The 114,036-nt window shown below is 53.1% G+C and carries 110 protein-coding genes, 2 tRNA genes, 1 other RNA gene and 1 riboswitch (2 of these 114 cut by a window edge); of the genes, 74 read left to right on the top strand and 39 right to left on the bottom strand.

Annotated elements, in window-relative coordinates; all coding sequences use genetic code 11:
* The 9 genes from V6575_RS03435 to V6575_RS03395 form a co-directional block, all read left to right on the top strand.
* Nucleotides 1-159, top strand: the final stretch of a protein-coding gene (locus V6575_RS03435; protein ID WP_340272643.1) for an ABC transporter ATP-binding protein. The gene continues 657 nt to the left of window position 1, outside the view; 159 of the gene's 816 nt are visible here — the last part of the coding sequence; its start codon lies off the left edge, out of view; it ends in the stop codon at nt 157-159.
* A gap of 16 nt (nt 160-175) precedes the next feature.
* Nucleotides 176-1,129, top strand: coding sequence for a branched-chain amino acid ABC transporter permease (locus tag V6575_RS03430; RefSeq protein ID WP_340272642.1), 954 nt, complete (start codon nt 176-178; stop codon nt 1,127-1,129).
* Between the two features lie 3 nt (nt 1,130-1,132).
* A complete protein-coding gene (locus tag V6575_RS03425) occupies nt 1,133-2,209 on the top strand; it encodes a branched-chain amino acid ABC transporter permease (RefSeq protein ID WP_340272641.1) in 1,077 nt (358 codons plus the stop codon).
* A 109-nt stretch (nt 2,210-2,318) separates the two neighbouring features.
* Nucleotides 2,319-3,647, top strand: a complete 1,329-nt coding sequence (locus V6575_RS03420; RefSeq protein WP_340272640.1) for an ABC transporter substrate-binding protein — start codon at nt 2,319-2,321, stop codon at nt 3,645-3,647.
* 74 nt (nt 3,648-3,721) lie between these two features.
* Nucleotides 3,722-4,579: an ABC transporter ATP-binding protein gene (locus tag V6575_RS03415; protein WP_422785506.1), complete on the top strand. Its 858-nt coding sequence runs from the start codon at nt 3,722-3,724 to the stop codon at nt 4,577-4,579.
* 53 nt (nt 4,580-4,632) lie between these two features.
* The gene (locus V6575_RS03410; RefSeq protein WP_340272639.1) at nt 4,633-5,874 is read left to right on the top strand and encodes a phenylacetate--CoA ligase family protein; all 1,242 of its coding nucleotides are present in this window, start codon (nt 4,633-4,635) and stop codon (nt 5,872-5,874) included.
* Between the two features lie 243 nt (nt 5,875-6,117).
* Nucleotides 6,118-7,149: a ferrochelatase gene (gene hemH / locus V6575_RS03405; protein ID WP_340272724.1), complete on the top strand. Its 1,032-nt coding sequence runs from the start codon at nt 6,118-6,120 to the stop codon at nt 7,147-7,149.
* A 141-nt stretch (nt 7,150-7,290) separates the two neighbouring features.
* The gene (locus V6575_RS03400; RefSeq protein WP_340272638.1) at nt 7,291-8,283 is read left to right on the top strand and encodes an SPFH domain-containing protein; all 993 of its coding nucleotides are present in this window, start codon (nt 7,291-7,293) and stop codon (nt 8,281-8,283) included.
* A complete protein-coding gene (locus V6575_RS03395) occupies nt 8,280-8,759 on the top strand; it encodes an NfeD family protein (RefSeq protein ID WP_340272637.1) in 480 nt (159 codons plus the stop codon). The genes V6575_RS03400 and V6575_RS03395 overlap by 4 nt, the downstream gene beginning before the upstream one ends.
* A gap of 45 nt (nt 8,760-8,804) precedes the next feature.
* On the opposite strand, the gene V6575_RS03390 is transcribed toward V6575_RS03395, so the two are convergent.
* From V6575_RS03390 to V6575_RS03380, 3 genes are all read right to left on the bottom strand, one after another.
* A complete protein-coding gene (locus V6575_RS03390) occupies nt 8,805-9,659 on the bottom strand; it encodes a flagellar motor protein MotB (protein WP_340272636.1) in 855 nt (284 codons plus the stop codon).
* A gap of 27 nt (nt 9,660-9,686) precedes the next feature.
* Nucleotides 9,687-10,454 (bottom strand): motility protein A, encoded by a 768-nt coding sequence (locus V6575_RS03385; RefSeq protein ID WP_340272635.1) that lies wholly within the window; start codon nt 10,452-10,454, stop codon nt 9,687-9,689.
* 142 nt (nt 10,455-10,596) lie between these two features.
* Entirely contained in the window at nt 10,597-11,607 is a 1,011-nt protein-coding gene (locus tag V6575_RS03380) for a KpsF/GutQ family sugar-phosphate isomerase (protein ID WP_340272634.1), read from the bottom strand.
* Between the two features lie 201 nt (nt 11,608-11,808).
* On the opposite strand from V6575_RS03380, the gene V6575_RS03375 reads away from it, so the two are divergent.
* The 3 genes from V6575_RS03375 (at nt 11,809) to V6575_RS03365 (ending at nt 15,894) form a co-directional block, all read left to right on the top strand.
* Nucleotides 11,809-13,284, top strand: a complete 1,476-nt coding sequence (locus V6575_RS03375) for an outer membrane beta-barrel protein (RefSeq protein ID WP_340272633.1) — start codon at nt 11,809-11,811, stop codon at nt 13,282-13,284.
* 179 nt (nt 13,285-13,463) lie between these two features.
* Nucleotides 13,464-14,705: a lytic murein transglycosylase gene (locus V6575_RS03370; protein WP_340272632.1), complete on the top strand. Its 1,242-nt coding sequence runs from the start codon at nt 13,464-13,466 to the stop codon at nt 14,703-14,705.
* 37 nt (nt 14,706-14,742) lie between these two features.
* Nucleotides 14,743-15,894, top strand: coding sequence for an SGNH/GDSL hydrolase family protein (locus V6575_RS03365; RefSeq protein ID WP_340272631.1), 1,152 nt, complete (start codon nt 14,743-14,745; stop codon nt 15,892-15,894).
* A gap of 84 nt (nt 15,895-15,978) precedes the next feature.
* Here the strand turns inward: V6575_RS03365 and V6575_RS03360 are convergent, their stop codons facing one another.
* The 3 genes from V6575_RS03360 to V6575_RS03350 all read right to left on the bottom strand — a co-directional run bounded on the left by V6575_RS03360 (nt 15,979) and on the right by V6575_RS03350 (nt 22,761).
* On the bottom strand, nt 15,979-17,421 hold the full coding sequence (locus V6575_RS03360) for a glutamate synthase subunit beta (protein WP_340272630.1): 1,443 nt from the start codon (nt 17,419-17,421) through the stop codon (nt 15,979-15,981).
* 89 nt (nt 17,422-17,510) lie between these two features.
* Nucleotides 17,511-22,247 carry a glutamate synthase large subunit gene (gene gltB / locus V6575_RS03355; protein ID WP_340272629.1) on the bottom strand — a complete coding sequence of 1,579 codons (4,737 nt, stop codon included), beginning with the start codon at nt 22,245-22,247 and terminating at the stop codon, nt 17,511-17,513.
* Between the two features lie 154 nt (nt 22,248-22,401).
* Entirely contained in the window at nt 22,402-22,761 is a 360-nt protein-coding gene (locus V6575_RS03350; protein WP_340272628.1) for a hypothetical protein, read from the bottom strand.
* 108 nt (nt 22,762-22,869) lie between these two features.
* Here V6575_RS03350 and V6575_RS03345 point away from each other — a divergent pair, with 108 nt between their 5' ends.
* The 5 genes from V6575_RS03345 to V6575_RS03325 are packed head-to-tail and all read left to right on the top strand — an operon-like array spanning nt 22,870 to nt 26,668.
* The gene (locus V6575_RS03345) at nt 22,870-23,169 is read left to right on the top strand and encodes a BufA1 family periplasmic bufferin-type metallophore (protein WP_340272627.1); all 300 of its coding nucleotides are present in this window, start codon (nt 22,870-22,872) and stop codon (nt 23,167-23,169) included.
* 52 nt (nt 23,170-23,221) lie between these two features.
* Nucleotides 23,222-24,166, top strand: a complete 945-nt coding sequence (gene bufB / locus V6575_RS03340) for an MNIO family bufferin maturase (protein WP_340272625.1) — start codon at nt 23,222-23,224, stop codon at nt 24,164-24,166.
* Complete coding sequence (locus tag V6575_RS03335) at nt 24,156-24,935, top strand: HvfC/BufC N-terminal domain-containing protein (protein ID WP_340272624.1); 780 nt, start codon at nt 24,156-24,158, stop codon at nt 24,933-24,935. The genes bufB and V6575_RS03335 overlap by 11 nt, the downstream gene beginning before the upstream one ends.
* A 50-nt stretch (nt 24,936-24,985) precedes the next feature.
* Entirely contained in the window at nt 24,986-25,570 is a 585-nt protein-coding gene (locus V6575_RS03330) for a DoxX family protein (RefSeq protein WP_340272622.1), read from the top strand.
* Between the two features lie 45 nt (nt 25,571-25,615).
* Nucleotides 25,616-26,668 (top strand): threonine aldolase family protein, encoded by a 1,053-nt coding sequence (locus V6575_RS03325; protein WP_340272621.1) that lies wholly within the window; start codon nt 25,616-25,618, stop codon nt 26,666-26,668.
* Between the two features lie 82 nt (nt 26,669-26,750).
* On the opposite strand, the gene V6575_RS03320 is transcribed toward V6575_RS03325, so the two are convergent.
* Nucleotides 26,751-27,215 (bottom strand): Hsp20 family protein, encoded by a 465-nt coding sequence (locus tag V6575_RS03320; RefSeq protein WP_340272620.1) that lies wholly within the window; start codon nt 27,213-27,215, stop codon nt 26,751-26,753.
* A 192-nt stretch (nt 27,216-27,407) separates the two neighbouring features.
* Between V6575_RS03320 and V6575_RS03315 the strand changes: the two genes are divergently transcribed.
* From V6575_RS03315 to V6575_RS03305, 3 genes are all read left to right on the top strand, one after another.
* Nucleotides 27,408-27,623 (top strand): hypothetical protein, encoded by a 216-nt coding sequence (locus tag V6575_RS03315; RefSeq protein WP_340272618.1) that lies wholly within the window; start codon nt 27,408-27,410, stop codon nt 27,621-27,623.
* 378 nt (nt 27,624-28,001) lie between these two features.
* Nucleotides 28,002-28,451: a hypothetical protein gene (locus tag V6575_RS03310; protein WP_340272617.1), complete on the top strand. Its 450-nt coding sequence runs from the start codon at nt 28,002-28,004 to the stop codon at nt 28,449-28,451.
* A 117-nt stretch (nt 28,452-28,568) separates the two neighbouring features.
* Nucleotides 28,569-29,519 (top strand): alpha/beta fold hydrolase, encoded by a 951-nt coding sequence (locus V6575_RS03305; protein ID WP_340272616.1) that lies wholly within the window; start codon nt 28,569-28,571, stop codon nt 29,517-29,519.
* Between the two features lie 27 nt (nt 29,520-29,546).
* On the opposite strand, the gene hisN is transcribed toward V6575_RS03305, so the two are convergent.
* Entirely contained in the window at nt 29,547-30,353 is an 807-nt protein-coding gene (gene hisN, locus V6575_RS03300; RefSeq protein ID WP_340272614.1) for a histidinol-phosphatase, read from the bottom strand.
* A 297-nt stretch (nt 30,354-30,650) separates the two neighbouring features.
* Entirely contained in the window at nt 30,651-31,514 is an 864-nt protein-coding gene (locus V6575_RS03295) for an N-formylglutamate amidohydrolase (RefSeq protein ID WP_340272723.1), read from the bottom strand.
* 248 nt (nt 31,515-31,762) lie between these two features.
* On the opposite strand from V6575_RS03295, the gene cpdR reads away from it, so the two are divergent.
* From cpdR to V6575_RS03270, 5 genes are all read left to right on the top strand, one after another.
* Nucleotides 31,763-32,122: a cell cycle two-component system response regulator CpdR gene (gene cpdR / locus V6575_RS03290; protein ID WP_340272613.1), complete on the top strand. Its 360-nt coding sequence runs from the start codon at nt 31,763-31,765 to the stop codon at nt 32,120-32,122.
* Nucleotides 32,123-32,267: 145 nt separating this feature from the next.
* A tRNA-Val gene (locus tag V6575_RS03285) sits at nt 32,268-32,342 on the top strand.
* Nucleotides 32,343-32,520: 178 nt separating this feature from the next.
* Nucleotides 32,521-32,646, top strand: a complete 126-nt coding sequence (ykgO, locus tag V6575_RS03280; protein ID WP_340272612.1) for a type B 50S ribosomal protein L36 — start codon at nt 32,521-32,523, stop codon at nt 32,644-32,646.
* A 91-nt stretch (nt 32,647-32,737) separates the two neighbouring features.
* Nucleotides 32,738-33,394 (top strand): tetratricopeptide repeat protein, encoded by a 657-nt coding sequence (locus tag V6575_RS03275; protein WP_340272611.1) that lies wholly within the window; start codon nt 32,738-32,740, stop codon nt 33,392-33,394.
* Between the two features lie 71 nt (nt 33,395-33,465).
* Complete coding sequence (locus tag V6575_RS03270; RefSeq protein WP_340272609.1) at nt 33,466-34,320, top strand: alpha/beta fold hydrolase; 855 nt, start codon at nt 33,466-33,468, stop codon at nt 34,318-34,320.
* 77 nt (nt 34,321-34,397) lie between these two features.
* On the opposite strand, the gene V6575_RS03265 is transcribed toward V6575_RS03270, so the two are convergent.
* Both V6575_RS03265 and V6575_RS03260 read right to left on the bottom strand, forming a co-directional pair.
* Nucleotides 34,398-34,664, bottom strand: coding sequence for a DUF2312 domain-containing protein (locus V6575_RS03265; protein ID WP_340272608.1), 267 nt, complete (start codon nt 34,662-34,664; stop codon nt 34,398-34,400).
* A 179-nt stretch (nt 34,665-34,843) separates the two neighbouring features.
* Nucleotides 34,844-35,140 carry a DUF1244 domain-containing protein gene (locus tag V6575_RS03260; protein ID WP_340272606.1) on the bottom strand — a complete coding sequence of 99 codons (297 nt, stop codon included), beginning with the start codon at nt 35,138-35,140 and terminating at the stop codon, nt 34,844-34,846.
* Between the two features lie 344 nt (nt 35,141-35,484).
* On the opposite strand from V6575_RS03260, the gene V6575_RS03255 reads away from it, so the two are divergent.
* The 4 genes from V6575_RS03255 to pyk all read left to right on the top strand — a co-directional run bounded on the left by V6575_RS03255 (nt 35,485) and on the right by pyk (nt 39,732).
* Nucleotides 35,485-36,453 carry a DMT family transporter gene (locus tag V6575_RS03255; protein WP_340272604.1) on the top strand — a complete coding sequence of 323 codons (969 nt, stop codon included), beginning with the start codon at nt 35,485-35,487 and terminating at the stop codon, nt 36,451-36,453.
* A gap of 7 nt (nt 36,454-36,460) precedes the next feature.
* On the top strand, nt 36,461-37,768 hold the full coding sequence (locus V6575_RS03250; protein WP_340272603.1) for a glycerate kinase type-2 family protein: 1,308 nt from the start codon (nt 36,461-36,463) through the stop codon (nt 37,766-37,768).
* Nucleotides 37,769-37,879: 111 nt separating this feature from the next.
* The gene (locus tag V6575_RS03245) at nt 37,880-38,299 is read left to right on the top strand and encodes a DUF1036 domain-containing protein (RefSeq protein ID WP_340272602.1); all 420 of its coding nucleotides are present in this window, start codon (nt 37,880-37,882) and stop codon (nt 38,297-38,299) included.
* Complete coding sequence (pyk, locus tag V6575_RS03240; RefSeq protein ID WP_340272600.1) at nt 38,296-39,732, top strand: pyruvate kinase; 1,437 nt, start codon at nt 38,296-38,298, stop codon at nt 39,730-39,732. The genes V6575_RS03245 and pyk overlap by 4 nt, the downstream gene beginning before the upstream one ends.
* Before the next feature lie 125 nt (nt 39,733-39,857).
* Here the strand turns inward: pyk and mepK are convergent, their stop codons facing one another.
* Entirely contained in the window at nt 39,858-41,636 is a 1,779-nt protein-coding gene (gene mepK, locus V6575_RS03235) for a peptidoglycan L,D-endopeptidase MepK (protein ID WP_422785505.1), read from the bottom strand.
* A gap of 261 nt (nt 41,637-41,897) precedes the next feature.
* Nucleotides 41,898-43,469, bottom strand: coding sequence for a sigma-54-dependent transcriptional regulator (locus V6575_RS03230; RefSeq protein WP_340272598.1), 1,572 nt, complete (start codon nt 43,467-43,469; stop codon nt 41,898-41,900).
* A 201-nt stretch (nt 43,470-43,670) separates the two neighbouring features.
* Between V6575_RS03230 and V6575_RS03225 the strand changes: the two genes are divergently transcribed.
* The 8 genes from V6575_RS03225 to V6575_RS03190 all read left to right on the top strand — a co-directional run bounded on the left by V6575_RS03225 (nt 43,671) and on the right by V6575_RS03190 (nt 52,192).
* Nucleotides 43,671-45,497 carry a M3 family oligoendopeptidase gene (locus V6575_RS03225; protein ID WP_340272597.1) on the top strand — a complete coding sequence of 609 codons (1,827 nt, stop codon included), beginning with the start codon at nt 43,671-43,673 and terminating at the stop codon, nt 45,495-45,497.
* Nucleotides 45,498-45,541: 44 nt separating this feature from the next.
* Entirely contained in the window at nt 45,542-46,453 is a 912-nt protein-coding gene (locus V6575_RS03220; protein ID WP_340272596.1) for a heme-dependent oxidative N-demethylase family protein, read from the top strand.
* A 95-nt stretch (nt 46,454-46,548) separates the two neighbouring features.
* Nucleotides 46,549-47,928: an ABC1 kinase family protein gene (locus V6575_RS03215; protein ID WP_340272595.1), complete on the top strand. Its 1,380-nt coding sequence runs from the start codon at nt 46,549-46,551 to the stop codon at nt 47,926-47,928.
* A gap of 120 nt (nt 47,929-48,048) precedes the next feature.
* Entirely contained in the window at nt 48,049-48,330 is a 282-nt protein-coding gene (locus tag V6575_RS03210; protein WP_340272594.1) for an aa3-type cytochrome c oxidase subunit IV, read from the top strand.
* Nucleotides 48,331-48,391: 61 nt separating this feature from the next.
* On the top strand, nt 48,392-49,546 hold the full coding sequence (locus V6575_RS03205; RefSeq protein ID WP_340272593.1) for a Re/Si-specific NAD(P)(+) transhydrogenase subunit alpha: 1,155 nt from the start codon (nt 48,392-48,394) through the stop codon (nt 49,544-49,546).
* On the top strand, nt 49,543-50,028 hold the full coding sequence (locus V6575_RS03200) for a proton-translocating transhydrogenase family protein (RefSeq protein ID WP_340272592.1): 486 nt from the start codon (nt 49,543-49,545) through the stop codon (nt 50,026-50,028). Before V6575_RS03205 ends, V6575_RS03200 begins: the two co-directional genes overlap by 4 nt.
* A 12-nt stretch (nt 50,029-50,040) precedes the next feature.
* Nucleotides 50,041-51,435, top strand: coding sequence for an NAD(P)(+) transhydrogenase (Re/Si-specific) subunit beta (locus V6575_RS03195; RefSeq protein ID WP_340272591.1), 1,395 nt, complete (start codon nt 50,041-50,043; stop codon nt 51,433-51,435).
* An 88-nt stretch (nt 51,436-51,523) separates the two neighbouring features.
* Nucleotides 51,524-52,192, top strand: coding sequence for an RluA family pseudouridine synthase (locus V6575_RS03190; protein WP_340272590.1), 669 nt, complete (start codon nt 51,524-51,526; stop codon nt 52,190-52,192).
* A gap of 77 nt (nt 52,193-52,269) precedes the next feature.
* Here V6575_RS03190 and V6575_RS03185 read toward each other — a convergent pair whose 3' ends face one another.
* The gene (locus V6575_RS03185; protein WP_340272589.1) at nt 52,270-53,136 is read right to left on the bottom strand and encodes a tetratricopeptide repeat protein; all 867 of its coding nucleotides are present in this window, start codon (nt 53,134-53,136) and stop codon (nt 52,270-52,272) included.
* 358 nt (nt 53,137-53,494) lie between these two features.
* Here V6575_RS03185 and V6575_RS03180 point away from each other — a divergent pair, with 358 nt between their 5' ends.
* Nucleotides 53,495-54,889, top strand: a complete 1,395-nt coding sequence (locus tag V6575_RS03180; RefSeq protein ID WP_340272588.1) for an MATE family efflux transporter — start codon at nt 53,495-53,497, stop codon at nt 54,887-54,889.
* A 138-nt stretch (nt 54,890-55,027) separates the two neighbouring features.
* Here V6575_RS03180 and V6575_RS03175 read toward each other — a convergent pair whose 3' ends face one another.
* The 3 genes from V6575_RS03175 to V6575_RS03165 form a co-directional block, all read right to left on the bottom strand.
* Complete coding sequence (locus V6575_RS03175; RefSeq protein ID WP_340272587.1) at nt 55,028-56,122, bottom strand: 5-(carboxyamino)imidazole ribonucleotide synthase; 1,095 nt, start codon at nt 56,120-56,122, stop codon at nt 55,028-55,030.
* 41 nt (nt 56,123-56,163) lie between these two features.
* Nucleotides 56,164-56,652, bottom strand: a complete 489-nt coding sequence (gene purE, locus V6575_RS03170; protein WP_340272586.1) for a 5-(carboxyamino)imidazole ribonucleotide mutase — start codon at nt 56,650-56,652, stop codon at nt 56,164-56,166.
* 111 nt (nt 56,653-56,763) lie between these two features.
* Nucleotides 56,764-56,970, bottom strand: a complete 207-nt coding sequence (locus V6575_RS03165) for a YdcH family protein (protein WP_340272585.1) — start codon at nt 56,968-56,970, stop codon at nt 56,764-56,766.
* Nucleotides 56,971-57,305: 335 nt separating this feature from the next.
* On the opposite strand from V6575_RS03165, the gene V6575_RS03160 reads away from it, so the two are divergent.
* Nucleotides 57,306-57,485 (top strand): YdcH family protein, encoded by a 180-nt coding sequence (locus V6575_RS03160; RefSeq protein ID WP_340272584.1) that lies wholly within the window; start codon nt 57,306-57,308, stop codon nt 57,483-57,485.
* A gap of 150 nt (nt 57,486-57,635) precedes the next feature.
* Here the strand turns inward: V6575_RS03160 and V6575_RS03155 are convergent, their stop codons facing one another.
* Complete coding sequence (locus V6575_RS03155; RefSeq protein ID WP_340272583.1) at nt 57,636-58,397, bottom strand: sulfite exporter TauE/SafE family protein; 762 nt, start codon at nt 58,395-58,397, stop codon at nt 57,636-57,638.
* A gap of 297 nt (nt 58,398-58,694) precedes the next feature.
* On the opposite strand from V6575_RS03155, the gene V6575_RS03150 reads away from it, so the two are divergent.
* A complete protein-coding gene (locus V6575_RS03150; protein ID WP_340272582.1) occupies nt 58,695-59,486 on the top strand; it encodes an SDR family NAD(P)-dependent oxidoreductase in 792 nt (263 codons plus the stop codon).
* Between the two features lie 18 nt (nt 59,487-59,504).
* On the opposite strand, the gene V6575_RS03145 is transcribed toward V6575_RS03150, so the two are convergent.
* The gene (locus V6575_RS03145; RefSeq protein ID WP_340272581.1) at nt 59,505-61,319 is read right to left on the bottom strand and encodes an ABC transporter transmembrane domain-containing protein; all 1,815 of its coding nucleotides are present in this window, start codon (nt 61,317-61,319) and stop codon (nt 59,505-59,507) included.
* A gap of 261 nt (nt 61,320-61,580) precedes the next feature.
* Between V6575_RS03145 and rpmE the strand changes: the two genes are divergently transcribed.
* Entirely contained in the window at nt 61,581-61,805 is a 225-nt protein-coding gene (gene rpmE / locus V6575_RS03140; RefSeq protein WP_340272580.1) for a 50S ribosomal protein L31, read from the top strand.
* A gap of 152 nt (nt 61,806-61,957) precedes the next feature.
* Here the strand turns inward: rpmE and rcdA are convergent, their stop codons facing one another.
* Nucleotides 61,958-62,491 carry a protease adaptor protein RcdA gene (gene rcdA / locus V6575_RS03135; protein ID WP_340272579.1) on the bottom strand — a complete coding sequence of 178 codons (534 nt, stop codon included), beginning with the start codon at nt 62,489-62,491 and terminating at the stop codon, nt 61,958-61,960.
* A 425-nt stretch (nt 62,492-62,916) separates the two neighbouring features.
* Complete coding sequence (locus tag V6575_RS03130) at nt 62,917-63,108, bottom strand: DUF1192 family protein (RefSeq protein WP_340272577.1); 192 nt, start codon at nt 63,106-63,108, stop codon at nt 62,917-62,919.
* A gap of 178 nt (nt 63,109-63,286) precedes the next feature.
* Between V6575_RS03130 and V6575_RS03125 the strand changes: the two genes are divergently transcribed.
* Both V6575_RS03125 and V6575_RS03120 read left to right on the top strand, forming a co-directional pair.
* A complete protein-coding gene (locus tag V6575_RS03125) occupies nt 63,287-64,288 on the top strand; it encodes an NAD(P)H-quinone oxidoreductase (protein ID WP_340272575.1) in 1,002 nt (333 codons plus the stop codon).
* Between the two features lie 161 nt (nt 64,289-64,449).
* The gene (locus V6575_RS03120; RefSeq protein WP_340272573.1) at nt 64,450-65,166 is read left to right on the top strand and encodes a DUF1013 domain-containing protein; all 717 of its coding nucleotides are present in this window, start codon (nt 64,450-64,452) and stop codon (nt 65,164-65,166) included.
* A 110-nt stretch (nt 65,167-65,276) separates the two neighbouring features.
* On the opposite strand, the gene V6575_RS03115 is transcribed toward V6575_RS03120, so the two are convergent.
* The 11 genes from V6575_RS03115 to tkt all read right to left on the bottom strand — a co-directional run bounded on the left by V6575_RS03115 (nt 65,277) and on the right by tkt (nt 77,341).
* Entirely contained in the window at nt 65,277-66,308 is a 1,032-nt protein-coding gene (locus V6575_RS03115; protein WP_340272572.1) for a peptidoglycan -binding protein, read from the bottom strand.
* 3 nt (nt 66,309-66,311) lie between these two features.
* A complete protein-coding gene (locus tag V6575_RS03110; RefSeq protein ID WP_340272571.1) occupies nt 66,312-67,301 on the bottom strand; it encodes a flagellar motor protein MotA in 990 nt (329 codons plus the stop codon).
* Between the two features lie 157 nt (nt 67,302-67,458).
* Nucleotides 67,459-68,253, bottom strand: coding sequence for an inositol monophosphatase family protein (locus V6575_RS03105; protein ID WP_340272570.1), 795 nt, complete (start codon nt 68,251-68,253; stop codon nt 67,459-67,461).
* Between the two features lie 71 nt (nt 68,254-68,324).
* On the bottom strand, nt 68,325-68,888 hold the full coding sequence (efp, locus tag V6575_RS03100; RefSeq protein WP_340272568.1) for an elongation factor P: 564 nt from the start codon (nt 68,886-68,888) through the stop codon (nt 68,325-68,327).
* Between the two features lie 156 nt (nt 68,889-69,044).
* Nucleotides 69,045-70,127, bottom strand: a complete 1,083-nt coding sequence (locus V6575_RS03095) for a tetratricopeptide repeat protein (RefSeq protein ID WP_340272567.1) — start codon at nt 70,125-70,127, stop codon at nt 69,045-69,047.
* 4 nt (nt 70,128-70,131) lie between these two features.
* Entirely contained in the window at nt 70,132-70,794 is a 663-nt protein-coding gene (locus tag V6575_RS03090) for a thiamine phosphate synthase (RefSeq protein ID WP_340272721.1), read from the bottom strand.
* Between the two features lie 126 nt (nt 70,795-70,920).
* Nucleotides 70,921-71,988 carry a class II fructose-bisphosphate aldolase gene (gene fba / locus V6575_RS03085; RefSeq protein ID WP_340272566.1) on the bottom strand — a complete coding sequence of 356 codons (1,068 nt, stop codon included), beginning with the start codon at nt 71,986-71,988 and terminating at the stop codon, nt 70,921-70,923.
* A 269-nt stretch (nt 71,989-72,257) separates the two neighbouring features.
* Nucleotides 72,258-73,451 carry a phosphoglycerate kinase gene (locus V6575_RS03080; protein WP_340272565.1) on the bottom strand — a complete coding sequence of 398 codons (1,194 nt, stop codon included), beginning with the start codon at nt 73,449-73,451 and terminating at the stop codon, nt 72,258-72,260.
* Nucleotides 73,452-73,468: 17 nt separating this feature from the next.
* The gene (locus tag V6575_RS03075) at nt 73,469-74,092 is read right to left on the bottom strand and encodes a LysE family transporter (RefSeq protein WP_340272564.1); all 624 of its coding nucleotides are present in this window, start codon (nt 74,090-74,092) and stop codon (nt 73,469-73,471) included.
* Between the two features lie 106 nt (nt 74,093-74,198).
* Entirely contained in the window at nt 74,199-75,209 is a 1,011-nt protein-coding gene (gene gap / locus V6575_RS03070; protein ID WP_340272563.1) for a type I glyceraldehyde-3-phosphate dehydrogenase, read from the bottom strand.
* A gap of 143 nt (nt 75,210-75,352) precedes the next feature.
* The gene (gene tkt, locus V6575_RS03065; protein ID WP_340272562.1) at nt 75,353-77,341 is read right to left on the bottom strand and encodes a transketolase; all 1,989 of its coding nucleotides are present in this window, start codon (nt 77,339-77,341) and stop codon (nt 75,353-75,355) included.
* 456 nt (nt 77,342-77,797) lie between these two features.
* Here tkt and V6575_RS03060 point away from each other — a divergent pair, with 456 nt between their 5' ends.
* From V6575_RS03060 to V6575_RS03030, 7 genes are all read left to right on the top strand, one after another.
* Nucleotides 77,798-78,094, top strand: a complete 297-nt coding sequence (locus V6575_RS03060) for a DUF4164 domain-containing protein (RefSeq protein ID WP_340272561.1) — start codon at nt 77,798-77,800, stop codon at nt 78,092-78,094.
* A gap of 6 nt (nt 78,095-78,100) precedes the next feature.
* A complete protein-coding gene (locus tag V6575_RS03055) occupies nt 78,101-78,472 on the top strand; it encodes a cell division protein ZapA (protein WP_340272560.1) in 372 nt (123 codons plus the stop codon).
* A gap of 129 nt (nt 78,473-78,601) precedes the next feature.
* A non-coding RNA gene (gene ssrS, locus V6575_RS03050) (6S RNA) lies at nt 78,602-78,757 on the top strand.
* Nucleotides 78,758-78,777: 20 nt separating this feature from the next.
* A complete protein-coding gene (locus V6575_RS03045) occupies nt 78,778-79,356 on the top strand; it encodes a 5-formyltetrahydrofolate cyclo-ligase (protein WP_340272559.1) in 579 nt (192 codons plus the stop codon).
* 14 nt (nt 79,357-79,370) lie between these two features.
* Nucleotides 79,371-80,195 carry a TIGR00282 family metallophosphoesterase gene (locus V6575_RS03040; protein ID WP_340272558.1) on the top strand — a complete coding sequence of 275 codons (825 nt, stop codon included), beginning with the start codon at nt 79,371-79,373 and terminating at the stop codon, nt 80,193-80,195.
* A 102-nt stretch (nt 80,196-80,297) separates the two neighbouring features.
* Nucleotides 80,298-81,041 carry a YebC/PmpR family DNA-binding transcriptional regulator gene (locus tag V6575_RS03035; protein WP_340272557.1) on the top strand — a complete coding sequence of 248 codons (744 nt, stop codon included), beginning with the start codon at nt 80,298-80,300 and terminating at the stop codon, nt 81,039-81,041.
* A gap of 143 nt (nt 81,042-81,184) precedes the next feature.
* Complete coding sequence (locus tag V6575_RS03030) at nt 81,185-81,424, top strand: MazG-like family protein (protein ID WP_340272556.1); 240 nt, start codon at nt 81,185-81,187, stop codon at nt 81,422-81,424.
* An 8-nt stretch (nt 81,425-81,432) separates the two neighbouring features.
* On the opposite strand, the gene V6575_RS03025 is transcribed toward V6575_RS03030, so the two are convergent.
* The gene (locus V6575_RS03025) at nt 81,433-82,194 is read right to left on the bottom strand and encodes a sulfite exporter TauE/SafE family protein (protein WP_340272555.1); all 762 of its coding nucleotides are present in this window, start codon (nt 82,192-82,194) and stop codon (nt 81,433-81,435) included.
* 100 nt (nt 82,195-82,294) lie between these two features.
* On the opposite strand from V6575_RS03025, the gene ruvC reads away from it, so the two are divergent.
* The 18 genes from ruvC to serA all read left to right on the top strand — a co-directional run bounded on the left by ruvC (nt 82,295) and on the right by serA (nt 102,056).
* Nucleotides 82,295-82,810: a crossover junction endodeoxyribonuclease RuvC gene (ruvC, locus tag V6575_RS03020; RefSeq protein WP_340272554.1), complete on the top strand. Its 516-nt coding sequence runs from the start codon at nt 82,295-82,297 to the stop codon at nt 82,808-82,810.
* Nucleotides 82,807-83,424: a Holliday junction branch migration protein RuvA gene (gene ruvA, locus V6575_RS03015; RefSeq protein ID WP_340272553.1), complete on the top strand. Its 618-nt coding sequence runs from the start codon at nt 82,807-82,809 to the stop codon at nt 83,422-83,424. Before ruvC ends, ruvA begins: the two co-directional genes overlap by 4 nt.
* Nucleotides 83,421-83,666, top strand: a complete 246-nt coding sequence (locus tag V6575_RS03010) for an endonuclease (RefSeq protein WP_340272552.1) — start codon at nt 83,421-83,423, stop codon at nt 83,664-83,666. Before ruvA ends, V6575_RS03010 begins: the two co-directional genes overlap by 4 nt.
* Nucleotides 83,656-84,702, top strand: a complete 1,047-nt coding sequence (gene ruvB, locus V6575_RS03005; protein WP_340272551.1) for a Holliday junction branch migration DNA helicase RuvB — start codon at nt 83,656-83,658, stop codon at nt 84,700-84,702. Before V6575_RS03010 ends, ruvB begins: the two co-directional genes overlap by 11 nt.
* A gap of 93 nt (nt 84,703-84,795) precedes the next feature.
* A complete protein-coding gene (locus V6575_RS03000; RefSeq protein WP_340272550.1) occupies nt 84,796-86,910 on the top strand; it encodes a methyl-accepting chemotaxis protein in 2,115 nt (704 codons plus the stop codon).
* Between the two features lie 109 nt (nt 86,911-87,019).
* Entirely contained in the window at nt 87,020-87,469 is a 450-nt protein-coding gene (gene ybgC, locus V6575_RS02995; protein WP_340272549.1) for a tol-pal system-associated acyl-CoA thioesterase, read from the top strand.
* Nucleotides 87,470-87,717: 248 nt separating this feature from the next.
* Nucleotides 87,718-88,425, top strand: a complete 708-nt coding sequence (tolQ, locus tag V6575_RS02990) for a protein TolQ (RefSeq protein ID WP_340272548.1) — start codon at nt 87,718-87,720, stop codon at nt 88,423-88,425.
* Nucleotides 88,426-88,428: 3 nt separating this feature from the next.
* Nucleotides 88,429-88,878 (top strand): ExbD/TolR family protein, encoded by a 450-nt coding sequence (locus tag V6575_RS02985; RefSeq protein ID WP_340272547.1) that lies wholly within the window; start codon nt 88,429-88,431, stop codon nt 88,876-88,878.
* Between the two features lie 6 nt (nt 88,879-88,884).
* Complete coding sequence (locus V6575_RS02980; protein WP_340272545.1) at nt 88,885-89,865, top strand: cell envelope biogenesis protein TolA; 981 nt, start codon at nt 88,885-88,887, stop codon at nt 89,863-89,865.
* A 34-nt stretch (nt 89,866-89,899) separates the two neighbouring features.
* On the top strand, nt 89,900-91,249 hold the full coding sequence (gene tolB, locus V6575_RS02975; RefSeq protein WP_340272544.1) for a Tol-Pal system beta propeller repeat protein TolB: 1,350 nt from the start codon (nt 89,900-89,902) through the stop codon (nt 91,247-91,249).
* A 116-nt stretch (nt 91,250-91,365) separates the two neighbouring features.
* The gene (gene pal, locus V6575_RS02970; RefSeq protein WP_340272719.1) at nt 91,366-91,860 is read left to right on the top strand and encodes a peptidoglycan-associated lipoprotein Pal; all 495 of its coding nucleotides are present in this window, start codon (nt 91,366-91,368) and stop codon (nt 91,858-91,860) included.
* A gap of 216 nt (nt 91,861-92,076) precedes the next feature.
* Nucleotides 92,077-93,018 carry a tol-pal system protein YbgF gene (gene ybgF / locus V6575_RS02965; protein WP_340272543.1) on the top strand — a complete coding sequence of 314 codons (942 nt, stop codon included), beginning with the start codon at nt 92,077-92,079 and terminating at the stop codon, nt 93,016-93,018.
* Nucleotides 92,990-94,327 carry a tRNA lysidine(34) synthetase TilS gene (gene tilS / locus V6575_RS02960; RefSeq protein ID WP_340272542.1) on the top strand — a complete coding sequence of 446 codons (1,338 nt, stop codon included), beginning with the start codon at nt 92,990-92,992 and terminating at the stop codon, nt 94,325-94,327. Before ybgF ends, tilS begins: the two co-directional genes overlap by 29 nt.
* 201 nt (nt 94,328-94,528) lie before the next feature.
* On the top strand, nt 94,529-96,436 hold the full coding sequence (ftsH, locus tag V6575_RS02955) for an ATP-dependent zinc metalloprotease FtsH (RefSeq protein ID WP_340272541.1): 1,908 nt from the start codon (nt 94,529-94,531) through the stop codon (nt 96,434-96,436).
* A gap of 182 nt (nt 96,437-96,618) precedes the next feature.
* Nucleotides 96,619-97,962, top strand: a complete 1,344-nt coding sequence (gene glmM, locus V6575_RS02950; RefSeq protein WP_340272540.1) for a phosphoglucosamine mutase — start codon at nt 96,619-96,621, stop codon at nt 97,960-97,962.
* A gap of 248 nt (nt 97,963-98,210) precedes the next feature.
* Nucleotides 98,211-99,023, top strand: a complete 813-nt coding sequence (locus tag V6575_RS02945; protein WP_340272539.1) for an outer membrane protein — start codon at nt 98,211-98,213, stop codon at nt 99,021-99,023.
* Between the two features lie 170 nt (nt 99,024-99,193).
* Nucleotides 99,194-100,360: a phosphoserine transaminase gene (locus V6575_RS02940; RefSeq protein WP_340272538.1), complete on the top strand. Its 1,167-nt coding sequence runs from the start codon at nt 99,194-99,196 to the stop codon at nt 100,358-100,360.
* Nucleotides 100,361-100,469: 109 nt separating this feature from the next.
* Nucleotides 100,470-102,056, top strand: a complete 1,587-nt coding sequence (gene serA, locus V6575_RS02935) for a phosphoglycerate dehydrogenase (protein WP_340272537.1) — start codon at nt 100,470-100,472, stop codon at nt 102,054-102,056.
* 56 nt (nt 102,057-102,112) lie between these two features.
* Here the strand turns inward: serA and V6575_RS02930 are convergent, their stop codons facing one another.
* Nucleotides 102,113-103,000 (bottom strand): DMT family transporter, encoded by an 888-nt coding sequence (locus V6575_RS02930; RefSeq protein ID WP_340272535.1) that lies wholly within the window; start codon nt 102,998-103,000, stop codon nt 102,113-102,115.
* A 335-nt stretch (nt 103,001-103,335) separates the two neighbouring features.
* Between V6575_RS02930 and V6575_RS02925 the strand changes: the two genes are divergently transcribed.
* The 4 genes from V6575_RS02925 (at nt 103,336) to V6575_RS02910 (ending at nt 108,652) form a co-directional block, all read left to right on the top strand.
* Nucleotides 103,336-104,628, top strand: a complete 1,293-nt coding sequence (locus V6575_RS02925) for an adenylosuccinate synthase (protein ID WP_340272534.1) — start codon at nt 103,336-103,338, stop codon at nt 104,626-104,628.
* Between the two features lie 258 nt (nt 104,629-104,886).
* On the top strand, nt 104,887-106,608 hold the full coding sequence (locus V6575_RS02920) for a hypothetical protein (RefSeq protein WP_340272532.1): 1,722 nt from the start codon (nt 104,887-104,889) through the stop codon (nt 106,606-106,608).
* Nucleotides 106,609-106,678: 70 nt separating this feature from the next.
* Nucleotides 106,679-106,784, top strand: a riboswitch (TPP riboswitch).
* Nucleotides 106,785-106,931: 147 nt separating this feature from the next.
* The gene (locus tag V6575_RS02915) at nt 106,932-107,687 is read left to right on the top strand and encodes an ABC transporter permease (RefSeq protein WP_340272530.1); all 756 of its coding nucleotides are present in this window, start codon (nt 106,932-106,934) and stop codon (nt 107,685-107,687) included.
* A 26-nt stretch (nt 107,688-107,713) separates the two neighbouring features.
* A complete protein-coding gene (locus tag V6575_RS02910) occupies nt 107,714-108,652 on the top strand; it encodes an ABC transporter substrate-binding protein (RefSeq protein WP_340272529.1) in 939 nt (312 codons plus the stop codon).
* Nucleotides 108,653-108,778: 126 nt separating this feature from the next.
* Here the strand turns inward: V6575_RS02910 and rpoH are convergent, their stop codons facing one another.
* Both rpoH and V6575_RS02900 read right to left on the bottom strand, forming a co-directional pair.
* Nucleotides 108,779-109,663: an RNA polymerase sigma factor RpoH gene (gene rpoH, locus V6575_RS02905; RefSeq protein WP_340272528.1), complete on the bottom strand. Its 885-nt coding sequence runs from the start codon at nt 109,661-109,663 to the stop codon at nt 108,779-108,781.
* Nucleotides 109,664-109,848: 185 nt separating this feature from the next.
* Nucleotides 109,849-110,874: an RluA family pseudouridine synthase gene (locus V6575_RS02900; RefSeq protein ID WP_340272527.1), complete on the bottom strand. Its 1,026-nt coding sequence runs from the start codon at nt 110,872-110,874 to the stop codon at nt 109,849-109,851.
* On the opposite strand from V6575_RS02900, the gene V6575_RS02895 reads away from it, so the two are divergent.
* Both V6575_RS02895 and V6575_RS02890 read left to right on the top strand, forming a co-directional pair.
* Complete coding sequence (locus V6575_RS02895) at nt 110,873-111,238, top strand: hypothetical protein (protein WP_340272526.1); 366 nt, start codon at nt 110,873-110,875, stop codon at nt 111,236-111,238. The two genes, V6575_RS02900 and V6575_RS02895, sit on opposite strands and share 2 nt — an antisense overlap.
* A gap of 114 nt (nt 111,239-111,352) precedes the next feature.
* A tRNA-Glu gene (locus V6575_RS02890) sits at nt 111,353-111,427 on the top strand.
* Between the two features lie 103 nt (nt 111,428-111,530).
* On the opposite strand, the gene V6575_RS02885 is transcribed toward V6575_RS02890, so the two are convergent.
* The 3 genes from V6575_RS02885 to V6575_RS02875 all read right to left on the bottom strand — a co-directional run.
* Complete coding sequence (locus tag V6575_RS02885; protein WP_340272525.1) at nt 111,531-112,304, bottom strand: DeoR/GlpR family DNA-binding transcription regulator; 774 nt, start codon at nt 112,302-112,304, stop codon at nt 111,531-111,533.
* Nucleotides 112,305-112,424: 120 nt separating this feature from the next.
* Nucleotides 112,425-113,744 carry a coiled-coil domain-containing protein gene (locus V6575_RS02880; protein WP_340272524.1) on the bottom strand — a complete coding sequence of 440 codons (1,320 nt, stop codon included), beginning with the start codon at nt 113,742-113,744 and terminating at the stop codon, nt 112,425-112,427.
* Nucleotides 113,745-113,853: 109 nt separating this feature from the next.
* Nucleotides 113,854-114,036: the final stretch of a DUF1134 domain-containing protein gene (locus tag V6575_RS02875; protein WP_340272522.1), read on the bottom strand. It continues 417 nt past the right edge of the window; the window shows 183 of its 600 coding nt (coding positions 418-600); its start codon lies off the right edge, out of view; the stop codon is at nt 113,854-113,856.

The raw sequence follows: 114,036 nt of genomic DNA, 5'->3' as shown, positions 1-114,036 counted from the left end.
ACGACAATCGCTTTGATCGAGCATGACATGGGTGTCGTGATGGATCTGTCGGATCGGGTTGTTGTTCTGGATTACGGCAAGAAGATTGCTGATGGACGTCCAGACGAGGTGCAGGCCAGCCAGGCCGTTATCGATGCATATCTCGGCGTGAGCCACTGACGGGGAACTATAAGCGATGCTTTACGACATATTTATCGATCCCTTCGTCCAGATGGTCGAAATGCCGGATTTCTTTCTGCAGGTTTTGTGGGAAGGGTTCGTTGCGGGGATTCTCTACGCGCTGATCGCACTGGGGTTTGTTCTGATCTTCAAGGCCTCCGGGGTGTTCAATTTTGCCCAGGGCATCATGGTGGTGTTTGCGGGTTTGACGCTGGTCGGTCTTCACGAACAAGGGGTGCCAGCGTTTCTGGCGCTGATCATGACCATTGGGGTGATGGGGATTCTGGCTTACGGCATTGAGCGCGTTGTGATGCGCCCATTGGTCAATCAGCCGGATATCATCTTGCTTATGGCAACCATCGGCCTGACCTACTTCCTGATCGGCTTTGGTGAGTTTGTTTTTGGCGGTGAGCCGAAAAAGATGATCGCTGAAGAGCTTGGCTTGCCAACAGGATCGACGGCGTTTGAATTCGGCGAACGCGGCCTGGTGATCCTGCAGCACATCGATATCGCGGCGGCTGTTATTGCCATCTTGATGGTGACTGCGCTTGGTATCTTCTTCAACAAGACCAGGATCGGGCGTGCGCTTCGGGCTGTGGCAGATGACCATCAGGCGGCGTTGTCAGTCGGGATTTCGCTCAATCAGATCTGGGCCATCGTCTGGTTCGCTGCGGGGCTCGTAGCCCTCGCGACCGGGATCATGTGGGGCGCGCGTTCAGATGTTTCCTTTGCTCTGGAAATTGTCGCCTTCAAGGCACTGCCCGTGCTGATTTTGGGCGGCTTCACATCTATTCCAGGTGCGATTATCGGCGGCCTGATCATTGGGTTCGGCGAGAAAATCGGCGAAATTTATTGGGGTGGTCTGGTTGGCGGGGGGATTGAGTCCTGGCTCGCCTATATCATCGCGCTGGTCTTCCTTCTGTTCCGTCCGCAGGGTCTCTTCGGCGACAAAATCATCGAGCGAGTGTAATCCATGTTTTATCGCGAAGCTGGTCAATTCAAGACGACCTATGAGGCTGATCAGGCGTTGTTCCCGATCCGTCAGGACCGGTATGGCCTGGCTGTCATCATCGTCATAGCGCTTGTTGTGGTTCCATTCTTGTCGAACGACTTCTTCCTGTCGTCCATCATGATCCCGTTCCTGGTGTTTTCTCTTGCGGCAATTGGCCTGAACGTTCTGACCGGTTTTGCCGGGCAGTTGTCGCTGGGAACAGGAGCTTTCATGGGCGTTGGGGCCTATGCCGCCTACAAGTTGACCTCGATCTTTCCGGACGTAAATGTCATCGTGGTGGTGCTGTTGTCTGGAGTATTTTCAGCTGCGGTCGGGGCGGTTTTTGGTCTTCCAAGCCTGCGTATCAAGGGTCTGTATCTGGCGGTCACAACGCTTGCCGCACAGTTCTTTCTGGAATGGTGCTTTATTCGCATTCCATGGCTCTACAATTACAATGCGTCTGGGGCCATCGAAATTCCAAAACGGGAAATGTTCGGAGTTGTGATCTCCGGTGCTGAGGCAACCCCGCTGGCACGTTACTTTGTGGTTCTGGCGATCACCGCCTTTATCGCGCTGTTGGTGGCGAACATCATGCGCGGCCGGATTGGTCGCTCCTGGATGATGATCCGAGATATGGATATTGCAGCCGAGCTGATGGGGGTTCGTCCCTTGCAGACCAAGCTGATGGCTTTTGCCGTGTCGTCTTACATCTGCGGTGTTGCCGGGGCGATGATGGTGTTCTTCTGGCTGAATGCTGCCGAGGCGTCTTCTTATTCAATCACGCTTTCATTCCAGATCCTGTTCATGGTGATCCTGGGTGGACTTGGTAGTGTGGCTGGATCGTTCATGGGGGCAGCGTTCATCTGGATCTTGCCGGTGTTCCTGAAATTCGTTCCTGGTGCAATTGGCATCTCCATTGGCGCCGAGACCGTTGAGCATTTGACGTTCATGATCGTCGGTGCCTTGATCATCTTCTTCCTGATTGTCGAGCCACACGGGTTTGCCCGTCTTTGGCAGCTTGGGAAGCAAAAATTGAGGGTGTGGCCGTTTCCTTATTAAGAGGGCCACTCTGATCAACGCCGTCCGGGCATCGGACCTGTCCGGAGAGGAATGGCGCAACCGGTTCGGCGGTCGCAAACTGATAACGCGATCGCAAGGGAGGAAATAGATGAAGAATTTCAAGCAATTCGCGCTCGGCTCTGCCGTCGCGCTTGCCATGGGAGCCTCGGGTTTCGCGACCCAAGCTGTCGCAGAAGATTCCAATTACGTCCCACTGCTGACGTATCGGACTGGACCTTACGCTGGATCCGGCATCCACATTGCCAACGGTATGCATGACTATCTGCAGATGCTGAACGAGCGCGATGGTGGCATCGGTGGCGTGAAGATCGAGATTGAAGAGTGTGAGACAGGCTACAACGCACAAAAAGGCGTTGAGTGTTATGAGGCGACAAAAGGCAAGAACGCGATTGTCTATAACCCTTATTCCACGGGCATCACGCTGCAGCTTATTCCAAAGGCGTCTGTAGACAAGATCCCTGTTTTGTCGATGGGGTATGGTCTTTCTGCTGCCGCCGACGGGAATGTATTCCCTTGGGTTTTTAACGTTCCTGATACTTATTGGGACGGCGCATCTGTTGCCATCAAGTATATCGGCGAGCAAGAAGGCGGGCTTGATAACCTCAAGGGCAAGAAGATTGGTTACATCTTCCTTGATGCGGGTTACGGGCGTGAACCAATCCCATTGCTTGAACAGATGGCTGAAAAGTTCGGCTTTGAGCTGGTTAAATATGCGGTTCCTGGAAAGGAAATGCAGAACCAGTCCTCGCAGTGGCTGAACGTTCGTCGTGATCGCCCTGACTACATGGTTATGTGGGGCTGGGGTGCAATGAACCCTACAGCGATCAAGGAAGCGGTCAAGATCCGTTACCCAATGGATAAGTTCATTGGCGTCTGGTGGTCCGCTGGAGATGACGATGCAGCTGCTGGCGGCGAAGCTGCCAAGGGCTACAAGGCGATGAATTTCTCCGGTGTAGGCACTGACTATCCTGCGATCCAGGATATCAAGAAACTTGTTGTGGATGCTGGCAAGTCGCAGACTGATCCAAAGTCAATCGGTAGCACGCTTTACAATCGTGGCGTCTTGAACTCGGTGATTATTGCTGAAGGCATTCGTGCTGCTCAGGAGCTGACCGGCAAGAAAGCGATTACTGGCGCTGACATGCGGATGGGTCTGGAAACATTGGACTTGACCAAGGAACGTCTCGCCGAATTGGGCCTGACAGGTTTTGCGCATCCCATGAAGGTAACCTGTGAAGATCACGCGGGCAGCTCCCCTGTGTTCATTCAGCAGTGGGACGGCGAAAAATGGGCTGTAGCCAGTGGTTGGATTGAGCCAATGACCGATATGGTCCGTCCTCTCCTTGAAGCGGCTGCCAAAGAATATGCCGAAAAGAACGCGCCTTGGCCTGCGCGTACAGAAGCCTGTCCGAACTAATTGGCTGGCATGGCCTGAACGGGTCAAATGTCCCGCCGCATTTTGCGGCGGGGCTCTTTCGGAGAGTATTGAAAATGTCGACCCCAGAGATGACTGTACATACTGAAGCCACCTCTGCTCTCGGGCAGAGCGAAACGATCCTGTCGGTGAACAACATCGAAGTGATCTACGACCACGTGATCCTTGTTTTGAAGGGTGTGTCTCTGACAATTCCCAAGGGGGGCATTGTGGCTTTGCTCGGAGCCAATGGCGCGGGCAAGACGACAACATTGAAAGCGATCTCGAACTTGCTTGGCGCTGAACGCGGCGACGTGACCAAGGGCAAGATTGTTTTTGAGGGCGAGGAAGTTCAATCCTTGTCACCAAACGAACTGGTCCGGCGCGGTTGCATCCAGGTGATGGAAGGCCGGCATTGTTTTGGCCACCTTTCGATTGAGGAAAACCTTCTGACCGGTGCTTACACGCGCAAAGACGGCGCAGCTGCCATCCGTGCTGATCTGGAAATGGTCTATAATTATTTTCCGCGGTTGCGCGAGCGCCGACAAAGCCAGGCAGGTTACACCTCCGGCGGCGAGCAGCAAATGTGTGCGATTGGCCGGGCTTTGATGAGTCGGCCAAAAATGATTCTTCTCGATGAGCCCTCCATGGGATTGGCGCCACAGCTGGTGGAAGAAATTTTCGAGATCGTGAAACAGTTGAATGATCAAGAGGGGGTGTCGTTCCTGCTCGCCGAGCAGAACACCAATGTTGCCCTGAGATATGCGACCTACGGCTACATCATGGAATCAGGCCGTATTGTTCTTGATGGTGACGCCGCAGCGCTCCGAGAAAATGAAGACGTGAAGGAGTTCTACCTTGGCGTTGGCGGAGAGGGACGGAAATCTTTCCGCGATGTAAAGCACTACAAAAGAAGAAAGCGCTGGTTGGCCTAGGAGCTGATTTAAAATCAGACCCTGAAGAAATGCAGCAAGGCGGAGACGGAATCATGACCGACGATACGTTTGATGCGCGCGAGCGGGTGACACCGGATCAGCGCGAAGAGCATCTTTTTGCCAATTTACCGGAGTTTCTTGCCCATGCAGTGGCAGGGGCTCCAGGTTGGGCTGCGCATTTGGGCGGGCTTGATCTGGGCTCAATCAACAGTCGTTCGGCTTTGGCGTCACTGCCTGTTTTACGCAAATCGGAGCTGATGAACCGGCAAAAGGCCGCGCCTCCCTTTGGCGGATTTCTTGCTGGAAGTCTTGAAGGCGTGGAGCGTGTCTTCATGTCTCCTGGACCCATATGGGAGCCTCAGGCCCGTGGCAGTGATCCCTGGAATGGGGCGAGGGCGCTGTTCGCTGCTGGGTTCCGGAAAGGCGATATTGTTTTCAATGCCTTTTCATACCATCTGACGCCAGGCGGGTTTATCCTTGATCATGGGGCACGTGAGCTTGGTTGCACGGTATTTCCAGCGGGTGTTGGAAACACAGACCTGCAGATCGAAGCAATTGAAACCCTCCGACCGACTGGCTTTATCGGGACACCGGATTACTTGAAGGTTTTGCTCGACCGTGGTGCGCAACAGGGGCGCGATGTATCATCCATAAAGCGCGCACTTGTGTCTGGTGGTGCCTTGTTCCCGTCTCTGCGGGATGAATACCAGTCCAAAGGTATTTCTGTGGCTCAGTGCTATGCCACGGCTGATCTGGGCGTGATCGCATATGAGAGTTCTTCTCCCGAGGGCATGATTGTCAACGAAGACTACATCGTTGAAATCGTGCGTCCTGGAACGGGAAAGGTGGTTGCTCAAGGAGAAGTTGGCGAGTTGGTAGTGACCTGCTTCAACAAGACCTATCCCCTGATCCGCTTTGGAACAGGCGACCTTTCTGCCGTTCTTACGGGACAATCAAACTGTGGTCGTACCAACATGCGGATTGCTGGTTGGATGGGACGGGCGGATCAGCGTACCAAGGTCAAGGGCATGTTCATTGATCCAGCGCAGATTGCTGACATTGTTGGCCGTCATGATGAAATCATCAAGGCGCGTCTGACTGTTGGCCGCTTGGGCGAGAGCGACGCGATGACATTGATGGTAGAAACCAATGTGAGCGATGATGGGGGCTTGGCCGAGCGGATTGCTCAAAACTTGCGTGAAGTCACGAAAATCAAAGGCATTGTTGAATTGGTCTCTCCGGGCAGCTTGCCGAATGACGGAAAAGTTATCAGTGATGAGCGGGACTATGGTTGAGCGCTTGAGATCGAGACTACGTGTCGGTCAAATGATCGGGCGGGTGGATGACAGGTGGTGCTTTAATTTAGAACCATTGTGATCTAAAAGCTGAAGCGTGGCGTAATAATTTTGCCCAACTGGTAAAGCAATTACCCGTCTCAATGTTCCTGTCTTAAGTCGCCCAGTGATTAAGCCGACTTCATCGGAAGTTCTATGACCTCTCAATCCAAAACACCCGTGTCCGTCCAGCAGGCTGCCGAAATGCGGCAGGTTCACCTTCCTGATGACCATCCTCCGGTGAAAACTGGTAAGATCGGCGTGCTCATGGTGAACCTAGGAACGCCTGACGCGACAAGTTATTGGCCAATGCGCCGGTATCTTCGTGAGTTCCTGTCTGACAAACGTGTGATCGAATGGCCAAGGGCTCTTTGGTATCCGATCCTATACGGCATTATTCTCATGACGCGGCCTGGCAAATCCGGCAAGGCGTATGAGGAGATCTGGAATCACGAGAAAGACGAGTCTCCGCTTCGCACGATCACTCGCAGTCAGTCTGACAAGTTGCTGGAAATCATTGGCGATCATGGAGGTCGTGTTCAGATCGATTGGGCGATGCGCTATGGCAATCCGTCAATTCGTTCACGTCTGGAGGCACTCAAGGCTGATGGGTGCGATCGGATTCTGATCTTCCCGCTGTATCCGCAATATTCTGCTGCAACGACTGCGACTGTGAATGATGAAGTCTGCAGGGCGTTACTTGATATGCGCTGGCAACCAGCGATCCGCACAGTTCCACCTTACCATGATGACCCGGTTTATGTGAAAGCTCTTGCCAAGTCTGTTAAGCAGCATCTGGACGAGCTGGACTTCAAACCTGAAATGGTTCTGACATCCTACCACGGTATTCCTCAGTCTTACTTTCGGCGTGGGGACCCTTATCATTGCCATTGCCACAAGACCACGCGGCTGATGCGCGAGGTTATGGGCTGGGATGACAAGCAGCTCAGGTTGACCTTCCAGTCGCGCTTTGGGCCCGAAGAATGGTTACAGCCTTATACGGATAAGACCGTTGAACAGTTGGCCAAAGACGGTGTGAAAAATATCGCAGTCATGAACCCCGGGTTTGTAGCGGACTGTCTTGAAACGCTGGAAGAAATCGCGGGTGAGGCTGGAGAGATCTTCGAGGAAAATGGCGGTGAAAATTTCACGCATATTCCTTGCCTGAACGACAGCGATCTCGGAATGGAAGTGCTGGAGCACATTGTTCGGCAGGAACTTAGCGGCTGGCTTTAATATTCATACCGTCCAGTTTTTGATATTATAAATGGGGAGCCTTTGGCTCCCCTTTTTGTTAAGGTTGACGCAGCGGGGTAGAACCTGGTCGCAAAGCGACGCATACTCTCCGTCCCATCATCCTGCTTTGTGGAGCACTTTATGCCTCAGGAATTTTTCGGTTTCGATATCGTGCTTCTGGTTGTTCTGGCCCTGGTCATTCTTGTCGTTGTTTCCGGTGTGAAGACCATCCCACAAGGGTATAATTATACAATTGAGCGTTTCGGCAAATACCGTAAGACACTGTCTCCTGGCCTTAACTTCATTGTTCCCTTTATCGACCGTATCGGTCACAAGCTGAACATGATGGAGCAGGTGCTGGATGTGCCGTCACAGGAAGTGATCACACGAGACAACGCGACGGTGACGGCCGATGGAATAACATTTTATCAGGTGATTGATGCGGCGCGAGCTGCTTACGAAGTCCTTGGCCTGCAAAACGCAGTCCTTAATTTGACAATGACCAACATCCGCTCAGTCATGGGGTCGATGGATCTGGATCAGCTGCTGTCAAACCGTGATGAAATCAATGGCCGGTTGCTCAATGTTGTCGACGCGGCGGCTGAGCCATGGGGCATCAAGATCACACGCATCGAAATCAAGGATATCAACCCGCCCAAGGACCTGGTGGAAGCGATGGGCCGTCAGATGAAGGCCGAGCGTGAAAAGCGCGCTTCCATTCTGGAGGCAGAAGGCAAGCGCCAGTCGGAGATCTTGAAGGCCGAGGGCGAAAAGCAGGCGCTTATCCTGCAAGCTGAAGGACGGCGGGAATCTGCTTATCGGGATTCTGAAGCACGCGAGCGGGAGGCCGAGGCTGAGGCAAAGGCGACCACATTGGTGAGCGATGCCATCTCCGCTGGTGATGTCCAGGCGATCAACTATTTTGTTGCCACCAAATACGTCGAAGCATTTCGGGAACTAGCCACATCACGGAACCAGAAAACTCTCATCTTGCCAATGGAGTCAACGGCTTTGCTTGGTTCTCTTAGCGGTATCGGAGAAATTGCCAAGGAGGCATTCGGTAGCGGCGATAAAAATACATCCAAGCCGAGCCGGGTGCCTGACACGGGTAACGGTCAGGGAGATGACACTTGAGTCTCATCGAACGCCTGTTTTTGGAACTTGGGCCCTGGAACTGGTGGATACTCGGGCTGTTGCTGCTTGGTCTTGAAATACTTGCACCCGGCGCGGTATTTCTTTGGTTCGGGGTGTCTGCCATTTTGGTGGGAACACTGGCATTGTTCGTGGAGCTTCATTGGCAGACGGCGCTCGTCATTTTCCTGGTTCTTTCCATTGTATGCCTTGTTGTTGGGCGCTTTCTTATGTCGCGATTGTCTTCGGAGAAGGGCGATATAGGTTTGAACCGGCGCGGTAGTCGTTACGTCGGGCGCGTCTTTGTTCTCATGGCTCCCCTGTCTGAAGGCACTGGAAAGTTGTCTATTGACGATACTGTCTGGCGGGTTGTCGGTCCTGACCTGCCCACGGGCACAAGGGTTCGGGTTACCGGGGTCCATGGTGCACGGTTGGCTGTCGAAGCCGCCGAGGCAGAGGATATAGAACTGCCGACTTAGCTGTTTTGCAGCTAAGTGAGGCTTGGGACAACAGCGGTTTTTGATTTACAGTTTGTGGCCAGGTGGAATTGGCGGTGCTTCTGCCATAAGAAGGATCCCAATTCGACGGTTGGCGGCCAGATAGGGGTCGTTCGGGAACATAGGTTCACTGTCGGCTTTCCCAATCACCGCAGAGAACTGGTCATCCGGTACGCCGTATTCATTCAGGATCTGCCTCGCGACATTCGCGCGTTCGGTTGACAGATCCCAACCCGTGTATGATGGGTCTGGAGACTGTCTGCCACTCGTTGTATGCCCAGTGATTTCAATACGGTTTGGCATTTGAGACAAAATAGGCGCCATTTTTGCCAGCAATCGCCGGGTGGTTTCGTATGGGTATTTGGAGCCTTCGCGGAACATTGATCGGCCGTCCTGATCAATCAGGAGGATGTTGAGACCTTCTTCCGTTTCCTCAAAAATGATGTTGCTTGAAATTTCTGTTATTTCAGGCATTTCCTGCCAAGCTTGGCGAAGCGAGGCTGCGGCCGTGGCAAATTGACGTGGCTTCTCGATTTCGGCTTCCACAGTATCGTGTGTGTTCGCTTCAGGCCCCTGCTGACTTTGCATGTCGTGGCTTTCCTGAGCAAAGTCAGAATCAAGTTCTTGTGGCCTTTGGCTGACGTCCTTCATGTAGTCCCGGATTGGAATGCCCTGGACCTCCATGATGCCGGTGCGCTTCGATGTGTCTTTTACGCCGAATGCTTCCTTCATGGAGCCTGCAACAACTTGCAGTTTTTCCTTGTCCTGAATCGAGAAGGAGATGATGAGAACGAAAAAGCAAACAAGCAGAGACATCAAGTCGGCAAACGTCACGAGCCAATCGGGTGCGCCGCCTCCGCCTTGTGGTTTTTTTCTCGCCATCGGTCCGCTTTTCCTTGTGTGCGCTGGTTATGCGGCTTCGAGTAGGGCTGCACGATGCTTGTCAGGCAGATAGGCGATCAGCATTTCCTGAATCAGGGCAGGGCTTTTGGATTCACGTATTTGAAGTACTCCATCGATGATCAGGGTTTGGTTCAACTCATCTACGTCGAACTTGGCATCCAGCTTCTCGCAAAGCGGAAGGCAGATGATGTTGGAAATCAACGCTCCATAGAGTGTGGTCAGAAGGGCGATCGCCATAGAAGGGCCAATGGCTGCAGGGTCATCCATATTCGCCAACATCTGAACCAAGCCAACCAGGGTCCCGATCATTCCGAACGCTGGAGCAGAATCGCCAAGAGCCTTGAAAACACGTTTTCCCTCAGCCAATCGGGTAAGCTGCAGATCACGTTCACGTTCCATAGATTCTCGGATGAAATCCAGTTCATAGCCATCGGCAATATACTGAACGCCTTTTGCCAACACTGTGTCCGAGACATCAACGTTTTCAAGACCAAGTGGGCCAGATTTGCGGACGACCTCACCCAGGTTGGTGATCTCGGAAATCAAATCTCTCGGGCTTATGCTCTTCCCTGCGAGAGCCACTTTGAAGCCCGTCCCAAAAGCAGAGCCAACGTCGGATAATTGAAAGCGTATCAGTGTTGCCAGAAGTCCGCCGCCGATCACGATCAGCATTGAGGGGACATCTATAAATTGGCTAATACTACCGCCAAGAAAGATAGCGGTGATAACAATGCCGAAGGCACCGATCATTCCGATTAGCGTTGCCAGATCCATTACGCACACCAAACACTGCGGGCAGTTCGCCCATTACAATTTGATAGTTACTGTAGTGGCAGTAAGGCTAATCAATTCCTAACTGAGCCCATACAAATGGGTTTGAGGTTGAAAAACTTTTCGTGACTAGGGGGTGGCGAGCTTAGGCTGCACCGATGCGCAGCAAATCATGCAGATGGATAATGCCTACAGGCCGACTATCCTCAACGACAAAAACGGTTGTTATTCCGGATGAGTTGATCATTTCAAGCACGCTTCCCGACAGCATTGAAGGGTCAATGGTCTTCGGAGCCTTTGTCATGATGTCTTCGACCGGTTTATCCAGGAAGTCTGTGCTTATGTGTCGGCGTAGATCGCCATCTGTAATGATACCGACAAGGCGGTGCAGTTCATCGGTTACCCCCAAAACTCCAAAGCCTTTCTGAGACATCAGAACAATGGCATTGCGCATTGGCAATCCGATTTTTGCGAGCGGGATTGTATCTCCGCCGTGCATTATATCTCGTGCTGTCTTGAGATTTGCCCCAAGGCGGCCGCCAGGATGGAAAACCCTGAAATCCTGAGCGGTAAATCCCCTGTTCTCCAGCAAGGCTATGGCAAGAGCATCCCCCGTCGCCATCTGGACAAGTGCAGATGTAGTGGGAGCAAGCCCGTGCGGGCAGGCTTCTGTTACGATCGGCATTTCAAGGACGATATCGGAGGCTTTTCCAAGAGTGCTGTTGGCCCTTGAGGTTATCGCTATGAGCGGAACCTTGAATCTGCGCGTAAAGGCAACGATGCTCGCCAGTTCCTGGGTCTCTCCGGACCAGGACAGGGCTATGACAGCATCATTAGCGGTCACCATGCCCAGATCGCCATGGCTTGCCTCAGCAGCATGGACAAAGAAAGAGGGCGTGCCGGTGGAGGCAAGAGTCGCGGCGAGTTTCACGCCGATATGGCCGCTTTTGCCAATTCCTGAAATGATCACACGGCCGGAGATCTTTGAGATCAGATCTGCTGCGTCACGAAATGGTGCAGACAATCCGTTTTGCAATGCGGTGCGTAATGCACTCAGGCCCGCGATTTCTGTTTCCAGCGTGCGTTCCGCAGACGTCAAAAATCGTGTGTCTTGAGCTTGTGAAACTTCTTCCGAAGCCTTGGAAGTTTCTAGCATTTCTAATCCTGACTCTAAACTTCGCCCCTATCTTCCATGTCTATGCCACCCTTTGTGAAGGTGCAAGTTGATATACGCACCTCAATTGGCATCTTGGCAGTACTCGGGATTTGGGTTCTCAATTCGTTAAAATCAACGAAGAATTAACCATGCTGGGTCACTTTGAGGCTGTGATAAAAAGCCTTGCCAAATTGGTCATTCATGCTGCGTCAACTTCCCTTTCTTGTCAGTTTTCTAGTGCTTTCCTGCACCATGGCTGTCGCACAAGATCTGTCATCAGATCTACGCGGGGGTGTGTCTTTTTCTGACGAGGATACTTTGAGCGCCGTGGCAAATTCTGCAGAGAGCCCGGACAATTCTGCTGGAAACGGCGCTGGCTCGGACACAGCGGCAGCGGATGCAGCGATCAATGCTGCCATTGCTGAAGACGATTCGACAGGTTTGGGAACCGCCGGGAGGGTCGTGCCCGCACGTCCGTTCGCTGACCGCATTGCTGCTGTTCGAGGTGTTCAGTCGGCAAGCGGTGCAGTCCAAGATGATGGTGTTTTTGGGGGCGATACAAACTTTGACCAAGCCAGCGGCCTTCGCCTTGGCAGGTTCACGATTTTACCGGAGATCACCATTACTGGGGGGTGGACTGATAATACGGCCCAAACGCAATCCGGCACTTCTGGTCAACTTTACCGGATTTCGCCAAACATTACGGCGACATCCAATTGGTCCCGGCATCAACTCGATTTCGCTCTTCGCGGGACTTATGTCGGTTATCCGGATCAGAGAAGCGATGATAATCCTAGCCTGACAGCTTCCACTGCATTGAGGCTCGACCTGAACAGCCTGACCACAGTCAATGGGTCCGCGGCCTATACGTATTCGCGCGAGGATAATTCCAGCGCTGAAAGCAGCGGCGGGAATGATGATGTACATCAGCTGTCGACAAGCCTTGGTGTGACGCGTGATGCTGGACTGGTCGGCGTTACGCTTCGCGGTGCGCTGGACCGGAACATCTATACGGCCGGTGATGCAGGAACGCCTTCGAGCGCGCGTGATAATACGCTTTATTCAGTAAACCTGCGTCTTGATACCAATACGGGGGCGACCTTTTCTCCCTTTACGGAAGGCTCACTTCTGGTTCGGCGTTATGATAACTCCTGCAGTGATGCATTGTGCGAAGATCGGAATGCGAATGGTTATCAGCTGCGCGGCGGCGTCGCGATTGCAACCGGCTCAAAACTGAGCGGCGAAGTCGGGGCTGGCTGGCGGATCGAAGATCTGGAGGATGAACGACTGGAGAATCTACAGGGACTTATCGTTGATGCGTCTCTGGTCTGGTCTCCGACACGTTTGACGACGATTACAGGCGGCTTGGGCACCAGCTTTGAGGCAACGGACATAGACGGGGCTTCTGGCTCAATCATCTATTCAGGCGATCTTCGGCTGGCTCATGAGTTCAGCGACAGGATCGTCGGTGAAACCGGGATAGGGTACAGCTACCGGACCTATCAGGGGGCCTCAATTGAGGAGGAAACCCTCACGGGTCTCGTTGGTCTTACCTACGCGCTTACTCAAAATATCGCGCTTCAGACACGGTATAATTATCGGAAATTCACAGGTTCAGATGAGGTTTCTGACTACAGCCAAAACTCTATCGAGGCTGGGCTCAGGTTCCGTCACTAGAGCGTTTCCGTTCAGTTTTGATAGAAATGTGATCAGTCTGAATGGGGAAAGTGCTTTTAATGCCTAAAACGACGAGCAAAATGAACATGGTCGCTTACATGGTTTTGACAATAGAAGATTTCAGGGTTTTTGGACGCTGTATTTCTTAAGTTGAAACAGGGTGACGCAGGGAGGTCTGTATGAATACAAAAGGATTTGAGGCCATGCCGCTTATGAAAAGCAATCATGCGTTCATTGCGGTTTTGCTTGTCATTGCTGGCCTATTCTCATCTACTGGCGCGGCATCTGCCGACGCCGGGTTTGATCGTTTCATTGCAGATTTTCGCTCGAAGGCCACAGCTGCAGGTATTTCCTCGCAAACATACAAACGAGTTTTTCGTGGGATGGATCCTGACCCGGACACATTGCGCTTGATGGCGAAGCAATCTGAGTTCGTCAAACCTGTGTGGGACTATCTTGACAGCGCTGTTTCGGAAGCGCGCGTTGCCCGTGGCCGTGAACTCTTGAAAGAATACGAGCCCGTATTGCGTCAGGTCGAATCGCGTTATGGGGTTGATCGTGAGGCCGTTCTTGCAATTTGGGGGATGGAGACCAATTACGGTGGCTTCATGGGTAAGCACAACGTGATCCGAGCATTGGCAACGCTTGCGTATGCTGCTCCTCGCCGGAAAAGCTTTTGGCGCAAGGAATTGCTCAAGGCCCTTTCCATTGTTCAGGCAGGCCATGTCCGGTTTGAAAACATGGAAGGTTCATGGGCGGGGGCTATGGGTCACACTCAATTCATGCCGACCAGCTGGGAAGCTTATGCCGTCGATTACGACGGGGATGGTCGTCGCGATATCTGGACATCCATTCCAGATGCATTGGCTTCAACGGCTTACTATTTGAAAAAACACGGCTGGCAGACTGGCAAAACCTGGGGCTATGAAGTCGTCCTTCCGCGCTCATTTGACTACCGCCTTGCCAATGACGACACAAAGCTCACCCTCAGTGGCTGGACCAAACAAGGGGTGCGCCGAGCCAACGGTCGAGGGTTCCCGCGTCCGAGTGACAATGCAATCCTGGTCATGCCGGCAGGGGCCAGCGGCCCAGCTTTCTTGATGTTGCGAAATTTCTACGTGATCAAGCGCTATAATAATGCAACCGCTTATGCATTGGCAGTGGGGCACCTGTCAGACCGAATTATCGGTGGTGGAGGTCTTGCGGGTGACTGGTCGCGGGAATATCTGCCGTTGTCCAGATCAGAAACGGCCGAATTGCAATCTGAGCTTAATCGACGCGGGTTTAATGTGGGTACTGCTGACGGCCGTGTTGGACCGGCGACCCGGCGCGGCATTCGTGCGTACCAGCGGGCACGTGGGCTGATACCTGACGGCTATGCATCTATTGTTTTGCTGGCACGGATCAAGATGGACGGCTAGACTTGGTGCTCAAGCATTGTTGCAGGAAAAAGTTCGAGTGCCGACTTCGACAAGTTATGTTCACGGCAGAAAAACGTGCCGATTTTTGATCGGAGCGCTTGTCCTATGCGTTTTGGGTATGTTCGGAGGTCATGCAACGGATGCTCTGGCGCAGAGCTCGGGTGGGGTTATTCGGCCAGCTCCCGGGACTTCGAAGAACTTCAATCCGCTGAGCCCTCTGTTGAAGCTTTTCGGAGTGAACAAGCCCCGCAAAAGCCATAATACTCGGCGTCAACAGAACACTGTCAAGGCAAACAGGCCGCGTGATAACGTTCCGCGTTTTATTGCAGAACCGAAGGATCCTGATGCGGGGGTCGTCCTGGTTGTAGGCGACCGGATGGCTCGCGGTGTCGCCGAAGGCTTGACATTTACTCTGGCGGATAAACCGATGGTTCGGATTGAGACCATTCTTGAGGAAGGTCAAGGCTTGGCCGGTTTTGTCGCTCCTGATTGGAGCGCGAAGGTTCTTGCTCGCATCCGGGGTGATAACGTCAAAGCGGTTGTTGTTATGATGGGGAAGGAAGACCTTGGAGCGCAGTTCCCAGGCAAGCCTCCTGTTGAATTCGCGACAAGTGCGTGGTGGGAAGAGTATAACATCAAGGTTGCTCAGCTTGTTACTGCGATCCGGCAGGAAAGAAAGCCTTTGGTTTGGGTCGGCCTGGCACCAACGGGTTCAGAGACCACAAACGTTGATTTCCTTCAGATGAATGAGGTTTTTCGCGCGAAAAGCGACGGAGAACGCGGGCATTTTGTCGACGTTTGGGAGATTTTCTTGTCTGATACGGGTGAATATACGTCCTACGGACCGGACGTCGAGGGCAAGAATCGACGCTTGCGGACGTCAGATAAGGTCGGCTTTACTTGGACTGGCTATCGGAAGCTTGCTTTCTTCGTCGAGCGTCAGCTGTCGCGCATCCTTGGTGGCTATGGTGGGCTTGCCTTCGAGGGTGTCGAGGATGACCCGAATTTTATCGTTCTGACGGGGCGGACGACCTCGCCGGAGGATGAGCTTTTGGGTGAGGATGGGGCAACTTCAACGCCTGAGGTTGAGACCTCTGCCTATCGGTTCTTTGTAAAAGGCGAGCCGCTTCCACCCATGCCGGGGCGTGTAGATTCAGTGCCGTTGGCCAATGGGGCTGGCGGTTTTTGAAGAACGTATAATCGGGAGTTGTTGTCTGCTTTTGATAAAAAAGGGCTGCCGGTCGGCAGCCCTTTTTGCATGAATTCTAACAGATCATAGTGGCAGGTTCGTGCTGCCGGTCAGGAATGTATCGACAGACCGGGCAGCCTGACGGCCTTCGCGAATTGCCCAGACAACCAAGGACTGACCTCGACGCACGTCGCCTGCGGCAAAGACCTTGTCGATGCTTGTCTTGTAGCTGTCTGTATCAGCTTTGACATTGGTCCGGCCATCAAGCTCCAGAGCTTCGCCAGCCTGTGAAATGTATGTGTCCAGGCGCGGGCCTGAAAAGCCAATTGCTGCCAGAACGAGATCTGCGCGAAGGATGAACTCTGTGCCTTCAATTGGGCGGCGCTTTTCATCAACGCGCGCACATTTTACGCCGGTGACGTGACCATCTTCTCCAACGAGCGCCAGCGTTGCGGCTGAAAACTCCCGCTCTGCGCCTTCAGCTTGTGACGAAGACGTACGGAATTTCGTTGGCCAGTATGGCCATACAGTCAGTTTGTCTTCCATCAGCGGCGGGATAGGACGGATATCAAGTTGGGTCACGGAGAGCGCGCCCTGGCGGAAGGCTGTGCCGACGCAATCGGATGCGGTATCGCCACCGCCGATCACGACCACATGTTTGCCTGCTGCCCAGATAGGAGCCTCGTCGCCCGTTGGGCTTACCTCAGGCTCACCGCCAACACGCCGGTTTTGCTGCACTAGGTAAGGCATCGCCCAATGGCAACCTTCGAGTTCCATTCCGCCGACACCAGGGTCGCGTGGACGCTCGGAACCAGCGCATAGAACCACAGCGTCATGACGTTCTGCCAGCTCTTCAATCGAAACTGATGTGCCAACATCAACGCCATAATGGAATGTCACGCCTTCGGCTTCCATCTGTTCAACGCGGCGGTCGATGTAGTGCTTTTCCATTTTGAAGTCTGGAATGCCATACCGCAGGAGACCACCGGCTTTTGGCTCGCGCTCATAGACATGAACGGTATGCCCAGCACGTGCGAGTTGCTGCGCTGCGGCCATGCCAGCTGGTCCAGAGCCGACAACAGCAACTGCACGGCCTGTCTTCGTGGTTGCTGGTTCGGGCACGATCCAGCCCTGGCTCCAACCCTTGTCGGCAATGGCCTGCTCGACGGACTTGATATTGACCGGCACGTCTTCCAGATTCAGGGTGCAGGCTTCCTCGCAAGGTGCAGGGCAGATGCGGCCTGTGAATTCTGGGAAGTTGTTGGTCGAATGCAAGTTACGGATGGCCAGTTCCCAATCGCCTGAATGAACCAGATCGTTCCAGTCAGGTATCTGGTTATGGACCGGGCAGCCTGTCGGTCCATGACAGAACGGAATGCCGCAATCCATGCAGCGGGCCGCCTGACGTTGAACTTCGTTTTCGGCCAGAGGAATAGTGAATTCCCGAAAGTGGCGAATGCGGTCTGATGCAGGTGCGTATTTCTGTTCCTGCCGATCAATTTCCAAAAACCCAGTTACCTTGCCCAAGGCGACCTCCTCAAAAACTCTTGTCACATTGTCGGCCTCAACCGGGTGCCGTGGCACCCGAGAGCCGGTTCAGTATCCAGATTTCGGCGTTATTCCGCCGCCACCATGCCGAGCCGTTTTTCCTCCATTTCGCGGAGGGCACGGCGGTATTCGAGTGGCATGACTTTCACGAACTTCGGACGGTATGTCTCCCATTCGTCAAGGATCGTCTGTGCCCGTGTCGATCCAGTGTAATGTATATGTTTGGCCAGCATCTGTCTTAGACGTTCATCATCATGTCGGGTCATGTCGCATGTGATGTCAACGCGTCCCTTATGCTCGATGTCTCCGCCATGGTGATGCAGTTTTTCGAGCAGATCGTCTTCTTCCGAAACGGGCTCGAGTTCTACCATCGCCAGATTACAGCGGCTGCGGAAGTTGCCTTCCTCATCGAGAACATAGGCGATCCCACCGGACATGCCTGCTGCAAAATTGCGTCCGGTTTGGCCAATCACGACGATTACACCGCCGGTCATATATTCACAGCCATGATCGCCGACACCTTCGACGACGGCTAGAGCACCGGAGTTGCGGACAGCGAAACGCTCACCAGCCACGCCCCGGAAGTAACATTCGCCGGTCGTTGCACCATAAAGAACGGTGTTGCCAACAATGATCGAATCTTCGGGAACGATCCGCGTATTTGCGGGAGGCCGAACGATGAGGCGTCCACCTGAAAGGCCTTTGCCGACATAATCGTTGGCGTCGCCTTCAAGATCCATCGTCACACCTTTGGCAACGAAAGCACCAAAGGCCTGGCCTGCTGTTCCCTTAAGCTGGATCTTGAGCGTGTCGTCCCGCAATCCCTTGCTACCGTAACGCTTGGCGATTTCGCCAGAAAGCATCGCACCAACAGATCTATCGACCGAGCAGATGGTTTCCGTAACGATGGTCGGCTCTTTGGAGTCGAGTGCAGGCTTTGCTGCTGCGATCAGGCGGCGATCAAGAATATCATTAATAGGATGCTCCTGGCGCTTGGTCCAGCGTGTTTCTTCCGGCTCAGCTTCTGGCTGGTAGAAGATCCGGCTGAAGTCGAGGCCTTGTGCTTTCCAGTGACTGATTGCTGTTTTCTTGTCGAGGAAATCGGAGCGTCCAACAAGATCATTAAGCTTGGCTACACCAAGCGCTGCCATCAGTTCCCGTAATTCTTCAGCTACGAAGAAGAAGTAATTGATGACGTGCTCCGGAGTTCCCTTGAAGCGCTTGCGTAAGACGGGATCCTGGGTCGCGATGCCGACCGGACAGGTATTGAGATGACACTTGCGCATCATTAGGCAGCCCGCTGCAATCAATGGGGCAGTTGAGAAAGCAAATTCGTCAGCTCCCAAAAGCGCGCCAACCAGAACGTCTCTGCCAGTGCGAAGCCCACCGTCTACCTGCAGTGCTATACGGGAACGAAGCCCGTTAAGCACCAGCGTCTGTTGGGTTTCGGCGAGGCCGATTTCCCAAGGGCTGCCAGCATGTTTCAGTGAAGTGAGCGGCGATGCGCCTGTTCCGCCATCATATCCGGATACGGTGATGTGATCGGCGCGAGCCTTTGCAACGCCTGCCGCAACCGTGCCAACGCCAACCTCGGACACGAGCTTCACGGAGATGTCTGCAGCGGGATTGACGTTTTTCAGATCATAGATCAGCTGAGCAAGATCTTCGATCGAATAGATGTCGTGGTGCGGCGGCGGTGAAATCAGTCCAACGCCTTGTGTCGAATGACGCACCTTAGCGATTACGGCATCGACTTTGTGGCCCGGAAGCTGTCCACCTTCACCTGGCTTTGCACCTTGCGCGACTTTGATCTGGATCATGTCGGCGTTGACCAGATATTCTGTGGTGACACCGAAACGGCCCGAAGCAACCTGCTTGATCGCGGAACGCTGCGGATTGCTGGATCCATCTGGAAGAGGCTTGAAGCGCTCTGGCTCTTCGCCGCCTTCACCTGTGTTGGATTTGCCACCAATGGCGTTCATCGCGATTGCCAGCGAGGAATGTGCTTCGCGAGATATCGAGCCGTAGGACATGGCCCCGGTCACAAAGCGCTTCACGATATTCTCTGCAGATTCGACTTCAGACAGGTCGATTGGCTTGTGGCCAATCTCATCGGCACTTTTGATGCGGAACATACCGCGGATGGCAAAACGACCGCTTTCCTCATTTACCTGATTTGCAAATTCCCTGTACATGTCCGGAAGCTTTGAGCGAACTGCATGTTGAAGGACTGCGATGGAATCCGGCGTCCACATGTGGCTTTCGCCGCGCATGCGATAGGCGTAATCGCCGCCAACTTCCAGTGTCCGACGCAAGATGGCGACGTCGCCAAAGGCTTCAGCGTGGCGTTGAACGGTTTCGGTGGCGATTTCGGCAAAGCCGACGCCTTCTATGGTTGTTGATGTTCCTGTAAAGTATTTTTTGATCAGCTCGCTGGAGAGACCGACTGCATCGAAGATCTGTGCACCACAATAGGACTGATAGGTCGAGATGCCCATCTTGGACATCACCTTCAAAATGCCCTTGTCGATAGACTTGATGTAGCGCGATACCACTTCACCGGCGTCCACTTCCTCAGGGAACTCCAATTCAGCATGCATAGACAGCAGTGTTTCGAAGGCGAGGTAAGGATTGATCGCCTCTGCTCCGAAACCAGCCAATACGCAGAAATGATGAATTTCGCGGGCTTCACCAGTTTCAACAACGAGACCGACAGATGTGCGCAATCCCTTGCGGATCAAGTGATGATGAACGGCTGCGGTTGCTAGCAGTGCTGGTACGGCAATGCGGGTCCGGCTGATCTGCCTATCCGACAGAATGATGATGTTGTCACCATCGCGGACTGCTTTTTCTGCGCGCTTGCAGAGTTCTTTGACGGCTGCTTCCATTCCTTCTGCGCCGCGTTCGGCAGAGTAGGTGATGTCGAGAGTTTTTGCCGAGAACTGATTGTCTGCGATTTCGCCGATGGCCCGGATTTTCTCTAGATCCTCATTGGTGAGGATCGGCTGGCGAACTTCCAGACGTTTGGAGGTTGACAGGCCTTTTAGGTCAAACAGGTTTGGACGCGGGCCGATGAAAGAGACCAGGCTCATCACCAGTTCTTCGCGAATCGGATCAATCGGCGGGTTGGTAACCTGCGCGAAGTTCTGCTTGAAATATGTGTAAAGCGTCTTTGACTTGTCGGAGAGCGCAGAAATGGGCGTATCGGTCCCCATGGATCCGATAGCTTCCTGGCCAATGGTCGCCATTGGCGTCATCAGGAGTTTGATATCTTCCTGGCTATAACCAAAAGCTTGCTGCCGATCGAGCAAGCTCTCCCCGGCCACCGGAGCGCGATCGCGGACTTCCGGCATGTCTTCCAGGAAGATCTGGGAGCGATGCAGCCAGTCCTTATACGGGTTGGCCGTCGACAGCTCGCGTTTGATCTCGTCGTCGGAGACAATACGGCCCTGCTCCAGATCGATCAGCAGCATCTTGCCTGGCTGTAGACGCCATTTGCGCACGATGCGCTCTTCAGCAACCGGCAGGACGCCGACCTCTGATGACATGATGACGAAGTCTTCATCGGTGACGATGTAGCGGGCAGGACGTAGGCCGTTTCTGTCTAGTGTTGCACCGATCTGGCGACCGTCTGTGAAAGCAACAGCTGCCGGGCCGTCCCAAGGTTCCATGATCGCTGCGTGATATTCGTAGAAGGAACGACGGTTTTCGTCCATCAGCGGATTGCCGGCCCAGGCTTCCGGGATCAGCATCATCGCCGCATGAGCTAGCGAATAGCCGCCCATGACGAGAAGCTCAAGCGCGTTGTCGAAACAGGCTGTATCTGATTGTCCCTCATAAGAAATAGGCCAAAGCTTATTGATGTCGTCGCCAAACAGAGGAGACGATACAGACGCCTGTCGTGCAGCCATCCAGTTGACGTTGCCGCGCAGCGTGTTGATCTCACCGTTGTGCGCAACCATGCGGTATGGGTGCGACAAGTCCCATGACGGGAAAGTGTTCGTAGAGAAACGCTGATGGACGAGCGCCAGAGCGGAAACGAAGCGCGCATCTTTCAGGTCATTATAATAAGCACCAAGCTGGTACGCGAGGAACATGCCTTTATAGACGATGGTACGGCTCGACATCGAGACGATGTAGAAGCCGTTGTCGACGGCATTGGTCTCCGTGCGCACGGTGTTTGAAATTACTTTGCGCAGCACGAAAAGACGGCGTTCGAAGGCCGCTTCGTCTTCGTTCTCAGCTCGTTTGATGAAAACCTGACGTGATACGGGCTCGGTAGCCGCAATGTCAGGGGCCTTTGACAGGGAGGAGTTGTCGACAGGTACGTCGCGCCAGCCGATCAGGCTTTGGCCTTCAGCATCGATGATGCGTTCGACGATTTTCTCGCATTTTGACCGAAGGTCTTCATCCTGTGGGAGGAAGATAAAGCCAACCCCGTAGTCACCCTGCTTTGGCAGTTTAATGCCTTGGGCTGCGAGTTCCTCAGTGAAGAAGTCATGAGGGATTTGAGTCAGCATGCCAGCGCCGTCGCCCATCAATGGGTCAGCACCGACAGCGCCACGGTGTGTCAGATTTTCCAGAACCTGAAGACCATCAGCGATGACACGATGAGATTTCACACCTTTAAGGTGGGATACAAATCCAACACCACAGGCATCATGCTCGCGCAATGGATTGTAGAGGCCATTGGCTGCGGCTGCGCTCAATCGTGTTGCCAGGGAGGACTTTGTTGCGACAGTTTTTTCCGCATCAAGTCCATCTGCCTGCATGGCTGTGCCTGTCGTCAGATCCGTGTTTATCATGTGCGCCCTCACCGTTATCCAGTATGCCGTTGCGAAAGCGTCGGGCCACAGTCGGGTCGCGCTCCTGTCCGGACGCGGCTCGTGCGACGACCCTGGCATCTCGCCTCGGCTCTGTCGAAATATCCAACGTTTCGCTGTCCTCAAGCGAACCGTTTTAATTGACGCAGCGGATGTATTTCGCTGCCGAATGCCCGGTCGTTTTACCGTCATTCGCATCTTGATTGTCTAATCGTGACAATCCGTTGGTCTGCCCGGTCTGTAACGCTGAATAACTTGACCAATTTTTGCCAAAGAAATTCAAGTCCGACGAAAGGGACAGTGTTCCTGTCCTATTGCGAGCGGCGCGAACATGCCAGATTTCACGTTCCGGAGCAAGTAAGTTTATATACTCTAAAATTAGTTTTGTTTCGCCCTTGATGTTTATTCGTTCATCTTGGTCGGTGTAAGTGGGGTGTTGAGAAAGAATGTTGCGCACCTTGGTCGTGCGGCTTGTTTCCGTTCTTTTTGCGGTCACGGTCGTTTGATTTCCCATTGATCGGATAAGAGGTCATTTTTTTCCTGCGGTGAGCATGAAATAGAAATGTCACGCACCAGTAATTTTGTTCCAAGACGGAGAATTTAGATGCAAAAAAAGGCCATGACTGCTGCAATTGTTGCAGGTGCTGTCGCAACAGCCCTCGCTGGCGTTGCTGCGCCAACGGCTGCTAATGCCCAAGCTAAAGAGAAATGCTATGGTGTTTCACTTAAGGGCAAGAACGATTGCAAGGCTGGTGCGGGCACCACATGCGCTGGAACGTCGACTATTGATTATCAGGGCAATGCCTGGACCTTGGTTCCAAAGGGAACATGCGTCTCCATGGATGTTCCCGGTGATCGCAAAGGGTCTTTGACAGCGCTTGAGCGCGATGTTCCGAAAGCTTGACCCCTAAGTGTCATAATGCAGGCTTTCTATAAAAGAGATTGGGAAACGTTTCATGGCACAGTCGATCTATTCCAAGGTTTCTGCTGCCAGAAACGTTTCTGTGATCCAACCGAGGGCCGGTGCTGGTCTTAAAGCAGAGCATGTCTCCATCATTTTGGAGGAGCAACCGGAGATCGCGTTTTTCGAGGTGCACGCAGAGAATTATATGGGTGCTGGCGGCGTTCCTCATCGCCAGCTTGAGGCGATACGGCAAGATTATCCGATTTCATTACACGGTGTTGGGTTGTCCATTGGGGCTGAAAGGCCGCTTGATAAGGAGCACCTTCAACGCTTCAAGATACTTAATGAGAGATATGAACCCGGCCTGTTTTCAGAGCATTTGGCTTGGTCGACCCACGACACAACCTACTTCAATGATCTTTTGCCGGTGCCCTATGATGAGCCAACCCTGGAGAGGGTTTGCAGCCACATTGACCAGGTTCAAGAGGTCATGGGCCGCAGAATGCTGCTGGAAAATCCATCGACATATGTTGCTTTCGAGCAGAGCACTTTGAGTGAACTTGAGTTCTTGTCAGCTGTGGTTGATCGCACCGGCTGTGGTCTGCTGCTGGACGTCAACAATGTGTATGTGTCTTGCGTCAATCATCAGCAATCCGCGGAAGATTATCTGGATGCTTTTCCGATGCATGCAGTGGGCGAATTACATCTTGGTGGTCATGCATGCGATGAAGATGATGAAGGCCGCCCGCTGTTGATTGATGCTCATGATCGGGAAGTTGATGAAGCCGTTTGGCGGCTTTATGAAAAGGTGATCGCGAGTCACGGTGAGCTGCCGACCCTGATTGAATGGGACAATGATGTGCCGGACTGGCCGATCCTCTTGGCCGAAGCAGAAGCTGCCAATCGCATTCTAGCGAGAGTACACAGCCTAAAAGAGGCTGTTGGGTCCGTACGTGCTGAAGGTGGACAGGGCGGGGAGGCACGACTTGCCGGTTGATCGTGCTCATGAAGCGGCATCGTTCCCGGGTTTTGGCGATGCTTTGCTGGATGCTTCCTTGCCCACGCCGACAGGTATTGTAGGGCCGGACGGAAATCCTGCGCCCAAGCGGTTTGGCGTTTATCGTAATAACGTCATTTCAAGCTTGATCGAGGCACTGGAACAGACCTTTCCGGCCGTGCAGCACATGCTTGGCGAAGAGTATTTCAAGGCGCTGGCCAGAGACTTTGTCGTTGCTCATCCTCCCACCTCCCCCGTACTGATCTGGTACGGAGATGAATTTCCAGCCTTTGTCGAGTGTTTCAAACCGCTGGCACCTTATCCCTACTTGTCCGATGTGGCGCGTGTGGAATGGGCCTGGCTTCAAGCCTATCATTCTCAGGACGCAGCGCCGCTCGATCCGTCTGAACTGGCTGCGGTCGCACCGAAAGATCTGGGCGCAATGGTTTTTGCTGTTCATCCTGCAGTTTTCATCGTTCAGTCGTCTTGGCCGGTATGGTCGTTGGTGGCGGCGAATCGATTCGCACTCGGTGAAGCGCAAGTGGAAATCGATTTTTCTGACGGGCAGAGCGTCCTTGTGACGCGACCGCATCTGGATGTTGAGCTGATGAGATTGCGCTCCGGGGGGGCTTTGTTCTTGGAGAAGCTAATGTCAGGGGCCACGCTTGGCGTTGCCGCTGAGGAAACAAGTGCTACGGACCATGAATTTGTCTTGTCGGACACCCTTACTGATTTTCTATCTCTTGGGGTGTTCCGGACTTTATTATAGTGAAATCGCGTTGGTATGATTTTGGATACCGAGAGCACAATGGGGGTAATATGAGCACGCTTATCAGTTTACTGGTCGGTCTTTATCATTCGGTCTTTGGAACGCTTGAGCGTTTGACCAATGGCTGGTTCCTAGGGCTCGCCGCACGCTTTGTTTTTGCGAGCGTATTGCTGGTCTATTTTATCAATTCTGGACTGACTAAAATCGGCAGCGGGTTTTTGGGCTTTTTGTCACCAAGTGACGGTGCTTACGCTCAAATTCTGCCAAGGCTGATGGAGCAGGTCAGCTATGATAGTAGTCAGATTGCGTTTTTCCCATATGGGTTGATTGTCTTGCTGGGGACCTGGAGTGAATTCATCTTGCCTGTTTTGGTGACCATTGGGTTGTTCACTCGTGCCGCCAGCCTTGGCATGATCTGCTTTGTGGTGGTGATGAGCTATGTGGATATCACCGGACATCACGTGGAAGCTGCGACCATTGGCGCGCTGTTTGATGGCAACCCGAGTGGATTGATTGCGGATCAGCGCTTGATGTGGGTTTTCGTCCTGTTGGTGCCAATGCTGAAAGGGCCTGGGCTTGTCTCGCTTGATGCGCTTTTGGGCTCTTATTATCGCAAGCGTGAACGCTATTATTGAAGAATGCATCTTGCCCCGGTTTGAGCGAGCTGGTTAAACCGGGGCATGAACTTTTCAAGTGACAATTGGGCGGGAGCAACGGCGCCGGTGATGGCTGCCCTGAACCGCCATTCGACGGGGCTTGCCCCAGCCTATGGAACTGACCCTCTCACGGAAGATATTTCAGCCAGATTTTCTGAGATCTTTGAAACTGAAGTTACCGTTTTTTTCGTCAGCACCGGGTCCGCTGCAAATTCTTTGGCCTTGTCCGCCTTTGCGAAGCCCGGAGGTGCCATTTTTTGCCACAGGGATGCGCACATCCAGGTCGATGAATGCGGTGCTCCTGAGTTTCTGACCAGCGGTGGCAAGCTGGTTTCTGTTTCAGGCGCAGCAGGCAAGATCACGGCAGAGGCACTTCGCGAGGCCATGTCAGCTTTTCCAGATGGCGTGGTTCATCACGGACAGGTTGCCAGCGTTTCCATCACCCAGCCGACCGAATGCGGTACACTCTACACTTTGGAAGAGATCCGGCAGATCAAAGCTGTAGCGGATGAGCGTGGCGTGCCGCTCCATATGGATGGTGCGCGCTTTGCCAATGCTTTGGTCTCATTGGGCTGTACGCCTGCTGATATGACCTGGAAGGCAGGGGTGGATGTTCTGTCGTTCGGCGCGACCAAAAATGGCTGTTGGTGTGCCGAAGTTGTTGTGTTTTTTGACCCGAAGAAAGCGCTGGGCTTCGAGTATTTTCGAAAGCGTGCCGGACACCTTTTCTCCAAGAGCCGATTTGTTGCTGCTCAGCTGGAGGGGTATTTTGAGGACGATGCATGGCTGGAGACGGCGGCGCAGTCCAATAACATGGCACTGCGGCTTGCTCAGGGAATTCGTGCTTCAGGCGGGCGTACTGCCTGGCCGGTCGAAGCAAATGAAGTGTTTCCGATTTTGCCAAAAGACACCGTTAAAAGACTTCAGGACGCAGGCGCTCTTTTTTATGATTGGCCTGCGAATGGCCTGCCAGATGATATGGCACCTTCGGAAAATGAAGTCTGTCTGCGTTTGGTCACAAGCTTTGCCACCCAGGCAGCTGACGTTGATTGTTTCCTGGAACTGCTAAAAGTTTGAGGGCTTGCTGTCTGAACTAAAAGGCGCCCGGTGTGTGACCGGGCGCTTCAACTATCTATTTTAGCTCAGTTTCAGTCTTGTTCTAGTGAGCCTGGGTTTCGATTTGTTTCGTCGAACTTTTGCCGGAGTCTGAGCCGGTGCCGATTTCGATTTTTCTCGGCTTCATGGCTTCTGGAAGTTCGCGGACCAGATCAATGTGCAGAAGGCCATTTTTTAGATGCGCACCGCCCACACGGACGTATTCAGCAATCTGAAAACGGCGCTCGAATGCGCGTGAAGCAATGCCGCGATAAAGAATGTCGCGACCTTCGCTTTCGTCGGGCTTCTCGCCTTTGATCGTCAGCAAATGTTCCTTGGCCTCAAGGGTCAAGTCGGATTCAGCAAAGCCTGCCACAGCCATTGAGATCCGATAGGCGTTTTCGTCTGTCCGCTCGATGTTGTAGGGCGGATAACTCGGCGCTTCTGAGTTTGCAGAGTCGATCATGGAAAATAGCCGGTCAAAGCCCACGGTCGAACGGTACAGTGGTGAAAAATCTACATGACGCATGTGTTTAGTCCTCTTTTTGAGCAACGCATATGGTCTGGCTTTCATGTCTCCCGTATTGGCGAGACTGAGAGCATGTAACGGGCCCGATTGGCACCCGCTTGACTTCAGATGGTGGCGTTGAATTCTTCTTTCAAGAGGCTGGCTGACTCGCCATTTGACCGCATATTTTGATGGCGCGATATATTCCATTGAATGGAATGGTCCCAATCTGACCGTGTCCTGAACCGAGTATCGGCTCAAATCGGCAAGGTGATCGCACTGGATCCTGCAACAGGTCTGGTGTCTCTACATGCGAGCACCTATCGCATTTCAGGTGTTTCGGTAATCACCTATTTTGATCAAACGCTCGACACGGATGGTCGTGTCTCTACCCGCTCAAGGCCAAATGCCAGCTATGCCATCAGGTGAGGTCAGTCGCGATCACGAACCCTTGGCACGGTTTCGACTGCGAACATGGCGCCCAGCCTGCTTGATGCCATTCTAACATTTCAAACATATACACAGATCATGCTATTATATCAGGCTGGTCGAGACGTCGAAGGGGTTTATCTGCAGGTATATGTAGATAATTCTGACCGCCATGTAATGGCCCGTCTTACTATAGAGAAGCTTGACTAAGGTTTTGACCTTTAAAAATCATGCGCTGGTCGATCTGTAACGGATCGAACTCTACATACCTAGCTGAACATCTGATGAACGAATGCTTCCGGTTTGGTTCAAGCGATGGAGGGCAAAGTCTCGTCAACACCAGCGAGGTGCTGGTGAAGAGGATCGAGGAGACCAGGCATGAACATCTCTATTAAAATCATGAGCGCGCCGATTGCAGCAGCTCTTATCGTTGTTGGCCTTGCCGCTTCGGCACAGGCAGCGCCACGTCAGTTGCAGCAGCAGGTGGAAACAGGCTCATCACTGATCGTAGATGTGGATTATCGCCATGAAGGGCGTCGCGCTCAGGAACATCGGCGTGACTGGCAACGTGGACATCGTGGCGGATACATGCGTCCCGGTCACGGTGCCCGTGAAACCTACCGTATGGGGCCGCGTCAGGTACGCAGGAGCCTACGTGACCAAGGGTTCCATAGGATCCGTATCCTGGATGAGCGCGGCCCTGTCTATGTGGTCCGTGCCAAGGGATGGCGCGGCAAGCCGATGCGTCTCATCGTTGATTCCCGGTCCGGACAAATCCTGCGTAAGCACAGGGTTCACTACAGAAATAACAATGGTTACCGCTGGTAGGATTATCGAATTTTGAGTGTCAGCACGGTAGCTGTCATGTGGGACAGCTGCCGTTTCTGGTTGTGGCGAGTTGATGCCCCGAGTATCAAGGTGTGATAGAGTTTTGGGACCTTGCGCATGACCTTGATAGACCATCCAGAAAATCCTGTCCCGGAAGGCAGCGTTTCGGGCTTTGTCAAAACGGTCGATGGTGTCGATATCCGGTATGCCCATTGGCCCTCGCTCGGGGGGCTTCGGCGGGGAACGGTTACGATCCTGCAGGGCAGGGCCGAATTCATCGAAAAGTATTTTGAAGTGATCCAAGACCTTCGCCAGCGAGGTTTTTCGGTCATTGCTTTCGATTGGCGCGGGCAGGGCGGGTCGGAGCGTTTGTTGGGCAACCGCAGAAAAGGCCATATCCGGAATTTCTCCCAATACCGGACAGATTTGTACACGGTGTTGAAGCGCATTTCACTTGCTGAATATGCAGGGCCGCATTTTGCTTTGGCGCATTCCACTGGCGGGGCTATTTTGCTCTCTGATGCTATCAGATTGAGAACCATGTTGGACCGTGTTGTTTTGGGATCGCCGCTGACCGGAGTTATTGACAATGGCTGGTTAGAAAAAATCCTGTTTCGGTTGGCTGTTATTCTGAAGTGGGTTGGTATGGGTCGGCTATTTTTACCGGGTGGAAAAGCCGACTTGTTTGCTGATTTTGAGGGGAACCGGCAAACCTCGGATGAAAGGCGCTTTGATCGGGCGAATGCTGTTTTGCGGCTGTCACCTGAACTCGGGATCGGTTCACCCACAATTGGCTGGTTCTATGCGGTGGCGGGAGCCTTGCAGTCGTTTCGAAAGCGCGGCTACGGCCCAAGTGTTTCGCTTCCCTGTCTTGTAATTGCTGCGGGAAACGACCGAATTGTCTCGACGCCAGCAACGGAGGAGCTTGTCTCTCGTCTGAAAGCTGCTGGGTATCTTGAAATCGCTGGCGCAGAGCATGAGTTGCTCATGGAGCGTGATGAAATCCGCGACCAGTTCTGGGCAGCCTTTGACGCCTTTATCCCCGGACAGGCAGGGGGCTTAGTCTGACTTGGTGCATAAGCCATTGAATTGGCTCTAGCTTGCCGAGGAAGCCAGGCTCTTCAGGGCAATTTCGTGCAGCCTTGGATCACCACTGGCGATGATTTGGCCGCCGTTCGCGGCTGATCCACCGGTCCAGTTTGTGACCACACCGCCAGCACCTTCAATGATAGGTATCAGCGCAACTATATCATAGGCTTGCAGTCCGGATTCGATCACCAGATCCGCATGTCCGGCGGCTAACATGCAATAGGCGTAGCAATCAGTTCCGTATCGGGCGAGTTTGGTTTTTGCCTCTATGACATCATAGGCGGCGCGTTCCTCGTCTTCGAAAAGAGCCGGTGTGGTGGTGAACAGGACGGCTTCGTCAAGACTTGCGCAAGGCCGTGTTTGTAAGGCCTTGGTTCCAATTGGACCTTGATACCAAGCCGACTTACAGTCTCCGGCATAGCGCTCGTTTACATAGGGCTGGCACATCATTCCAAGGCTTGGTTTGCCGTTGGTCGTAAGACCTATCAAGGTGCCCCAGGTCGGTAGCCCGGTGATGAATGACCGGGTTCCGTCGATGGGGTCAAGGACCCACACGTGCTCTGCGTCGAGGTTTTCCGGACCGTGTTCTTCGCCGAGGATACCGTGGTCAGGATACTCTGTGTTGATGATGGTTCGCATTGCTGTTTCGCCGGATCTGTCGGCGATGGTGACTGGATCGAACCCGCTATCTAGCTTGTTGGACACATCATGGCCTGTGCGAAAATGGGGCATGATTGAGTCGCTTGCAGCTGTTGCCAACCGGTTCAGAAAACTCGCATATGTGTGCTCTAGAGGCATCGAAATGGTGCTCATTGGTTTTCCTTTGTCGTTTGGTCACAAAATAACGGCAGCCGTGTATTCACTGTATTGCTATATGAATCAGGTGTTTAATTCTATTAATCGCGTGATCAATTACCTGATTTGATGTGTTTGCATATTTTTTCAGCGTGACTGCCTATAAGGCATGCTTGATTTTTTTGCGTTGCGGTGTAGTTTTGTTGCATCGCAAAAGGAATTTTCCGAGTAGCGTCGCCCTCCTTGGGCGTTTCCTCCCTAGACTCGGGCCGCCATTCGTGCGGCCCTTTTTTTATTCTGAGTTGAATTGTCAGATTATTCTGCCGCCATTTCGTCAATCGCAAAGGCTGCGTCTGGCATGCAGGTCAATTCTTTGGCAAAGGTCGCCAAATCCGATCTCAGCGTGTTGAAGCCGTGGTGTGGTGTGTGGCTTGCCTCATCCATGTAGAGCCCGCGATTGATTTCGATTTGTAGGGTGTGCAAGCCGCGGACGGGCCGACCGTAATGTTCAGTGATAAAGCCGCCCGCATAGGGTTTGTTTCGGCTGACTGAGTATCCCATCGATTGCAGCAGGGATGCGGCAGTGTCGGTCAGTTCCGTTGGGCAGCTGGTGCCGTATCGGTCGCCGAGGATGAAATCGGGACGATGATTTGAGGATTGGCATAGCACCGTCGATGGCATCGAGTGGCAGTCAATTAGGATGGCATAGCCAAAAGCCACGTGTGTTTGTGCCAAAAGGCGCCGCAGGGTCGAGTGATAGGGCTTGTAGATTTTCTCAATCCGCATGAGGGCTTCACTGACCGGCAGGCGGTGGCGATAGATTTCATGTGCGTCGCTAACGATTCTGGCAATCGTCCCCAGGCCGCCTGCAACCCTGATTGAGCGAATGTTCGCATAGGAAGGAAGGCGTTCCTCGAACATCTTAGGGTCGAGCTCATAAGGTTCCCTGTTCACATCGAGATAGGCACGTGGAAAGTGAGCGCGTAGCAGCGGGGACCCGAGTGGTACAACGTGTTTGAACAGGCTGTCGACAAAGGCATCCTCAGACCGGCGTATCGTGTGTTCATTTAGACGGGAGGAATTCAGGAAGCTTCGAGGGTACTGGCAGCCCGAATGGGGGGAGTTGAACACAAAGGGAAGCCGCTGGTCGGCGGACGCAAGCACTTCGAAAGGCGGCAGCCCATTGAAATCGACGTCGCATGATGCGTGTAGGTCCGGAATCTTGCTAGTCGCCAAGTGGAGCCTTTCCTTTCTTCGTTCTCTATGGTGCCAAGGAAACGATGCGCAGTCCACAGAAACTGACAGGCTTCCCCGTCGAAACGGTTTCACTCTATCTTTACGTTGGATTCTGACTATAAACGGGCTGGAGGTCGACGGGGATACTGCCCGTTCGAAGAGTTTTCCTCAAAGAGTAATGGTTGCAAACGATGTCGCGTATCCTTCTTGCAGAAGATGACAATGACATGCGTCGGTTCCTGGCAAAGGCGCTTGAAAACGCTGGCCACGACGTGGTGTCTTTCGATAACGGTAAAAGTGCTTATGAGCGCCTGAGGGAAGAGCCTTTCTCGCTCCTTCTGACCGATATTGTAATGCCAGAGATGGATGGTATCGAGTTGGCTCGCCGTGCGACCCAATTGGATCCCGACCTTAAGGTTATGTTTATCACAGGGTTTGCGGCAGTTGCTCTCAATCCGGAATCAGATGCTCCGAAGGATGCTAAAGTCCTGTCGAAGCCGTTCCATCTGAAAGATCTGGTTCAGGAAGTGGAAAAAATGCTGGTAGCCTAGCGATGGATCGCAGGTTTTGGTCATCTATTTGATGCCTTGCGGAATTGTTTGACGGTTCTGTGAAAAAAGGGTGTTGCGTCAGTCCAAGAACCTCGTTATATCGCTTTTCACCACGGCGTTTCGGCGCCGCGTTACCGAGAAATTCGGGCGTGTAGCTCAGCGGGAGAGCACTTCGTTGACATCGAAGGGGTCACAGGTTCAATCCCTGTCACGCCCACCATTATTGCGCTGCTGGCCAGTCATGGCCTGATCGGCGCGGGTCTTCCCGGACCGCGATATAAATCGGCGCAACGGTTTTCCGTGCTGCGATTTCCCAGGGAAGAGCCAGTCACAGCGAGCACTTTAAGTGCTCGTTTTATGTTTACGGGTAAGTAGGGCCCTTTCGGGGGGACAGTGTCATGAAGATCAGAAATTCGCTTAAAGCTCTTATGGGACGCCACCGTGACAACCGCATGGTTCGCCGTAAAGGCCGCGTCTATATCATAAACAAGAAGAACCCGCGTTTTAAAGCTCGCCAGGGCTAATGCCGGGTTGGCGCTACATAGCGCCAATTTGATTTCTTGATTGTCCGTTTAACGGATTGACCGCTGCAACCGACAAGGTATTCTTGTCGGTATGCGGCTTTCTTTGTTTGTCATATTGATTCTATCAAGCGCCTCTGCAGGCTTTGCGCAAACGGCTCCTGAATTGGGGCCGGGTGCTGAAATCCCGTCTGTCGACGATCTGGACACGTTGATTCCAGAGACTGATGAGGACCAGCCCGCTGTTGTTGCGAGCGATGAGGCGGTAGAGCCAACCAAGCTTGATGCCCTTTTTGCCAGCCTCAAGCAGGCTCAGAGTGATGCGGTTGCAGAACGCATAGCGCGCCAAATCCAAATTCAGTGGCTTGAATCGGGCAGCGACACTGTCGATTTGCTGATGAGCCGGGCGGGTGCCGCTCTGAAGGGAGAGGACCTAGCTCTGGCGCTTGATCTTCTGGACGTGGTTGTGACGTTGTCACCTGGTTTCGCAGAGGGCTGGAACCGGCGTGCAACAGCTTTTTATATGCAGCAGGATTTTGCACGCTCTCTTGTCGATATTGAGCGGACGCTGGCGCTAGAACCGCGGCATTGGGGCGCGATGTCTGGTCTCGGGATTATTCAACGGCGTCTAGGACATGATGACCGAGCACTCGAAACCTTTAAAAGTGCTGTCGAAATCAATCCGGGGCTGAGCAACGCTAGGGAGTCAATCGAAGCCTTGGAAAAGGCTGCGGAAGGCGAGCCAGCTTAGGTGCCTGTTTGCTTGCAGTTATGAGCTGATCTCATTTGCTGTTTTAAATGAATCATCTAGAATTCACATTCATGCAGAATGTTCTCCTTATCATTTTCGGCGTCATTTCGATTTTAGCTCTCTATACGGGTTTTCGAGTCTGGCAGACTGAGAAGCGTCATGGGCCGACAGGAGAGTTTCGAACTGTAGATGGGGTGTTGTTGCATTTCCATCGCCGGATGCCTTCTTCAGTGCCTCAAGGTCTGCCGCCACTGGTGTTTATCCACGGTGCCAGTGGTAATGCATTGGACCCAATGATTGCCTTTCTCGATCACTTTGACGATGCGTATGACCTGATTTTTGTGGATCGTCCGGGACATGGGCATTCGGAACGGAAGGCAGCCAAACATTCAGATCCGATGCAGCAGGCGCAATCCATCAGCGCCTTGCTCGGTGCTTTGGGGATCTCCAAATACATTGTCGTGGGGCATTCCCGGGTCGCAGCACTGCCTGTTGTCGGGTTTCTGTTCTCCTGGACCATCACGCTGCCGGTTGCCGAGCGTCTTGCCAACGCTTCGATTCAAGGTGTGTTCTCTCCGGATGCAGCTCCTGTGGATTACGGGGAAGAGGTGAAGCTGCCTCTGCTTTTCAGGCCATCATCTTTCCGGGCGAACGCGCAAGATGTTGCCAATTTGAATGTACGTCTGGCGGAACAGTCCCGGCGTTATTCGGAAATCGTCCAGCCAGCTGTCGTTATCACCGGCACCAAGGATAGCGTTGTTTGGCCGAGCATTCACAGTGACGGCCTCATGAGAGATCTTCAGGATGCGCGTATGGTGGTTCTGGAGGGGGCAGGGCACATGCCGCACCACTCGCATGGAGCTCAGATTTCCAAGGAAATCAAAACTTTGATGATGAGCTTACGAAGCGAAAGACCGCCAAACTGAAATGAGTTGGCAGAGTTCTTGTCTTAACGGGAAATGCTTTAGTCGCCCAGCGGCATGTTTGCCGCCGGGCTGAAAGCTTATTGGCTGTCTTCTGGAGCGGCAGCCATGCCAAGGGCGTGGAGATAGAGGTCGAGGATCGCCTCTTCTTCTTCGCGCTCGTGAGGCTGCTTCTTGCGCAGGGAAACGATCTTGCGCAGGATTTTTACATCGTAGCCGTTGCCTTTGGCCTCAGCGTAGACGTCCTTGATGTCATCGGAGATGACTTTCTTTTCTTCTTCGAGGCGCTCAATGCGCTCGATGAAAGCACGCAGCTGGTCGCCGGCAACTCCGCCCGGATCTGACATTGGTTGCTTCTCCTTGTTGGATTGTTATCGCTTCATTTGAGATTGGCATGTGGGGTGCCAGAGATGGTCCGTTAGGTCAAGCGACTAGAGGAAAATCCGTCATTGTTGAACCCGCTTGTTTCAAAAATGACGGATAAATTTACGGATCATAATCATCTTAGGGGCGCGTCCACAGGCCCTCACTCTTGAGGTTTCTTGACCTTGAAAGCTGCTTTTTGCGAATCTGTTGCCTCAGTCTGATGCTTTGCCTTCCACTCGGAATAAGGCATGCCGTAGATGATTTCGCGAGAAGCGTCCTTATCGAGGTCCAGCTGCTTTTCTTCTGCAGCTTCCCGGTACCAATTCGATAGGCAGTTCCTGCAAAAACCGGTTAGATTCATCATGTCTATGTTCTGGACATCCGTGCGACCTTGAAGGTGTGACACGAGGCGCCGGAAGGTGGCGGCTTCAAGTTCCAGCTTTGTCATATCGTCCATGGGATGGTCCTCTGTTTTTATAAGTGGCTTCGCGAACGATAGTGTTTGATGTGTCTGAATAATGGGCCGCTGTATTTGATTTTCAAGGACCGTTGGCATTCTGTCTATCGAATCATAAACCGGACTTTGGACAGTACTAAGATCTAATGACGTCCTCAAATTGATTGCGGGCAAACTCAGGTGTTTTTTCTCAACACATTGCAATTTCGATACTGACCTTAGGAGGACGGTATGCAGCCCAAAAGCTGATCTGATTCTCCGATATATGTGATGACGGACTTGATATCAGCTTGTAGCTTTGGCGCACCTCACGACCTATCCAGCCCTTCCGCGCAAGAGCATTCATGACAGAGAAAATTGCTTCTTCCAAGATAAGCTCTCCCTCACAAGCTGTTCTGGGCGAAGGGGCTAAGTCAACGGCAACGGTTGCTTTGTGCGCGCTGCTTGTTGGGGCCGTTTTCATGGGGATCTCACCGGTTTTTGTTCGTCTTGCTGATGTTGGGCCATTCACGAGCGCTTTTTGGCGCGTGTGTGCGGCACTTCCTGTGCTTTGGGTGTGGTCTAGAACTGAAAGCAAGGCCCTGCCAATTGGGCAAGGGTGGTCATGGCCGGTCGTCATTGCAGGGGCGCTTTTTGCCGGGGACTTGTTTTTCTGGCACTTGGCGATTGTGCATACATCAATTGCCAATGCCACGTTTCTTGCAACCCTTGCACCGGTCTGGGTGCTGCTTGGGTCCAGCTTTATTTTAAGAGAGCCGGTCACCGCGAATATGTGGGGCGGACTTATGATTTGCCTGATTGGAGCAGGCGCATTGCTTGGATCAAGTCTTGGACTGGCACCAGAGAGACTTCTCGGTGATGCATTCGGAGGTTTAACCTCTGTTTTCTTCGGTGGGTATTTCCTTGCGACGCGGTATGCGCGGCGCAGTCTTGGCCCCGATGGCTTGATGTTTCGATCATCTATTGTGACAGCTGCCATTTTATTTCTTGCGGCGTTGTTTCTGGAAGATGCCCTCTTTCCACAGACTTGGCTTGGGGTTGCTGCCCTTGCCGGACTTGTTTTGATGGCCCATGCTGCGGGGCAGGGGCTTTTGGCCTATGCACTTGGACGGCTGACCGCAGGATTTTCGGCTTTGGTTATTTTTCTTGAAGCTTTGATTGCCGCAGTTTTTGCCTGGGTGGCTCTTGGTGAAACCCTAACGATTTTACAAATTATCGGCGGAGCGATGATTCTATCGGGCATCTGGTTTGCGCGGCCTTCAGGTGCGGCCATTCTTCGAAAATACAAGCCTCTGGATAAATTCAATAAATGAGAAAACGATGACTGAAGAGCGCCCTCATAAGGACCTTCTCCGCGCTATGTTTGATGCAGCCGTCGCTGCCGCATTGCCTGAGAATTGTTTACCACCGCATTTGCCCGCTCCTGAAAAGGGGGGACGAATTATTCTTCTGGCTGCTGGCAAAGGGGCCGGCGCCATGATGGAAACGGCCGAGCGGATTTATCGTGAGGATTATGGTCTTGGTCCAGATCGTTTATCGGGCCTTTGCGTTACGCGGCATGGTTATGGACGTCCAACAGGCTTCATTGAACTTGTTGAGGCGGGGCATCCCGTACCTGATGTAGCCGGTGTGAACGCGACGGAGAGATGTCTTGATATGGTCAAGGCAGCAGGAGTGGGCGACCATATTGTGGTGCTGTTGTCAGGTGGCGGTTCAGCAAACTGGATTGCGCCAGCACATGGGGTTTCTCTGGATGACAAACAGGCGCTGACCAAGGCGTTGCTAAGGTCTGGCGCAACCATTGACGAGATCAACAAGGTGCGTAAGCACCTCTCCAGGATCAAGGGCGGACGACTGGCCGCGCTTGTTGGTGATGCCCGAATGACCACACTTGCCATTTCTGATGTGCCGCACGATGACCAGGCCGCGATTGCTTCAGGTCCAACTGTGCCAGACCCATCAACACTTTCGGATGCCAGAGATCTCTGTGCTCGGTATGGAATAGATTTGCCTGCATCGATTGCTGCTGCACTGAATGATGATGAAAATGAGTCTTTGAAGTCTGGCGATGTAGCTTTCACCAATACTGAGTTCAAGATCGTTGCACGGCCACAAGCCTCTTTGGATGCTGCCGGTGAGGTCGCCCGCCAAGCTGGCTTTGAGCCGGTCTTTCTGGGAGACAGCCTGGAGGGTGAAGCACGGGAGTTGGCCAAAGCGCATGCTTTGTTGGCAATTGAGAATTCAGAGGCTCGGAAGAAAGTTGTGCTGCTGTCAGGGGGCGAGCTGACAGTGACAATTGCGGGCGATGGTGCAGGCGGTCCGAATCAGGAATACGCCCTTGCATTGGTGATTGCCCTTGCTGATTTTCCATCGGTTTCTGCGCTTGCTGCCGATACTGATGGAACAGATGGTGGAAAAGGTGCTGCAACGGATCCTGCCGGCGCGTATGTTTTTCCCATGACCTGTGCACGCGCAGGTGCACTTGGCCTTGATCCGGCCTCATTTTTAGTCAGAAACGATAGCACTTCCTTTTTTAGTATGGTCTCGGACCTCCTTGTCCCCGGTCCGACTTATACAAACGTCAACGACTTTCGCGCTATCGTCGTTGACAATTTTGACGCGTCCTAGCAAAAAGCTAATGTCAAAAAGCCGTGAGACGAACGACTTATAATGAATGAAGTTGGGAAACGACTCCGAGCGGGTCCAATATCGGGCAGTAGAGTTGCTGTAAAAGCCGCAATGAGTAGTTGTCTGTGTTTGCTCTTCTTGTCGGCATTTTCTGATGGGGCGAAAGCTGATTTGCGTCTGTGCAACAAAACAGAAAGCAAAGTCGGTATCGCTATTGGATATAAAGACAAAGCTGAGTGGATAACCGAAGGCTGGTGGAATCTGGAGGCCTCATCTTGCGAGACTCTGGTTCCCGGCACACTGGTGTCACGTTACTATTACATTTACGCTGTTGATTACGATCAGTTTGGTGAATGGGGTGGGCGTGCATTCATGTGCACCCGCGAGAAAGAGTTCACTATTCGCGGCATCGAAGATTGTGTCGCTCGTGGCTTTGAACGGACAGGTTTTTTTGAAATAGACACGGGTGAGCAGAGCAGCTGGACTGTCCAGCTGACAGAGCCCGTGCAACAGGGGACAGGTGGGCGATGAGGCGTAACCGACGAGTTAAAATTCTGGCAACTCTCGGACCATCCTCCTCAGAACAAGACATCATTGAGAAGCTGTTTTGCTCGGGTGCGGATGTGTTCCGCATCAACATGAGCCATACGGACCATGATCGTCTGAAGATGCTCGTAGAGCGCATCCGTTCGGTGGAGGAAAAGGTTGGGAGACCAATCGGCATTCTTGCAGACTTGCAAGGCCCGAAGCTTCGGGTCGGAACGTTTAAAGACGGTCCTGTGATGCTTAAAAACGGTGCGACATTTACGCTGGATACGGATCCGGCAGAAGGTGATGTCAATCGTGTTCACCTTCCGCATCCTGAAATTCTAAAGGCTCTTCAGCCTTCTCACCGTCTTCTTCTCGACGATGGCAAGATTCAGCTGAATGTGGTTGAGACGTCCAGCACGAAAGCGGTCACAGAAGTGATTGTTGGCGGTAAGCTTTCGAATCGCAAAGGCGTCAGCGTCCCTGATTCAGAAATCGCCACCAGCGCCATGACCGAAAAGGATCACAGTGATCTGGTAGCCGCTTTGGCACAGAATGTTGACTGGATTGCATTGTCCTTCGTGCAGCGTCCTGATGACATTGCCGAGGCGCGCAAGATCATTCGTGGTCGCGCTGGGATTCTTGCCAAGATCGAAAAGCCGCAAGCTATAGGTCGACTGGCTGAGATTATTGAGCTTTCCGACGCGATTATGGTCGCCCGTGGTGACCTTGGCGTTGAAATGCCGCTGGAGCAAGTTCCCGGTTTGCAGAAGCAGATCACGCGTGCTGCGCGTCGTGCTGGTAAGCCGGTGGTTATTGCGACCCAGATGCTTGAGTCTATGATCACAGCTCCGGTGCCGACACGTGCGGAAGTATCCGATGTGGCAACTGCTGTGTTTGAAGGGGCTGATGCTGTCATGCTGTCGGCTGAATCTGCTGCCGGGGATTTCCCCGTTGAAGCAGTTGAGACGATGGACAAGATCGCACAGGAAGTTGAGCGTGACCCAACCTACATGGGAATCATTCACTCGCAGCGTACTGAACCTGAAGCGACTGGTGCCGATGCGATTTCAGCTGCTGCACGCCAGATTGCCGAAACACTGAATTTGGCTGCGGTGGTATGTTACACGACGTCAGGAGCGACAGGCAACAGGGCTGCGCGTGAGCGTCCGTCTTCGCCATTGATCGTCTTGTCGCCCGTGGTTGCAACTGCCCGGCGGCTGGCTCTGACCTGGGGCCTTCATTGTGTCGTCAGTGCAGATGCGCGTTCTGAAGATGACATGGTTGATCGGGCTTGCAGCATTGCCTTTTCGGAAGGCTTCGCCAAACCAGGACAGCGTGTCATTGTGACTGCAGGGGTTCCATTCGGAACGCCTGGATCGACGAACATGCTTCGGATTGCTTTTGTTGGTAGTGACGGCCAGGGCGGCATTTGACGGTTTAATCGATTAGATCAAAATTATAAAAAAGGCGACCAAACTGGTCGCCTTTTTTATATCTATGTATTTGTGGTTTTCGCTGATTGGTGTTGAATAATGTCACTCAGACCAAGAGCGCCGCCTTAGCGGGCAAATGTGACTGGCAAGACGACCACGGCTGGACCATCAAACCGGTCAGATTTCAGTGCACCATATGGGAACAGCTCGAAGCCGTTGCTGACAAAACGATTGCCTGGGCTCAGGAAGTTTTCCAACGTCCGTTGGTCAGGATGACTCATCGAAGCGAAGAGCCGGTTCCGGGTTGTCGTCTTGCTGGAAATCAATCGGGGTTCCGACTTATCGGGAAGGCCGGCGAAGCCCGCCAGGGGATCCTTGATTTCTGCCAAGGGAATTCGGCCTGAAACGGAATGTTTTGTTGCGCTGGCGCGTTCAGCCTGTTTTGTCGCTGCTTTTGCCATCGCGATTTGAGCCTTGCGGTTCGGTGTCGTGGCCAAGCTGCTTGGAAGTGTCGAAGCATAGGCAAGGGTGCTTGGCGTAATCGTTGGCTTGGTGTCGCCTCGCGCAGTTCCTCCTGTCGCTGCTATAATAGCTGCAGCCGGATCACTGGCAGGCAATGCCCGGGGAATTGGGATCCTGCCGGAGAAATTTGGTTGGCTCAAAGCTGCTACTTCTGCTGCCTTCACTAATTCATCGCCAGGTTTTTGTGACGGCGCGGCTGTAGCGAAATCAAATCGGCGCGCAGGTGTGGTTGCAGGCGGCTGCCCCTGCTCAAGTGATACGCGTTGTGAATCGAGGGTGTTTGGCGCAATCGATGCCACTTGAAGTGGCTTTGCAATTGCTACAGCGGGTTTTGCCGTTGGGAAAACATTTGCGAATACAAATGGTTCTTGGGCGGTGGCTGGGGGAGTTTCTGGCGTTGTCGCTGTTTTTAAGTCCGGGATCGGAGGCGCCTGTGTGACTGGAGCTGCTGCAGTTGCAATAGATGCGTTGCTGGCAGCACGGCGAGTACCTGTGAGCGACCCTGGTGGCAATGGCGCATTGGTCGGTCTAACCGCAGCAACACGTGAGCGTGCGCTGTTGCTTGTATCCGACTTGAATAAGGATGCGAGGAGGTTTCCGCCTGACGAATTTTTTCCGGCCGGGACAGGTCTGACACGATCACCTGCATTGTTTAGAGACTGATCAACGGTAGAATTTGCCTTTGCACGCGGTGGCGCAGTGCTGCTTGCAACGACAGTTGGCTTGCTGGAACGGCTTTTGCCGGATTTCGATTCTGCTAGAGCGAGCTTGTAGCCCTTCAAAGGTTTGCCATCCGAGGGGACGTGCAATGTTTTTCCATTTGGAAACACTTTGGCCAGCTGAGATCGGCTCATTTTTGGCCAATGGCGAACGTTGCCTGTGTCCATATGGACAAAGGGAGAGCCTGACCTTGGATAGTAACCGACGCCGCCCACCTGTTTGCGCAAACCTGCTGCCCTGAGCGTGGCCAATTTTACGCCTGGAATATAAAAATCCATCGCCTTGCCGAGGGTATGCTGGCTGTTCTTGGCTACACCGCGTGATCGTTTGCGCAGCATGTTGTTTGTCGCTGGAGACCTGTAACTGGAAACCACATAGATTGGCTTCTTGGCCCTGACTTTTTGATAAACCTCCCATACGAGATCGAGAAGTTTCGGGTCAATGGTGGTCATTTCGTTGCGTCGCCAATCGCGCAGGAAGCGGTTCGCTTCGCGCAGTCCGCTCGGAATGTACCGTCCGTTCTTTTTGAACGTGATTGAGACACGCTCTTTTGTATGGGTGTTGTAGAGTTTTAGCGTGCGTGTTTCAGCATTCGCCAAGGCTGGCGCCAAAAAAAGCAGACATGAAAACAGACTCAAGAGGATTGCCGCGCGCTGTAGCATTCCTACGGCGTCGTATCCAACAGACCGTTTACGCAAATCTTTGTCTCGCCGTTGTTGATGGCACCAGGCCAATCCATTGCTCCCCAGCAGGAGACCAAATTTAGCCCCGGTAAGTTAAGAAGCCTTTACCCTAATACCATTTGAGACAAAAACGTGGCGAAAATGCAACGAATGATTTCTTTTTAATCTGTGTTTCACGAAAAAAGGACAGGCGTGGCTGCCTGTCTTTGTGGAATTGGATTTGAGAACGAGTGGGTACAGCTATGCAGCTGCGCCCTTGCCGTCAGCAGCTTCTTCCAAACCGTATTCTTTCAGCTTGCGATACAGGGTTGAGCGTCCGATTCCCAAGCGCTTGGCGACCTCTGTCATGCGGCCTGAATAATGGTTGATAGCCGTTCGGATCAACTCCTCCTCGACGTCGTTCAGCTGGCGTACGTGGCCGTCATTGTCGAGATTACGCATGAAACCGAACGGAGCTGCGTGCCGGAATGCCTCTTGGGATGCAGACGTTGGCGCATCAGCATAAGTGGTTTCTGGTGGCGCTGAAGTTGGCGTTACGGTCGAGGTTTGTGAGTCTTCTGAACCAATGATTGCAGGTGGTTCAGGAATTCGGTGCCCTGGAACTTGCGGGGCCTGTTGGACTGCAGCTGAGACCTGAGGAAAATCATCAATGGTGAGGCTGGCTCCGTCGCATAGCACGACGGCACGAAACACAGTGTTTTCCAGCTGGCGAATGTTTCCAGGCCAATTGTAGGCTTGCAGTAAATCAAGGGCATCAGGTGCGATGGCCGAGACTTGAGGCTTGCCTTCCTCAGCAGCAAACCTTGCCAGGAAATGACGGCTCAGTGCCGGGATGTCCTCCCTTCGGTCCCGCAGTGGTGGAATCCAGATTGGGAAAACATTCAGCCGATAGAAGAGATCTTCGCGGAATGCGCCTTCCTTGACCTGATCAACCAGCCGCCTGTTGGTCGCCGATATCAGACGGAAATCTACCTTCATTGGGCGTTTGGCACCGATTGGTTCGATTTCGTTTTCCTGGATGGCGCGCAGCAATTTAACCTGAACATCTGTGGGAAGTTCTCCCACTTCATCCAGAAAAAGGGTGCCGCCGTGTGCTTCCTGGAATTTGCCGACATGTTTGTCGACAGCGCCGGTGAACGCGCCTTTTTCGTGCCCGAACAGGATCGATTCAACCAGATTATCCGGAATGGCGCCACAGTTTACGGTGACGAGGGATTTGTTTTTACGGTCACCGGAGCCTTGTATGGCGCTTGCGATCAATTCCTTGCCGACGCCGCTTTCTCCCTCGATGAGGATCGGGATATTGGACGACGCCGCGCGGGTTCCAAGATTGATCACACGCTCCATCGCAGGAGAGTTTGTGATGATGTCGGAAAAGGTTAGCGTTCCGGAGGCCTGCTTTCTGAACCGGGTAATTTCTCCTTCGAGAGCAGAAACTTTTAGAAGATTGCGAATGGAAACATTCAGCCGTTCAGGGCTTACCGGTTTGACAGCAAAGTCCTGAGCCCCGGCGTTCATGGCGCTGACGACAGCATCAATCCCACCGTGGGCCGTCTGCACGATTACCGGCGTAGAGATTTTCTGACTTCGAATTTGGGTCAGGACGCCAATCCCATCCAATTCTGGCATCACCATGTCCAGGATGATGAGGTCGATGTCTGCCCCTTCCGGCCCGGTCATGATACGAACCGCTTCGACACCATTTTCGGCCATTTTCACCCGGTGGCCGAATCTTTTGACAGCCTCCTGCAGCAGTCGACGCTGGATCGGATCGTCATCGACTATCAAAATTCTGCTGCTGTTGGATTCCATCTTAAGATTTTCCCGGATGATTTAATCTGTCTCAATTCGAACCATTGTGGTCTGACATCGGTAAACAAATCGTCGTGTCTGACGGAAAAATACCAAGTGACCCAATTGCGGAAGCACGTGTTGAGCAACTACACATTCGGGTAACACCAGTTTAGTCAGGTCGTTTTCGATCTTGATCAATTGCAGCTTTGGAGTTTTTCAATGTTCTTTGAGAAAATTGTCCGTTCGGCCACTGAAGAGGCTTCCACTGAAATGCTTGGCTCTTTACCGGAGTGGGATTTGACAGATCTCTATGCGGGCATTGATGCGCCGGAGGTTGCTGCGGATCTCAAGGAGGCGCTTGATCGGGCTAAAACATTCGAGGCATCCTACAAGGGCAAATTGGCAGGATTGGCGCAGAATAATGTGCCAGCTCTTGTTACAGCGGTTCGCGCCTACGAAGCCCTTGAGGATCTCCTGGGGCGTTTGATCTCCTTTGCCGGTCTGGTCTATGCTGGAAATACGACAGACCCCAAGTCGCAGAAATTTTACGGTGATGTTCAGGAGCAGATCACTTCATCCAGCTCTCATTTGCTTTTCTTCTCGCTTGAGCTGAACAGAATTGATGACGAAGTGATTGCCACTGCTTTGGCAGACAGCGGTCTTGCGCATTATGCACCTTGGCTTGAGGACCTTCGCAAGGAAAAACCATTTCAGCTTGAAGACCGTGTCGAACAGCTCTTTCATGAAAAGTCCGTGACGGGACGCGGTGCCTGGAATCGCCTGTTTGATGAGACTATTGCGTCTTTGAAATTTGATGTGAACGGTGAAGAGCTGGCAGTGGAACCAACCCTGACGCTTTTGCAGGATGCTGATCCTGTTAAGCGAGAGCAGGGCGCTGCAGCTCTGACAAAGACGTTTTCGGATAATCTGAGCATCTTCACTCTGATCACGAACACGCTTGCCAAGGACAAGGAGATATCTGACCGCTGGCGCAAATTTGGCGACATTGCTGACAGCCGACATCTCGCCAATCGGGTGGAGCGCGAAGTGGTTGATGCCATGGTAGCCGCAGTGCGCGAGTCTTATCCGAAGCTGTCCCATCGCTACTATGCCATGAAGGCTAAATGGCTTGGCGTTGAGCAACTCAACCACTGGGACCGCAATGCGCCGCTGCCCAAGGCTGATAAACGGGTAATTCCATGGGCTGAAGCCAAGTCGACTGTGCTGTCAGCTTATGGCGAGTTTTCCCCGGAGATGGCTGAGATTGCAGGTCGGTTTTTCGACGAAAACTGGATCGATGCTCCTGCGCGCTCTGGAAAGGCTCCGGGCGCTTTCGCTCATCCAACAGTGCCGAGTGCACACCCCTATGTGCTGGTGAATTATCAGGGCAAAACCCGTGATGTCATGACCCTTGCCCATGAGCTTGGGCATGGCGTTCATCAGGTTCTGGCCGGTCACAATGGCCCGCTGATGGCTCCGACACCCTTGACGCTTGCCGAGACCGCCAGCGTTTTCGGCGAAATGCTGACGTTTCAATCCTTGCTTGAGCAAGCCGCGACGCCGCAAACACGAAAGATCATGCTCGCCAGCAAAGCAGAAGACATGATCAACACTGTGGTTCGCCAGATCGCTTTTTATACATTTGAGCGCAAGCTTCATACGGAACGCCGTAATGGCGAACTGACATCCGATAAGATTGGGGAACTATGGCTTGAGGTCCAGCGTGAAAGCCTTGGACCTGCGATTAAGATCAATCCGGGCTATGAGACCTATTGGACTTATATTCCTCATTTCATTCACTCACCGTTCTACGTCTATGCCTATGCGTTTGGCGATTGCCTGGTGAACTCGCTTTATGCAGTCTACCAGGATGCAGAAGAGGGCTTTCAGGAGAAGTATTTCGAGCTCTTGAAGGCGGGCGGAACCAAGCACCATTCAGAGCTTCTGGCTCCATTCGGTCTGGATGCCAGTGATCCGGCATTCTGGAAAAAAGGCCTGTCGGTGATTGAAGGAATTATCGACGAATTGGAATCCATGGAGGATTGATCTCACAGATGCGTCAAATACTGCCCTAACCTCAGGTGTCAGCAATGGCCTTTGATCACACGCCCTACGATGGCACCACTCAGCCTTTCACGGTTGGTCTTGGGCCTATCGAAGAAACATGCTGGATGGAGCCTGATGACCATCTGGTGGCGCATCTGGAACGAAAAGCTGCGCTTTTGAGAACTGCACGCGATGCGGTTTTCCGCCAAGAGGAAGGAACGGCTGACGCTCAAGCAGAAACGTTGGAGCTGATCGTTGAGCATCTTCGGCGATGCCATTCGAACCGTTACGACGTGTCCAAGGTTGAGCTGCAGCCGGTTGGCCTCGATCCTTCCTTCTTGGGGCGAGACTCGTCACCTTTGGTGACAGCAGCGCAGTTGGTTCAGGAGGACCTTATCCTTATGCGACCCGGGGCCGATGGCTACAGACTTGCTGCGGCCTGTCTCTGTTTTCCGTCATCATGGTCACTGGCAGAGAAGTTCAGCCAGTCGATGCATGACATTCATGCGGGAGTGCCCGGCTTCAACACGGGGCGTGTTGGGGCGATTGTTGGGCGCATTTTTGAGAACTTGAAGGTTGGCCAGCTTATTGGCCGGTTCAACTGGTCGATTTATGACGATGATGAGCTGCATCATCCACAAACCAAGAGAATTGATCCGACGGGCAACCAAGGCAATGCCGGTTTCTTGGCGCAGTTGTTCATGCGCGTTGAACGGCAAACCCTACGCCGTTTGCCAGGATCCGGCGACATTCTGTTTACGATCAAAAACCATCATGATCCGCTTGCCGCTCTGAGCAAAGATCCGCGCCGGATTGAATTGGCAGACGGCCTCAAAAGCCAATTGCTTGGGTTGGATCGCGATCAGTTGGCCTACAAAGGGTTGTCGGTTCATCTGGGGGCCATGGTGAGGGAACTGGAGATGCTCGCCGCATCTGAGGAAGGAGCCACAGCGTAATTAGCGGCTTATTTCTTTGGGCACTGGCTTATTGTTTTTCTGACACTAAGTGTACATGGAGTTTCACCCGAATTGGCTTCAGGAGATTGCGCAGTATGGCAGGGGAAAAAGACCGGGAGGGCAATCGTCTGGCAGCACGTGTCGGGCGCTATGCGAAGGTCGGCACCAATGTCGGTGGTATTGCAGCAAAACTCGCTGGCGCGCGTCTTCTTGGGCTCAACGTCGACAATCAGAAGAATGCAACGGAAATTGCAGCGGCTTTGGGTGGATTGAAAGGCCCGTTAATGAAGGTCGCGCAGTTGTTGTCGACGATTCCTGATGCCTTGCCGCCCGAATATACGACTGAACTGGCGAAGCTGCAGGCGAATGCCCCGCCTATGGGATGGTCGTTCGTCAAGCGTCGGATGCGGGCTGAGCTTGGAGCCGATTGGCAGTCCAGCTTCGCGGAATTCAGTAAAGATCCGTCAGCTGCGGCGTCACTTGGGCAGGTTCACCGTGCCATCGGGCATAATGGGCAAGCGCTTGCATGCAAGCTGCAATATCCTGATATGGCGTCAGCTGTTGAAGCTGACTTAAAGCAACTGCAGATGTTGTTTGCGCTTCACAGGCGTATGCAGCCAGCCATCGATACGCGGGAAATTGCCAAGGAAATCAGCGCCCGTGTGCGTGAAGAGCTCGATTATCACCGGGAAGCTGCGAATATTGCAGCCTATCAGCAGGTGCTGGGAGACCGCGAAGACATTCGCGTGCCAGATGTAATGAAGTCGCTCTCCACAAACCGGCTTTTGACGATGGGCTGGCTGGACGGAGAGCCTCTTTTATCCTTCAAGGATCACTCGCAGGAAGATCGCAACAAGATTGCGCAGACCATGTTTCATGCCTGGTGGCATCCCTTCAGCCATTTCGGGCTCATCCATGGGGACCCGCATCTTGGCAACTACAGCGTTTTCAGTGATGGCGATGGTCCTGGGGGCATAAACCTGCTGGATTATGGCTGCATCCGCATCTTCCCGGAGAGCTTCGTTGGTGGGGTCGTTGATTTGTATAAGGGACTGCTTGAAAGCGACGATGAGCGCGTCGTGGCAGCCTATGAAAGATGGGGCTTCCAGGGGCTGACCAAGGATCTGATTGAAATCCTGAATATTTGGGCGCGATTTATCTATGGTCCTTTGCTGAGTGACCGTGTTCGCTCGATTGCTGACGGGGTCAGTGCTGCTGAATACGGTCGTAAGGAAGCTTTTCGGGTGCACAAAGCTCTCAAGGAACTTGGCCCGGTAACCGTCCCACGAGAATTTGTGTTTATGGATCGGGCGGCAATCGGGTTGGGCGGTGTGTTCCTTCACTTGCGTGCAGAGTTGAATTTTTATCAATTGTTTAATGAGCAAATCGACGGATACTCTTCTGAGAAAGTTACTGGAAGACAACGTCAAGTTCTTCAAAACGCTGGCTTATCCGATCATGTTATTGGAACCTGAGGGCGGGTGCCGAAAATTGGCACTTGCTGATGCGCGTATTCTTTGCAGTAAACATTGCCCCACCATGGGGCTTTAATGTAAAGATCTGTCTACAACAGTGTTTTTGAAACGGGGGACTTTATGTCGGACAATTCCGCGCCTGAAATGGACTATGCAGCCCATGAGAGCACTTATGAGGGCTTCATTAATTTTTCGAAAATTGGCATTATCGCCGTTCTGAATGTGGTTCTCTGCCTGATCCTGTTCGCTTTTGGTGGCACATTTGCGACCGGTGTGGGCTGGATCGTGTTAATTGCGACCTTGGTGTCTGTTGCCATTGGCATGGCAATTGGCGCAAACGGATGGGTGCCGTCCGCCGCGATCTTCGTGCTGACAGGCGCATTTGCGATCCTGGCAATTTAACGGGCGTTGATCGGCTTCTCCAGGTATCGAGAAGGATCATCTACCCACTGGGAGGGTATTTATGAAAATTGCTGTGCCGCGCGAGAGCGACGCGGTTGAAACACGTGTGTCCGCAACACCGGATACGGTGAAGAAGCTGATTGCTCTGGGGGCTACGGTTTCCGTAGAGCAGAATGCCGGGGATACGTCACGTATTCCCGATGCCGATTATGAAGCGGCGGGCGCAACGATTGCGACCGATGCTGCAACCACTTTAAAGGACGCAGATGTCGTTCTTAAAGTTCGCCGTCCTAATGCGGACGAGCTGAAGTCCATGAAATCCGGGGCGCTTGTCATTGCGACCATGGACCCACATGGCAATGAAGGCGATGTGGAAGCCATGGCGAAAGCAGGCGTTGCTGCATTTGCAATGGAATTCATGCCGCGTATTACGCGCGCTCAGGTGATGGATGTTCTGTCGTCACAGGCAAATTTGGCTGGCTATCAGGCTGTCATCGAGGCGGCCGCCGAATATGACCGTGCCATGCCAATGATGATGACGGCAGCTGGAACCGTTCCAGCTGCACGTGTCTTCGTCATGGGCGCCGGTGTTGCAGGTCTTCAGGCCATTGCGACAGCGCGCCGTCTGGGCGCCGTGGTGACTGCAACGGACGTTCGGCCAGCCTCTAAAGAGCAGGTTGAATCCCTTGGTGCAAAGTTCGTTGCCGTTGAGGATGAAGAGTTCAAGCAGGCGGAAACTGCTGGCGGCTATGCCAAGCAGATGTCTGAAGAATATCAGCAGAAGCAGGCGGACCTGGTCGCTTCTCATATCGCAAAGCAAGATATTGTCATCACAACCGCTTTGATCCCGGGTCGTCCGGCACCGCGTTTGGTAACAAAAGAAATGCTTTCTGCCATGAAACCCGGATCGGTGCTTGTTGATCTCGCAGTGGAGCGTGGCGGAAATGTTGAAGGTGCAGAACCTGGAAAAGTTGCGACCGTATCGGGTGCAAAGATTGTTGGCCATTTGAACATGGCTGGCCGCATTCCGGCTTCTGCGTCTTTGCTTTATGCAAAGAATCTTTTCTCATTCCTTGAGACCATGATCGACAAAGAAACCAAGTCTGTTCAGCCGAATTGGGACGATGAACTGGTCAAGGCAACAGTGCTGACGCGCGATGGCAAGGTGGTTCATCCAGCCTTTGCTCCTGCGGAAGCTTCGGAGGGGGCAGCATGAGCGAATTGTCTCAAGGCGAGGCGCTAGAACGCGCCAACGCAGCCGCACAAGCGGCTAAGGACGCCGCAGCCAACGCGCAAGATGCGGCGACTGCAGCACAGAGTTATGCTGACCAGATTGCCAGCTCTGTCAGTGCTGCAGGCGATGCAGCCATGCAGGTTGCCCATTCTACAGGCGGAGCGATTGAACCGTTCGTGTTCTTGTTCTCAGTCTTCGTAATGGCGATCTTCGTCGGCTATTATGTTGTCTGGTCTGTTACGCCGGCTCTTCATACACCCTTGATGGCTGTTACCAATGCCATTTCCTCCGTGATTGTCGTCGGCGCGCTTCTTGCGGTTGGCGTTGATCTGACTGCTGGAGAGGGCGCTATCATGGCGTGTATCTTCGGCTTTCTGGCTCTTGTGCTTGCAAGCGTAAATATCTTTGGTGGGTTCATGGTGACCAGCCGGATGCTTGCCATGTACAAGAAAAAACAGCGATAAGGGGGCGTTTAGATGTCTGCAAATATCACGGCGCTTCTATATCTCTTCTCTGCCGTTCTGTTCATCATGGCACTTCGGGGCTTGTCCAGTCCTGAGAGCTCGCGTCAAGGCAATATGTACGGCATGGTCGGAATGGCTATTGCTGTTGTCACCACTTTGCTTGCCTCAGGCGTGAGCTTCGGTTCAGGGATTTTGATTCTTGTCGGTGTGGGGCTTGGCGGCGGCGTTGGTGCTGTGATTGCGAAGCGCATTCCGATGACGGCAATGCCTCAGCTGGTTGCAGCTTTCCATTCGCTGGTTGGCCTGGCCGCTGTTTTCGTGGCTGCCAGTGCCCTTTATGCACCGACAGCTTTCGGAATTGGCGAGCACGGGAGCATTCATGCTCAGGCATTGGTCGAGGCTGCAGTTGGTGCGGCCATCGGTGCCATTACCTTTACCGGTTCGGTCATCGCTTTCATGAAGCTTGATGGACGCATGTCCGGCAAGCCGATCATGTTGCCAGGCAGGCACCTTATCAACATTGCTCTGGCTGCCGGCATTGTGCTGTTGGTGGTCGGACTGGTGAACACTGAAAGCATGTTCCTGTTTTGGCTCATGGTGCTGGTTGCGTTGGTCTTTGGTGTGTTGATCATCGTTCCAATCGGCGGTGCAGATATGCCTGTCGTGGTGTCGATGCTTAATTCCTATTCCGGTTGGGCGGCGGCTGGTATCGGCTTCACCCTGGGCAACATGGCGTTGATTGTGACCGGTGCGTTGGTTGGTTCTTCCGGGGCGATCCTGTCCTACATCATGTGTAAGGGCATGAACCGATCCTTTGTCTCCGTGATCCTTGGTGGCTTTGGCGGGGAATCTGTTTCAGCTGGCGGTGATGGTGCTGAGGAACGCCCAGTCAAGCAGGGTGCTGCTGATGATGCGGCCTTCATCATGAAGAACGCGTCCAAGGTTATCATCGTGCCTGGTTACGGCATGGCGGTAGCTCAGGCACAGCACGCTTTGCGTGAATTGGCTGATACGCTGAAGGAAGAAGGCGTTGAAGTTAAATACGCGATTCATCCGGTCGCTGGCCGTATGCCGGGACACATGAACGTTCTCTTGGCAGAAGCTAATGTGCCTTATGATGAAGTGTTCGAGCTTGAAGACATCAATTCGGAATTCGCTCAGGCGGATGTCGTTTATGTCATCGGCGCCAACGATGTGACCAACCCGGCTGCACGGGATGATCCGCAATCGCCGATTTACGGCATGCCGATCCTCGACGTCGATAAGGCAGGGACTGTTCTCTTCGTGAAGCGCGGCATGAGTTCAGGCTATGCCGGGATTCAGAACGAATTGTTCTTCAATGACCGGACCATGATGTTGTTTGGTGATGCAAAGAAAATGACCGAGCAGATCGTCAAGGCGATTTAAGCTAGGGACTTTGAATTGTTATAAATTTGAAAGGCGCGGGACATTCCTGCGCCTTTTTGTTTTTGGGTGAGATCTGTATAAGCGCTGCATGATTACCACGACACCACCTTTCGTTTATGATCCGCCCCAGGAACCGTTTCTGGAGGTTTTGCATGTTGATGGCGATATTCTTGTCATTGCAAAGCCGTCGGGGCTGCTGAGCGTCCCTGGCAAGGCAGCAGAGCATTCTGATTGTCTGGAGTTCAGAGCGCAGCAGCGTTTTGCAGAGGCTCGAATTGTTCACCGGCTTGATATGGACACGTCTGGCGTCATGGTGCTGGCGATGAACCCCAAGGCGCATCGTCATCTTGGCCTTCAGTTTGAGAGACGCAAAACGGCAAAAACATATGTTGCAAGGGTCTGGGGGGAGTTAGCCAGTCCCGAAGGCGAGGTCGATCTGCCGCTTCGATGTGATTGGCCTAACCGGCCCAAACAGATGGTTTGCCATGAGCTTGGTCGCAATGCTGTGACCCGGTGGGAAGTTGCGAGCAACGATGGCAGTGTGTCTCGGGTGAGGTTGTTTCCCGTCACTGGCCGGTCGCATCAGTTGCGAGTGCATATGCTGGCGCTGGGTCATCCGATCCTTGGAGACCGGTTCTACGCACATGATGATGCTCTTGCTGCTGCTGATCGGCTTCAGCTTCATGCCGAGGAGTTGACTTTGCACCATCCGACCGGGGGCGAGCGGGTGACCTTTAGAGCTGACTGTCCATTTTGAAAGAACAGGCTGCGGAAATCGCCAAGCCGTATTGTCGGCGTTCCTGTATTCGAGTTCTGCGAGGGCGGGCTTTCTTGTTAGCCGTGTTGCGCTCTGCTCACACGCGCCAAGCCTTGTCTGGCGAGATTATTTGAATTGTCCAGATTAAGCGCCTTGTTGTAATTTCGGCTGGCGTCTTTCATTTTGCCAAGTAGTTCCAGTGCCACGCCACGGTTCGCCCATGCAATGGACGAGCGCTTGTCGAGGTTTACTGCCACAGATAGATCAGACAGAGCGGCATTTGGATCGTTGATTTCCAGATATGAGATGCCGCGTGCGATATAAGGTTCGGTCGCATTTGGGTTCAGACCGATTGAAGTCGCAAAATCTTCGATAGCGCGTTGATGCTGATCTTCTGCCTGATAGATAAGGCCGCGATTGTAAAATGCACGAGAGTCCGAGCTGTTACGTTCAATGGCTATATTAAAATCATTTAGAGCTGGGCCGTATTGCCCGAGAAGACGATATGTGTTGCCGCGTCCAACGTAAGCGCGATCATAATCCGGCTTGATGTTGATGGCCCGCGTGTAATCGGTTATCGCAGGCTGCATCTGACCAAGGCGTCTTTGAACAAGTGCCCGATTTGCATAGGCTTGGTATGATTGTGGGTCTAGCTGCAGGGCGGTGTTGAAATCCGCCATGGCTTTATCCAGTTTGCCTGCCTGACCAAAGGCGATGCCGCGCGTGTTGAAAGCGCTGGCGTCTCTTGGGTTCGCCTCGATGACCGCTGTAAGTGATTCTATGTTTGCCGATGACCCGACGGCCCTGTTGATTGGCACGCCATTATATACATTGGCAGATTGGCAGGCAGCGAGCGCCAACAGGAGGCATGCGACAGACGTTGACCTAAGTGCGGTTCTTCGCTTTGTGCTGTAGCGAATTGTTACCGTTTTCGGATGCATCATTGATGGGCTGCCTATTTTAAAAAGCGCCGCATGCTGCGCCTCTAATTCATTAACGTCTACTTTGGCTATTGAAGCGGCTGGCAGATTGCAAGCTGCAATAATACCCAAAGGTCAGATATGAGCCTAGTGCGTTCTTCTTAAGGAAGGATTTTCAATTCAGGGTAACGTGTTTTCGGCTATATGTAATGTATTGTATGTTGTTTCATGGGCTCTCTTTTGGTTCTGCGAGCTGCTTGTGTGGTTTCTGGACAGCGCCTGACAATAGCGGTAGAGGAATAGAGCGCCTTTTTCTTCGGCGCATTACCTCATTCTTATTTTCTGGCCTGCCGAATTTTCTCACTCATCGCTGGAGGCTGCCTTGGCACCTATTGGTCAATCGAGACAGTATGGATTGCGTATTGCGCAACTCTGGCGCAGCGATATCAGGCCAACTTTGTCGCTTGGCATGCCTTTGGCTTTGGCGCAGATTGCACAAATGGGCATCAATACGACAGATGTTCTCATGATTGGCAGGCTGGGCGCCGAGGAACTCGCAGCCTCTGTGCTTGCCTTTAACATGTGGATGCTGCTCTGGTTCTTTGGAATGGGCATTATACAGGCGGTTATTCCGCTTGGTGCGCAAGCTCTCGGGCGTCGTGCTGCACGCGACCTCAGGCGAACGGTTCGCATGGGTCTTTGGATTGCTGTTTTATATTGCCTGCCCGCTTGGTGCCTTACTTTCTTTACCGAAGAAATTCTGATCGCTCTTGGTCAAGACCCAACGCTTGCTGCTTTGGCGGGCGGCTATATGGATGCATTGCAGTGGTCTTTGTTACCTGCATTGGGAATCATGGCTGTGCGCGGTTTTTTAACCGTGATGGGACGAGCGCAGATTGTTCTCTACGCGACGCTTGCCGGGGTCGTCGTCAATATCGGGCTTGATTACCTGCTGATCTTTGGTGAATTCGGATTTCCACGGCTAGAGCTATTTGGTGCGGGCATCGCTTCTGTCTTCACGTCAGCAGTTACTTTTGGCATCTTGCTTCTATATACGAGTCGACAACGCGCCTTGAAACGGTATGCCATCCTCGGTCGCATATGGCGCACTGATTGGAGCGTTTTCTTCAAGATCCTGCGGCTTGGTTTCCCAATTGGCATTACTTTAATCGCGGAGGGCGGGCTGTTTGCTGCGTCTTCAGTTCTAATGGGTTGGCTTGGGACTGTTCCGCTGGCGGCTCATGGAATTTCCCTGCAGATCGCCTCCATAACATTCATGGTGCCTGTCGGCTTGAGTCAGGCAGCCTTGAGCCGTGTTGGATATGCAGCTGGGAAAGGCGATACTGAAGCGGCCGGTCGTGCCGGATGGGTGGCTCTGGTGATCACCGTTTCCTTCATGGCTTGTTTTGCGATTGTTTTTTGGGTCGCACCAGGCGCTTTGGTGTCACTCTATCTGGATCTAGATAACCCTGCCTCGGTAGAGGTCCTTTATCTTGCGACGTCTTTTCTGGCTGTTGCTGCGATTTTCCAGATTGTTGATGGTGCGCAGATTATCGGGACCAACAATCTCCGGGGCCTTGGGGACACAACCATTCCGCTGATCTACGCGATTATCGGATATTGGGCTATTGGTTTTAGCCTGTCTCTGGGGCTTGGCTTTGGTGCTGGTTGGGGTGGAGTTGGTATCTGGAGCGGCCTTGCAGGCGGGCTGGCGTTTGTCGGAATCTTGACTAATATCCGGTTTTATCGTCGCGATAAGCTCAAACTGATCAGCTAAGGTAAATTCTGTTTGCCTGGACCGAAAAGCGGCCCAGGCGAAGGTACTGTCTCATGATGAAATCAAATCTGCTCAATCTCTGCAGGACGAGAAAACACCCTCGAATTGCTGTTATACTCCCCCCATAATGAGGAGACTCTAGCAGGTTTTGGGTTTGATCCGGTTCACGTGGCCCATTTTTCGGCCGGGGCGTGTTTCTTCTTTACCATAGAGATGAAGGCGAGCTGATGGATCTGCCATGATTTGGGGCCAGCGTTCACAGTCTCTGCCGATCAGGTTTTCCATCACAACGTTTGAATGACGCTCACCGGAACCAAGTTGCCAGCCAGCGACGGCCCGCATGTGTTGCTCAAACTGGGATGTCAGGCAGGCATCTTCTGTCCAGTGACCTGAATTATGAACGCGCGGAGCGATTTCGTTGACCAGAATGTCTTCGATTTCTCCGCTGCCGCTCAGGAACATTTCAACGCCCATGACGCCAACATAGTCCAGGCTTGAGGCAATGCGCATTGCCATATCTCGTGCCGTCTTGGCGGTCTGCGTTGAGACATGCGCTGGGATGGTTGAGGTTTTCAGAATGTGATGTTCGTGATGGTTTTCGGCGATGTCATAGGCAACGCATGTGCCATCCAGATCACGCGCTACAATCACTGAGACCTCACGGTCGAACGGGATCAGCTTTTCAAGCACAGCCGGCACTTTTCTGATCTTGTCGAAAGCGTCTTTTGCATCTGCAGCTGAGCGGATCATCACCTGGCCTTTGCCATCATAGCCGAAGCGCCGCGTCTTCAGGACGCCGATGCCATCAAAACGCTCCAGTGCGGCGGTCAGGTCGTCATCGCTGTCCACCGTTGCATAATCTGCGATGGCCACACCGGCTGAGCGAAGGAACTCTTTTTCATTGTAGCGGTCTTGTGAGACTTCCAATGCCCTAACGCCCGGACGCACAGGAATTTTAGCTGCAAGGTGAGAGGCTGTGTGACCTGGGACATTTTCAAATTCATATGTGACGACAGAGCAGGCAGCAGCGAATACGTCGAGAGCTGCCAGGTCATCATAAGGTGCGATCGTATAAGTCGTTGCGACATCAAAAGCCGGACTGTTTTGATCCGGGCAAAATATATGCGTCTTGAGCCCAAGACTTGCGGCAGACAGGGACAACATCCGTGCGAGCTGACCTCCTCCAAGGATCCCGACGGTATTGCCAGGAATGAGTCGGGTGTCGTTGCTCATGGATATTTCCTTATTTCAGACCTGCGTGGCACCGAAGTGGATCAATTGTCGATTGGATGCTCAGTCACGGCAGCTGTGCGAGAGGCTCGGAACGTGTCCAGTGCGGCCTCAATTTTCGGGTTCATCAAAGCCAGAACAGCGGCGGCCAGAAGGGCGGCGTTTGTTGCACCGGCTTTGCCGATGGCAAGGGTACCCACGGGAATACCACCCGGCATTTGAACGATGGAAAGAAGGCTGTCTTCGCCGGACAGGGCTTTGCTTTCAATGGGAACACCGAAAACGGGCAGGGGGGTCAGGGCAGCCGTCATGCCGGGTAAGTGTGCCGCGCCGCCAGCTCCTGCAATAATGATTTTGAACCCTTCGGCTTTTGCAGTCTTTGCAAAGTCATACATGCGGTCGGGTGTGCGGTGAGCTGAAACTATGCGCGCCTCGTAGGAAATGCCGAGCTCATCGAGGACTTCTGCTGCATTTTTCATGGTTGGCCAGTCTGACTGGCTGCCCATAATGATGGCGACTTCAAATTTTGACACGATGCGATCCCGGATCTCAGACTATCCCTCAGAAAGGCGGGGAGTATAGGCACGGCGCAGACCTATGCAAGGCCTGTTTTAAACTGTCCGATTGGCACGAGAAAAAGGTGATCAGGCGATGATATCAGGAAACAACTGGTCGTCCAGAATTGCGATCCGGTCTTTGATGATGAGTTTTTTCTTTTTAAGACGCTGCAGTTGAAGCGCATCGGAGTTTCCGGAAATGGAAAGAGCCTCAACGGCTGCGTCGAGATCCCGGTGTTCTTGCCTCAGTTGGGCGAGTTCCACACGTAGGGCTTTATCTTCCGCTTCAGCCATCTATTTACCCGAACGCCTCTTCGCTGATAGTCTGCCTGTGGTCATACAGGCTTCTTCACACTCATCCACAAGCAGGCGCCCGCTGACAAAATTGAACTGCTGTAATCCATGCCACAGAGCGGTTCAGCTTGCAATTCCATAAGATGCTGAAGCAGCTCTAACTTTCAGTTAAGTGCAGGATGACAGGGCTTAACTTTAGTCTTTTTAAAGGCTGTTTTTGGAAAATATGGCTAAGTCGGCAAAATATTGCTCTCGTTACGTAAACAGGGTTCGACAAACTCTGTCGACCTGTGGCAGGCTCAACTTGTTTGACCCAACTGACAGGAGGCCAATACATGTCCATGCAATCGCATCTCGCAGAACTTGAGCGCCGTCACGCAGCCCTGGAACGCAAGATCGAATACGCACTCCTTCAACCGAGTACGGATTCCCTGGAATTGTCAGACATGAAACGAAAAAAACTTAAGCTTAAGGATAAGATTGAGCGAATACGAAGCGATGAGACGCTTCACTGACGCCAGATTTACGGGGCGCACGACTTATCTAAAACCTGAGTTTAAGATCAAATACGCCGCAGTTTGGACTGCGGCGTTTTTTATATGTGACGTTATTTGTTCAGGGTTTGTTGCCTGAAAAGCCTGCAAGGTCGGCTTTCTAAAGTTCACCTAAAACATTTCGAATACGCCATCCCATGCGAGTTTGGCTCCAATCACTGTCATCATGACATAGACAACGCCGTAGAAGGCTTTTTGGTTGACGACTTTGACCAATTTCACGCCTGCAAGGGTCGCAATGGGGGCGAGTGGCAACAGCACGGCAGACGTCGCCAGATTGACCGGGTCGAATTGGCCCAGCAGGAAATATGGCACCAGCTTCACCGCATTGACGACGCTGAAGAAAATCACCGCAGTTCCAGCAAACAGCGTTGGAGCAAGCCGCAGCGGTAACATGTATAGTTGAAAAGGTGGCCCACCTGTGTGACTCACGAAACTCGTGAAGCCAGCGATCAGCCCCCAAAAGTATCCTTTGGCATTGTTGTGTTTCTGGGGCTCTTGCCTTCGCTGCCGCTTCAATAGGTAGTCTGCGACGAAAATCAAAGAAATGACGCCGACCAAGAGGCGGACGAATGCCTCATTGACGTAAGTTGCCGTTGCCCATCCCACGCCGATGCCTGCGATGGCTGCTGGAAGCAGAATGATCAGGCTTCGCCGATCCGCATGACCTTTGTAGGCCAGTAAGCCAACCATATCCATCACGACGAGAATTGGCAGCATGATGCCGGCAGCCTGGATCGGAGAAATCACCAGCGCGAGCAGGGGAACTGCCAGCATGGCCATTGATCCACCAAAGCCCCCCTTGGAGAGGCCTGCGAGAAGAACGGCGGGAATGGCGGCGGCATAGAAAATCGGATCAGAAATAGGGTGCATGAAAGCTGCTTTGGTGGCGCACTAAGATCGTAAGAGGTGACAATCAAACACGATGGCTTGCGCAGGTAAAGGGCGGTTCGCAGGCCGTGGTCAAGGTGGTGAGCTGTTGATTGGTTGCCTAGGGGCGGGTCGTGTCTAATCTTTTAGTCTCTTGCGGCGTGTAACGGTTATGGGGCTCTCTCAGAGTTGGTAAGCCTGTGTGAGCACGAAAACCAATCGACAGCTGGGTGACATCCTTTTATGATTAACCTTTCCGCTTCTGCGGACTCTTCATCTGTACAGGCCAAGAGGTTTTCTGTGTCCCTTGAGAATAAGGTTGCCATTATCACCGGTGCTGCCCGTGGTATCGGTTACGCTGTCGCAAAGCGTTTCGTCATGGACGGAGCGAAGGTTGTTATTGCCGATGTCGATGATGAGGCTGGTCAGTCGGCGGTCGACGATCTGAAGAAAATCGGTGAAGTGACTTATGTGCATTGCAATGTTGCTGAGCGGCTCGACGTCCGTAATCTCGTTGCCGAGACGCTGAATGCCTATGGCGATGTCGATGTTCTGGTGAACAACGCTGGCATTGTTGTTGGCGCGGATTTCCTGGAGCTTGAGGAAGACGACTTTGATCGTGTTCTTTCGATCAATCTCAAGGGTACGTTTCTTTGCAGTCAGGCCGTTGCGCGGCATATGGTCGAGAAAGTTCAAAATGGTGGTGAGCCAGGGACGATCATCAACATGTCGTCGATCAACGCGGTATTGGCGATTCCGAATCAAATTCCATATTGCGTGTCCAAGGGGGGCATGTCTCAGCTTACCAAGACGACAGCTCTGGCGCTTGCGCCTCACGGAATTCGGGTCAATGCAATTGGTCCGGGTTCTATCATGACTGACATGCTTGCATCGGTGAACAACGACCCAGCAGCACGCAATCGCATTTTGTCTCGCACTCCGATGGAGCGCGTTGGTGAGCCGTCAGAAATCGCAGGCGTTGCGGCTTTTCTTGCATCGCCTGATGCAAGCTATGTCACCGGCCAGACGATCTATGCTGACGGCGGCCGTTTGCCGCTGAATTATACAGTCGCCGTTCCGGACGCTGACTGATCGATATTCGACGCCAGCCTAACTGGCGGTTTGACGTTGCGTGCTGGCCCCTGCATCAAATTGCAGTTGGGCCAGTTTTGCATAAAGGCCCTTGCGCGCCACGAGCTCGGAATGTGTCCCGATATCGACGATCCGGCCAGCCTCCATGACAACAATACGGTCCGCCTTCAACACGGTTGCCAGGCGGTGGGCGATGACGAGTGTGGTTCGACCTTGCATCAGCTGATCCAAAGCACTTTGCACCAAATGTTCGCTCTCCGCGTCCAGAGCACTTGTGGCCTCGTCCAGCAAGAGGACAGGTGCATCTTTCAAGATTGCGCGCGCGATGGCGATGCGCTGCTTTTGACCGCCGGATAATGTTACGCCGCGCTCGCCAGCCATAGTCTGATAACCGTCAGTCATTGCCGTAATGAAGTCATGAGCTGAAGCTGCTCTTGCTGCTGCTTCGATTTCTGCGGCGGAAGCACCTGGTTTTCCGTAGGCGATGTTGTCGGCAATGGTGGCTGCGAAAATGGCAGCGTCCTGAGGTACCAGCGCTATGCGTTGACGCAGGTCTTTGGGATCCACGTCTTTCAACTTCACATCATTCATGCTGATTCTGCCGGTGGTGGGATCGTAAAATCTCATCAGCAGGTGAAAGAGGGTAGATTTCCCGGCACCAGATGGACCGACTATTGCAATTGTCTCGCCGCCTTGGATTGTCAGCGATATTTCGTGCAGGACAGGTTTGTCGTCAGCTGTTTCGTAGCTGAATGAAGTGTCTTGGAAACTTAAATGCACGTTTCTGAGCTCAGGGATCGTCATAGGGGCGATTGGCGCTGCGATTTGTGGCTTGACCTCAAGTAGCTCACTAAGCCTCTCAGCAGCTCCCGCTGCAAGGGATAGCTCACCCCATACTTCCGACAGGCCTGCCAGAGAACTTGCCGCCAAGATGGAGTAGAGCAGGAACTGGCTCAGCTCTCCGCCGGTCATTGTTCCTGAGAGCACGTTGTTTGAACCGATCCACAGCACTGCGACCACGCTTGAGCCGATGATGAATATGGCGAAGAAGGTCAGGATGGCACGCGCGCCGGTGGCTTTGCGTGCAGCTTGAAAAGCGCCTTCGGCTGCGCTGGCAAAACGCTTTGAGGCTTCCCGTTCATGGACAAATGACTGCAAGCTGCGGATGTTGGAGAGCATTTCCCCAGCATAGGCGGCAGCATTCGCAAGGGTGTCCTGAGATGTGCGTGAGCGTTGGCGCACATTGCGGCCAAAGAGGATCAATGGAAGCAGGATCAGAGGGATCGCGGCCAGAACGATGATCGACAAGTGAGGGCTGGTCACAAGCATCATGATCACAGCGCCGATAAAGAGCACCAGATTGCGCATGGCAAGTGAGGCGGTTGCTCCAAATGCAGACTTGATCTGAGTGGTATCAGCCGTCAGCCGGGACAAGATTTCGCCAGACCGGGATTTGTCATAGAATGCGGGGCTAAGTTCCGTCATGTGGCTGAAGACATCGCTGCGCACGTTGGCAACGACGCGTTCCCCTATCCACATGACCAGATAATACCGAATGGCGCTGGCCAGAGACAGGGCGGCAACCACTCCCAACAAAAGTCCGAAATAGCTGTTAATCACTTCGGGATTGTCGCCGCCAAATCCCCGGTCAATCATTTGCCGGACAGCCGTTGGCAGAACAAGTGTGAAGACCGCAGCGGACACTAGGGCCATCAGCGCGCCGGAGACCATACCCTTATAGCGGCTGAGATACGGGATCAGCCTCGAAAGTGGTCGCAAAGACTTGTTGCTGGCGGCTGTATCTTGCTGTTTGTCCGTCTCGGCTTTTGCCAATGCTTGGGTTCCAATATTCGATTATGATCTGGTTTGTTGGTTCACGGCCTAGATTTGGGTGATCGCCGGAGGAAAACCAAGAGGTAATTTGCCGCGCTGGAATCGCTTAGCCCCCTTGTCTCCTTTGAATTCATGGGGTATAGCCCGTTTCCATGTTTCCTGGGCTGCTTCCGGTAGTGGATCGGTGGCCCTTTGCTTTATGTGCATCCCTGAAGAAGAATCGCGTGTCGAGGACGATCAGGGTGCAGGAAAGGACCGGCCATGAAAGCGGATATTCATCCCGATTACCACACCATCAAGGTTGTCATGACCGATGGTACAGAATTCAACACTCGCTCCACATATGGCGCGGAAGGCGATACTCTGACACTCGACATCGACCCGTTGTCTCACCCGGCTTGGACCGGTGGAGACCGTCAGTTGATGGATCGCGGCGGACGCGTGTCTCGCTTCAAGAACAAGTTTGCTGGTTTCCTGGGCTCTTAATAAACCTCGAATTCCAGACTTGCATTCAAGACCCGGCTTCGGCCGGGTTTTTTTGTTCGTGCCGTGGCCGGCTTGTTCCAAATCCGGAAACGAAAAAAGTCGGCAAAATGCCGACCTTTGATCAATCTCATCAATTCTGAGCAGGCTGGTTTTTAACCTGCGGCACCGAAGGCTGCGTGAAGCTGGTTGAGTTGGGCCGCGACAGGGTTGTCGTTGCTGTCTGTCAGGGCTTCCGCGTTATCATAAAGCATCTGGTCCAGGTGGACGACGCGTTCCTGCAGCCGAATTGAGCGATTGATCAGCTCTTTCAAGCTATCAGGAAGTTCTTCCCAAGAGGGGCCACCGGTTGCGCTGCTCAATTTATCGAGGCGTACCTTGTTCTTCTCGGTGCCTGCTTGCTCGGTAGACATTTCACCTTCGTTGACGGCGCGTTGGAGCAGAAGCCAGGAGGCGAGCTGCATCAGCCGAGTGGTCAAGCGCATGGATTCTGTCGCATAGGCGAGAGATGCGGGACGCTCAAGGGATTTGGATTCGGATCGTCCACTGCCATCGAGGTAAACCGCAGTTTCCTCTACCAGTGCCATTCCTTCCTGAAACAGGCTCTGAAATGTATCGGACGTTGCGAGTCTTGGTGCGAAATGTACCGTTTCAGGCGTGCCGTTCCGGTTGGTTGTTTCATCCGTCATTGGTTCGATACGCCTCTTGCTGCCTGTCGTTCGATTGCCGCAGTGTTCCATTTCTGGCAATGCGCACCGACATGGGACATATCAGTGCGAGTGTTGTGCCAGCGCGGGACTATGCAGCGCCTTGATAAATGTTTTGCAATCAGCGTGCCAAGTGCTTGCGCGATGTCGTTTGATAACGAGTGAAGGCATAATAACCCTATGCCTAGGTAAAAAAAAGAGCCACGGAGACCGTGGCTCGAAGTAATTAACAGGGAGGCGTCAAACAGAGTGGATAAAACCCACTCAATATCCAGATGACTGGATGTCCATGAACGTCGCCTATTTTGGTTAATTAATCATAAATGGCTACAATTGAGAAATATATCTGATCCAAATTGAGGCATTTTGTTTTATTTTGGCATGTTATTGTTGTTTTTAACTAGTCGTTATTTGAATAATTGCTCTGCTTTCCTACGCGTATTGCTGCGAAGAGAAATTTCATGCTTGGTGTGCTGGATTTCAATCTCTAATGCTTCAACCCGTTCCAAGAGGTCTTTCTCGGACATGGAGCTGAGATTTTCCCCGACTACAACGGTTTTGACATCGACACGTACGCGCTCAGAAAAATCATCATCCATAGCCCGGCAGCCTCTCTATATTGCTCGCTTGGTTTCGGAGCTTATTTGCCTCTGGTCTGTGAAGGCTAACGCTTCATCTCGGAATTGTCAGCCGTCGCTTGTCGAGCTAAACCAGAGTGACAGTGGCAACATTTTATAGGTCCGAAACCAGAGCCTTGCCTGACAGGAGATACAGCGGATGTCCGACTTGCCCGAGAAGATGACTGCGATTGCGATTTCTGCGCCAGGCGGGCCGGATGTGCTTTCGGCAGAGCAACGCTATGTTCCGGTGCCACTTGGCAGTGAAATTCTGATCAAGGTTGAAGCAGCTGGTGTGAACCGCCCTGACGTGCTGCAGCGCATGGGAGCCTATCCGGCGCCCAAGGGCGCATCTGATTTACCAGGACTTGAGGTCAGTGGCACGGTGGTGTCCAAGGGCACGGATGCAAGCATGCATGCTGTTGGAGACAAAGTGACTGCTTTGGCTCCTGGAGGTGGCTACGCGGAATACTGCAAGGTGGAACAGGGCCATGCCCTGCCGATACCAGATGGTCTCTCCATGATTGAAGCCGCAGCCTTGCCTGAGACTTTCTTTACGGTCTGGAGCAATGTCTTTGACCGGGTCGGACTGACCGCAGGAGAGCGGTTCCTTGTTCATGGCGGCACGTCGGGAATTGGAACGACTGCCATTCAGTTGGCAAAAGCATTTGGTGCGGAGGTGTTCACAACCGTCGGATCTGATGAGAAACTTGCAGCAGTGAACGCACTTGGGGCTGATCATGCTGTCAACTATAACAAGACCGATTTCGTCGAGGCTTTCCTGGTTGCAACCGGCAAGGAGGGCATTCATGTGATTCTCGATATGGTCGGTGGTGATTATGTCGAGAAGAATTGGAAGGTCGCGGCTGTCGAAGGGCGTATCTGCCAGATCGCGACCCTGAATGGTTTTGCCGAGGATGTGAATTTTTCTCGCCTCATGATGAAGCGCTTGACGCATACAGGGTCTACTCTTCGCCCACGGGACAATGCTTTCAAAAGTGCTATTGCAGATGCGCTTAGGCAGAAAGTCTGGCCATTACTGTCGACAGGCAAGCTCAAGCCAGTGATGGATTCTACTTTTCCTTTGTGCCAGGCGGCTGATGCACATCGACGAATGGAGAGTTCCGGCCATATTGGCAAGATCGTTTTGACGGTGAAGTAGACGGAAGTATTGCTGAGTGAAGGATTCCGGGAGTATTTCTCCGGGATTATTTGCCTTTGTGTGCGAGACACATTATGGTTGGTTCATCTCCTATTAGTCTTGAATGGTATTTCGCTTTTTCACCTTGCCGGGTGAGGGAGCCGACAAGAGGAATTTGACCGATGGCGAACACGCCACTGATGCCCAAGGCAACTGCTGTCTGGCTTGTCGATAACACCGCGCTGAGCTTCACGCAGATCGCAAATTTTTGTAAACTTCATCCGCTTGAAGTTAAGGCTATCGCTGATGGTGAAGCTGCGCAGGGTATCAAGGGACTTGATCCGGTGCTGACTGGCCAGGTCGCGCGGGATGAGCTTGAAAAAGCGCAGACAGATCCCAATTTTGTTCTGAAACTACACGCTTCAAAGGTGATCGTGCCTGAGTCGAAGCGCAAAGGCCCACGGTATACCCCTGTGTCTCGTCGTCAGGATAGACCGAATGCCATTCTGTGGCTGGTGAGAAATCACCCGGAACTAAAAGATGCGCAAATCATTCGCCTGGTGGGCACAACCAAGCCAACCATCGCAGCGATTCGTGATCGCACGCATTGGAATTCTTCCAATCTCACGCCTTCTGATCCAGTGACATTAAGCCTGTGCAATCAGCTTGATCTGGATATGGAAGTTGAGAAGGCTGCGAAGAATGCACCTGCGCGTCCAGAAGGCGAGCTTGAGACGTTGATGCCGGTTGAAGACAGCACGAGTGAAGAAGCTCTGGCAGCTGCTTTCAGCAAGCCGATCGTGCGAGAAATCGAGGAAGAAATCGATGCCGATGCGGTGTTCGCCAAGTTGAATTCTCTCAAGAAGAGCGAAGACACAACAAACGAAGACGACGTTTAGAGCTTCTGTTAAGCGCGGAAACATCGTTTTGAATTAAGGGCTACCGAGAGATCGGTGGCCCTTTTTTTTAGTGATTGCTCGAAAGCTGAGTGAGCCGAGGCCTGTTTTATTTACCGTTCTGTGAGTTTCAGCTCAATGCGACGATTGCGTGCCAATGCTTCGGGAGTGTCACCTTCTTCCAATGGCTGAAATTCGCCGAATCCTGCGGCAACAAGGCGTTTAGGATCTACTCCCTTGCTGATCAGGTACCGCACGACTGAAATGGCGCGAGCTGCGGACAGCTCCCAGTTGTTTCGCAAGCGTCCAGTTCCTGACAGTGGGCGAGCATCTGTATGGCCATCCACTCGCAGCACCCAGTTGATTTCATCGGGGATCTGCAAGCTGAGCTCCTGGATCGCCTCAGCGAGCTTATCAAGCTCGACAGTGCCGGCCGGGTTCAGATCCTCGGACCCTGATGGGAACAGGACCTCGGACTGAAAAACGAATCGATCACCAACGACGCTGATATCGGAGCGTTGAGACAGAATTTCGCGCAATCTACCGAAGAAGTCAGACCTATAGCGGGAGAGTTCCTGAACTCTTTGAACCAGTGCAGCGTTCAGGCGTCGTCCAAGGCTCGCGATTTTGGTCTGGCTTGCGCTTTCCTTGGCTTCAGAAGCTTCCAGCGCAGCATTTGCAGCGGCGATCTGGCGACGGAGTGCCGATATTTGCTGATTGAGAAGCTCGACCTGCGCAAGAGCCCGTTGGGATACCTGCTTTTCATCGTCGAGCAAGTTTTCCAGCCGGGTCGCTTTACCGCCAGCGGTTTCGATACTGTCTGAATTTGCATCAAGTAGACCGGAAAGGCGATCACGCTCGGAGGTGGCCTCGCCAAGGCTGGCTTGAAGCCCGGAGATTGTATCCTCCAGCTCGCTGGAATTCCCACGTTCCAGAGCAAGCAACTCTGTCAGCTCACTGATCTGGGCATTGAGCCGGTTGAGAACATTGTCTCGGCCAGACAGTTGCTGGCTGAGGAAGAACTGGGCCAGCATGAAAATCGACAGCAGAAAAATGATCACGAGCAGCAGCGTTGCCATCGCATCCACGAAGCCAGGCCAGTAGTCTGTGCTTTGAGGCCGGTGGCGACCGCGCAGGCTTGCCATAGATCAGTCCTTTGCCCGGTCAAAAGCGGCTGAAATCGATGAAAGAAGCGTCTCGATTCGTTTTTGCTGCTCGCCGTGGCTCTCTGCCCAGTCCCGCATCATCCGCTGCTCTGAGCGGACATGCTTGACGAGCCCTTGTATGCCTTCGGCCAGATTCGACATGGCTTGAGAGGCGTTCTTGCTGCTGCTGTCTTCTATCGTTTGTTGCAGTTGGGCAATGGAAGCCTGGATTTGGTCACTGTTGTTTGAAGGCGCAATCAGGGGAGGGCCTTCTTCCGGTTCAATGTCAGTGACGGTGGACAACCAGTCTTCCAGCTCGTTGTAGAAGCGGTTTTGAGCTTGTCCAGCCTGAAGGTCGAGAAATCCTAATACAAGGGATCCTGTAAGGCCAAACAAGGATGATGAGAACGCAGTGCCCATTCCGGACAGTGGAGCTTCCAGCCCTGCCTTGAGGTCCTCAAAGATCACGTTGGAATCGCCAGAGCCGACATCCAGTGACTGAATGGTCGCGCCGACCGAGCTAATCGTCTGCAAAAGACCCCAGAACGTTCCAAGCAGGCCCAAGAATACAAGAAGCCCGGTGAGGTATCTTGAGATCTCGCGCGATTCCTCCAGCCGCATGCCAATGGAATCAAGGATCGTTCGGGCAGTTGATGGCGTCAGAGCCATCTCTCCGACTTTGTTGCCAAGCAATGTGGCCATAGGTGCCAGAAGTACAGGCGAACGGGTGTCCAGGCCGGGGTCACCGATTCGGAAGCTGTTGACCCAGGCGATTTCGGGGAAAAGCCGAATGACCCGTCCAAACAGCAAAAGGGTGCCAAAAAGGCCGACCATGATGATCAGGCCGTTCAGACCGGGATTGCTGACGAAGGCAACTGATATTTGCCGGTAGAGTATGAAAGCTATGAAGGCAACGATCACCAGAAAGATGATCATAAAGGAGAGATATGCCTTCGGGCTGGACAGACTATAGGGGTCGTAATCACGTGCCATGAGTCGCCAATCAATCGCCTATTGTTCGAGGCAGAATTGATAGCGTGATTTCCCGATGGTTGGAAACCGTTAATCGCAAGTTAACCAATAAAGACAGCATTCCAGGCTCCATTATGTGAACCTGAATGCTGACATGTTAATCGAAATCGCTCTCGCTTTAGCTCTTGGCCTGTTTCAGGAGTCGCAAAATGTGCTTGTGGGCAAATTCGTTGCCAACTGCGACATTTCCGGTTTCCAGCATTTTGTCTTTGCCATCTGTGTCGGTGACATATCCGCCTGCTTCGCGGACCATCAACAGACCAGCTGCGATATCCCAGGAGTTCAAATTGTGCTCCCAGTATCCATCAAGCCTGCCGGATGCAGTCCAAGCCAGATCAAGGGATGCTGCGCCGTAGCGGCGGATGCCTGCAACTTCCGGCATGAAGTAGCGCAGTTCTTTCAATGCCCGGCCATGATCGCCTTTACCGATGAACGGCAGGCCGGTTCCGAATACCATTTCTGGCAGATCAGATCTGCCAGCTACGCGCAGGCGGCGGTCGTTGAGGAAGGCACCACGGCCACGCTCGGCTGTGTAAAGCTCATCCATCACCGGATTATAGATTACGCCTGCAACGATCTGCCCCTGACGCTCAAGGGCAATCGAAACGGCAAAGATTGGAATTCCGTGAAGAAAATTGGTTGTTCCGTCCAGGGGGTCAACGTGCCAGCGATGCTGACCGTCAGTTCCTTCAACTTCGCCGCTTTCTTCCATGACAAGGCCGTACTGAGGGCGGGCCTTCACCAGCTCTGTCCTGATGATCTCCTCCGCCATGCGGTCGGCAGCGGAGACGAAATCGCCGGGGCCTTTGCGGGATACCTGGAGGTTTTCAACTTCTCCGAAATCCCGGACGAGATTGCGTCCGGCCTTCATTGCAGCTTGAACCATGACATTGAGGATTGCGGTGCGGGCCATTTTGTGTGCCGTCAGTTCTTGGGCGCAGCCTGAGGTCATCAGGCGCGCCGGGTCAAATCGGGGAAGCGAGATCAGTCCGCGCGGCGGACATACTCCAGAGAGCCAGTGTCTACGATGATGCTTTCACCTGCAGTAACGAAAGGAGGCACCATTACGCGCACGCCATTTTCCATCATGGCTGGCTTGTAAGAGGAAGACTGTGTCTGCCCCTTAACAACTGCGTCAGCTTCGGAAATCTGGAGTGTGACGAACTGAGGCAGAGTGACGCCAATGGCTCGTTCTTCATGCAATTCAACAGTGACCATCATGCCATCCTGAAGGAAGGCTGCGCGGTCGCCAACGAAATCTGACTGGAGTTCCAGCTGTTCGTAGGTTTCGGTGTCCATGAAAATGAGCATGTCATCCTGAGTGTACAGGTACTGGAAGTCTTTTTGCTCTAGACGAACGCGCTCAACCTTGTCTTCCGAACGGAAGCGTTCGTTCAGCTTGCGGCCATCGATCAGGTTTTTCAATTCGACCTGTGCGAAAGCGCCGCCCTTGCCTGGTTTGACGTGCTGGGTTTTGACAACTGCCCAGAGAGTGTCCTGATGCTGCAGAACGTTACCAGGCTTAATTTCGTTACCGTTGATTTTCATGGAACGACCGATTGAATTGACTTTGTGAAACGGAGGCGGGACGCGCAGGACAAATCCCAACGGATCGGCGTGAACCCAATGTGCGGCCTGTCCTACACAATTGCAGGATGGTTTCAAGGAAAAAAGCCGAAAATGGTTAGTTCATGATCGAATGGATCATGGAGAGTGACGGGCTTGATCTTCCGTTTGAGGTATCAAAGTCGCTGTAAATTGTTCGGCTTTCTTGTGTGCTTCCAGCCTACTTTCTTCGTCCAGACTTTCGACGAAACCGTCTAGTTGTAGATCGGAAACGCCCAGAGACCGTGCAATATAGTGCCACTTTGCTGCAGCGACCGGATCAAGTTCCCGGCCCCGACCATATGCATAAACTCTGGCGAGTCGGTTCATCGCAACCGGGTTCCCGGCGGTCGCCGCACGTTCAAACCAGTCCGCGGCTTCTGCTTCGTTTGGCTCGACACCTTTTCCCTGAAAACGCAGAATGCCGTAATATATCTGCGCAGATGTGTGTCCACGCCGCGCAGCTCGTCCCAACCAGAATGCGCCTTTGGCTGGATCTGTCAGCCCGCCGATGCCTTCGATGAACGATAGTCCAAGCGCATATTGCGCTTCCGCGTCATTGCGATTCGCTGCTTGTTCCAAAAGCTCGCGTGCCTTTGCTTCGTTGTAGGTGCGACCTTCGCCTTCCTGATAAATCAGGGCGAGATTGTACAGCGCGGAGGGGTTTCCATCATTGGCGGCGATTTCAAAGAGATCGGCTGCCTTTTTCTTGTCTTTGGGCACGCCCGTACCGAGAAGGTAAAACTGTGCGAGCTGCATGGCTGCGCCCGGATCACCGGCCGTTGCCGCCAGCTTGTACCATTCGGCTGCTTTCGTTTTGTCTTGCTGAATGCCGAGGCCTGTTTCATGCAAGACGCCTAGCAAAGTTTGGGCGGCTGCATCTCCTGATTCTGCAAGTGGCGTGGCAAGGCCGAGGGCCGTCAGATACCAGCCTCTTTGGAAAATGCCATAGATATAATCGGCGTCTGGCTTTGTTCCTTCCGGCAAGGTCGCCGGAGGGACTTCTGTGGGGCCCTTGAGGTTGATTTCTGGAAGGGAAGACTGCCTTTGTGCGGTTGCGCCATCGACCTGTGCGCTCTCGCCGTCAACGGTTTCCTGTTGTGCCACCTGAGCTGATGCAGCTGAAGCGAACAGGATGAAAGCGACGGTTAGGGCGCGCATTGGGGTCGTGCGACATCGCATGATATTAGCCTATGTCTTCGAAAGGATATTTATCCAACAGGGCATTGGCCGCCGTCACGGCTGCGGCTGTACCTTCGTCATGCTGCCAGATTGCGTCTTTTAGTGCCACAAAATCTGCACCTGTAGCTGCTGCTGCTTCAATTGAGGACATCGTGTTGCCAGCCAGCGCAACGCAAGGGGTTTCAAAAAGCTCGGCCCACCATTGCGCTTTGGACAGCGTCTTGGAATGGGTTTCGGCCTGTTCTTCCAGATCCAGCTTGCCGATAAAGAGATAGTCGACGCCGGTTTCGGCACATTCCATATCTTCGTGTTTGAGCTTTGTGCCGCCACCGCCAACAATTTTGGCAGGCTGAAGGCTTTCGACTGCCAGCTTGATGTCCTCAAGCGAGCTGTCGACATGGGCCCCGTCTGCCCCACTGCGACCAGCGACTTGTGTATCACCGTAGATCAGGGCTGCAGCACCTCCAGCCTGAATGATCGGGACAAGCTTTTCCGCCGCAGATTGCAAATCTCTGGAGTTTGCACCCGGTGCGTAAATCAGCACACAGGCAATATCTCCGCCTTTGAAGGCTTCCTCAAGCGGTCCGGCTAGGCTCGACGCGTCGAAGGTCGGTGGGGTAATGAGAAAGAGGCGAGGACGGTTCACGGGGCGTTTCCGTTTCTGGATCTTGAGGGCGTATTGCTTTGCTATTGTCCCTAAAGACGGCGAAAGAGGGACGCAAGGCCCCTCTGTCTGGAAAGTGCAATTGAACTTACCTTGCTCTGCCCTGTGAGTCAGTAGCTGGTTCGCCGGTTAGTTGGTCTTTGGATTCAGGCTGCCGCTCTTGTAGAGGTCAGCCATTTCAGCCAGCGTTGCCACTTTGTCGATCTTTGAAGCCTGCCCGGCAGTGTTGAAGGCCTCCAGGCGGTAGATGCAAAGTTTCTCCATCGCATCACGTGCGGGCTTGAGATATTTGCGTGGGTCAAATTCGCCTGGATTTTCAGTCAGAATCCTGCGGATCTGACCTGTCATGGCCATGCGGTTGTCCGTATCGATGTTGATTTTGCGCACACCGTGCTTGATGCCGCGTTGAATTTCTTCAACCGGGACACCCCATGTCTGAGGCATTTCACCACCGTATTGGTTGATGATGTCCTGCAGGTCTTGCGGCACAGTGGACGAACCGTGCATGACCAGCGGGGTATCTGGCAGACGGCGATGAATCTCTTCGATCACATGCATCGCGAGGATGTCACCATCAGGCTTTCGGGTGAATTTGTAGGCGCCGTGAGACGTCCCCATGGCAATTGCCAATGCATCCACCTTGGTTTCCTGAACAAACTTCACAGCTTCATCCGGATTGGTCAGCAGCTGCTCTTCTGTCAGTTTGCCTTCGGCGCCATGGCCGTCTTCCTTGTCGCCCATGCCGGTTTCAAGAGATCCCAGAATGCCGAGCTCGCCTTCAACGGAAATACCGCCGAGGTGAGCCATTTCGGTTACTTTTTTCGTAACGCCTACGTTGTAGTCCCAGTCGCCAGGTGTTTTGCCATCGGCTTCCAGTGATCCATCCATCATCACGGATGTAAAGCCAGCCTGCATAGCGGTCATGCAGGTTGCTGGTTCATTGCCGTGGTCGAGGTGAACGCAAACCGGAATGTGCGGATAGATCTCGCAAACAGCGTCCATCATGTGCTTCAGCATGATGTCGTGTGCGTAGGAACGGGCTCCCCGTGAAGCCTGGATGATAACTGGCGCATTGGTCTTGTCGGCAGCAGCCATGATGGCCAGAGCCTGTTCCATATTATTGATGTTGAATGCAGGAACCCCATAATCATGCTCGGAAGCGTGGTCGAGCAATTGGCGAAGGGTAATACGTGCCATGAAATTCTCCAGTTATTCAGCGATTAAGCTTAAAAGGCGTCAGCTCAAGAGCTGTGCTCAATCCACCGTCGCATCAATTGGATGTATTTCTAGCAAATAGTCCGGCATTTGGAAGTCAGTGAGGGTCGAGCTAAATCGGTTTAAATACAAATAGTTCGATGTTTTTTGGAAGATTTTTAATTTGGCAGCCAAATTAAGTATTGCAAGAGAAATTTCTAGGCGGTTAGAGTTTTATTCTAACCGCCCGAAAACATCTTGAGTTGTAGGATTCAGCCTTCTAGTGCTTTGACGCCGGGGAGATCTTTGCCTTCCAGCCATTCCAGAAACGCGCCGCCTGCGGTTGAGACGTAGGAGAAGTCGTCTGCTGCACCTGCATGGTTGAGGGCTGCAACTGTGTCGCCTCCACCCGCGACTGAATTCAGTTTGCCTGCCTTGGTTTGCTCTGCTGCATGACGCGCTGCGGCGACTGTCGCCTTATCGAACGGGGCGATTTCAAAGGCACCTAGCGGGCCGTTCCACACGAGGGTATTTGCTGCGTCAATTTTCGCTTTGACCACTTCAATTGAAGCAACTCCGACGTCGAGCATCATGGCGTCTGCAGGAATGGCGTCCAGTGCGACCGTTTCATTGTCGGCCCCAGCCTTGAACTCACGGGCAACCACTGCATCGCTCGGCAATACAATCTCGCAGCCTGATTTCTCGGCAGCAGCCATGATCTTGCGGGCCGTGTCTGCCAGATCATGTTCGCAGAGCGACTTTCCGACATTGATACCGTTGGCAGCCATGAAGGTGTTGGCCATGCCGCCACCGATCACCAACATGTCGACCCTGCTGACCAGGTTTTCCAGAAGATCGATTTTGGAGGAGACTTTTGCACCGCCGACGACTGCAAGAACGGGACGCTTTGGTTCGCCAAGTGCTGAGCCAAGGGCCTCCAGTTCGGCCTGCATTGTCCGGCCTGCATAGGCGGGGAGCAGCTTGGCGATGCCTTCGGTGGAACCGTGAGCCCGATGAGCTGCGGAAAACGCATCATTGACGTAGATGTCGCCAAGTTCGGCAAGTTCCTTGGAAAAGATCGGGTCGTTTTTTTCCTCGCCAGCGTGAAAGCGCGTGTTTTCCAGGAGCAGAACGTCGCCGTCGGAGAGTTCGGCAATAGCGTCTTCGGCAACCTTGCCGATGCAGTCATCTGCGAAATCGACAGGTGCAAGCAACAGATCTGCTAGCGGCTGGGCTACTGGTTCAAGGGACATGTCTGGGACGTGCTGACCTTTCGGACGGCCAAAATGGGCGAGAAGAATGACCTTTGCGCCTTTTTCCGAAAGTTCGGTAATTGTTGGCAGTACGCGTACGATCCGTGTCGTGTCGGTCACTTTGCCGGCGTCCATCGGTACGTTGAGATCGACGCGTACGAGAACGCGCTTGCCGGAAATATCTTTGAGGTCGTCGAGAGTTTTAAAAGCCATTGTTTTTGAACCCATCATCAAGGACGTGTTGAACTTGTGGTCACGGCAATGCCGATCCCGAAGACTGTCAGTAAGATACCAAAGGTGCGTTCCACCTTGAGCTTCATGCGCATGAATTTCTCACGTACTGGCTCGAGGGTGAAGAAAAAGGTCACCACAACAAACCAGAGGAAGACGCCGGACGCCATGATCACGCCATAGCCGATTTGGGTCCACAAGGGCGTTTCAGGAGAGGTGACTTGCAGGAATACGCTCATGGCAAACATGGTTGCCTTGGGGTTGGTCACATTGGTTAGAAAGCCCCAGCGAAGTGCCCTGAGCGGAGACATGACCTTGGAGGATGCGTCACTTGGCATATCAGGAGATGCGGTTCGGTACATTGTGACACCGAGGAAGATCAGATAGGCCGCGCCAATCAGCTTCAACGCATTGAAGAGAAATATCGACTGAGACACCAGAAGGCCAATGCCTGCAAGTGCGTAGGTGACATGGACTGCAAGCGCCAGTGCGATGCCGAGGGCTGTCATGAGGCCGGCTTTCCGCCCTCCAACGAGGGCATTGCGCAGGACAACGGCGAAATCAGGCCCGGGGACAATCGCAACGACAATGGTCAGAGAAATGACTGTGAGCAATTCGATCAAGGTGAAACCTCAAATGAGCGAGACAAAAAAGGCGGATACGGAGAACCGTACCCGCCTGAATTTGAAGGGCGGGATCAAATCCCACAGTTTGCGGTTCTAACCTCGGTTAGATGAGCTTTGCCATTGCAACTGCTGTGTCGGACATGCGGTTGGAGAAGCCCCACTCATTGTCGTACCAGGTCAGGATCCGGACGAATGTGCCGTCCATGACTTTGGTCTGGTCCATGTGGAAGATCGAGGAATGGCTATCGTGGTTGAAATCGATAGAGACCAGAGGCTCTTCAGTAAAACCAAGGATGCCTTTCAGCTTGCCGTTTGCAGCCGATTTGATTGCTGCGTTGATTTCCTCAACTGAGGTCTCGCGGCTTGCGATGAAGTTCAGGTCAACAACGGACACATTTGGTGTCGGGACGCGGATTGCTACACCGTCGAGTTTGCCATTCAGCTCAGGCAGAACCAGGCCAACAGCTTTAGCTGCACCGGTGGATGTCGGGATCATCGATATGGCAGCTGCGCGGCCGCGGTAGAGATCCTTGTGCATGGTGTCCAGCGTTGGCTGATCGCCCGTGTACGAATGGATCGTTGTCATGAAGCCTTTTTCGATACCGACGGTTTCGTTCAGCACATAGGCGACAGGGGACAGGCAATTTGTGGTGCAAGAGGCGTTGGAAACGACAAGGTCGTCCTTGGTCAGCGCGCTGTCGTTGACACCGAACACAATGGTCTTGTCGGCTCCAGTTGCTGGAGCTGAGACGAGAACACGCTTTGCACCTGCTTCCAGATGCAGCGCGGCTTTTTCCTTGGCAGTGAAGATGCCTGTGCATTCCATGGCGATATCGACGCCGAGTTCGCTCCATGGCAGGTCTTTTGGATCACGGATTGCCGTAACCTTGATCTGTTTACCACCATCAATAGAAATGGTGTCACCATCAACGGTCACTTTCGCTGGAAAACGGCCATGAACTGAATCGTAGCGCAGCAGGTGTGCATTGGTTTCAACAGGGCCGAGGTCATTGATGCCGACAACTTCGATGTCAGTCCGGCCAGATTCAACGATTGCACGCAGAACGTTACGACCGATACGGCCAAACCCGTTGATTGCTACCTTGGTCACCATATTTCAACTCCGACATCTTGAAACGCGCTCTATGAGCGCCGTTATGTTGGCCACCTTGGCGTGGCCGAAACGGAAACGCCATGTGGCGCTCTTGGGTAGAGCCGCATGCGCAAATGTGCAGGCGGCTCATCCTGTGTTTGGTCTCAGGCCTCTAGGTGCGCCTTGGCCGCGGCAACAGCGGCATCTGCCGTGATACCAAAATGCTCATAAAGAGCCTTGTATGGGCCGCTTGCGCCAAAGCCCTTCATTCCGATGAAAACGCCGTTTTCGCCGATAAATCGATCCCATCCCATTCGGATGCCGGCTTCGATTGCAATCCTGACCGGGCTCGTGCCGATCACGGCAGCCTTGTAGTCGGCGGACTGGTTTTCGAACAATTCGAAGCAGGGAACGGAAACGACCCTTGCAGCAATGCCAGCTGAGGCAAGCTGTCCGTGGGCTTCTGCAGCGATTTCAACTTCCGAACCGGATGCGAAGAGCGTTACGGCCGCATCATCGTCGCTGTCGATCAGAACATAGGCACCACGTGCACAGAGGTTTTCTTCCTCATAAGATGTGCGCTGGGCTATCAGGTTCTGACGGGTCAGGGCCAGAACCGATGGAGCATCGTCTGTTTCCAGTGCCAACTGCCAGCATTCTAGGGTTTCGGTGACGTCCGCCGGGCGGAAGAACTGAAGGTCCGGAATTGCGCGCAGAGCTGCGAAATGCTCGACCGGTTGATGCGTTGGTCCATCTTCACCAAGGCCGATGGAATCATGGGTCATCACATGAATGACGCGCTGTTTCATCAAAGCTGCAAGGCGGAGTGATGGGCGGCAATAATCTGAGAAGATCAGGAAGCCGCCGGAATAGGGGATCATGCCACCGTGAAGCGCCATGCCGTTCATGGCTGCTGCCATGCCGTGCTCACGAATGCCCCAATGCAGGTAGCGACCGGAGAAGTCTTCCGGAGTGATCGGCAGGGTCTGCGTTGTCTTGGTGTTGTTCGATCCGGTCAAATCGGCTGATCCGCCGATGGTTTCCGGGATCACTTCGTTGAGAACACCAAGCACGGCTTCTGAGGCCTTGCGTGTTGCCATGGTCGGCTTATCTTCAGCCAGCAGCTTTTTGTAATCGTCAACGGCTGCTTTGAAACCGGCTGGCAAATCGCCTCGGTTGCGACGCTCGAACTCAGCGCGTGTTTCGCTGTCCTGTGCTGCGAATCGCTTTTCCCAGTCCTTATGTGCCTGAGCGGAGCGAAGGCCTGCAATACGCCATGCGTCCAGGGTTTCGTTCGGGACGTCAAATGGTTCGTGTGGCCAGTTAAGGGCTTCCCGTGTTGCCGCGACTTCATCAGCGCCGAGCGGGGACCCGTGCACACCGTTCGTGCCAGCTTTTTTCGGGGATCCGAAACCAATGGTTGTTTTTGCTGCGATGAGCGTTGGGCTGTCGCTTGACTGAGCCTGACGAATGGCAGCTGCGATCGCATCTGGATCATGCCCATCAACAGAAATCGTATTCCAACCGGATGCTGTAAAGCGTGCTGCCTGATCCGTGCTGTCTGTCAGGGATACAGCACCATCAATGGAGATTCCGTTGTCGTCCCAGATGACGATCAGTTTGTTCAGCTTCAAATGACCTGCCAGGGAAAGGGCTTCCTGGCTGATGCCTTCCATCAAGCAGCCGTCGCCTGCGAGCACGTAGGTGAAATGGTCAACGACTTCAGTGCCGAAGCGGGCTTCCTGCAGTTTTTCGGCAATAGCCAGGCCAACTGCATTGCCGAGCCCCTGGCCAAGAGGACCTGTTGTCGTCTCAATGCCTTCGCCATGGCCAAACTCTGGATGGCCAGCTGTACGAGCGCCGATCTGTCGGAAATTCTTGATTTCGTCCAGTGTGAAGTCTTCGTAGCCCAGAAGATACAGCAGGCTATAGAGAAGCATCGAGCCATGCCCGGCTGACAAAACAAAGCGATCCCGGTCAGCCCAGTTTGGCGACGTCGGATCGAATTTCAGGAACTGAGTAAACAGGACCGTTGCAATATCCGCGGCTCCCATTGGCAGCCCTGGATGGCCAGATTTGGCTTTTTCCACGGCATCTATGGCAAGGAAGCGGATCGCATTTGCCATGCGCTGGTGCTTTTCAAGATCGGTCATTTTTGTCCCGTAGCTTGTGTCGGCGGCATGCCGGGTAAATCTCTAAGCCTCGCTATGAACTACCAACCAACTGCGTTTGCAAGAGTTTCGCGCATGCACAGGCAAGGTTGCCAGTGAGTTAAATCAGAGAGGCGCACGACAAATATCAGGAACCTTGCCTGAGTCAACAAAAGTGCTGGCCCAGCCAGTGCCATGTTTAGCTAAAACGGACATGAGGATTCTGACAAGGCGACCATTGACGGGTCGAATGCGCATTGCCTAATCTCTGCGTCACGATTTAATTCTGGTACAATGATGTCAGGTGCTTGCTGGAACCTGCTCAAAAGCGACTTGAGCAAAACTTGACCGAGGGATACTTCACTTGCCGAGCTCTTGAGCTGGCATTTCATGAGTGTCTTTGAGCATGTAATTTTATGCCGCGCGAATTTGCATGGCAGAGTATCGGGTGCAGTTTGAATGGCAGAACAAGGGGATGCGAATATGGGGGATGTCGATGCTGCATTGCAGCGTCTTGCAAAAGCCTTAGGCAGCCTTGAAGTTTCTGTTGAACGACGTGTACATGCCGACCGTAATCTGAATGTCCTGCAAGCTGATTTGCAAAGACTGGGAGAAGATCGATCTCTTCTCGCCAACGATCTGGACAAGGCGGAAGCGCGCGCAGGACGACTTGAAGGTGCCAACAAAGACGTGTCCCGTCGGCTGGTTTCCGCCATGGAAACGATCCGTAGCGTGCTCGACGCGCATGAAGGATGACGGTGTATGGCGCAGATTAATGTTACCATAAATGGCCGGTCATTTCGAATGGCCTGTGATGACGGTGAAGAAGACCGTCTGCAGGGTCTGGCTCAAAGGTTCGATGGCTGGATCAATGAATTGCGTGGCTCCTTCGGCGAGATTGGCGATCAGCGCCTGACCGTGATGGCTGGCATCATGGCAACAGACCAATTGGCCGAACTGGAGCGCAAGATCGTGCGTCTGGAAACAGAGCTGGCGAGCGAGCGTGAACAAAACACTGCGGCTATGGCGCATAAGTCCAGTTCCGAAACCAATGTAGCTGCCGCGATCGATGCCGCGGCGGCCCGGATTGAAGAGCTTGCTCAAGGGCTGACGAAAAGTCTCAAGTCTGAATAGGCCCTAATCGTAATAGAGGCTGCGTCACACGTCCCGGTTTGCGTTGATGTGTGCGGCAGTGATCTGGATGGCTACAGGAGTTTTTGCCTGCGGGCTGGCAATGTGGCCTTGGCAGGTCTATATGCAATGATGCAGCTGCGCGACACGTCAGGAACCATATCCCCGGGGCCTTACGCATCCCTTAGGGAGCTGTCCCTGCTTCAGACCGTGGTCTGAGGCACACGGCGCCCACCTACACAGTAGGTTTCCCGGGATTGCAACTTCCAACGGTCGTGTGGCTGTCTTTATGTGAGCTGCGATGAATTATGTCTTATTCAGATGTCTCCCCTGCTGAAGTCAAACAAAGATTACGCCAGGAAGCGCTTTCTCGCCGCGCCGACTTGAGCCATGTCTTTCGCATAGAAGCGTCGCTGTCACTGGCTGATCATGTAGATCAACTGAGACTTGCTGATGGCTGTATTGTTGCCGGATTTTGGCCAATTCGGGATGAAATTGACCCTAGGCCACTGCTGGATGCCCTGCGTAAAAAAGGGCATCGGTTGTGCCTTCCTGTGGTTGCCGAACCTCATTTGATTTTTCGTGAACTAACCCGGGAAACGGAATTTGTTTCGGCTGGCTTTGGAACACAGGCTCCAAGTCCGGATGCTGCGGAACTGCGCCCGGATGTGCTGCTCATGCCGCTTGCCGCTTTTGACTGTTCCGGAAACCGAATTGGTTACGGCAAAGGCCACTACGACATGGCGATTTCAGCACTTGAGCAATCTGGTCCGCTCGATTGCGTCGGATTAGCCTATTGTGTGCAGGAAATGAGTGATGTACCAGCTGAGCCACATGACAAGCCGATGGACGGAATTCTGACCGAGATGGGGTTCCGCCGCTTTTAACCTGATGAGGCCCCATGAATATTCTCTTCCTCGGAGACCTTGTCGGACGGACTGGTCGTACTGCGGTAATTGAGCAGCTGCCGCATATCGTTCAGGAGCAGGATCTCGATTTCGTTATTGTAAACGGAGAGAACTCTGCGTCAGGCTTCGGCATTACCGAAGCGATCTTGCAAGATGTTCTGGATGCTGGCGCTGATGTCGTCACGACCGGTAATCACATTTGGGATCAGCGGGACACGCTGGTTTATATCGAACGGCAGGACAGGCTTCTTCGCCCGGCAAATTATCCACCAGGAACGCCAGGACGTGGTGGGCATCTTTATACGGCTCGCAATGGCGCACAGGTTCTGGTCGCGAATGTTATGGGCCGTGTCTATATGGATGCGCTTGATGACCCGTTTGCCGCGATTGATCGAATCGTTAATGACTGTCCGCTTGGCGATGTCGCCGATGCCGTGATTATCGACATGCACGCCGAGGCGACCAGCGAAAAACAGGCGATGGGTCATTTCCTGGACGGCCGGGTCAGTCTTGTTGTTGGAACTCACACACATGTGCCCACTGCTGATCATCAGATCTTGCCTGGTGGCACGGCCTATATGTCTGATGCTGGCATGTGTGGGGCTTATGACAGTGTTCTGGGCATGGAAAAAGAAGAGCCGGTCAATCGTTTCCTGCGCAAAATTCCGGGCAGTCGCTTCACGCCAGCAACGGGTGATGCCACTATTTCAGGCGTCGCCATTTTGACCGATGACAGAACAGGACTCGCGACAGACATCGCTCCTGTGCGGATTGGTGGCCGTCTGGAACAGGTGCTGCCGTCGTTCTGGATACAGTGATTGCTTCCAAGGTTTGCGTCGTCGCTGGATTTTACGGGCGGCTTTGCCTATAAGCATCGCATCTTTTCTGACACATACATCCGCACAAAGCCGAGAAGAGCCATGGCAGGACATTCAAAATTCAAGAATATTATGCATCGCAAGGGACGCCAGGATGCTGTGCGTTCAAAGATGTTTTCAAAGCTTTCCAAGGAAATCACGGTCGCCGCTAAAATGGGTGAGCCGGATCCGGACGCAAATCCGCGTCTGCGCTTGGCGGTCAATAACGCCAAGTCCCAGTCCATGCCCAAGGACAACATCCAGCGCGCAATCAACAAGTCGCAGCAAGGTGATGCGGAACTCTATGAGGAGATCCGGTATGAAGGCTATGGCCCGGCAGGGGTGGCCGTTGTTGTTGAAGCTCTGACCGATAATCGGAACCGCTCCGCGTCTAACGTTCGATCTTACTTTACGAAGTGCGGCGGATCTCTTGGCGAGACCGGCTCCGTGTCGTTCATGTTCGACCGGGTTGGAGAGATTATCTACAAGGCTGAAGCTGGAACGGCAGAAGCCGTTCTTGATGCAGCCATTGAAGCTGGTGCGGAAGATGCCCAGTCGGATGAGGGCGGACATACGATCTACACAGCCTTTGAAGACCTGAATGAAGTTTCCTCAGCACTGGAAACGGCACTCGGGGAAGCTGATTCGGTCAAGATTATCTGGAAGCCGCAGAACCTGACGCCAGTCGATGCTGAAAAAGCTCAGACCCTGATGAAACTGATTGATCTGCTGGAAGATGATGATGATGTGCAGAACGTCTTTGCCAACTTCGACATTGATGATGAGACCATGGCGTCTTTGTCTTAGAGGCTTTTGATCAGGCTCGATTTGAATTCCCAACCCCGGCCATTGGTCGGGGTTGTTTGTTTTAGGGAGTATAGACACTGGAAACGCGGATTTATGAACTGACCCAACTTGACGGCAAGTCCCTTCAAGAGCGGTCTTTAAAGTTGTGTGAGGAGGCTGGTGAACTTGCGCAGGCTGTGTTGTCTGCCACAGGAGCACCTGGATCTGCCTACAAGAAACTGAGTTTGGAAGATGTGCGCGAAGAAGCTGCAGATGCGGCTATTGTTGCGCTCAGTGTTCTGGCTCAAACGTGTAATGATGAGGCGATGTTTCGCAGCGAACTGGAACGACTTCTGGCTGCCAAATGCAGCAAATGGCAGTCTGTGCTGTCTGGCGTCGCTTGATATTCAGTTCAGCGCAGCCAGTCATCCAGGGCCGGCATGCTGGTAATGGCTGCCAGAGCAATCAGAGTATAGGCGATCACGCGATACAGTTTTGGGTCCGCCCTGACAAAGCCTTTTGAGCCGAGAAAAAGTCCAATCGCATAGGACGGGATCGCTGGGACCAGGAAATGCGCGACTTCCAAGGTGAAAAAGCCATTTAGCCAATAGGCGAAAGTACTGCCTATTCCGGCGAGTGCAAAAAACACGATCAGGTTTGCCCGAACGATAGCCGGTTCTTTTGCGCTTGAGAGCCAAAAAGCGACCACTGGAGGGCCAGCCACTTGGCTGATGCCTCCGAGACTTCCTGCTATTGCTCCGACGCCGAAAGACACTGGCCGCGTTGGCTTGCTGTGATACCTCCAACCGGAGATGAGCAGAAGCAGTAGGCCGGTGACAATCCCGAAAATCACCCATCGCAGCACCAGCACATCGCTATGTGCGAGAAACCATGCCCCTGCGTGGACGAAAATAACCGATGCCAGAACGGCTGGTAAAACTGTGTTCCAGTCGCAAATACGCACGGCGCGCACGACCAGCGGCATGGTTATTGCGAAGTCTAAAAACAGAAAACTCGCGGCCGCTGTCGGCGGATAGATGAGACTTGTTGCTACTGGCATGAAAATCATTCCAGCTCCAAAACCAGCGAAGCCTCTGACGCAGCCTGAGACGAACAGGACAGCGCACAGCAACAACAGAGTATTGGATGAAAAAGCGGAAAAAAGATCGAACATGTGAGTTAGATGTCACCGAAGCGGGAAAAATACGTCTATTTCTTGCCTATCGGGCGCTTGTACTGGCGTCAACGCATAAGTTTTGTTACCGGTTTGTTCCATGGCACATACGATTCGAGTTCTCGGCATCGATCCGGGTTTGCGGCGTACAGGTTGGGGCGTGATTGAGGTGACCGGCAATCGGTTGGTCTTCATTGCCTCGGGTACTGTGACGTCTGATAATAAGAAAAATCTGGCTCAAAGGCTGGTCCAACTTCATAACGGGTTAAGCAGCGTTGTTGATGCGCAAAACCCAATGGAAGCTGCTGTTGAACTTACATTTGTCAACAAGGATGCCGGGGCGACGCTGAAGCTTGGCCAGGCGCGTGGTATTGCACTCCTGGTTCCCTCATTGGCCGGATTGAGTGTGGCTGAATATGCTCCTAACCTGGTCAAGAAGACGGTTGTGGGCACAGGGCATGCGGACAAAGAGCAGATCCGCGTCATGGTGAAGATCCTTATGCCTCGTGCCACCTTTGATACGGATGATGCAGCTGATGCTCTGGCAATTGCGATTTGCCATGCGCATCATCGTGGAACGGCAACAGCAAGAATGGCACAGGCGGGCGCGGCATGATCGGGAAGCTAAAGGGAACAGTCGACAGCTACGGCGAGGATTTCGTGATTCTGGACGTTAATGGTGTCGGGTATCAGGTACATTGTCCATCTCGAATTCTTCAGACTTTGCCAAGGGCAGGAGAAGCAGCCGTTCTCGCGATTGAGACGTTTGTGCGCGAAGACATGATCCGGCTCTATGGGTTTTCTGATGACGCGGAACGTGAATGGTTCCGCCTGCTGATGACCGTTCAAGGAGTTGGAGCCAAAGTGGCGCTCGCGCTTCTGGGTATTTTGAAGACAAGTGAAATCGCCAATGCGATAGCCCTGGGGGACAAGGCAACCATTTCACGCGCACCGGGCGTGGGTAAACGTGTTGCTGAACGGATTTTGGGAGAGCTGAAGGACAAGGCTCCTAGTTTCGCCAGCGTTGATGCAGGTACGATTTCAGTATCTCAGACTGTGAATGAAAACATAGCTGCGCGTCCTGTCGCCGAAGCAGTATCTGCCTTAACAAACCTTGGTTATGGCCAGCCTCAGGCAAGTGCTGCCGTGGCCAGGGCCATGCAGTCGGCAGGCGAAGATGCGTCGACAGAAACGCTCATTCGCCTGGGCCTCAAGGAGTTGGCGCAATGACCGTTGTTGTCTTTATTCTGATTGCTTTCAGCTTTTTTGTTCTTGGCATGGGCGGCATCATGTTCATCGACCACAAGTTTGCATTGGCGGTTGATGGCCGGACCTATGCGATGAAAGGCCGGAAGATTGATACAGACGATCCGTATGTTCGTCGCCAGTTCAAGAAATTTTACGCTATTCGCGTTGTCTATTCGATTTTCCTCCTCGTTCTTTTGATCGGGGTCGTTGGCAATGTCGGATGATCAGAGAATTGTAACGCCTGAAATACGCGGTGATGAGATTGACGGCACCATGCGTCCGCAGGCTCTGGATGAGTTTGTCGGACAGGCACAGGCCAGAGCCAATCTCAAAATTTTCATCGAGGCGGCGAAATCGCGGGGGGAGGCGCTTGACCATGTCTTGTTCGTCGGTCCACCAGGCCTTGGTAAGACGACCTTGGCCCAGATCATGGCGCGAGAACTCGGGGTGAGTTTTCGTGCGACTTCAGGCCCGGTCATTGCCAAAGCGGGTGATCTGGCTGCGCTTTTGACCAATCTGGAAGAACGCGATGTTTTGTTCATTGATGAGATCCATCGGCTCAGCCCTGCGGTCGAGGAAGTGCTCTATCCAGCGATGGAAGACTATCAGCTCGATCTGATTATCGGGGAAGGGCCCGCTGCCCGGTCCGTCAAGATTGACCTGGCGAAATTCACTCTTGTGGCTGCAACGACACGGGTGGGTCTTCTGACCACGCCTTTGCGCGACCGATTTGGTATTCCTGTTCGGCTGCAGTTTTATACGGTGCCGGAACTTGAGCACATTGTGAACCGTGGTGCACGTATCCTTGGCGTTGGTATGACAGCAGACGGCGCTCATGAAATTGCCAAGCGATCACGTGGAACGCCGCGAATTGCCGGACGTCTTTTGCGGCGGGTACGGGACTTTGCGGTTGTTGGCGGTATCGAGAATGTTGACCGTGTTTTGGCCGATAAGGCATTGTCGCAGCTGGAAGTGGATGCTGCGGGGCTCGATAGCCTGGACCGTCGCTACCTGACACAAATCGCCATGAATTTCGGCGGCGGTCCAGTTGGCATTGAAACCATTGCTGCAGCCTTGTCAGAGCCACGCGATGCGATTGAAGAAATCGTTGAGCCTTACTTGATTCAAAACGGGTTTTTGCAACGAACTCCCAGGGGGCGTGTGCTGACACCACAAGCTTTTCAGCACCTTGGTCTTGCTGTTCCTAACAGACCGGAGGCGCCGCAATTCGGATTATTTGGTGATCTGGAAGACAAGTGAAGCAGTTCTTATGTATTGATATATTTGTCAATAATTTAAGTATTTGTTTTCTTCTAATATGCATATTTCTCTCAAGAATTCTTGGGAGGAACTATGATCAAGAAACGTCTTTCAACAAAGCTTGCTGTCATGTTTTTGGCGGGAGCAGTTGTCATGTGTGGGGCCATTGTTGCTGTCACATCCACTGTGGGCCGTGGCGTTGCCTATGAGAAAGCAGACAAGACTTTAACCAGCGCAACGATTGGGAAGAGTAAAACAATCGAGCTGGTCTTGGATCAAGTCTGGGATAGCGCACGTTTCTTTGTAACTCTTGCCGATGCAAAAGACAGTCTGATGAAGTCTAATGCAGGGTGGAAAAGCCTTAAGGAAGGCCAAACGGAAACTCTGCGCAAAATCTTCGTGGAGGACAACCCAAATCCGGCAGGTCAACGTCATCTGTTTATTGAGCCTGAGACGCAGAATTACTATGTAAACAATCACAAGATTGTCCATGCTGCCTATCAGGATCTCATCTCCCAGGGGCTGTTCAGTGATATTACTCTCGTAGATCCCGATGGGAACGTAAGTTATTCCTATAGCAAAGGGCCGGAATTTGCGCGCAATCTTGGTGATCCAAAGATTGCCAATTCTGCAATTCATAACGCGCTTGCGCCCCTCCTCGCAGCCAATACGGCGGAGAGCCTGGAAGCCGGACAGGTCTTTACGTCCGGCATCGAAATTGCCAGCGATGGTCAGGTGAATTTGGTGCTGGGCGCGCCGGTCTACTACCTTGACCGTTTTTTCGGCGCTGTTGGGTTTTCCGTCAACATGGAGCGTGTTGCAGCTCTGCTAAATGAGAACACAGGTGTCGGTGAGAGTGAAAGAGCGTTCCTGGTTGGAGAAAACGCTACTCTTGCTGAGCTCACCAACGATGGCCGCGCGGCTGAGACCTTTGCGCTTTCGGCGGTTCTGACAAGTGGCGATATTCTCAATATCGATGGGGAAGACTATCGTTATTCGCGTGCTGAAAATGCCCTTCAGGGCAAACCGTATTCTGTGATCGAAGCGGTCAAACAGAGTGAACTGGCAGCTGAAACGAACAAAGTGACATATGGGGTCATTCTGGTTGGTTTACTTGCGATGTTGCCGATTGTTGGCGGGATCTGGTGGCTGACGATTCGCATGTTTGCGCCGCTGAATGACCTTTCAGGTGTTGCCCGGAGAATCGCCGATGGCGATTTGGCTGTCGAGGTTGAGGCCACCGACCGGTCTGATGAAATCGGCGAAATGGCAAGGTGTATCGCCATATTCAAGGAAAACTCGATTGAGCGCGAACGCCTGGCCGAGGAACGAAAAGGCGGGCATATTGCCCGTGAAAAGCGCGAAAAGCACGTCGATGGCTTGATTAGTTCTTTCCGCGAGGAAGCGCAGGCTGTCTTGTTGTCGGTGGAGGAAAACATTCTTCGTGTTGAAGAGCTTTCAACTGTCTTGAATACCCGGTCCATGTCTGCCGCCGGGCAAGGTGCGCAAGCGGTTAGCGATTCCGAAAATGCCTCTGCGAATGTGCAAGCGGTGGCCTCTGCGACTGAAGAATTGAATGCCTCTATTTCAGAAATTTCGCGCCAGGTTGGAACGACTGCAGATATTGTTGGTCGCACCACAACCAACACGCAAACCTCGAATCAGAAAATCGCAGGTCTTGCGGAAGCCGCTGATCGGATCGGTGCCGTTGTTTCGCTGATTTCGGACATTGCCGAGCAAACCAACCTTCTTGCCCTGAATGCAACGATTGAGGCGGCGCGGGCCGGTGATGCGGGGCGCGGGTTTGCTGTTGTGGCGTCTGAAGTGAAGTCATTGGCGGGGCAAACGGCCAAGGCGACTGAGGAAATCTCAACGCAGATTGCTGCCATTCAGTCCTCTACATCGGAGGCAGTCGAGGAGATCGCACGGGTGTCCAGTTCTATGGATGAAGTGAACAATTATACCGCGACGATTTCTGATGCTGTTCAACAGCAGGGCGCGGCAACAAATGAGATTTCGCGCAATGTTGCGGAAGCTGCCCAAGGGACTTTGAGTGTTTCCTCGGCAGTCGCGTCTTTGAATACAGATGTAGTTGAGAATTCGACTTCTGCCGAGCATATGCGTGATGCGACCCTTGAGATGAAGGGACAGGCCCAGAACCTGCGCAAATCGGTTGAGCGGTTCCTGTCCGAGGTCTCTGCGGCTTAAACCAGGTAACTATCTAGCCTGCCATAAATAAAGGCCTCGTTGCATTTGTCTTGCAGCGGGGCCTTCTGCTATCTGGTGTCCTGCTGAAGAATTCTGAGAGGATATCGCCATGACAGTCTGGCCTGATCTTTCCGGTCGTATTGTCGAGGGCATTCATGTCCTGCCGGTCCGCGTCTATTATGAAGACACGGACTTTACCGGCATCGTTTATCACGGTGCCTATGTTCAGTTTTTTGAGCGTGGCCGGTCCGACTTTCTACGCAATGCAGGAGTTCATCACTCCGAATTGAAGCTTGGCGTAGACGGAAAATCGCTCGCCTTTGCTGTTCGGAAAATGTCGCTCGATTTCCTGAAAACGGCGACAATCGATGATGTTCTGGAAGTTCAGACCAGATTAATTGAGCAAAAAGGTGCCCGCATATCGTTGCACCAGCAGATCATTCGTGGTGATGAAGTTCTTGTTTCTGCTGATGTTGTTGTCGCAGTCATAACAGCCGATGGGCGACCGGTTCGATTGCCCGCGCATCTCAGTCAGCGTTTGAATGAAGCGTGCCAATAATCGCCAAAAGGTTTTTTAAGGTGGTTTACTGAGAAATTTGAGGGCTGCAGGCGTTTGTTAAGTCTTCGGTAACCCTAATTGATTCTTTTGAGCTTTGGTCCGAAGTCTTGGACACAGTCCCAGTTTTGCCAAAATCGGCAGTCAAAGAGACACTGAGCCTGAAACGACGAGAGTGACTGAGATTCGGTGTTCGGATCTTCGGTTGATCCGTTCAGGCACAGTTTTACGCCCAAGAGGTCTTTTGTTTCATGAATGAACTCGTCCAGTCGACGTTGACAGCGCAGGAAGGCGGTATTTCGTTTTTCGCCCTGTTTTGGGAAGCTCATATTGTTGTGAAGGCCGTGATGCTCGGCTTGATCTTATCTTCAGTCTGGTGCTGGGCAATCATTGTCGACAAGACGCTGTTGTATGCCCGTACAAGGCGGCAGATGAACAGATTTGAAACTGTTTTCTGGTCTGGCCAATCGCTCGAAGAGTTGTATGGAACGCTGCAAAAGCGAGCGAACCATTCTATGGCGGCTTTGTTCGTGGCTGCCATGAAGGAATGGAAACGCAGCCATGAAGGTGCGCGTCCAGCCATTGGCAGTTTGCAACAACGCATCGACCGGGCGATGGATGTCACCATTCAGCGTGAGGCCGAGAGGCTTGAAAGTCGGCTTCTGATCCTTGCGACCGTTGGGTCCGCTGCTCCTTTCATCGGCCTGTTTGGCACGGTTTGGGGTATCATGAGTGCGTTTCAGGCGATTGCGAACTCGCAGAGCACGAACCTTGCAGTCGTTGCGCCGGGGATTGCCGAGGCTCTGTTTGCGACAGCACTTGGCCTTTTGGCTGCTATCCCGGCTGTTATCGCCTTCAACAAGCTGAACTCTGATGTCGGTAAAGCCGTCGCCCGGATGGAAGGCTTTGCGGATGAGTTCTCTTCCATACTGTCCCGTCAGATTGACGAGAGGTCCTGAGTTATGAGCATGCAGCTCTCAGGTGGAGGAGGTGGGGGCGGTCGTCGTCGTCGCCGCCGTCGGCCGCAACCGATGAGCGAGATCAACGTGACGCCGTTTGTCGACGTGATGCTGGTGCTTCTCATTGTTTTTATGGTGGCTGCCCCGCTGATGACAGTGGGCGTTCCTATTGACTTGCCTGAGACACGGGCAACCGCGCTTGAGGGTGATGTGGAGCCCATCACCATTTCTGTAAACTCTGAAGGTCAGATCTTTATTCAGGAAACGGAAATTCCGCTCGACGAAGTTGTTCCCAAGTTGGAGGCGATTGCCGCCAACGGGTATGATGAGCGGATCTATGTGCGCGGTGATCAGGACGCAGACTATGGCATCATGATGAAACTCATGGGCCGGATCAACGCTGCAGGGTTCAAGCGCTTGGGCTTGGTGACCCTTGAAGAACGGGATTCATAAGCCGCTATGCGCGCTGGTCTCATTGCTTCTTTGGTCGGTCATGCGACCGTCTTGATCTGGGGGATGATTGCTCTCCCGGACTCGGAGACCTTTACAACGACGCCAGTTGACTCATTGCCTGTTGAACTTGTCCCTATTTCTGAGCTGACGCGGCTGCAAAAGGGTGAGAAGACTGAAACGAAGATCCGCGATGTTGGGGCTTTGCAGTCGACTGAAGTGACGCCACAGGATGCGCCTCAACCTGAGAAAAAGCCTGGAGACGTTCGTCCCGAACAAACAAAACCTCCTGAGCCGGAACTGCAGCCAGCACCCCAGCTAGAACCGGAACCTCAGCCAGAGCCAGTGCCTGAAAAAGCTCCGGAGCCGACCCCGCCTCCTGAGCCAGTCCCGGCTGTGGAACCAGAACCTGCTCCAGCGCCTGCGGCTGAACGTGAGCCCGCACCTGAAGCCCCGCCAGAAGTTCCGAAAGAAGACACGCCGAAGCCGGTTTTGACCAATGTGACGCCGCAATCAAAGCCGACCCCGCCGCGACCAACGCGCACGGCGGAAAAGAAAAAAGAACAAGACTTCAATCCAAACCAGATTTCGGCTTTGCTCAATAAGGTTGAACCTGCAGGGGGAAGCACTTCAACGTCTCAAGAACCTGCCTCGCTGGGCAGCAGGCTTGGCGAAGAAAGTGTTGCGATGAGCCAATCAGAGCTTGATGCCCTTCGTGGCCAGGTTGCACAATGCTGGAGCCCTCCGGTTGGAGCCGTTGGGGCGGAAACGCTCAATGTGCGCGTGAAGTTTTCTCTTGATCGTTCCGGAGCTGTGTCGGCTAGCCCGGAAGTTTTGAATTCAAGTTCGAATCCTGCGTTTAGAGCTGCCGCAAGCAGCGCAGTTCGAGCTGTCATGAGATGTGGACCCTATTCATTGCCAGCGGCCAAATACGAAACCTGGCAGGACGTCATAATCAATTTCGACCCCCGTGAAATGCTCGGCGGATAGAGTGTTGAAAAGGAAACTAGGAGCCTTGCTGAAGATGCGCGATTTGCCGAATCTTGCCCGTTTCCTGTCCCGTGTGAAAACGGTGACAGCTGTCTGTCTGTTGGCTGCAACAGCCGCATTCCAAACTGCGCCTGCTTTTGCGCTGATCGAAATCGATGTGACACAGGGTCGAATCGAGCCGATGCCAATCGCCCTGCCATCCTTCTCGGCGGAAGGCGGGGATCCGAAGCTTTCAGCAGACATGACGGCTGTTATTGCCGCGGATCTGAAGCGTTCAGGTCTGTTCAAGCCTCTCGATGCTGCCAGTTTCATTCAAAAGAACATGGCTGTCAGCACAACGCCGCGCTTTGGTGACTGGCGGACAATTGGCGCGCAAGCACTGGTCAGCGGCTCTGTGACAAAGCAGCCAGATGGACGTTTGCGTGCGGAATTTCGCCTTTGGGACGTATTTGCGTCCGAGCAGATGCTGGGGCAGCAATTCTACACAACACCTGAAAACTGGCGCCGGTTGGCGCACATTATCTCAGATGCGATTTATGAGCGTCTGACGGGTGAGAAGGGATATTTCGATACGCGCATTGTGTATGTCGATGAAACTGGTCCCAAGGACAAGCGGATTAAACGCCTGGCACTGATGGATCAGGATGGTGCAAACGTTCGATATCTGACACGAGGGGACGATCTGGTGCTGACGCCGCGGTTCTCGCCGACCAGTCAGGAAGTCACCTATATGTCCTATGGCGGGTCTGATCCGAGTGTTTACCTATTGAACATTGAGACTGGCCAAAGGGAGATTGTCGGAAATTTCCCGGGCATGACTTTTGCTCCTCGTTTTTCGCCTGATGGGCAGAAAGTGATCATGAGCCTGCAGCAAGATGCCAACGCGAATATCTTTACGATGGATCTGCGGTCTCGCAGGACGACGCGGCTGACCAATACCGCTGCAATCGATACAAGTCCCTCTTATGCTCCCGACGGAAGACAGGTGGTGTTTGAATCTGATCGTGGCGGCGCGCAGCAGATCTATGTGATGAATGCCGATGGCAGTAACCAACATCGGATTTCGTTTGGGCCGGGACGTTATTCGACACCTGTCTGGTCACCACGTGGCGATCTGATTGCCTTTACAAAGCAGCATCAGGGTCGTTTCATGATCGGTGTGATGAAACCTGATGGAAAAGGCGAGCGTATTCTGACCGAGGGATATCATAACGAAGGTCCTGCCTGGTCACCAAATGGCCGTGTTCTGGTGTTCTTCCGCGATACACCAGGTGCAACGGGTGGGCCGCAGGTTTGGACAGTGGATTTGACAGGGTACAATGAGCAGCAGGTGGTCACTCCTGCGTTTGCATCGGATCCCTCTTGGTCTCCGCTGATCGACTGACGATTTGAGAATGAGTGTGTTAAGCATTTGCTAACCAGTTTGGCAAAGACCGCCTTAACCAGTTTTGTATAGAAACTATTCACCCTGTCGGGGCTGGTGGGGCTAGGAGAATGAGCATGTTGGAATTGGGGAAATTTGTACGGGGCACGAAGGTGCTGTTTGCTGTCGGTGCAATGCTGTTCGTTGCTGCCTGTGCCCAGACACAGCCGGATGGTCTCAACGGTGCGAATGGTGGTGCCGCGCCAGGTACAGGCCAGGATTTTGTGGTGAACGTCGGCGACCGGGTGTTCTTTGAAGAAGACCAGTCGACCCTGAATGCCCAGGGACAGGGGACATTGAACAAACAAGCTCAATGGTTGTCGAAATACTCCAAGTACATGATTACCGTGGAAGGTCACGCAGACGAACGCGGTACCCGGCAGTATAACATCGCTCTTGGCGCGCGCCGTGCTTCCTCCGCTCGCGATTACCTGGTCTCTAGAGGTATCGCATCATCCCGGATCAAGACGATTTCCTACGGGAAAGAGCGTCCGGTCGCGGTGTGCAATGACAGCAGCTGCTGGTCGCAAAATCGGCGTGCTGTGACTGTGCTGAACAACGCGACAAACTAGATTGTCGCTCAGTTTGAATTGCAAAGGGTCGGAGTTTCTCCGGCCCTTTTTCATGTCGAATTGTTTTTTCTTGTTTGAATTTATTTATCCGAGCGTCAAATTTTAGCCGAAGTCAACGCGCTCTGTGATATCCAGGATGTATTGCAAGGAGTTGACAGGTCTTGCGCTCAATTTGGAGTTTGTGGCCTGAGATTCATGACGAAACTGGAGGGTGGAATGGCGACATTTCGAGGACTCGTGGTCCTCATGGCAGCAATTGGATTGGCGGTGCTTCTTGCGTCGCCTTCCGAGGCCCAGCTGTTTGGCCGAAAGAAAGACGATTCTACTGTCCGCGTGAACCAGCTGGAAGAACAGCTCAGAACGCTGACGGGGCAGATCGAGCAAATGTCTTACCAAATGCGTGAACTGCAGGAACAGCTGCGGCGTATGCAGGAAGACAACGAATATCGTTTCCAGCAGCTTGAAGGCGTGGCGCCTGGAAAACGTTCCGACGCGGGACAACCGGCTCCCGCGGGTGTCAAACAAGACCTTGCTTCATCCACCGAGACCCTGGGGACCTTGTCGGTTCCTGGTGGTTCCGGTGATGGGGACTGGTCGGCTACTGATGGATATAAGGCAGGTGAAACTGGCCTGCCCAGCAACGGGCCGATTGATCTTTCTGCGCTTGCTGCTGGCACAGTTGTTCAGAGCGAACCTCCAGCCGGTCTGGATTTTTCCCAGGACACGGGTACTGCGCAATCTGGAGATGATTTTGCGGGACTTACGACCAGCGGAGACCCACGCTCTGACTATGACCGTGCATATAGCTATGCGGTAAATGGCCAATATGATGCTGCGGAAGATGGATTTCGTGCGTTTGTTGAGACTTATCCCGATGACCGACTGGCAGCCAACGCTCAATTTTGGCTTGGAGAAAGTCTTCTGGCCCAGCGGGATTATCGCGCAGCAGCCGATGCTTTTCTGAAGACCTATACGGATCATCCCGACAGCGACAAAAGCCCTGACAGTCTTCTGAAGCTTGGCATGTCCCTCAAGGGGCTTGGTGAAGGCGATGCGGCTTGTGCAACTTTTGCCGAATTGCTCACAAAATTCCCAAATGCGGCTCCGGCCGTTCTTGGCGAGGCGCGGGATGAACGCAGCCGTGCCAAATGTGCCTGATCAGACTGTCTCCGGTGTTCCTCTAGGCACTGCTGAAGTCGATGTACTTTTCAAAGATCTATTTCAATTTTCTTGCCTGGCACTAGGTGTTTCAGGCGGCGCGGATTCTGTTGCGCTCTTGCGATCGATGCATGCCTGGCAGGTAAGAAGCGGATGGTCAGGCAAACTTGTGGTTCTGACAGTCGATCATTGCTTGAGAACGGGCAGCGCGGATGACGCAGAGTTCGTTCATGAACTTTGTGCGTCTCTTCACCTTCGGCATAAAATACTTGTTTGGGAGGGCGATAAACCGTCAGCGAATTTGCAAGGAGAGGCGCGCAACGCTCGTTACGCATTGATGGCTGAAGCCATGCATAATGAACAGGCTGATGCATTGGTCCTTGCCCATCATCAGGGAGATCAGGTTGAGACCTTTCTGGACCGGCTGACACGTGGAAGCGGTGTCTATGGTCTTGGCGGAATGGCTGATGATGAACCGGCTGGGCCTGAAGGTCTCCGCATAATCAGACCCTTTCTTGATGTGCCGAAAGATCGCCTGGTGTCACATTTGAAAGACCTCGGTCAGACTTGGTGTGAAGACCCTTCGAACCAGAATGAAGGGTTCAAGCGTGTTCGCCTTCGTAATTTGGTTGCCAGCCTTGCTGACGAAGGTCTTCAGCTTGACAGGCTTTTGGAAACCACCCGCCGACTAAGACGCACGGCTGATGCAATCGACATTTGGGTTGAGCGGGTCTTTGCCGATGACGTTGAAGTGCATCCTGCTGGTCCCTGCAGGCTGGGTCATGCGGCGTATGTCAATCTGCCGGAGGAAATCCGGCTGCGGCTGCTTTCTCGCTTGATCCGAAGTGTCTCCGGTCAAACCTACTCATCGCGGCTGGTCAAGCTTGAGAAGTTGGATCAGGCCTTGTGCGCTGATCAGGCAACTAAGAACACACTTGGCGGCGTGATCGTGATGGGAGAGGCAGGGAAGTTATATTTCTGGAAAGAACTTGGTAGGGAGGCACTTCGGGTAATGGATTTGGAGCCGGGGTGTTCCTGCATTTGGGATAAACGGTTTCACGTGAGCGTTATGGTAGGCAGTGATACCGGGGACAGTCTTTATCTCGGACGTTTGGCCGATGCACCTTTTGATAATGGAACATGCATCGTTCCCTCGGGCTGGCCCAAGCAGGTGTTCTCGAGTGCGCCCGCAGTCTGGGATGATCAGCAGCTGTTGTTTGCTCCCGGGCTTTTCGGGTCTGATACTGCCGCTGAATTGGGAATAAAGCTTGTGACCATGGTTAATTCGCGCAGCTCGAGTGTTTTATAGAGGCTTAAAACTGCTTGTTTTTTGCCGACTCTGTCGTGGATAAGCAAGAAATGGCCTGTTTGTGCTGATTTTTTAAGAAAAAAGTCAGTGCAGTGGGGCAAGAGTTGGCTCAACGCCTTGGCAGAGGCCCTTTCGCGACCTATCTTGGGCTTCAAGTACAAACCCGCGCACGTTGCCGCTCATAGCGGTAAAGGGATCGAAATGAACGCAAATTTTCGCAACTTCGCACTCTGGGTCATCATTGCTTTACTGCTGATCGCCCTGTTCCAGCTGTTCCAGGGGTCTGGTCAGCGAGCTCCGACCAATGAGGTCGCATTTTCCCAGTTCCTGAACCAGGCAGAGCGGGGCGAGCTCAAGGATGTGACAATCCAGGAGCAGAAAATTTCTGGTCATTACAATACCGGTGGGGCATTCCAGACTTATGCGCCGCAAAATGCGCAATATGTTGACTTGCTTCGCACCAAGGGTGTGTTGATCAATGCACAGCCGCCAACCGAGAGTTCTCCTTTGATTGGAGCGTTGTTCTCTTGGTTGCCGATGCTGATCATTTTGGGCATCTGGATTTTCGTTATGCGCCAAATGCAGGGCGGCGGCGGAAAAGCCATGGGCTTTGGCAAGTCAAAGGCGAAGCTTTTGACTGAAGCACATGGACGAGTGACGTTTGATGACGTCGCCGGGATTGATGAGGCTAAGGAAGATTTGCAGGAGATCGTGGAATTTCTGCGCGACCCACAAAAATTCCAGCGTCTTGGCGGGCGCATTCCACGAGGTGTTCTGCTGGTTGGTCCTCCAGGTACGGGTAAGACACTCACGGCCCGTGCTGTGGCTGGTGAAGCGAGTGTGCCTTTCTTTACAATTTCGGGTTCCGACTTTGTCGAGATGTTCGTTGGCGTTGGGGCAAGTCGTGTCCGCGACATGTTTGAGCAGGCCAAAAAGAATTCGCCTTGCATCATCTTCATCGATGAAATCGATGCGGTTGGTCGGCATCGTGGCGCAGGTGTTGGCGGCGGGAACGATGAACGTGAGCAGACGTTGAACCAACTGCTGGTGGAAATGGATGGTTTTGAGGCCAACGAAGGTGTCATCATCATTGCGGCTACAAACCGTCCTGATGTTCTGGATCCTGCCTTGCTGCGTCCCGGTCGTTTTGACCGCCAGATCGTGGTTCCGAACCCGGATGTCACAGGTCGCGAGAAGATCCTCAAGGTTCACATGCGGAAGGTTCCGTTGGCACCTGATGTTGACGTCAAAACTCTGGCACGCGGAACGCCTGGCTTCTCTGGTGCGGATTTGATGAACCTGGTGAATGAAGGCGCACTTCTGGCAGCCCGGCGGTCCAAGCGCCTCGTGACTATGGCCGAGTTCGAAGATGCAAAAGACAAGGTCATGATGGGGGCGGAGCGCCGAACGCTGGTCATGACGGAAGAAGAGAAGAGACTGACTGCCTATCATGAGGCTGGTCATGCCCTTGTCGCTCTTCACCAGGAAGCGTCTGACCCGATCCACAAGGCAACTATTATACCTCGCGGCCGTGCGCTTGGCATGGTGATGCGCCTGCCGGAACGAGATCAGGTGTCCTTGACCCGTGCTAAGTGTAAGGCAGATCTTGCTGTTGCAATGGGTGGCCGAGTTGCTGAAGAAATGATCTTTGGTTACGAGAAAGTCACTTCGGGCGCTTCTGGCGATATCCAAATGGCGACCAAGTTGGCTCATGCCATGGCGACACAATATGGCATGTCCGATAAATTGGGACCCTTGCTGTATAGCGAGAATCGGATCGACTATTCTGGTGGCAGTAATCAGAATGTTTCGGATGAAACTCAAAAAATCGTCGACGTAGAAATCAAGTCTTTCGTGAATCAGGGCTATGAGACTGCGAAGAAAGTTCTCGGCGATTTTGAAGAGCAGTTGCATACGATTGCAAAGGGGCTTCTTGAATATGAAACCCTGTCTGGCGACGAAATCAAAAACCTTCTGGATGGGAAGCCGCCGATTCGTGACACTGACGATGATGAGCCAGTCGGGCGGTCCTCTGCTGTTCCGCCAACGGGTCTGAAGCGCGGTGGCGATGAGCCTAGCGGTGGAATGGAGCCGCAACCTCAGGCCTGAAGTTGATCGCCAATGTGATTTAAATGCCCGGTTTCGACCGGGCATTTTATTTTTTGGTCAGGCCTGATCAAGTTTGAAGATAGCCATCGTAATATTTGCTCATAATTTTTGAACCGTTTTGCCCGACAATGTGGGGTACAAGGGCCATCAATTGATAATTTGAAACAGGGTAGCACACACCTATGCGTAAGTTCTTCGGAACGGATGGAATCCGTGGTCGCGCTAATGTCTTTCCAATGACGGCCGAAATGGCGCTCAAGGTTGGAATGGCGGCTGGTTTGGCGTTCCAGAATGGTGACCATCGCCATCGGGTTGTGATTGGCAAAGATACTCGACTTTCCGGCTATATGATTGAGAATGCCCTGGTCGCCGGTTTTACCTCGGTTGGCATGGACGTGTTTTTGCTTGGGCCGATGCCGACACCGTCTGTTGCCATGCTGACCAGATCGTTGCGGGCAGATCTTGGTGTGATGATTTCAGCTTCGCACAATCCGTTTCATGACAACGGCATCAAGTTTTTCGGCCCAGATGGTTTCAAGCTCAGTGATCGTATTGAGCAGGAAATTGAGGAGCTTGCGGAAAGCGATATGACGGCACGCCTTGCGGGGGCAAGTGATCTCGGACGTGCCCGCCGCATTGAGGGGGCACAGCAGCGCTATGTTGAATTTGCAAAGCGCACGTTGCCACGTGCAATGCGTCTTGACGGTCTGCGTGTCGTCGTTGATTGCGCAAACGGTGCTGCTTATAAAGTCGCGCCGGAGGCCCTTTGGGAGCTCGGTGCTGATGTTGTTACGCTTGGCGTTACGCCAGATGGGTACAATATCAACAAGGAATGCGGGTCGACCTCTACAGACGGTTTGGCGCGCAAAGTTCGAGAGGTGCGGGCCGATATTGGTATTGCGCTGGATGGGGATGCTGACCGCGTCATTATTGTTGATGAAAACGGCGCAGTCATTGATGGCGATCAGCTCATGGCGGTCGTTGCTCAATCCTGGCAGGCTCATGATCGCCTTTCCAAACCAGGTATTGTGGCAACTGTCATGTCCAATCTTGGTCTTGAGCGTTACCTCGACAGCCTGGGGCTGTCACTTGCCAGAACAAAGGTTGGTGATCGGTACGTCGTCGAACATATGCGGTTGGAAGGTTACAATGTTGGCGGAGAACAATCTGGCCATATTGTCTTGTCTGATTTTGCGACAACCGGAGACGGTCTGATTGCCGCTCTTCAGGTCATGGCCTGTGTCAAAGAGCAGGGCCGCTCGGTGTCTGAAGTCTGTCGACGGTTTGATCCGGTTCCACAGTTGTTAAAGAACGTTCGATATGGGAGCGGCGCTCCGCTTGAACAGGCTGATGTTAAAGCTGCGATTGAGGACGGCGAGCATCGCTTGGGGAACACAGGGCGCTTGGTAATCCGAGCATCGGGAACAGAGCCGCTCATTCGTGTGATGGCTGAGGGAGATGACGCCAGCCTGGTCAATCAAGTGGTGAACGATATTACCGATGTGGTTGCCAAGTCAGTCGCGTGATTGAGCTCTGCGGCATTTTGTAATTTAAGACTCTGGTGTTTTTGATGGAGGCGCTGCGATTGATCGCAGTGCCTTTTTATTTATAAGTTCTTAATTTATATTTCTGTTGGTAAGAAAAAATTAAGGTAAAAAATCTCAGTTAAAGAACAGGGTTAAGTCGTGCTTAATTAATTCTGCCTATTCTTATCTAGATAGTTCAAGTGCGCGCCGTGGATAATATGCGGACGCCTGAAGTGAAGGACGAGGACATGGTTAAATATTTTAAGCGATTGTCTTTAACGGGCGCCGCAGTAATGATTTCAACTGCGGCCATGGCGGCAGATCTTCCTGCCCCGGTCATCGATTATATTCCGGAAATTCCGGCAGCTGGCGGATGGTATCTACGCGGTGATATTGGCTACAAAGTGTATGCTGACCCTACTGGTAGCTTTAATGATCCAGTGGTTGGAAATTTGCGCTATGAGCGGGAGTCAATGGACAATGCCTGGATGGTCGGCGTTGGTGTTGGTTATCAGTTTACCGATTACTTCCGTGGCGATGTCACGCTTGATTATGAAACGGCAGCGGAAGCCAAGGGCTATGCAGTCTGCGGAACCTGTACTGGCGGGTTTTCTAAAGAAAGTACAGATATCGATGTCTGGACTGTCATGGTCAATGGCTATGTAGACGTTGGAACTTGGCATAATATTACGCCATATGTTGGTGCCGGTATTGGTGCTGCATACGTCAACACAAGCGGCACTACTTCGGTTAATCCAGGTGGTACGACGACCAATTATGACGGTGACCATGGTGAATGGAACCTTGCATGGGCTCTGATGGCGGGGGCTTCTTACGCAGTCACGCCGAACTGGAGCATTGATGCAGGGTATCGTTACAAGAACCTTGGCACTGCCAAAACCGTTCGATATTACAACACGGGCACCGGTGGGACACGGTCTGAATTCAAGGACCTCACAGCACACGAGTTCCGCTTGGGTGCCCGTTATACTTTCGATAGCTATGCTGCGGCCTCCACACCGTCCTATTATCCGTCACAGCCGATCTCCAGCAATTTCTAAGCTGTATGAATAAATCAGGAAAGGGCCAGCCATCGTGCTGGCCTTTTTTGTGAGGTCAACCGGCTGCGAAATATTCTGACTAAACATTTGACGAAGCGCCTGAACAGCCCTAACCCTGTCGGTGGGCCACCCCTCCCCAACGAGGGGCTCCTATCTGTGAGGGTAGTTTTATGACTGCTATAATATCCAAGCCGGACGTGCGTCCGGTTAATCCAAATTTTTCTTCCGGTCCGTGTTCCAAGCGACCGGGTTGGTCCCTTGAAGGGCTGACTGACGCACCGCTAGGGCGTTCGCATCGCGCGAAAATTGGGAAGGTCAAATTGGCGGAAGCCATCGACCTGACACGAGACATTCTAAAAATTCCCGATGATTATCGGATCGGCATTGTTCCGGCCTCAGACACTGGTGCAGTTGAGATGGCCATGTGGTCGCTCCTTGGCGCGCGCCCAGTTGACATGCTGGCCTGGGAAAGCTTTGGTTCTGGTTGGGTTACTGATGTTATCAAACAGCTCAAGCTAGAAGGTGCTCGTAAAATCGAGGCACCTTATGGCGAGTTGCCTGATCTGAAGTCAGTCAATTTCTCCCATGATGTGGTCTTCACGTGGAATGGTACCACCTCTGGCGTTCGTGTTCCGAATGCAGACTGGATTCCGGCGGACCGGGAAGGTCTGACAATTTGTGATGCGACTTCTGCGGCTTTTGCGCAGGAGTTGGACTTCCCTAAACTCGATGTTGTGACGTTCTCTTGGCAGAAAGTGCTGGGCGGAGAAGCCGCGCATGGAATGCTGATCCTCAGCCCACGCGCTATCGAGCGGCTGGAAAGCTATACACCAGCCTGGCCAATGCCAAAGATTTTCCGCATGACCAAGGGCGGCAAGTTGATTGAGGGCATCTTTAAGGGCGAGACCATCAACACGCCGTCGATGTTGTGTGTTGAAGATTATCTTGATGCGCTGAAATGGTCGCAATCTGTTGGCGGGCTGGACGGCTTGCGATCCCGAGCCGATGCCAATTTGAAGGTCTTGGCGGACTGGGTGGAAAAGACCGACTGGGTTGATTTTCTTGCTGTTGATCCGGCGACACTGTCCAACACGTCAGTTTGCTTCAAGGTGGTTGACCCGGCTGTCACGTCGCTTTCGGATGCGGAACAGGCAGGTTTTGCCAAGGCAATGGTTTCAGCCCTTGATGCGGAAGGTGTCGCCTATGACATCGGCGCTTATCGTGATGCGCCTTCCGGCCTACGGATCTGGGCAGGTGCAACGATCGAAGCCTCTGATCTGTCTGCCCTAATTGGCTGGTTGGACTGGGCTTTCGCCGCGCAAAAAGCGCAGCTTTAAAAAACGCCCCGATCTGATTGCATCGCCCAAGCGATCATATGAATACGGAAAATGTGCTCGACCGGCTATCCGGCCGAGCCCTCTTCAACTCAATTGAGGAGTGTGCCTGATGGCTCCGAAAGTACTGATTTCTGATAAGCTCTCACCTGCTGCCGTCCAGATTTTCAAGGACCGAGGTATTAATGTCGATTTCCAGCCTGACCTTGGCAAAGACAAGGAAAAATTGCTCGAAGTGATCGGGCAATACGATGGTTTGGCAATCCGCTCGGCAACCAAGGTCACGGGAAAAATCATCGCAGCTGCTGACAATCTGAAGGTGATCGGACGGGCGGGGATTGGCGTTGATAACGTTGATATTCCGCAGGCGACTGCGCGTGGTATCATCGTGATGAACACGCCTTTCGGCAATGCGATTACAACCGCCGAACATGCCATTGCAATGATCTTTTCCGTTGCGCGCCAAATTCCGGCTGCAGATGCATCGACCCAGGCTGGAAAGTGGGAAAAATCCCGCTTCATGGGTAAGGAAATCACGGCGAAAACCCTTGGGCTTATAGGCTGCGGTAACATTGGGTCCATTGTTGCTGAACGGGCTATCGGTCTGAAAATGAAGGTTGTGGCTTTTGATCCCTTCCTCACGCCTGAGCGAGCCGTTTTGCTTGGAGTTGAAAAGGTTGAGTTGGACGACCTTCTGCGCCGGGCAGATTTTCTCACCCTGCACACGCCTTTGACAGACAAAACGCGCAACATTATCGACAGTGCTGCGATTGAAAAAATGAAGCCAGGTGCGTTCATTGTTAACTGCGCTCGAGGCGGCCTGGTTGACGAAGAAGCCGTTCGCAAGGCGCTGGATGACGGTAAGTTGGGCGGTGCGGGGTTCGATGTTTTTGTCGATGAGCCTGCCAAAGAAAACGTTCTTTTTGGCGCTCCAAACTTCGTTTCAACGCCTCATCTGGGGGCGTCGACGAGTGAAGCGCAGGAGAATGTGGCTTTGCAGGTGGCAGAGCAGATGTGTGATTATCTGCTGGAAGGAGCTGTTTCCAATGCTCTCAATATGCCGTCGATCACAGCTGAAGAGGCTCCTAAACTGACACCGTTTGTGCAGCTTGCAGAACAGCTGGGTTCGTTCGCAGGACAGCTGACGGAAAGTGGGATTCTGACTGTTCGGCTTGAATATGCAGGGGCAGTGGCTGATCTCAACACCAAGGCTATGACATCAGCTGCCTTGACAGGGGTTCTTACGCCTTTGCTGCAGACAGTTAATATGGTGTCCGCGCCAGTGGTTGCGCGTGAGCGCGGCATTGCGGTTGAGGAAATACGGCGAGAGAAAAAGGGCGCTTATGAGACCTACATCCGCTTGACGCTTGTGACCGAACATCAGGAACGGTCTGTTGCAGGAACAGTCTTTGCCGATGGCAAGCCAAGGATCATTCAGGTGAAGGGCATCAACATGGAAGCGGAGCTTGCTCCCCATATGCTCTATATTACAAATGAAGATAAACCGGGATTTATTGGTCATCTGGGAACAGAGCTGGGTAAAGCCGGTGTGAATATTGCAACCTTCAACCTTGGCAGAGATAGGCCGGGGCAGGATGCAATTTGCTTGGTGGAAGTTGATGGCGAGGTGTCACAAGAGGTGATGACCAGCCTTGCGTCGGTCTCACACGTCAAGCAAGTGAAAGCCTTGGCATTTTAGAGTTTTCTGGTTTCGAGATTGGAAACGGCGGCGCTGTGGTGTCGCCTTTTCTGTTTCTATCGGCTGAAGTGTTTCAGGATCCGGCCATCCAGGATCAGCAGCCCCAACAGCAAGAATGCGAGCCCACCGAGCTGATAAGCTGTGAGACTTTCATTCAAGAGTGTAACTCCAAACAGAACCGCAGCAGCGGTGACAATAAGAGTGACAAGCGAGGCGCTGGTCGCACCTGCCTCACTCAACAGTTTGAAATAGATCAGGTAGGCAGCAGCGGTTGCCAACAATCCAAGTGCTAAGACATTAAGCCAGACATGAACGGAGACGTCCGCCGGGCTCCACCCTGCGCTCGACCATATCGCCAGCGGTAGCATGATGAGGCTGGAGCCGGTCAGCTGACCTGTGGCAGAGATCAGTGGCGACAAGTCACTGAAACGACGTGCAAATGAAGCAGCCAGACCATAGGAACATGCTGCGCCAAGGCAGGCGGCTTGGGCCCAGAGCGGATCGTGACCTATGCCGGAAATTGTGGGAATGAGCATCAGGGATACGCCGGCAAAGCCGACAAGTACGCCGGAAATACGGTGAAGTTTAACGGTCTCCTGTCCCAGCAGGACAGCTGCGATCATGAAGGTGAAAATCGGTGTTGTGGCATTTAAAATGGAGGCCAGGGCTGCTGAGATTTCCGTTTGGCCCCAGAACAACAGCGAAAACGGCACGGCGTTGTTCAGCAAACCCATGATCAGGAACGCGGCGAGAAGCTTTGGTGTTCTGGGGAATGATAATCCCCGAGCTCTAAGGACGACATGTAGTGCGAGTCCTGCGATCAGGACCCGCAAAAAGACCAGCATGAGCGGGGGAATTTCAGCGATTGCGACCTTGGCGAACATGAAAGATCCGCCCCAGATGGTGCCAAGCAGGACGAGCAAGAGCCAGTTTATCAGGGTCATGGCATGCCTTCATGGGGGAAGAGGAAATGCAGTTGAACATTTCCCTAGCAGCCAAGTCCGGAGTGGTACACCCGAAACCCGATAGTGTTGACTTCTTGGAGGCGCATTAACCGGGACAGGCTAATAGCGCTCGGGTTTTCTTCATCGAGGAGGGGGTAAGGTGATGAAGAGTAAGACCTTTTTATGCCGTTGCGAAAAAGCTACCTTGGGGGTCGCAAGTTGTTAGCCGAGTGTCTATAGTCCGCCGCGTTTGCCTCGGATGCCTTTTCGGGGCTTGTTGTGTTTGCGCCTTTTTCAAAGGTGCCTGTATGCCGCTTCAGGAGGGCGTTTAATTCATGGCCAATGTGGTTGTCGTCGGGTCGCAGTGGGGGGATGAAGGCAAGGGCAAGATCGTTGATTGGTTGTCCGAACAAGCCGATGTCATCGTTCGCTTCCAGGGCGGCCACAATGCCGGCCATACGCTGGTTGTTGACGGTACGAGCTATAAGCTTTCTCTTCTACCGTCTGGTGTTGTCCGTGGCGGCAAATTGTCAGTCATTGGCAATGGCGTTGTTCTGGATCCGCATGCACTTGTTGATGAAGTTCAGCGGCTAGGCGCGCAGGGCATTGTGGTAAAATACGAAGATCTGCGTGTTGCCGAAAATGTGACGCTGATCTTGTCCTTGCATCGCGAGCTGGATGCTCTTCGTGAAAATTCCAATACAGGTACGCGTATTGGAACGACCAAGCGCGGCATTGGCCCAGCTTATGAAGATAAGGTGGGCCGCCGGGCAATTCGTTTGATGGACCTTAAGAACCTCACGACGTTGCCAGCCAAGATTGATCGTCTTCTGACACATCATAATGCCTTGCGCCGTGGCCTTGGACAGGATGAGATTTCTGCTCAGGCAATTTATGATGAGCTGACAAGTGTTGCCGATAAAGTCCTGCCGTATATGGATACGGTCTGGCGGTTGCTGGATCAGCAGCGCAAGGATGGAAAACGGATCCTGTTCGAGGGGGCTCAGGGAGCGCTTCTTGATATTGATCACGGCACTTATCCGTTTGTCACGTCGTCTAATACGGTTGCAGGTCAAGCTGCGACGGGCTGTGGCCTTGGGCCGACTGCAATCGATTATGTCTTGGGCATCACCAAGGCTTACACAACGCGCGTAGGCGAGGGGCCCTTTCCGACCGAGCAGCAAAATGAAGTTGGTGAGTTCCTTGGAACGCGTGGCCATGAATTCGGCACGGTAACCGGCCGTCGGCGCAGGTGTGGTTGGTTTGATGCGGTTCTTGTACGTCAGACAGTCTGCACATCAGGCATCAGTGGCATTGCCTTGACCAAGCTGGACGTTCTTGATGGTCTTGAGGAAATCAAGATTTGTGTTGCTTATGAACTGGATGGCGAGCGAATCGATTATCTGCCAGCCTCTCAAGGCGCACAGGAACGAGTCGTTCCGATTTACGAAACCTTGCCAGGGTGGAAAGAATCCACAGAAGGTGCACGTACCTGGGCAGAATTGCCAGCACAGGCTGTGAAATATGTTCGTCACGTTGAGGAACTTATCGGAGCTCCTGTTGCGTTGCTGTCAACCAGCCCTGAACGGGACGACACAATCTTGGTTCAGAACCCTTTCCAGGTCTAATTGTTCAAGTTTTGCAATGGTATGTCGGTATTCGCCAGCTCTCCTCGACAAGAGGAGAGCTGGCAATTTCCGTTATCCTTGTTGCCCGATGAACGATTGCATGTTCGCATGAGAAAACTGGTTTGCTTGCCAGAGCGGCGTTTCTTGAATGGCCACGGAACGTCTGGTGGCTAACAAGGGCTTCGCCTGCGCAAAAGTTTGGTATAAGCCTTTTAATACGGATGAGTTTTTACCGGCGCACAGCCGATTGGCAGGACAATGGCTGACTACTATTCCATTTTGAAAAAGACGATCGCATCGCTTCCTGAAAATAACGGTGCGGCTCGCCGCAGTGTTTATAGCCGGGCGCGGAATGCTATTGTCAATCAGCTGAAGGCCTATGAACCTGCGCTTTCACCCTCCGAGATCACAGCCGAACAGCTGCGTCTTGAAGAAGCCATTCGAAAGGTTGAAGCTGAAGCTGCACGCGAAAGCCTAGGGCTGATGCCTCAGGCGAAGCCCGCACCGCAGCCAAGCTCCTCAGAGCCTAAAGATACAGGTGCAGATGTCAGCCCGCCAATTGCTGAGCCTGTAGAGCAGCCTAAACCTGCTTTTGAAGCTCCTGCGGTTTCGTCTCGCGTGGAGCCAGAGCTGCGGCAACCTCATCCGCCTGTTTCACTTGCCTCTCCCTTGAAGGATGTGGTTGAGGAAGCTGGTAATCTTGGCGAAGCGTCGCATCAAGCGGTTCAAAACACCAAAGATGCAATGGCGGTCGAAGGACCGTCGGGACGTGATAAAGAACGGCAGGAACCTGCTTTCTCCGCTTCAAGCACTGATCAGGAAACTGAGGATGATGACTTAGCGGACGGCCGTGTTTTGCAGCGTGAGCCGCTGGTTTCTTCTGCCTCCGCCGACAATGGCCAAACCCAATCGCGCCGAAAATCGCGTGATCGTCAAAGAGCTTCTGCAACGCTGCCCGGCAACAGTGGAAAATCAAATTTCCTGCCTATAGCTCTTGTCGGAATCCTGATGGTCATCGTTCTTGTGATCGCGGGTGTTGTCTATTCCCAGCGAGACATGGTTTCAGACATGATGGCTGGAACGTCGAGTGAACCTGAAACCAGCGAAGATACCGCCCCTGTTGTTTCTGCACCTGTCGTCGAGACCGCTCCTGCGAAGACTGATGAAGCTTCGGATGCTGGCAAGAACGAAGACCGTTTGCTGGATGCCAGCGGAGAGCCAGCAGCTGCACCAGATGCGCGGACTGTGACCACGACTGTGATCACGCCTGGCGAACAAAGCGCGCCGCGCACTGTTATTCCTGCTGCGCCGACCGAGCCCGAAACGGCTACGCCTGAAGCATTGCCTCCAATGGATGCACCGGAAGTCGCAGCCGAAGACAGTGCGATTGCGGCGGTTACACCAGATACCGCCAAAGAGGTTGCTTCTATTGAGGGCGCGCAGAAGTCGATCCTCTATGAAGAGGGTGAAGATGCCAACGGGGCTGGGACTGCATCGCAGGGAACTGTTGTCTGGTCGGTCTCTGAAGCCGTGGATCTTGAGGGCGTGAAGCAGAGCGTTTTGAGTGCTGTTATCGAGATCCCGGAGCGGAATGTCTCCGTTGATATTCAGATCAAGCCGAATGATGATAAATCCTTGCCTGCGAGCCATTTGGTGGAAATCAAATTTGATTTTCCGAAAGATTTCCCTGCGGGCGAGATCGTGAATGTTCCTGGGCTTGTCATGAAGCCAACCGAGGAAGCACGGGGAGATGCCCTGATCGGGGCGTCGGTGAAAGTGTCTCCTGGCTATTTCTGGATCGCTCTGTCGAGCATCGAGAGCGAAATGGAGCGCAACATGGGCTTGCTGCGTGAACGCGGCTGGATCGATATTCCAATGTTGTATGAGAACGGAAAGCGCGGAATATTGACGCTTGAAAAAGGCGCGGATGGAACTGCTGCCGTTGAAAAGGCCGTTGCTGCCTGGCAAGCCGCCGGTTAGTTTTCTTTCCTCTGCTGTGAATTAATTCTTGCACCGGCTTGTTTTTATGAACGAGCCGGTGCATTTTTGTATTTGGTCCGAGGGGTGTTCCTGTACAGGAACTGAGATTGCTTTGAGCTGAACCCTTAGAACCTGATCCGGGTCATGCCGGCGAAGGGACGGAAGCCTTTAGCCTTATCCCGGATCTCCTATGTCGCTTTCGGTTCGTCCGAAGCTCGGAGATCCTGCTGTGTTGAATTTGTTGCGCGTTTACGCGTGTGCTCTCTTTGAAGGGCATCTGCATTCATTTGGTCGTCTACCTGGTCTCCTGGAGGTCAGGGAAGATGCGTGATTTTATTCTCGCGACAGCTCGCATAGTTGTCGGCATCTTGTGCTTTGTGGTGATGTGGGAGTTGCTTGTCCGGCTTCTCGAAATCCCGCCGTTTATGCTTCCCAGTCCTGCACGTGTTGCTGCTGCTTTTCAGGACCGCTGGGTTTTCCTTCTGTATCATGCCTCGTTGACAGCCTACGAGACATTTCTAGGCTTCGTATTCGGGGTTTTGGCAGGTACGATTTTGGCACTTGCTATGTGGCTTTCTCCACTCGCACGCCGAGCCATGTTGCCAGTTATTCTGGTGACCCAGGCACTACCTGTCTTTGCTATCGCGCCCATCCTTGTGCTCTGGCTGGGTTTTGGCCTGGCATCCAAGGTTGTCATGGCCGTGCTTGTAATCTTCTTTGCCGTCACTTCGACCTTTTTTGACGGCCTACGCCGGACAGACAGCGGGCTTGTCGATCTCGCCTGTCTTTACCGTGTGTCCCGGCTGAAGGAACTGATGTTCTTTCGTATTCCGGCTGCTCTTCCGGCCCTTGCATCCGGTATCCGCATTGCTGCTGTGTTTGCGCCTATTGGCGCGATTGTCGGCGAGTGGGTCGGGGCCAAGGGCGGGCTCGCTTTCATCATGCTTCAGAGCAATGCGCGGATGCAGGCGGACGTCATGTTTGCCGCGCTCATCCTGTTGGCCTTGATGGTTCTTACTTTACGCTTTTCCGTCGACGCACTTACGCGCCGAATGGTTCCCTGGCAGCTAGAAGACTGATGTTGCCATTCAATCGGAGTAATTTCATGAAAATACGCATCTACTCGGCAATAGCAGCCTTGGTTATGCTTGCAACGCCTGTGCAGGCCGCCGAGAAGCTGACAGTTCTCATGGACTGGTTCACCAACCCGGACCATGCACCTGTGATCGTGGCCCAGACGAAAGGCTTCTTTGAAGCCGAGGGCCTGGATGTTGAGCTGATTGAACCTGCTGATCCGTCCATGCCGCCCAAGCTTGTGGCTGCAGGCCAGGCAGATATTGCAATTTCCTATCAGCCAACCCTGCATGCGCAGATTGATGAGGGCCTGCCTCTCAAGCGTATCGGCACACTCGTTGCGACGCCGTTGAACTCTCTGATTGTTCTGGAAGATGGTCCGATCAAAGAACTGACTGACCTGAAAGGGAAAAAGGTTGGCTTTTCTGTCTCCGGCTTTGAAGATGCGATGTTGGGTCAGATGCTGAGATCTGTCGGACTGGAATTTGATGATGTTGAGCTAATCAACGTCAATTTCGCTCTGTCGCCTGCGCTGATGTCTGGTCAGGTCGATGCGGTCATTGGAGCCTATCGTAATTTTGAACTGACCCAGATCGAACTGGAAGGTAAAAAAGGGAAGGCTTTCTATCCTGAAGAAAACGGCGTTCCGGCATTTGATGAGCTTATCTATGTGGTTCACAAAGACAAAACTGGCGACCCGCGCTATGCAAAATTCATGGCGGCGATTGAAGCGGCAACCATTTATCTGATCAACCATCCTGATGACGCATGGGAGGCCTTCATCAAGGCCTATCCGAACCTTGATGATGAGCTGAACAAGCGGGCATGGACAGATACTTTGCCGAGATTTGCCTTGCGTCCTTCCGCTCTGGATGCCGGACGATATCAACGATTTTCGGAGTTCCTGGCTACAAATGGTTTGATCGAAAAGATTGTACCAGTCGAAGATTATGCGGTTGAAATTCGCTGACTGCAGCTACTTGGCCCCATCGACCAAATACAGGCCGTTCTTCAAATAGAGCCTGAGGTGATCATAGAATAAGAAAACCCCGGCCGCATGTGTGACCGGGGTCTTCTTTTGTGCCTGCTTGGAGACTTAAGCGCTTGGGCGCTCAAACTCTCTGGCGCTGTTGCGCACGGCCTTTTGAACCTTCTCAAAGGCGCGAACTTCGATCTGGCGCACACGTTCCCGGCTGACGCCGAATTCGCCTGATAGATCTTCCAGTGTAATCGGATCTTCCGACAAACGGCGCGCTTCGAAGATCCGGCGTTCACGGTCGTTTAAGACGTCCATCGCATCAGTCAGGAGCCTGCGGCGTACATCCAGTTCTTCCTGGTTTGCAAGCAAGGTTTCCTGGCTCTCGGAATCATCGACCAGCCAATCCTGCCATTCGCCAGCGTCTGCCTCTGCTCGCACTGGCGAGTTCAGGCTGGCATCGCCGCCCAGTCTCCGGTTCATGGAGATCACCTCCTCAGCGCTGACACCAAGTGTGGTCGCAATCTGGTTGACCTGATCTGGTTTCAGATCGCCTTCTTCCAGAGCCTGAATCTTGCCCTTGAGGCGACGCAGGTTGAAGAAGAGCCGTTTCTGGTTGGCGGTCGTGCCCATTTTGACAAGCGACCAGGACCTCAGGATGTATTCCTGAATTGCGGCCTTGATCCACCACATGGCATATGTGGCGAGACGGAAGCCTTTGTCGGGCTCAAATCGTTTGACGGCTTGCATGAGGCCAACATTGCCTTCGGAAACAACTTCTCCGATTGGCAATCCGTAACCGCGGTAGCCCATCGCAATCTTTGCAACGAGACGGAGGTGAGAATTCACCAGCCGTTCGGCAGCTTGCGGGTCTTCATGCTCCTTGTAGCGCTTGGCGAGCATGAACTCTTCCTGCGGCTGGAGCATTGGAAATTTTCTTATTTCGTCGAGGTAGCGGCTTAATCCGCCTTCCCCAGCAGTCAACATAGGTACATTCCGGGCCATTATATGCGCCCCTTTCTCCCGAGTTCACGTTCCCTTTTCAAAGCCGAATTGCGCAGTTCCCCCGCGCATATTAGACCGAAAAACCTTGGCGAACGTCCATTTCCGGTGCCCATGTTATGGCGCACCAACCTTTTTAATATAGGTAGGAATGCGCCATTTTCATGTGTTTTGACGCAAATGTTATTCTAAAATTTTTGTAATGCTCGAAATAACTGTTCAAGATCAGCTGGATATGGGCTCTCAAACCGGAGCGTTTCACCGCTTACCGGGTGCGCGAATGCCAGAAGGCCAGCGTGCAGCGCTTGCCTTGGAAAGTCTGCAATTATGGATTTCAGCGGGTCTTCCAAACGGTTGACCTTGGTCTTGTAGCCAGCTCCATAATCCTGATCGCCGATCAACGGATGATTGATATGGCTCATATGGACACGGATCTGATGGGTGCGGCCTGTTTCAAGGCGACACTCCATCAGTGATGCGAGGGGCGGCTGATCCTCTGGGCCAAATCGTTCTTTGACCTGCCAATGGGTGATCGCGTGGCGGCCACTGGTCTTGACCACGGCGATCTTCTGTCGATTTGTATGTGAGCGGGCAAGATTGGCATCGATGGTGCCTTTCAGACTGGCGGGAGCTCCCCATACCAGAGCGGAATAAGCGCGTTCCAGCGGGCCGGTCTTGCCGTGATCTGCAAATTGGGCTGACAGTCCTTGATGCGCTACATCGGTTTTCGCGACGACCAGCAAACCCGTGGTGTCCTTGTCGATGCGGTGCACGATGCCAGGTCTCTTGACACCACCGACGCCTGACAGACTGTCGCCGCAATGATGGATGAGCGCGTTGACGAGGGTTCCTGTCCAATTGCCAGCACCTGGGTGCACGACAAGTCCTGCGGGTTTGTCGATGACGATCAGTTGGCTGTCTTCATAGACTATGGACAGGGGGATGGCTTCGCCAATGGGATCCGGGTCTTCGGCTTCGGGAACCGATAGGGTGAGTATCTGACCTTCGTTGACCCGGAATTTCGTCTCCACTATCTTGGCGCCGTCCACGGTGACCTCACCGGCACGGATCAGAGCCTGTACGCGGTTACGGCTCAATGTATCCAGTTGCCCCGCCAGGACGGCATCCAAGCGCTTGCCGATGTCTTCTATATCAACCTGATAGGTGAAGTCCGCGTCCGTGTCGGCGGTGTCTTCTGGAGTTATATCGTTCATGAATCAACCTGAGCTCGACGGCAAAGAGGGCAAGAGTCCTGATGAGCAGCCGCTCGATCCTGCGACCTTGCGTGTGCAAGCGAAGCTGAAACGCCTGTTGGCTGGCTCTTCCCTTGTCATGTTTGCGGGATTTATCGCTGTCTTCGCAGCTATTTTCTATAAGATCAACTATTCCGGCGAACGGATTGCTGGAGATGCCATTCCAGCGTCCATTGCGATCGGGCCAGATGCTGTGGTTCAGGATATGGAACTCGTCAACGGGCGGCTTGTGGTTTTGGTCCGTGAAGGGACCAAAACAGCCATGCTGCATTTTGATCCATCCAGCGGTGCTTTGCTTGGACGAACGGATTTCGTTGCCCGTTAGTTTCAAGTTATAAACAGGCCAAGTTGGCTAAATACCAAAAAGGGACTTGCGCGGAACCATTCTGGGTTTTATACGCGCAGTCCTCGGGTCGAGAAAATTACCTCGAACCAATGAGCGCCCATCGTCTAGCGGTTAGGACGTCGCCCTTTCACGGCGAAAACAGGGGTTCGATTCCCCTTGGGCGTACCATCTCCCCAAGTTTTCCTGAAATATAGAATTTAGCCAAGAACTGGCTTTGACCTTTTGTGCGTGATGAGGCTTTTTGTCTATTACAGCGTCAGCTGTATATTCATCAGCTGATGTCGTTTTTGTCAGTTTCAATCAGGCCAATGTCTTCGTCTTTTGTGATTTGGCGGATTACATCTGAGGGGCATTTATCTGTCACAAAGGTGTTTACCTGAGACAGATGTCCCACCCGAACGGGAGCTGTGCGTTCGAATTTGGTGCTGTCTGCCACCAGGATTACATGACGAGCATTTTCCATGATTGTCTGGGTTACCCGAACTTCACGGTAGTCATAATCCAGAAGAGATCCGTCCGGGTCGATTGCCGAGGCTCCAACGATCGCAAAGTCCACCTTGAATTGGCGCATGAAGTCGACGGCGGCTTCGCCAACGATCCCGCCGTCTGCATGTCTCAAAACACCGCCAGCGATCACAACTTCAATTTGTGAGTAGCCGCGCATCAGGCTGGCCACATTGATGTTGTTGGTGATCACCATCAGGCCCCGGTGCTGCAGCAATGCCTGGGCGACGGCCTCTGTCGTGGTGCCGATGTTGATAAAAATTGATGCGTTGTCCGGTATGAGTTCAGCAACCTTGGTCGCAATGTCGGCTTTTTCCGTGCTTGAGATGATCCGGCGGGCTTCATAGCCCACGTTTTCGATCCCCGACGACAACAGGGCCCCACCATGGGTCCGGGCCAGGAGGCGCCGCTCACAGAGCTCATTCAGGTCCTTGCGTATTGTCTGGGGGCTGACTTCAAAACGCTTTGCGAGGTTATCCACCGTGACCCGGCCAGTCTGACGTGCGATCTCAAGAATGGCATTGTGTCTGGCGATCAGCATGTCGAGTAAATGGTCCCTGGCCGGTGGCTTGGTCGTTTCAGGTGTTGCTGCTGCATGCATCCCGGGGAGAGAACAAGCTTGGGGGTGATCTCATTTCAGTCATATCAATGAGCAGTCACCCTAGGCAACACCCTGCTTCTTGGGGCTGGATGTTTCTTGTTTTTTCGTCGAGGCACGTGAGGTTGTTGTTTTGGCTTCTGGTGTTGGTTTTATAGAAACCTCTGAGTCGGAGGGCTCCGTTTCCACCTTCTTTGCTTTTGCAGCTGCATTTGCCTTGCTGGAGCGCACGATGCGATTAACGAGAGCGCTGGCATTGTTGGCAGTCGGCAAGCTGGTCGGTGCTGACTTTGAAACACTTGCTTGAGGAAGCGTTTTAGTCGCTGCGGAGGATAATGTGTCTTGTGCACCGGAAATGGCTACTGGTGTAATGGCTGGCGCTTTGGAAGCTTTGCCCTTGTCATCTGACCGTTTTTTGCCGGGGTTTGCGATTTGGTCTGCCAGGGCAGTGAGTTCCGCTCGCGCATTCAGCAGCTCAGGCGCGGATCTCAGGTCTTTTCTAAGTTTGGAAACCTGCGCTTTTGAAAGAGCGAGAGCGCGCTCTCTATCATGTATTAAGGCCTCAAGACGTGCTTTCGCATTGTTCGTCGTCTTTAATTCCTGCTGAAGCTGAATAATGCGCTCATCTGTTGGAATGGCGGATTGATTCAGCGCTGCTGACAGGCGTGCAACTTCTGCTTCTGCTGAAATGCATTGTGCATCAGCGTCAATGAGCTCGCCTTCCAGACCTGAGATGATGGTGCGTAGCTCAGCTTCATTGGTTAGTAATAGTGGGTTGATTGGCCGGGGCAGCTTATCATCGGCGAGGGCCAATTTGCCTTTCAGTGTTGATATTTGAGATTCCAGGCCTGTTATCGTGGTTAGGGCCATGGTGTCTTCTGCTGGTGTCCACTTGGCAAAATCTGGCGTTGGGCTTTGTGGAGAGACTTTTTCAGCTTTTGCGGCAGCGAGTGCTTCTTCAGTTTGGGCCAATCGCGCGCGGGTGTGTTCCAGTTCTGTTGCGACCGCGTTGATTTGCGCTCTGCGACCGCCCGCTTTTTGCTCTGTTTGCTGAATCTGCTCCTTAAGGGCAGCTAGTTCCTGCGTATGTGCAGAGTTCTGAGCGATGAGTTCTGCAGTGAGTTTACCAGCCTCCAGGCGATAGAGAACGCTGTTCTCTCGTTCTTTTTCGACCGCACGCTCGACCTTTCTCAGGGCCAAGGCGTGGTTGGCTCGCTCAAAATCTTGCGAAGCGCGTACTTCAGCGTAACTGGCCGGGTTGACTGCCCTCATCGCGTCGCTGGTTAAACGCACTGCGCGTTTGTAGAACGCTGGGAAAATTGCCGCGGCCATCATAGTGGCGAGGAAAAACCCGAGTGCAATGTACATTGCCGCTTCGATCACGATCGGCCCCGTTACTGATTAAAAGAGATTAAAATCATCACATCATTAAACCTACGGGTCAATTTAGCCAATAAACTAACGCATTTTATCTTAATGCTGTTGGCAGGCCTCAGAAGGGGTTCCAGGTTGGCTTGTTGGTGAATTTCAAATACCCGACGTTGACGCCTAGCCGTGCTCCAACGCCCGCCTTAACGGGAACGACGATTATATTGTGGTTCGTCAGAACCGTCATACTGACACCACCGACAAGGTAAGCAGAACCGTTTACGCCTAGAAATCTATTGTACATTGC

Source organism: Roseibium algae (assembly GCF_037783265.1).
Classification (GTDB): Bacteria; Pseudomonadota; Alphaproteobacteria; order Rhizobiales; family Stappiaceae; genus Roseibium; species Roseibium algae.
This window is presented reverse-complemented; position numbering and strand designations above follow the sequence as displayed.

What these genes read in the sequence shown, in the direction of transcription:
- V6575_RS02885 (WP_340272525.1), bottom strand. Translation starts at nt 112,304, where the DNA reads ATGCTGATCGCCAGACACAATGCCATTCTTGAGATCGCACGTCAGACT.
- V6575_RS03320 (WP_340272620.1), bottom strand. Translation starts at nt 27,215, where the DNA reads ATGCGTCATGTAGATTTTTCACCACTGTACCGTTCGACCGTGGGCTTT.
- V6575_RS03415 (WP_422785506.1), top strand. Translation starts at nt 3,722, where the DNA reads ATGTCGACCCCAGAGATGACTGTACATACTGAAGCCACCTCTGCTCTC.
- V6575_RS03220 (WP_340272596.1), top strand. Translation starts at nt 45,542, where the DNA reads ATGGCCTTTGATCACACGCCCTACGATGGCACCACTCAGCCTTTCACG.
- V6575_RS03210 (WP_340272594.1), top strand. Translation starts at nt 48,049, where the DNA reads ATGTCGGACAATTCCGCGCCTGAAATGGACTATGCAGCCCATGAGAGC.
- serA (WP_340272537.1), top strand. Translation starts at nt 100,470, where the DNA reads ATGGCTCCGAAAGTACTGATTTCTGATAAGCTCTCACCTGCTGCCGTC.
- ykgO (WP_340272612.1), top strand. Translation starts at nt 32,521, where the DNA reads ATGAAGATCAGAAATTCGCTTAAAGCTCTTATGGGACGCCACCGTGAC.
- V6575_RS03190 (WP_340272590.1), top strand. Translation starts at nt 51,524, where the DNA reads ATGATTACCACGACACCACCTTTCGTTTATGATCCGCCCCAGGAACCG.
- V6575_RS03255 (WP_340272604.1), top strand. Translation starts at nt 35,485, where the DNA reads ATGACAGAGAAAATTGCTTCTTCCAAGATAAGCTCTCCCTCACAAGCT.
- V6575_RS02910 (WP_340272529.1), top strand. Translation starts at nt 107,714, where the DNA reads ATGAAAATACGCATCTACTCGGCAATAGCAGCCTTGGTTATGCTTGCA.
- V6575_RS02895 (WP_340272526.1), top strand. Translation starts at nt 110,873, where the DNA reads ATGAATCAACCTGAGCTCGACGGCAAAGAGGGCAAGAGTCCTGATGAG.
- V6575_RS03200 (WP_340272592.1), top strand. Translation starts at nt 49,543, where the DNA reads ATGAGCGAATTGTCTCAAGGCGAGGCGCTAGAACGCGCCAACGCAGCC.
- gltB (WP_340272629.1), bottom strand. Translation starts at nt 22,247, where the DNA reads ATGATAAACACGGATCTGACGACAGGCACAGCCATGCAGGCAGATGGA.
- V6575_RS03260 (WP_340272606.1), bottom strand. Translation starts at nt 35,140, where the DNA reads ATGGACGATATGACAAAGCTGGAACTTGAAGCCGCCACCTTCCGGCGC.
- efp (WP_340272568.1), bottom strand. Translation starts at nt 68,888, where the DNA reads ATGAAAATCAACGGTAACGAAATTAAGCCTGGTAACGTTCTGCAGCAT.
- bufB (WP_340272625.1), top strand. Translation starts at nt 23,222, where the DNA reads ATGGCACAGTCGATCTATTCCAAGGTTTCTGCTGCCAGAAACGTTTCT.
- glmM (WP_340272540.1), top strand. Translation starts at nt 96,619, where the DNA reads ATGCGTAAGTTCTTCGGAACGGATGGAATCCGTGGTCGCGCTAATGTC.
- ybgC (WP_340272549.1), top strand. Translation starts at nt 87,020, where the DNA reads ATGACAGTCTGGCCTGATCTTTCCGGTCGTATTGTCGAGGGCATTCAT.
- rpoH (WP_340272528.1), bottom strand. Translation starts at nt 109,663, where the DNA reads ATGGCCCGGAATGTACCTATGTTGACTGCTGGGGAAGGCGGATTAAGC.
- V6575_RS03400 (WP_340272638.1), top strand. Translation starts at nt 7,291, where the DNA reads ATGCCTCAGGAATTTTTCGGTTTCGATATCGTGCTTCTGGTTGTTCTG.
- V6575_RS03055 (WP_340272560.1), top strand. Translation starts at nt 78,101, where the DNA reads ATGGCGCAGATTAATGTTACCATAAATGGCCGGTCATTTCGAATGGCC.
- mepK (WP_422785505.1), bottom strand. Translation starts at nt 41,636, where the DNA reads ATGCTACAGCGCGCGGCAATCCTCTTGAGTCTGTTTTCATGTCTGCTT.
- pyk (WP_340272600.1), top strand. Translation starts at nt 38,296, where the DNA reads ATGAGGCGTAACCGACGAGTTAAAATTCTGGCAACTCTCGGACCATCC.
- V6575_RS03095 (WP_340272567.1), bottom strand. Translation starts at nt 70,127, where the DNA reads ATGCGATGTCGCACGACCCCAATGCGCGCCCTAACCGTCGCTTTCATC.
- fba (WP_340272566.1), bottom strand. Translation starts at nt 71,988, where the DNA reads ATGGCACGTATTACCCTTCGCCAATTGCTCGACCACGCTTCCGAGCAT.
- V6575_RS03060 (WP_340272561.1), top strand. Translation starts at nt 77,798, where the DNA reads ATGGCAGAACAAGGGGATGCGAATATGGGGGATGTCGATGCTGCATTG.
- pal (WP_340272719.1), top strand. Translation starts at nt 91,366, where the DNA reads ATGTTGGAATTGGGGAAATTTGTACGGGGCACGAAGGTGCTGTTTGCT.
- V6575_RS03270 (WP_340272609.1), top strand. Translation starts at nt 33,466, where the DNA reads ATGCAGAATGTTCTCCTTATCATTTTCGGCGTCATTTCGATTTTAGCT.
- V6575_RS02925 (WP_340272534.1), top strand. Translation starts at nt 103,336, where the DNA reads ATGGCCAATGTGGTTGTCGTCGGGTCGCAGTGGGGGGATGAAGGCAAG.
- V6575_RS03425 (WP_340272641.1), top strand. Translation starts at nt 1,133, where the DNA reads ATGTTTTATCGCGAAGCTGGTCAATTCAAGACGACCTATGAGGCTGAT.
- V6575_RS02900 (WP_340272527.1), bottom strand. Translation starts at nt 110,874, where the DNA reads ATGAACGATATAACTCCAGAAGACACCGCCGACACGGACGCGGACTTC.
- hemH (WP_340272724.1), top strand. Translation starts at nt 6,118, where the DNA reads ATGCGGCAGGTTCACCTTCCTGATGACCATCCTCCGGTGAAAACTGGT.
- V6575_RS03000 (WP_340272550.1), top strand. Translation starts at nt 84,796, where the DNA reads ATGATCAAGAAACGTCTTTCAACAAAGCTTGCTGTCATGTTTTTGGCG.
- V6575_RS02985 (WP_340272547.1), top strand. Translation starts at nt 88,429, where the DNA reads ATGAGCATGCAGCTCTCAGGTGGAGGAGGTGGGGGCGGTCGTCGTCGT.
- V6575_RS02930 (WP_340272535.1), bottom strand. Translation starts at nt 103,000, where the DNA reads ATGACCCTGATAAACTGGCTCTTGCTCGTCCTGCTTGGCACCATCTGG.
- V6575_RS03080 (WP_340272565.1), bottom strand. Translation starts at nt 73,451, where the DNA reads ATGGCTTTTAAAACTCTCGACGACCTCAAAGATATTTCCGGCAAGCGC.
- V6575_RS02915 (WP_340272530.1), top strand. Translation starts at nt 106,932, where the DNA reads ATGCGTGATTTTATTCTCGCGACAGCTCGCATAGTTGTCGGCATCTTG.
- hisN (WP_340272614.1), bottom strand. Translation starts at nt 30,353, where the DNA reads ATGAGCACCATTTCGATGCCTCTAGAGCACACATATGCGAGTTTTCTG.
- V6575_RS03215 (WP_340272595.1), top strand. Translation starts at nt 46,549, where the DNA reads ATGGCAGGGGAAAAAGACCGGGAGGGCAATCGTCTGGCAGCACGTGTC.
- tolQ (WP_340272548.1), top strand. Translation starts at nt 87,718, where the DNA reads ATGAATGAACTCGTCCAGTCGACGTTGACAGCGCAGGAAGGCGGTATT.
- V6575_RS03330 (WP_340272622.1), top strand. Translation starts at nt 24,986, where the DNA reads ATGAGCACGCTTATCAGTTTACTGGTCGGTCTTTATCATTCGGTCTTT.
- V6575_RS03275 (WP_340272611.1), top strand. Translation starts at nt 32,738, where the DNA reads ATGCGGCTTTCTTTGTTTGTCATATTGATTCTATCAAGCGCCTCTGCA.
- V6575_RS03130 (WP_340272577.1), bottom strand. Translation starts at nt 63,108, where the DNA reads ATGGATGATGATTTTTCTGAGCGCGTACGTGTCGATGTCAAAACCGTT.
- ruvB (WP_340272551.1), top strand. Translation starts at nt 83,656, where the DNA reads ATGTCGGATGATCAGAGAATTGTAACGCCTGAAATACGCGGTGATGAG.
- V6575_RS03390 (WP_340272636.1), bottom strand. Translation starts at nt 9,659, where the DNA reads ATGGCGAGAAAAAAACCACAAGGCGGAGGCGGCGCACCCGATTGGCTC.
- V6575_RS03185 (WP_340272589.1), bottom strand. Translation starts at nt 53,136, where the DNA reads ATGATGCATCCGAAAACGGTAACAATTCGCTACAGCACAAAGCGAAGA.
- V6575_RS03230 (WP_340272598.1), bottom strand. Translation starts at nt 43,469, where the DNA reads ATGGAATCCAACAGCAGCAGAATTTTGATAGTCGATGACGATCCGATC.
- V6575_RS03370 (WP_340272632.1), top strand. Translation starts at nt 13,464, where the DNA reads ATGAATACAAAAGGATTTGAGGCCATGCCGCTTATGAAAAGCAATCAT.
- V6575_RS03420 (WP_340272640.1), top strand. Translation starts at nt 2,319, where the DNA reads ATGAAGAATTTCAAGCAATTCGCGCTCGGCTCTGCCGTCGCGCTTGCC.
- V6575_RS03380 (WP_340272634.1), bottom strand. Translation starts at nt 11,607, where the DNA reads ATGCTAGAAACTTCCAAGGCTTCGGAAGAAGTTTCACAAGCTCAAGAC.
- V6575_RS03125 (WP_340272575.1), top strand. Translation starts at nt 63,287, where the DNA reads ATGTCCGACTTGCCCGAGAAGATGACTGCGATTGCGATTTCTGCGCCA.
- V6575_RS02980 (WP_340272545.1), top strand. Translation starts at nt 88,885, where the DNA reads ATGCGCGCTGGTCTCATTGCTTCTTTGGTCGGTCATGCGACCGTCTTG.
- ruvA (WP_340272553.1), top strand. Translation starts at nt 82,807, where the DNA reads ATGATCGGGAAGCTAAAGGGAACAGTCGACAGCTACGGCGAGGATTTC.
- V6575_RS03195 (WP_340272591.1), top strand. Translation starts at nt 50,041, where the DNA reads ATGTCTGCAAATATCACGGCGCTTCTATATCTCTTCTCTGCCGTTCTG.
- ftsH (WP_340272541.1), top strand. Translation starts at nt 94,529, where the DNA reads ATGAACGCAAATTTTCGCAACTTCGCACTCTGGGTCATCATTGCTTTA.
- tilS (WP_340272542.1), top strand. Translation starts at nt 92,990, where the DNA reads ATGAACGCAGCCGTGCCAAATGTGCCTGATCAGACTGTCTCCGGTGTT.
- V6575_RS03250 (WP_340272603.1), top strand. Translation starts at nt 36,461, where the DNA reads ATGACTGAAGAGCGCCCTCATAAGGACCTTCTCCGCGCTATGTTTGAT.
- V6575_RS03155 (WP_340272583.1), bottom strand. Translation starts at nt 58,397, where the DNA reads ATGCACCCTATTTCTGATCCGATTTTCTATGCCGCCGCCATTCCCGCC.
- V6575_RS03315 (WP_340272618.1), top strand. Translation starts at nt 27,408, where the DNA reads ATGGAATGGTCCCAATCTGACCGTGTCCTGAACCGAGTATCGGCTCAA.
- V6575_RS03265 (WP_340272608.1), bottom strand. Translation starts at nt 34,664, where the DNA reads ATGTCAGATCCGGGCGGAGTTGCCGGCGACCAGCTGCGTGCTTTCATC.
- V6575_RS03045 (WP_340272559.1), top strand. Translation starts at nt 78,778, where the DNA reads ATGTCTTATTCAGATGTCTCCCCTGCTGAAGTCAAACAAAGATTACGC.
- V6575_RS03325 (WP_340272621.1), top strand. Translation starts at nt 25,616, where the DNA reads ATGAACTTTTCAAGTGACAATTGGGCGGGAGCAACGGCGCCGGTGATG.
- V6575_RS03040 (WP_340272558.1), top strand. Translation starts at nt 79,371, where the DNA reads ATGAATATTCTCTTCCTCGGAGACCTTGTCGGACGGACTGGTCGTACT.
- tkt (WP_340272562.1), bottom strand. Translation starts at nt 77,341, where the DNA reads ATGACCGATCTTGAAAAGCACCAGCGCATGGCAAATGCGATCCGCTTC.
- V6575_RS03310 (WP_340272617.1), top strand. Translation starts at nt 28,002, where the DNA reads ATGAACATCTCTATTAAAATCATGAGCGCGCCGATTGCAGCAGCTCTT.
- V6575_RS03120 (WP_340272573.1), top strand. Translation starts at nt 64,450, where the DNA reads ATGGCGAACACGCCACTGATGCCCAAGGCAACTGCTGTCTGGCTTGTC.
- gap (WP_340272563.1), bottom strand. Translation starts at nt 75,209, where the DNA reads ATGGTGACCAAGGTAGCAATCAACGGGTTTGGCCGTATCGGTCGTAAC.
- V6575_RS03305 (WP_340272616.1), top strand. Translation starts at nt 28,569, where the DNA reads ATGACCTTGATAGACCATCCAGAAAATCCTGTCCCGGAAGGCAGCGTT.
- V6575_RS03010 (WP_340272552.1), top strand. Translation starts at nt 83,421, where the DNA reads ATGACCGTTGTTGTCTTTATTCTGATTGCTTTCAGCTTTTTTGTTCTT.
- rcdA (WP_340272579.1), bottom strand. Translation starts at nt 62,491, where the DNA reads ATGACGGATGAAACAACCAACCGGAACGGCACGCCTGAAACGGTACAT.
- ruvC (WP_340272554.1), top strand. Translation starts at nt 82,295, where the DNA reads ATGGCACATACGATTCGAGTTCTCGGCATCGATCCGGGTTTGCGGCGT.
- V6575_RS03105 (WP_340272570.1), bottom strand. Translation starts at nt 68,253, where the DNA reads ATGGCCCGCACCGCAATCCTCAATGTCATGGTTCAAGCTGCAATGAAG.
- V6575_RS03110 (WP_340272571.1), bottom strand. Translation starts at nt 67,301, where the DNA reads ATGGCACGTGATTACGACCCCTATAGTCTGTCCAGCCCGAAGGCATAT.
- tolB (WP_340272544.1), top strand. Translation starts at nt 89,900, where the DNA reads ATGCGCGATTTGCCGAATCTTGCCCGTTTCCTGTCCCGTGTGAAAACG.
- V6575_RS03225 (WP_340272597.1), top strand. Translation starts at nt 43,671, where the DNA reads ATGTTCTTTGAGAAAATTGTCCGTTCGGCCACTGAAGAGGCTTCCACT.
- V6575_RS03430 (WP_340272642.1), top strand. Translation starts at nt 176, where the DNA reads ATGCTTTACGACATATTTATCGATCCCTTCGTCCAGATGGTCGAAATG.
- V6575_RS02940 (WP_340272538.1), top strand. Translation starts at nt 99,194, where the DNA reads ATGACTGCTATAATATCCAAGCCGGACGTGCGTCCGGTTAATCCAAAT.
- V6575_RS03245 (WP_340272602.1), top strand. Translation starts at nt 37,880, where the DNA reads ATGAGTAGTTGTCTGTGTTTGCTCTTCTTGTCGGCATTTTCTGATGGG.
- V6575_RS03385 (WP_340272635.1), bottom strand. Translation starts at nt 10,454, where the DNA reads ATGGATCTGGCAACGCTAATCGGAATGATCGGTGCCTTCGGCATTGTT.
- ybgF (WP_340272543.1), top strand. Translation starts at nt 92,077, where the DNA reads ATGGCGACATTTCGAGGACTCGTGGTCCTCATGGCAGCAATTGGATTG.
- V6575_RS03375 (WP_340272633.1), top strand. Translation starts at nt 11,809, where the DNA reads ATGCTGCGTCAACTTCCCTTTCTTGTCAGTTTTCTAGTGCTTTCCTGC.
- rpmE (WP_340272580.1), top strand. Translation starts at nt 61,581, where the DNA reads ATGAAAGCGGATATTCATCCCGATTACCACACCATCAAGGTTGTCATG.
- V6575_RS03165 (WP_340272585.1), bottom strand. Translation starts at nt 56,970, where the DNA reads ATGGCTGAAGCGGAAGATAAAGCCCTACGTGTGGAACTCGCCCAACTG.
- V6575_RS03345 (WP_340272627.1), top strand. Translation starts at nt 22,870, where the DNA reads ATGCAAAAAAAGGCCATGACTGCTGCAATTGTTGCAGGTGCTGTCGCA.
- V6575_RS03175 (WP_340272587.1), bottom strand. Translation starts at nt 56,122, where the DNA reads ATGAGCAACGACACCCGACTCATTCCTGGCAATACCGTCGGGATCCTT.
- V6575_RS03160 (WP_340272584.1), top strand. Translation starts at nt 57,306, where the DNA reads ATGTCCATGCAATCGCATCTCGCAGAACTTGAGCGCCGTCACGCAGCC.
- V6575_RS03205 (WP_340272593.1), top strand. Translation starts at nt 48,392, where the DNA reads ATGAAAATTGCTGTGCCGCGCGAGAGCGACGCGGTTGAAACACGTGTG.
- cpdR (WP_340272613.1), top strand. Translation starts at nt 31,763, where the DNA reads ATGTCGCGTATCCTTCTTGCAGAAGATGACAATGACATGCGTCGGTTC.
- V6575_RS03115 (WP_340272572.1), bottom strand. Translation starts at nt 66,308, where the DNA reads ATGGCAAGCCTGCGCGGTCGCCACCGGCCTCAAAGCACAGACTACTGG.
- V6575_RS03035 (WP_340272557.1), top strand. Translation starts at nt 80,298, where the DNA reads ATGGCAGGACATTCAAAATTCAAGAATATTATGCATCGCAAGGGACGC.
- V6575_RS03025 (WP_340272555.1), bottom strand. Translation starts at nt 82,194, where the DNA reads ATGTTCGATCTTTTTTCCGCTTTTTCATCCAATACTCTGTTGTTGCTG.
- V6575_RS03410 (WP_340272639.1), top strand. Translation starts at nt 4,633, where the DNA reads ATGACCGACGATACGTTTGATGCGCGCGAGCGGGTGACACCGGATCAG.
- V6575_RS02945 (WP_340272539.1), top strand. Translation starts at nt 98,211, where the DNA reads ATGGTTAAATATTTTAAGCGATTGTCTTTAACGGGCGCCGCAGTAATG.
- V6575_RS02920 (WP_340272532.1), top strand. Translation starts at nt 104,887, where the DNA reads ATGGCTGACTACTATTCCATTTTGAAAAAGACGATCGCATCGCTTCCT.